Origin of the sequence: Streptomyces sp. NPDC079141 (assembly GCF_040686775.1) — a bacterium.
GTDB lineage: Bacteria > Actinomycetota > Actinomycetes > Streptomycetales > Streptomycetaceae > Streptomyces.
In genome coordinates this window covers 1-113,824 of record NZ_JBFBLP010000017.1, presented here as the reverse complement: position 1 = coordinate 113,824, position 113,824 = coordinate 1, and the positions used below count along the sequence as shown (strand labels likewise).

Below are 113,824 nucleotides of genomic sequence, written 5' to 3'. Positions count from 1 at the left end.
CTGCGCGATACCCCGACGGAGATTGGTCAGCCGGCCGCGTACGTCATCAGGCGCACGCGAGACCTGCGGACCGGCTTGGTGCTGTTGCTGCTGAGCCGTGCCCGGGACAAGGTTCGCCCGGGGCACCCGGCGCGGCAGGCCGGAGGTGGTGACACCGCCCGCGGCCGGCTGCCGGACGCGTTCTGCCTGCCGGACGAGATCGTCGTTCGGCGAGCTGCGCCAGGAAGAGGCGGCGGGGGCACGCTGGGGAGCCGGGGGCACCGACGGCTGCTGCGGAGCCGGAGCCGGCCCGCCCGACTGCGGTCGCTGCTCCTGCTGGCTGCCGTGGAACCAGTTGGTCTCCAGCGTGTCGTACAGCGGCGTACGACCGTCCCCGGCACCGGCCGGCGGCAGCGCCTCCGGCTCGGGACGCGGGGCACGCTGCTGCGGATGCGGCGGGACCGGCGGCTGTGGGGTGCCGTAGCCGGAGCCGCCGTTTGCCTGCGGGCGCTCGAACTGGCCGGTGGAGCCGTTGTCGTACGCCTGCGGAGCCGGGAACTGACCGGTGGTACCGGGGTTGTTCTGCCCGGAGCCGTAGTAGTCCGGACGAGCGAACTGGCCCGTGTCCTGGCCCTGGTTCTGCGGACCGTTCGCACCGGGGCGGGCGAACTGGCCGGTGTTCTGCGGGTCGTTCGCACCGGGGCGGGCGAACTGGCCCGTGTTCTGCGGGTCGTACGCACCCGGTGCCTGGGCGGCGAAGTCCGGGCGAGCGAACTCGCCGGTGCTGCCGGGGCCCTGGCGGACGTCGTTGCGCGGGATCGCCGGCATCTCCGTGGTCGCGCCCGGGCCCTGCCGGTCGTCGATCCGCGGCATCCGCGAGGTCTGGGAGGGGTCCTGCTCGTCGTGCCCGCGCGGGGTGTCGAGCGAGGCGCGCGGCACCGGCGGCTGCGCGTTCTCGTCGCTCCAGCTGGGCGTGCGGGGCTGCGGGTTGCCGCCCGGCAGCTCGGCCCGCGGACCGCCGCGGCCCGGCAGCTGCGGCCGCCGCCCACGACGACCGCCGCCACCCTGCTCGGCGTTGCTCTTCGAGGACTGAGGGGGCTGCGGAGCCTGAGGCGCCTGCGGCGCCACGGGACGGCTGCCGCCGAACATGTCCGAGGCGTGCGGCGTACCACCGGCACCCGCGGCCTGCAGACCCTGCGGCGCACCCGGCCCCTGGCCGAAGCCGGCGGCGGACGGAGCCGGCCTGCCCGCGGCGGGCCCGGCCGGAGCCTGCGGACCGCGCGGGGCACCCGGGCGTCCGTCACCGTCGCGTCCGGGCAGCGCGGCCCGCGGTCCCTGACCGGCACCGAGCCGGCCACCGGAGGGCGCACCGGCGCCGAGGGCACCGGCACCGGGAGCACCGCCGAGGGCACCGCCCTGGGCCGAGCGCCGTGCGGCGGCCGCACCGGCGGCGGCCTGCGCGGCGGCGGGGCCACCGGCGGACGGGGCACCCTGGCCCGGCTTGCCGGGAGCGGGCTTCTTGCCGCCCTGGGCGACATCGACGGGCAGCATGACCAGCGCGGTCGTGCCACCGGAGTCGGACGGACGCAGCTGGATGCGGATGCCGTGCCGCTGCGACAGACGACCGACCACGAAGAGGCCCATGCGGCGGGAGACGGAGACGTCCACGGTGGGCGGCGAGGCAAGCCGCTCGTTGATCGCCGCGAGGTCCTCGGGGGACAGGCCGATACCGGTGTCGTGGATCTCGATCAGCACGCGGCCGTCGGGCAGCGCGTGACCGGTGACCTTGACCTTGGTCTGCGGGGAGGAGAACGAGGTGGCGTTCTCCAGCAGCTCGGCGAGCAGGTGCACGAGGTCGTTGACCACACGGCCGGCCACTTCGGTGGTCGGTACGGCGGCCAGCTCGATGCGCTCGTACTGCTCCACCTCGGACGCGGCGGCGCGGAGCACGTCGACCAGCGGGACCGGACGGGTCCAGCGGCGGCCGGGCTCTTCACCCGCGAGAACGAGGAGGTTCTCACCGTTACGGCGCATACGCGTCGCGAGGTGGTCGAGCTTGAAGAGGGAGGACAGCTGGTCCGGGTCGGCCTCGCGGGACTCCAGCTCGGAGATCAGCGAGAGCTGGCGCTGGATAAGACCCTGGGAGCGGCGCGAGAGGTTGGTGAACATCGCGTTGACGTTGCCCCGGAGAAGGGCCTGCTCGGCGGCGAGGCGGACCGCCTCGCGGTGCACGTCGTCGAAGGCCGCGGCCACCCGGCCGATCTCGTCCCGGGAGTGCACACCGACCGACTCCACGGACGTGTCGACGTCCTGCGGGTCGGACTCGGACAGCTGCTTGACCAGCTCGGGCAGACGGTCGGAGGCGACCTTGGTGGCGGTCTCCTCAAGGCGGCGCAGCGAGCGGATCATGGACCGGGCCACGACGAAGGCGCCGACCAGCGACACACCGAGCACGAGCAGGATGATCGCACCGGAGATGATCGCGTCGCGCTCCGACTCGTTGCGCAGCTCGCGGGCCTTCTGCTCCATCTTTTCGAGCAGCGTGTGCTCGATGTTGCCCATCTGCTCGATCTTGATCGAGCTGTCGTCCACCCAGTCCTTGTACGAGCGCTTGTCCACCGAGGCCAGACCGCTGGTGATGGCGCGGTCGCCGTAGGTGTCGGTGGCCTGGATCGTGGAGTTGTTCTCCTCGACGGGCTTGAGGAGCTCGGCGGCCTCGTCACCGCCGTAGATGGCCTTGAAGCTGGCCAGCTCGGAGGTCTGGCTCGCCAGCGCCGACTGGGCGTACAGGCGGTCGTTGTCCGAGAGGTTGCCGGTCTGCTTGGTGTTCACCGGCAGGGCGGCGGCGAGCACGGCGCGCTGGATGGAGGCGTACTCCTTGGCGGAGGAGAAGGCCGCCAGGGAGCGCGTGCGCTCGATCATCTCCGGGTTGCTGGTCGCCTCGGCCATGTCACGGGAGAGGTCCAGCAGACGCTCGACCAGCCGGTGGTAGGCCTCGATCGTCTGCGTGGAGTTGTCCTCGGCCTGGTAGGCGTCCCGGCGGATGCTGCTCAGCGTGCGCAGGTCACGGACGACACCGACGAGGGTGTCGTGGACGCCCTGGAGGCTGCCGTCGGCGCTGGAGGTGTCGACCTCTTCGGCGGACTCGATGAAGTTCTCGCGCAGCCGGTCCGTCTTGGCCCGGTAGCCCTTGACCGTGTAGTCGGTCGTCGCGTTCGCGCCGTGCGCCAGCGGGCCGGCGGACTGGTCGCGCTCCTCCTGGAGCGCGGCGGCCAGCTCGGTGGCCTGCTTGGTCATCTCCGTCAGCAGCTTCATGTTGTCGAGCTGCTGCATGTCGTCCATGGAGTCGCTGATTCGCAGCGCGCCGAGCGAGGTGGCCGCGACCACCGGGAGCGCGAGCAGCGACACCAGGCGCGTGGAGATACGCCAGTTGCGCAGGGCTATTCGCGGGCCCGGGTTGACGGGGCCCTTCGGGGGCTTGACCGTCGGGGCCGTGGGGTTCGCGGGGCCCGAAGAGGCCGTACCGCCGGGCCGCCCGGCACCGTCGCCGACCGGAATCTGGCCCGGGTTCTGGGCGTGCTGGGGCGAGGAGCTGCCGGCCATCGGGCCAGTCCCGCCGTGCGGCTCCGGCTCCGCCGAAGCGCTGCCATCCCTCTTGAAACGTCCCTGCACTAGCGTCGCAACCTCTGGACCAGGCGCCCCTCCGCGTGAACGGAAGGACGGTGTCGGCGTAATAGAGGACGTCCTGAATTACGTCCTCTGATGGTCGTGAGTGACCGGCGCTGGTTTCCCCCTTCCGCCGCCGCTCGGCGCTGCGTTGCGCCCCCTGCGCGCCGGCTCGATCCTGCGGCGGTCCGTGGAATTCCAGCACAGTGCCGGATCTCCAACAAGGGCCGTGTGCCAGGCCGTGACCTAGGTGACACCAAGTGAGCATCGAGTCACCGGTCGTAGAAAGGGAACTATCAGAAACCGGACTGATTTGGGCGAACCGGCAAGGTGCGGAGGGTGTCCCAGTCGCCATGATCAGGAGCGGAATGGTGGGTTCAGGGGGTCAATGTCCGTTTCGTTGGGGTGGGTTGCAGGCCTGATTTGACCGGTTTGACCTCGCGGTCGTGAGGAAACTCACACGGAGATCATGGGGTCTTCACGTCTTCCCGGGGGAATCGCATGTTTAGCCTGACGCTTTACAAGAGGGCGCTTACTGCCCACTCCCGGCCACCCCACACGAACAGGGCTACGTACAACCGTGAAGACGACGACGATGTTCCGCAACATAGCCAACCCGCGGCGCACGACGCTGGCGCACCTCGAAGACGCCGACGACCTGCAGACCCCGGAGCTCCCGGAGCACTCCGTCGACCTCCCGGCCCAGACCGCCAACCCGCGGCGTACGGTCCTCATGGAGATGCCGGTGGCGGCCACCGTCGCGGAGTAATCACGCGAGGCGCCGACCCCTGACCACGTTAGCCTGGAGCGTCAGACTCCAGCCAGCTCAGTGAGGGGCGCAGCATCCCGTGCGCATCGCCAGGTTCTCCATCGACGGGAACGTCGCCTTCGGCGCGGTCGAGGGCGACAAGCCGGACGAGCTCGTCCTCGACATCATCAAGGGCATCCCGTTCGCGGACTTCGAGCTCTCCGGCACCAAGGTGCCGCTGAGCAAGGTCCGGCTGCTGCCCCCGGTGCTTCCCAACAAGGTCGTGGCCTTCGGGCGCAACTACGCCGAGCACGCGAAGGAACTGGGCAACGAGGTCCCGGACGCCCCCTTCGCCTTCTTCAAGCCGTCCACCTCCGTGATCGGCCCCGGCGACGCCATCCAGTACCCCTCCTTCTCGGAGGAACTGCACCACGAGGCCGAGCTCGCCGTCGTGATCGGCCGCATGTGCCGCGAGGTCCCGCGCGAGCGCGTCAAGGACGTGATCCTCGGCTACACCTGCGCCAACGACATCACCGCCCGTGACGTCCAGCGGCGCGAGAAGCAGTGGGCCCGGGCCAAGGGCTTCGACACCTCCTGTCCGCTGGGCCCCTGGATCGAGACGGAGCTGGACCCCTCCGACCTGACCGTCCAGCTCACGGTCAACGGCCAGCAGCGCCAGCTCGGCCGCACCAGCGAGATGATCCACCCGATCGAGGATCTGATCGCCAACATCTCCGAGGCCATGACGCTGCTCCCCGGCGACGTGATCCTCACGGGCACCCCCGCTGGGGTCGGCCCCCTCGCTGTCGGCGACGAGGTCTCCGTCAGCATCGAAGGCATCGGCACTCTCACCAACAAGGTTGTCAAGCGTGGCTAGCGCACCCGGTTCTCCCGTACGCGTCCGTTTCTGCCCGTCGCCCACCGGTAACCCGCACGTGGGCCTGGTCCGCACCGCCCTGTTCAACTGGGCGTTCGCGCGTCACCACGGCGGCAGCGGCGCCAAATTCGTATTCCGCATCGAGGACACCGACGCCGCCCGCGACTCCGAGGAGTCGTACAACCAGCTGCTGGACTCGATGCGCTGGCTGGGCTTCGACTGGGACGAGGGCCCCGAGGTCGGCGGCCCGCACGCGCCGTACCGCCAGTCGCAGCGCATGGACCTGTACAAGGACGTCGCGGCCAAGCTCCTGGAGGCCGGCCACGCCTACCACTGCTACTGCTCCCAGGAGGAGCTGGACAGCCGCCGCGAGGCCGCCCGCGCCGCCGGCAAGCCGTCCGGCTACGACGGCCACTGCCGCGACCTGAGCGCGGCGCAGGTCGCCGAGTACCAGGCCCAGGGCCGCACCCCGATCGTCCGCTTCCGCATGCCGGACGAGACGATCACCTTCACCGACCTGGTCCGCGGCGAACTGACCTTCACCCCGGAGAACGTCCCGGACTACGGCATCGTCCGCGCCAACGGCGCCCCGCTGTACACGCTGGTGAACCCCGTCGACGACGCCCTGATGGAGATCACCCACGTCCTGCGCGGCGAGGACCTCCTGTCCTCGACGCCCCGTCAGATCGCCCTGTACAAGGCGCTGATCGAGCTCGGCATCGCCAAGGAGACCCCCTCCTTCGGCCACCTGCCGTACGTCATGGGCGAGGGCAACAAGAAGCTGTCCAAGCGCGACCCGCAGTCCTCGCTCAACCTCTACCGCGAGCGCGGCTTCCTGCCCGAGGGCCTCCTCAACTACCTCTCCCTCCTTGGCTGGTCGCTCTCGGCCGACCAGGACATCTTCACGATGGACGAGATGGTCGCGGCCTTCGACGTCACGGACGTGAACCCCAACCCGGCCCGCTTCGACCTGAAGAAGTGCGAGTCGATCAACGGCGACCACATCCGCATGCTCGACGTGAAGGACTTCACCGAGCGCTGCGCCCCGTGGCTGAAGGCCCCGTTCGCCCCCTGGGCCCCCGAGGACTTCGACGACGCCAAGTGGCAGGCCGTCGCCCCGCACGCGCAGACCCGCCTCAAGGTCCTGTCCGAGATCACCGACAACGTCGACTTCCTCTTCCTCCCGGAGCCGGTCTTCGACGAGGCCTCGTGGACCAAGGCGATGAAGGAGGGCTCGGACGCCCTGCTGGTCACCGCCCGCGAGAAGCTGGACGCCGCCGACTGGACCTCGGCCGAGTCCCTGAAGGAGGCCGTCCTGGCCGCCGGCGAGGCCCACGGCCTCAAGCTCGGCAAGGCCCAGGCCCCGGTCCGCGTGGCCGTCACCGGCCGCACGGTCGGCCTGCCGCTCTTCGAGTCCCTGGAAATCCTGGGCAAGGAGACGACGCTGTCCCGCATCGACGCGGCGCTGGCGAAGCTGGCCGCGTAACGCACGCACACGCACAGGGGCGGCACCCGGAAATCCGGGTGCCGCCCCTGTGTGTTGCGGTCACTGCGCGTCGGCTTCGTCGATCAGGTAGGCGCTCTCGTCGAAGATCTCCAGTACGACGACGACCATGATCGCGCCGGCCACCATGTACTCCAGCATCACGCCGGGGGCGACATACGCCTTGCGCAGATGCTCGTCGGGGCCCAGCTGAGCGGTCGAGTGCTTCCGGAACGGATCACGCGCCAGTATCCGCACGGCCCTGTCCAAGTGGTCCTGGCGCGAGGGGGGCAGAGCGTCGTAGGCCGCACGGGCCTCGACGGTGAACCGGACGCGGCGTTCGCTCATGGCCCCAGTGTGCCAGCGGGCCTCTTCGCCGTTCCCGGGACGGGCTCCCCGGTGCGGAGTTACCGTCGGATCATGAGGATTCGGGCGGTGGTCTGGGACGTTGACGACACGATCTTCGACTACACCAGCGCCGACCGCACCGGCATGCGCGAACACCTCACGGCCGAGGGCCTCCTGGAGAGCTTCGGGAGCGCCGAGGAGGCCCTCGTCCGCTGGCGCGAGTGCACCGACGCCCACTGGGCCCGGTTCGCGGCCGGGGAGGCGAGCTTCGAGGGTCAGCGCCGGGACCGCGTACGGGCGTTCCTGGACGAGCCGCTGAGCGACGTCGAGGCCGACGACTGGTTCCGCCGGTACATGGGCCACTACGAGGCCGCCTGGGCCCTCTTCCCGGACGTCCTGCCCGTGCTGGACAGCCTCGCCGACAGTCACCGGCACGCGGTGCTGTCCAACTCCAGCCTGGCCGTCCAGGACCACAAGCTGCGGGTCCTCGGGGTGCGGGACCGCTTCGAGACCGTCCTGTGCGCCGCGGAGCTCGGCGTCTCCAAGCCCGAGGCAGAGGCCTTCCTGGCCGCCTGCGACGCCCTGGCGCTCGCGCCGCACGAGGTGGCGTACGTCGGGGACCATCCGCAGATCGACGGACGGGGCGCCGCCGACGCAGGTCTGCTGTCGGTGTGGATCGACCGCCCCGGCGCGGTCACCGGCGCCGACGCACCGGCCGGTCCGCTCCGGATCGCCACCCTCGCCGAACTCCCCGCGATCCTTGGCGCGGATACCCGTTTTGGAGCCCCGTCCACCTTCGGGTAATGTTCTTCCTGCGCCGCCGGGGAGCGGGCCGAAAGGCCGGGAACCGGAGGAGCAAACTAGAACAAAATCCCCTCAAGGGCTTGCGTTCCAGTGGCCTATGGTGTAATTGGCAGCACGACTGATTCTGGTTCAGTTAGTCTTGGTTCGAGTCCAGGTAGGCCAGCTCGCAGAGCTTATCTGCAAAGCCCCCGTTGTGTAGCGGCCTAGCACGCTGCCCTCTCAAGGCAGTAGCGCCGGTTCGAATCCGGTCGGGGGTACGGTGATCTCTCGCAAGATGATCGCTAGGGCCCCCGTTGTGTAGCGGCCTAGCACGCCGCCCTCTCAAGGCGGTAGCGCCGGTTCGAATCCGGTCGGGGGTACTGACTGGTCTAAACCACTTTGGTCTATGGTGTAATTGGCAGCACGACTGATTCTGGTTCAGTTAGTCTTGGTTCGAGTCCAGGTAGACCAGCTCGGACCTGCGGAAACGCAGTGTCCAGGCCCCCGTTGTGTAGCGGCCTAGCACGCCGCCCTCTCAAGGCGGTAGCGCCGGTTCGAATCCGGTCGGGGGTACGTAGAGGAAGGCCCTCCACTTCGGTGTGGGGCCTTCGTCGTTCCCGCGGGCCTACTCGAAGCCGTACCTGCGCGTCGACTCCTCCTCCTGGGCCAGCCGGTGCAGCGCCTGCAGCATCGGCTCGACGAGCACCACGCCCAGCACCGCCACCTCCACCTTCTCGGTCTCGGACACATACGACTCCATGAAGTCCATGTCCAGCTCGGCCGCTTGGCGCATCAATCGGGCGTAGGGCACGAGCGTTTCGGTACTCCAGTCGTAGCCGATACGGCGCAGCGCGGCCGCCGCCACGACCAGGGAACGGAAGGACGGGGAGGCCGGCGCCAGGGACAGTGCGTTGGACCACCCCAGCGTCCTGAGCAACTCCTCCATCGCGACCCGCGCGCCCTGCACGAACTCGTCGTCCGCGTCCGGCTCCGGCACCTGGGGCATCGCCCAGACCGAGGCGCCCAGGCGGAGCGCGCGGGGCAGCGAGTCGTCGTCGACATGCCCCAGCACCTCCCTGACCGTGGCCACCGGCACCTTGCCGACCTGGATCATCGCGCGGACCAGCCGCAGTCGGCGCAGATGCTCCTCGTCGTACTCGGCGGTGGTCGCGTTGATCTGGCGGCCGGGCGCCAACAGCCCTTCGCGCAGGTAGTACTTGATCGTCGCGGTGGACACCCCGCTGCGCTCGCTCAGTTCGGCCAGCCGCATCTCTTGCGCCTTTCTTTGGGGAGTGCCACTATCCAAGCACTGCCCAGAAGGATAGCGCCGCTATCCGAGGACGGATCCGTTGGGGGAGACATGTTCGCGAAGCCGGTGCTGGGGCGTACGACCGCCGACACCGAGGGTGATGTGGTCGTCCTGCTGATCGGGATGCGGATCAACCACTTCTGGGCGGTGCACCAGTGGGGTCTGGTGATGGTGTCGATGTTCCGCATGCTGGCGGCGCTGGCGAAGGACCCGAGCCGGGGGCTCCTGGGCAAGGTGATGCTGACGGCGTCGCCGCGGACGTACTACATCGTCCAGTACTGGGAGTCCAAGGAGAAGCTCTACGCCTACGCCCACGCGCCCGAGATGCTCCACCACCGGATGTGGGCCCTGCTCAACCGCAAGGAGCGGGAGGGCAAGGCGAACGGGCACGTGGGGATCTGGCACGAGGCCTATGTGGTGCCCGAGGGGTCCTACGAGGCGATCTACGGCGACATGCCGGCGTTCGGACTCGCGGCGGCACACGGGCAGGTGCCGCTGGAGCGGCGGGGGCGCTATGCCAAGGACCGGTTCGCGTACCGCTCGAAGGCGGAGCAGCCCGAGGCGGCCGAAGAAGCCGGGTGACGGGGGAATCGGGGGAGCGAGGAGGGCCTGCCGCGGCGTTGAGGCAGGCCCTCCTCGGCGTTTCCGTCGGTCAGCCGGTGCGGCGCAGGGCCTCCGAGAGGCGGGCGGCCGCGTCGATGACCGCCTGGGCGTGCATACGGCCCGGGTGGCGCGTCAGGCGCTCGATGGGGCCGGAGACCGAGACGGCGGCCACCACGCGGTTGGAGGGGCCGCGCACGGGCGCGGAGACGGACGCGACGCCCGGCTCCCGCTCGCCGATCGACTGGGCCCAGCCACGGCGCCGTACGCCCGACAGGGCCGTCGCCGTGAAGCGGGCGCCCTGCAGGCCCCGGTGCAGGCGCTCCGGCTCCTCCCAGGCCATCAGGATCTGGGCCGAGGAACCGGCCTTCATCGTGAGCGTCGAGCCGACCGGGACCGTGTCCCGCAGGCCGGACAGACGCTCCGCCGCGGCGACGCAGATGCGCATGTCGCCCTGGCGGCGGTAGAGCTGGGCGCTCTCGCCCGTGACATCCCGGAGATGGGTGAGCACCGGGCCGGCCGTGGCGAGGAGACGATCCTCACCGGCCGCCGCGGCCAGTTCCGCGAGGCGGGGGCCGAGAATGAAACGGCCCTGCATGTCGCGCGCCACCATGCGGTGGTGTTCCAGAGCCACGGCCAGACGGTGAGCCGTGGGTCGTGCCAGTCCGGTCGCCGCGACCAAGCCCGCGAGGGTGGCCGGACCGGACTCCAGGGCGCTCAGGACAAGGGCTGCCTTGTCCAGAACGCCGACGCCGCTACTGTTGTCCATGCAACGATACTTGCGTCTCACTCTGTGAAACGCAAGTTCAATTTTCCGTGGAACACGCCACTCTGGAATCACGAAGGCAGAGCGGCCCGTGAACCGAAGCGGGCCTGGCGGCGGGCGCCCGGACAGGGGCGCGGGCGGCAGTCGCCTCCTCAAGATCTCTAGTTGGGCCGGTGGACCGTATGCCGGCCGGAGGGAAAGCGATGGGTAGGACACTCGCGGAGAAGGTCTGGGACGACCATGTCGTCCGGCGCGCCGAGGGCGAGCCCGACCTCCTCTTCATCGATCTGCACCTGCTGCACGAAGTGACCAGCCCGCAGGCCTTCGACGGTCTGCGCAAGAGCGGTCGCCAGGTGCGCCGCCTCGACCTCACCATCGCCACCGAGGATCACAACACCCCGACCCTCGACATCGACAAGCCCATCGCCGACCCGGTCTCCCGGGTCCAGCTGGAGACGCTGCGCAAGAACGCCGCCGAGTTCGGCGTGCGCCTGCACCCGCTGGGCGACGTCGAGCAGGGCGTCGTCCACGTCGTGGGCCCTCAGCTGGGTCTGACCCAGCCCGGCATGACGGTCGTCTGCGGCGACTCCCACACCTCCACGCACGGCGCCTTCGGCGGTCTGGCGTTCGGCATCGGCACCTCCCAGGTGGAGCACGTGCTGGCCACCCAGACGCTGCCGCTGGTCCGCCCCAAGACCATGGCCATCACGGTCAACGGCGAACTGCCCGACGGCGTCACCGCCAAGGACCTGATCCTGGCGATCATCGCCAAGATCGGTACGGGCGGCGGCCAGGGCTACGTCCTGGAGTACCGCGGCTCCGCCATCGAGAAGCTCTCGATGGAGGCCCGGATGACCATCTGCAACATGTCGATCGAGGCCGGCGCCCGCGCGGGCATGATCGCCCCCGACCAGACCACCTTCGACTACCTCGAAGGCCGTCCGCACGCCCCCAAGGGCGAGGACTGGGACGCGGCCGTCGCGTACTGGAAGACGCTGAAGACGGACGAGGACGCCGAGTTCGACGCCGAGGTCGTCATCGAGGCCGCCGAGCTGTCGCCGTTCGTCACCTGGGGCACCAACCCCGGGCAGGGCGCTCCGCTTTCGGCGTCCGTCCCCGACCCTGCTTCGTACGAAGACGCTTCGGAGCGCCTCGCCGCCGAAAAGGCCCTGGAATACATGGGGTTGGAGGCCGGCCAGCCGCTGCGCTCCATCAAGGTGGACACCGTCTTCGTAGGCTCGTGCACCAACGGCCGCATCGAGGACCTGCGCGCCGCCGCCGAGCTCGTCAAGGGCCGCAAAGTCGCCGACGGCGTACGGATGCTGGTCGTCCCGGGCTCCGCGCGGGTCGGTCTGCAGGCCGTCTCCGAGGGCCTGGACGTCGTCTTCAAGGAGGCCGGCGCCGAATGGCGGCACGCGGGCTGCTCGATGTGTCTGGGCATGAACCCCGACCAGCTGGCCCCGGGTGAACGCTCCGCGTCCACCTCCAACCGCAACTTCGAGGGCAGGCAGGGCAAGGGCGGCCGTACCCACCTGGTGTCGCCGCAGGTCGCCGCCGCGACCGCGGTGCTGGGCCACCTGGCCTCGCCCGCCGACCTGTCCGACGCCCCCGTGCCCGCTGGAGTCTGAGAAGTCATGGAAGCATTCACCAAGCACACCGGCCGGGCCGTCCCGCTGCGCCGCTCCAACGTCGACACCGACCAGATCATCCCTGCTCACTGGCTCAAGAAGGTGACCCGGGACGGGTTCGAGGACGGGCTGTTCGAGGCCTGGCGCAAGGACGAGACGTTCATCCTCAACCAGCCCGAGCGCAAGGGCGCCACGGTTCTGGTCGCCGGCCCCGACTTCGGCACCGGCTCCTCCCGTGAGCACGCCGTCTGGGCGCTGCAGAACTACGGCTTCAAGGCCGTCATCTCCTCTCGCTTCGCCGACATCTTCCGCGGCAACTCGCTCAAGAACGGCCTGCTCACGGTGGTTCTGGAGCAGAAGATCGTGGACGCGCTGCAGGAGCTCACCGAGAACGACCCGCAGGCCGAGATCACGGTCGACCTGGAGGCCCGCGAGGTGCGCGCCGAGGGCATCACCGCCTCCTTCGAGCTGGACGAGAACTCCCGCTGGCGGCTGCTGAACGGGCTGGACGACATCTCCATCACCCTCCAGAACGAGGCCGACATCGCCGCCTACGAGGCCAAGCGGCCGTCGTACAAGCCGCAGACGCTCCAGGCGTGACGCCGGGAGCCCTCCGGAGCAACTGAACAGGTCGAGTTTCGGCCACCGCAACACCCCCGCCGTACCCCCGATCAGCCCGATCGGGGGTACAGCCTTGTCAGCACCCGAACGGCCCCGAGCGGCGCGCTAGCTGTCCTCAACTTCCCACGTTACAAAGGTTGTTGTTGGGGTACGCGAGCCTGGAAGCCGCGGCTCCCGCCGGTGCCCGGAAGGCCGTTTGAGGCGGCAGTTGCACCCTGAGCAGGCGACAACTCGCCCCAGATGGCACAATCTGTGCATGGAACACGACGGCCAACTCGAGCTCTATGCGGCAGTCGCGAACCAACTCAAGGAAGCGCACACAACAGTGCGCGCACTGCAAGTCCCGGAGGGCGTACGGATGGCGCTGACCCGGAAGCTGCTGGTCATTACGGCCGCGGCCAAGCACGATCTCGCCGATGCGGCAAGGCGTCTGGAGGCGTTCAGGGCGGACCTCGACGCGGGTCGATTCCCCGAAGAGGAACGCTGAGCACTCCAGAGACGGCCGAGTCCGTTGCGGCACAAGGGTGATAAGCCCGTTTCGTGTTTGATTTGCGGTATATATCTGCCTAACGTGCGAAAAAGCTTGAACACTTTCGTTCTGGCAATGTCTCCGAAGGGGAAGACGTGAACAAGGCGCAGCTCGTAGAAGCGATTGCCGACAAGCTCGGTGGCCGTCAGCAGGCCGCCGACGCAGTCGACGCGGTCCTGGACGCCATCGTCCGCGCGACGGTTGCGGGCGACCGGGTCTCGGTCACCGGCTTCGGTTCGTTCGAGAAGGTCGACCGTCCGGCCCGTTACGCCCGCAACCCCCAGACGGGCGAGCGGGTTCGGGTCAAGAAGACCTCCGTTCCGCGCTTCCGTGCGGGTCAGGGCTTCAAGGACCTGGTGAGCGGCACGAAGAAGCTCCCGCGCGGCGGCGAGGTCGCCGTCAAGAAGGCGCCCAAGGGCAGCCTGACCGGTGGGGCTGCCGCAACGGTCAAGAAGGCCGCCGCGAAGAAGGCGACCACGAAGGCCGCCGCCGCGAAGAAGGCCACGGCGAAGAAGACCACGGCCAAGAAGGTCACGGCCGCGGCGAAGAAGACCACGGCGAAGAAGGCTCCCGCCAAGAAGGCCACCACCAAGACGGCCGCGGCGAAGAAGGCGACCACGAAGACGGCCGCCGCGAAGAAGACCGCGGCCAAGAAGGCGCCGGCGAAGAAGGCGACCGCCAAGAAGGCCCCGGCCAAGAAGTCGACGGCCCGCAAGACCACCGCCAAGAAGGCCACCGCCCGCAAGAGGTAAGAGCGCAGGGGCACTCACGCGCCGGGCCGGACTCCGTCGGGAGTCCGGCCCGCGGCGTGTTTACAGGGTCTGGAGCGTGACGAGGGTGATCCGGGGGGTGTCCTTCGGCCCCTCCACCTCGATGCGGACGCGCTGGCCGGGGCGCAGCAGCCGCAGCCCGCCCTGGTCGAAGGCCGCCGCGTCGAAGGGCATGGGCGTGCCGTCGTCCAGGAGGACCTGGCCGCTGCGGGTTTCGGGGTCGTACGTGTATGCGGTCGCCTGCATGACGCTCAGCGTAGTGCGTACGGGGCGACACGGCCCCGCGGCCCTAGGGGGTGATCAGCAACCTCGCCGACACCTCCGCCGTATGACGCCCCACTCCCAGCAGCAGCGCCGCCCGCAGATCGTCGCCGGTGTCCACGTCCTGGCGTACGGAATCCACCGCGTCGAGGGGCAGTTCCATGGCACCCGAGGCGCGGTGGCGGGCGCGGGAATCGGTGCCGAATGCGGGCAGCAATTCCATGCCCGGAGTCGCGGCCAACAGTGTCGTGCCGATTGCCGCCGCGTCCGGAAGAAAAGCGCGGGGGAATTCAGCTGCGGCTTCCAGTACCAAGGTCAATTCCGCGGGCCGCAGGGCCGGAAGATCGGCGTTCAGCGCCGCGACGGGGGTTTGGGGTCGCGAAGCGCGTACCGCCGTCGCTCCGTGCGCCAGCGCGGCGTTCAGGCCCGCGCGCGGCTCGTCGGGGACGATCCGGGCGCCCAGGGCGGCCAGCCGCCGGCCGGCCAGGGCGTCGTCCGTGACGACCGCCACATCCCGCACCGCCGGGCTGGCCAGCGCGGCTGTCACGGTGTCCTCGGCGAAGGCGAGGGCGAGGGCCGGCCGCAGCTCGTCGGCGGCGGCGTCGGAGAGCCTGCTCTTGGCCAGGGCCAGAGGTTTCAGGGGTATGACCAAGGTCCACTGCACCAGCGTTCCGTCCCTCTCTTGTCGCGGCCATTGTCACCCGGCTTTCACACCGGGCATCTGGCGGCCCGGCCGTCGGGGCGTACGGTGTTCTCGACAGACGGTCGGCCCGGGGCGACACTTGTGCGGCCCCCCAGGCCCTAGAGGAAGGTGTCCGCGTGCCCCGCCGCAGAATCGGCTTCTGGTACCGCTTCGCAGCGGTGATCGCCAAACCGCCGCTGGTGGTTCTGATCAAGCGGGACTGGCGAGGAACGGAGAACATTCCGGCCGACGGCGGATTTATCACCGTGGTGAACCACAATTCGCATGTCGACCCCTTCGCCTACGCGCACTTTCAGTACAACACCGGACGTGTTCCGCGATTCCTCGCGAAGAGCGGGCTTTTCAAGAAGGGATTCATCGGCGCCTTCATGCGGGGCACCGGGCAGATCCCCGTCTACCGCGAGACCACGGACGCGCTGAGCGCCTTCCGCGCCGCGATCGACGCCGTGGAGCGCGGCGAGTGCGTCGCCTTCTACCCCGAGGGCACCATCACCCGCGACCCCGACCAGTGGCCCATGACCGGCAAGACCGGTGCCGCGCGCGTGGCCCTGCAGACCAAGTGCCCGGTGATCCCGGTCGCGCAGTGGGGCGCCAACGAACTGCTGCCGCCGTACGCCAAGAAGCTCAACCTTCGTCCGCGCAAGACCTCGCGCGTCCTCGCCGGCCCGCCCGTGGACCTGTCGCGCTTCTACGACAAGGAGATGACACCGGAACTCCTCAAGGAGGCCACCGAGGTCATCATGGCCGCCATCACCCGCCTGCTGGAGGAGATCCGCGGCGAGAAGGCGCCCACCACGGCCTACGACCCGCGTCAGGAACGGATCGAGCAGCGGCGCCGGAGCCAGGCGCAGACCGGTCACGAAGAGGAGAGCGCCAAGTGAGCAAGCCCGTCAAGGCGGCCGTCTTCGGCACCGGATCGTGGGGTACCGCCTTCGGCATGGTGCTCGCCGACGCCGGCTGCGAGGTCACCCTGTGGGGACGGCGCCCCGAACTCGCCGAAGCGGTCAACTACACGCGTACGAACCCCGACTACCTCCCCGGCGTCGAGCTCCCGGAGAACCTGCGGGCCACCACCGACCCCGCCGAGGCGGCCTACGGCGCCGACTTCACCGTCCTCGCCATCCCCTCGCAGACGTTGCGCGGCAACCTCGCCGAGTGGACCCCGCTGCTCGCCCCGGACACGGTCCTCGTCTCGCTGATGAAGGGCGTCGAACTCGGTTCCGCGATGCGGATGAGCGAGGTCGTCGAGGACGTCGCCAAGGTCGGCCCGAACCGCGTCGCCGTGGTCACCGGGCCCAACCTCGCCCGTGAGATCGCCGCGCGGATGCCGGCCGCCGCCGTGGTCGCCTGCACCGACGAGGCCGTCGCCCAACGGCTCCAGGCCGCCTGCCACACGCCGTACTTCCGGCCGTACACGGAGACGGACGTGGTCGGTTGCGAGCTGGGCGGTGCGGTGAAGAACGTCATCGGGCTCGCCGTCGGCATCGCGGACGGCATGGGGCTCGGCGACAACGCCAAGGGCTCGCTCATCACCCGCGGCCTTGCGGAGACCGCGCGGCTCGGAGTCGCGCTGGGCGCCGACCCGATGACGTTCGCCGGACTCGCGGGCCTGGGCGACCTGGTGGCCACCTGCTCCTCGCCGCTGTCCCGCAACCACACCTTCGGCACCAACCTCGGCAAGGGCATGACCCTGGAGGAGACCATCGCGGTCACCAAGCAGACCGCCGAGGGCGTCAAGTCCTGCGAATCGGTGCTGGATCTGGCCCGCCGGCACGGAGTCGACATGCCGATCACGGAGACGGTCGTCGCCATCGTGCACGACGGCAAGCCTCCGGTGGTCGCTCTCAAGGAGCTGATGTCGCGCAGCGCGAAGCCGGAACGACGCTGAGCGAACCCCCGGGGCGGACGCTGTCTCAGGCCACTACCAACGGGTACTCTCAACGCGATATGAGCACCGAGAACCTCCCCCAGAGCCCCCAGCAGCCGCCTCGCAAGCCGCGTGTGGCCGTCGTGTTCGGCGGTCGCAGCTCAGAGCACGGGATCTCCGTGGTCACCGCCGGCGCCGTACTGAAGGCCATCGACCGGACCCGGTACGACGTCCTGCCGATCGGCATCACCCAGGACGGCCGCTGGGCGCTCACCGCCGACGAACCGGAGCGCATGGCGATCACCGAGCGCCGTACGCCCAACGTCGAGGAGCTCGCCGAGTCGAGCGAGGGCGGCGTGGTGCTCCCCGTCGACCCCGCGAACCGCGAAGTCGTCTACAGCGAGCCCGGATCGGTGCCCAAGGCGCTCGGCGAGGTCGACGTCGTCTTCCCCGTCCTGCACGGCCCCTACGGCGAGGACGGCACCCTCCAGGGTCTGCTGGAGCTCTCCGGTGTGCCGTATGTGGGTTCGGGTGTGCTCGCCTCGGCCGTCGGCCAGGACAAGGAGTACATGAAGCGGGTGTTCACCTCCTTCGGACTGAAGGTGGGCCCGTACGTCGTCGTCCGGCCGCGCGAGTGGGCGCAGGACGAGTCGGCCGCCCGCAAGAAGATCGTCGACTTCGCCGGCGAGCACGGCTGGCCGTTGTTCGTGAAGCCCGCGCGCGCGGGTTCCTCGATCGGCATCACCAAGGTCGACGACCTGTCCGGTCTCGACGAGGCGATCGCCGAGGCCCAGCGGCACGACCCGAAGATCCTCGTCGAGGCGGCGCTGCGCGGCCGTGAGATCGAGTGCGGCGTCCTGGAGTTCGAGGACGGCCCGCGCGCGTCCGTCCCCGCGGAGATCCCGCCGCCGCAGGCGCACGCGTACTACGACTTCGAGGCGAAGTACATCGACTCGACCCCGGGCATCGTCCCCGCCCCGCTGACGGACGAGGAGAGCGCCGAGGTCCGCAGGCTCGCGGTGGACGCCTTCGAGGCGGCCTCCTGCGAGGGGCTGGTGCGGGCGGACTTCTTCCTCACCGAGGACGGCGAGTTCGTGATCAACGAGATCAACACCATGCCCGGCTTCACGCCCATCTCGATGTACCCGCAGATGTGGCAGGCGACCGGGGTCGGCTACCCGGAACTGGTCGACAGGCTGATCCAGGCGGCGCTGCGCAGGTCGACCGGCCTGCGGTGAGCTAGAGGGCGATCCCTTCGGGGATCGCCTTCTTGACGGCCGACGCCAGGTCGACGAGCGTGGCCGAGCTGTCCACGCCCTCCGGTACGGTCACCTCGACGTACGCCTTGCGATTGGCGCAGGTGAAGCGGTACCCCCCGTCGTCCTGCCGCTCCATCAGCCAGTCGACCCCGTTCACTCCACCGGCCACCGCGTCGGCGTCACCGCCCTCCGCCACCTTCGGGTCGATCATCTTCGGCGGCCGGGTCACACCGCAGCGCAGTATGATCTCGGGGCTTCCCCAGCCCGCCGTCAGTGCGGAGGCGGGCTCGGGATCACGGCGGCTCTCACCGGCCACCTTCGACGGCAGTACCTTGTCCAGGTTCTGACACAGCTTGGTGGTCTGCGCCCCCGGGGAGGGAACCGCCGTCGACGCGTCGTCGTCTGCTGAGGAGCAGCCCGCGACAGTGATCGACAGGACGAGCGCGGGCAGACCGATGAGCCGGTGACGCAAGAAGTTCACCGGCCAAGGGTAGACGGGGGCTAGAGATGGACGACGGGGCAGGTCAGTGTGCGGGTGATTCCGTCCACTTGCTGGACTTTGGCGACCACCAGGCGGCCGAGGTCGTCCACGGTGTCGGCCTGGGCACGCACGATCACGTCATACGGTCCTGTCACGTCCTCGGCCTGGATGACTCCAGGGATCTTGCTGATCGTCTCGGCGACGGTCGACGCTTTGCCGACCTCCGTCTGGATCAGGATGTACGCCTGTACCACGGAACCTCCAGGGCGGCCACGAGGATCATGTGGGGAAAAGGAACGCCACGGTATCGCGTCGCCGCTCGCCGCGGGGAGACCTGCGGGGACCGGGGCTTCCGCGCCGGGGTGCAGGCACGACAGAAGTTGACGGTCTCTTCGACCGTATCGGGGACAGTAGACACACGCGACCGGGAACGGACAGGGACAGAAGGGGCGTAAGGGCAATGAAGGGCACTGTTGGTGAGCTCGGGGAGTTCGGGCTCATCAGGGAGCTCACCTCCCGTCTCACCACCACCCCGGCGGTCCGGGTCGGACCCGGCGACGATGCCGCCGTGGTGGCCGCGCCCGACCGCAGGGTCGTGGCCAGCACCGACATCCTCCTGGAGGGGCGGCACTTCCGCCGCGACTGGTCCACCGCCTACGACGTGGGCCGCAAGGCCGCCGCGCAGAACCTCGCCGACATCGCCGCCATGGGCGCCGTACCGACGGCCCTGCTGCTCGGTCTGGTCGTCCCCGCCGAGCTTCCGGTGACCTGGCCGACCGAGCTGATGGACGGACTGCGCGACGAGTGCCAGGTAGCGGGCGCGTCCGTGGTCGGCGGGGACGTCGTACGCGGCGACTCGATCATGGTGTCGATCACCGCGCTCGGCGATCTGCGCAACCAGGAGCCCGTGACGCGGGCCGGCGCACAGCCCGGCGACCTCGTCGCGGTCACCGGCTGGCTGGGCTGGTCGGCGGCCGGGTACGCCGTCCTCTCGCGCGGGTTCCGCTCGCCGCGCGCCTTCGTGGAGGCGCACCGGCGCCCGGAACCGCCGTACCACGCGGGACCGGCCGCGGCCGGGCTCGGGGCGACCGCGATGTGCGACGTCAGCGACGGGCTGATCGCCGACCTCGGGCACATCGCCGAGGCCAGCAAGGTGCGGATCGACATCCGTTCCGGCGCGATCGACATCCCGTCCCAGATGAACGACATCGGGCAGGCCGTCGGCGTGGATCCCATGCAGTGGGTGCTCACCGGGGGAGAGGACCACGCGATCGTGGCGACCTTCCCGCCCGACGTGAAGCTCCCCGCCCGCTGGAAGGTCATCGGCGAGGTGCTCAACCCCTCGGCGCTGCCCCAGGTGACGGTCGACGGGGCGCCGTGGACCAGCAAGGGCGGCTGGGACCACTTCGGCGGGGACATCGAGTCATGAGCCTGCCGCGCGTCCTGACCGTGGCCGGCTCCGACTCCGGCGGCGGCGCGGGCATCCAGGCCGACCTGAAGACGATGCTCGCGCTCGGTGTGCACGGCATGAGCGTGATCACGGCCGTCACCGCGCAGAACTCGCTGGGCGTGCAAGGGGCTTGGGAACTTCCGGTGGAGGCGGTGCGGGCCCAGTACCGCAGCGTCGTCGACGACATCGGCGTCCAGGCCGTGAAGACCGGGATGCTCGCCTCGGCCGAACTCGTCGAGGCGGTGGCCGAGTTGATCGGCGGCACCGACGCCCCGGCGGTCGTCGACCCGGTGGGCGTGTCCAAGCACGGGGACGCCCTGCTGGCCGCGTCCGCGCTGGACTCCGTACGGACGAAGCTGCTGCCCGTCGCCACCGTCGCGACCCCGAATCTCGACGAGGTGGCCCAACTCACGGGCGTGCGCGTCGAGTCGGAGGACGATCTGCGGCGGGCGGCGGCGGCCGTGCTGGCGTACGGGCCGAGCTGGGTCGTGATCAAGGGCGGTCATCTCGCCGGGGACGCCGTGGATCTGCTCACCGACGGCGCCGAGGAGCACTGGCTGCGCGCGCCCCGGCACGACAACCGGCACACGCACGGCACGGGCTGCACCCTCGCCTCCGCGATCGCGTCGCAGCTGGCGAAGGGGCAGCCCGTGCCCGAGGCGGTGGCGGCGGCCAAGGAGTACGTCACCGGGGCGATCGCCGCCGGGTTCGCGCTCGGCGGGGGGATCGGGCCCGTGGACCACGGCTGGGCCCTCAGGCGGGGTACGCCGGGAGCTTGATGTTGGTCGCCGATTTCTCGGTGATCTTCTTGAAGAAGGCCGCCAGCGGGCGGGAGGCGAGCAGCCGGTACATCCGGTCCCGGCCACGGATCCGTCGCTCGGTGGCCGGCGCGAAGAACGGACCCGCGTTGCCCGAGGTCTTCTGGCAGCCCTTGGCGAAGCCCGTGATCCGCTCCTCGTACGCGGCGAACGCCCTGCGGTGGTCCCCGCCCGCCAGCGCCAGCTCACCGGCCAGGACGTACGAGGCGACGACCGCCACGCCCGTGCCCATGCCGCCCATGGTGGCGCCGTAGCCGGCGTCCCCGAGCAGCGCCACCCGCCCCTGGGCGAGGCGGTCGACATGGATCTGGGCGATCGCGTCGAAGTACAGGTCGTCGGCCGTCTCCAGGGCCTTCAGGACGCTCGGCGCCTGCCAGCCCATCCCCGCGAACCGCTCCGCGAGGATCCGCTTCTGCGCCTCGACGTCCCGGCGGTCGTACGACAGCTGCTCCGAGCGGAAGACCAGCAGCGCGTGCGCGCGGTCCGGGTCGCCGTCGTAGTTGCCGATGTCGATGGCGCGGCCGGGCTCGCTGTAGAGGCGGCCGGTGCGGCTCAGGCCGAGCTCGTTGGGGACGGTGAAGCCGGCCACGTAGTGGTCCAGGAAGCGGAGGTGGCGGTTCTCGTCGCCGAAGACCAGGCGGCGGGTGTGCGAGTGCAGTCCGTCGGCGCCGACGACGAGGTCGAAGCGGCGGGGCGCGCCCTTCTCGAAGGTGACGTCGACGCCGTCGGCGTGGTCGGTGAGGGTGGCGATCGAGTCGCCGAAGACGTACTCGACACGGTCCCGGCTGCGCTCGTACAGGATCTTCGACAGCTCGCCGCGGAAGATCTCGACGTCGCCGCTCATCATCTCGGACGGCAGGTCCACGCGCGGGGTGTCGTCGGCGTCGACGACGGTCTGCCGGCCCATGTGGGTCTGGCGGGCGTGGATCTCGTCCCAGATGCCCATGTCCTTGAGCACCTTGCGGTGGACGTGCCCGCGGAAGTCGACCGCGAAGCCGCCGCCGCGCAGGGCCGGGGCCTTCTCGACGACGGTGACGCGGGCGCCGTGGCGGGCGAGGTTCAGGGCGAGGGCGGGGCCGGCGACGCTGGCGCCGGAGATCAGGACGTTCAGGTGGCCGAGGCGGTGTGTGTTCGTCATGGCCATGAGCTTCGGGGGAGCCGCTGACCGTCTGCCTACCGTTCGCTGACCGCCGCTGACCGCAGGCTCCGGCCGTGCTCGTAGGCCTTCTCGTACGCCTCGGGGGACATCCGCGCGCGTACGTCCCGCTCGGTGCGTACGACGTCGGGGTCGCCCTGGGCCGGGGCGCCGCGCAGGCCTGTTGCGGCGCCGAGGAGTTCGGCCGCGCGTTCGGGGTGCGGGGCTACGACGGCCAGGGCGTCGGCGACGGCCGCCAGGGTGAAGGTGTCGGGCGCGTCCAGGGAGTGCGCGCGGGCCTGGGCGAACCACTCGCGGGCCCGGCCGAGGTCGCCTTCGGCAGCCGCCGTGCGGCCAAGACCGATGAGGGTCAGAACCGTCTCGCCGACACTGAACCAGTTCGCCGCGCAGGCCTCCAGAGCACTCTCGTAGTGCACGCGCGCGTGGGCGGTGTTTCCGCTGAGCCGTTCTGTGTCGCCGAGTCCGCGTCGGGCGGCCGCTACCTTGTCCGGGGCGCCCGCCGTGCGGGCCAGGGCGGCGGCGCGCGTGAAGTGCGCCACCGCCTCCTCGGTGTCGCCGCGGTGCAGCAGCACGGTGGCCCGGGAGCGCACCAGGTCCGCGGTCTCCTCGGGTGCGTCCAGTTCCCGGACGTGCACCAGCCCCTCGTCGAGCAGGTCCAGGGCGCGGGCGTACTCGCCGCGCCGGGCCGCGTAGGCCGCCAGCGGGTCCAGGCAGTTGGCCATGCCCCAGCGGTCACCGGTCGAGCGGAAACCCGTCAGCGAGCGCGCGAACGCCGCCTCGGAGGCCACGGGGTCGCCCGCGAACTGCGCCCGGTAGGCCACCCCCAGATCCAGCAGCGCACGGCCCCACGGCGATTCGCCGACCTGTACGGCGAGCAGCCCGTCCTCCACCGCGTGCAGCGGGCCGCTGACCAGCGACCACAGGACCATGGTGAACGGCAGCCGCAGGGGCCCGTCCAGGGCGTGCATGAGCGCGGCCACGCGCGCGATGCGGTCGCCCTCGCCGGGGTCGTCGCCGTGGCCGGTGACCGTGTTCATCAGGCACAGGGCGTACTCCTCGGCCAGCCCCGGGGGCGGTGCGTCGCCGACCGCTTCCAGCAGGGCGTGTGCCAGGGGCGCCTGTTCGCCGTGCGGGGAGCGCAGCCAGCGGAACCAGGACACGTGGGCCATGAGCCGCAGGGCGTCCTCGGGGGCCGTCGACACGAGATGCCGCAGGGCCGCGTCCAGGTTGTCCCGCTCGGCGTCCAGGCGGGCCAGCCAGACGAGTTGGTCGCCGCCCCGGAGAAACGGTTCGGCCCGCTCCGCGAGCCGCAGGAAGTGCCGGGCGTGGGCATCCGCGAGCCCGCGCCGGTCCGTCACACCCTCGGCGGCGAAAGCGCGGATCGTCTCCAGCATGCGGTAGCGGCCTTCGGATGTCTGCGGGGACCCGGCGGGCTTGGCGGGCCTGACGGGCTCGGTGAACTCTGCGGAGCGCGCGGGCTCTGTGGGCTCGGTGAACTCCGTGGACTCCATGAACTCCATGAACTCCAGGAACGACTTCTCCACCAGCGAGGCCAGCAGGTCCTCCGGGTACGCCGTCCCGCACACGGCCTCGACCGCGTCCAGGGTCGCCCCGCCGGAGAACACCGTCAGCCGCCGCGCCAGCTCCCGCTCCTCCTCGTCCAGCAGCTCCCAACTCCACTCCACGACGGCCCGCAGCGTGCGGTGCCGGGGCGCCTTGGAGCGGTCGCCGCGGGACAGCAGCCGGAACCGGTCGTCCAGGCGGTCCGCCAGCTCGTCCGGGGTGAGGGTGCGCAGCCGGGCGGCCGCCAGCTCGATGGCGAGGGGGAGTCCGTCGAGGGCGGCACAGACGGCGGGCACGCGCGCGTGGTCCTCGAACTGCGGACGCACCGCCCGCGCGCGGTCGCGGAACAGCTCGACGGCCGGTTCCGGCGCCAGCGGCGGCACCGGGACCAGCACCTCGCCGGTGATGCCCAGCGCCTCCCGGCTGGTGGCCAGCACCCGGACGCCGGGGCAGGAGCCGAGCAGCAGGGCGGCCACCCGGGCGGTCTCCTCGACGAGGTGCTCGCAGTTGTCCAGCACCAGCAGCAGCTCGCGGTCCTCCAGGGCGGACAGCAGCCGCTCGGTGGTGTCCGCGGCGGGAGTGCGGAAACCTTCCCGCACACCCAGGGCGGCGAGAACGGCGTACGGGATCCGGGTGCCGTCCGTGAGGGGTGCCAGCTCGACGAAACAGACGCCCGGCCACGTGCCCGCCGCCTCCACCGCGAGCCGGGTCTTGCCCGTGCCGCCGGGGCCGGTGAGCGTGACCAGCCGCGAGCCGTCCGTGAGGAGCGCGCCGATCCGGGCCAGCTCGGTCTCCCGGCCGACGAAACGCGTGAGCTGCGCGGGCAGCCGCTGGGACCGGGCGGCCGGCTCCGCCCGCCCCTGGAGCAGCTCCAGATGGAGCGCGGACAGCTCGGCCGACGGATCCGTGCCCAGCTCCTCGGCGAGTCTGTGCCGGGCCTCCTCGTACACCGTGAGCGCCTCGGCGGGCCGTCCTGCCGCGTGCAGGCCCCGCATCAGCTGCCCGTAGAGCCGTTCGCTCAGCGGATGCGCCGCCAGCAGCGCCCGCAGCTCCGGCACGAGCTCGGACCCACCGCCCAGCGCCAGATCCGCCTCGATCCGGTCCTGTACGGCGGCCAGCCTGAGTTCGTCCAGGGCGGCGGTCTCGGCATGCGCGTCCGGCAGGTCGGGCAGCGCGGGGCCGCGCCACAGGCCGAGCGCCTCACGCAACACGGCCGCCGCCCGGGCGTGGTCACCGGTGGCGAGAGCGGCACGGCCCTCCTGGGACAGGCGCTCGAAACGGTGGGCGTCCACGGCCTCGGCCGGGACGGCGATGCGGTAACCGGCGGGCGAGGCCTCGATCTCCGTGTGCGGGGCCAGGCGTCGGCGCAGCCGGGAGATCTGTGACTGGAGCGCGTTGGCCGCCCCGGCGGGCGGCTCGGCGCCGTACAGGCCGTCGGTCAGCCGGTCCGTGGACACGGTGCGGCCCGCGTCGAGGAGCAGTAGCGTCAGCAGGGCGCGGGGGCGGGGGCCGCCCGGGTCGACGGGGGTGCCGTCGGGGTCGCGTATGTCGAGGGGGCCCAGGATGCCGAAGCGCATTCCCGGAATTCTGGCAGGTGGACGCCTTTCGGGCATGCAAAAAGCCGATCCACACGAGGTGGATCGGCTCGATGCAGCGAACCAGCAGTGGCCGCGCGCTTAGCTGTGCGTCAGCGCGAGACCTTGCCGGCCTTGATGCACGAGGTGCAAGCGTTCACGCGCTTCGGCGTCCCGCCGACCACGGTACGGACGCGCTGGATGTTCGGGTTCCAGCGACGGGACGTACGGCGGTGCGAGTGCGAGATGTTGTTGCCGAAGCCCGGCCCCTTGCCGCAGACGTCGCAGTTGGCAGCCACGGGTCACTCCAAAGACTTCAGATGCACTTACGGATAATCCCGGCATGCCGGGATCGAGATCTAAGATCTGAGTGGCGCTGCCAGGGGACGGCCCGATCTGGATCGGGCAACCGGAGCAGCATACAACGGCTGCGCCAGTAGAACGAAACTACCATGGCTGCTCAGGGGCCCGCTCCCGGCCCTCTTCCGGTGGGCACCACCCCTGGGTCTACGCTGCGTCCCACGTCCAGCAGCTCAAGGAGGCGCAGGTGGCGCAGGTGCCGCAGACATTCTTCGATGCTCTCGCGGTACGCACCTGGTGCGGTCTCGCGCTGGAGGCGCTCGGCCGCGCGCGCGAGGAGATCGACGCGATCAATGTCTACCCCGTGGCCGACGGGGACACCGGCACCAACCTGTATCTGACGGTGGAATCAGCGGCGGCGGCCGTCGACGCGGTGTTCATCGGGCACGAGGCGGGTACCGACGGCGCCGTGCCGTCCCTGGCCGACGCCGTGCGGGCGATGGCGCACGGGGCGCTCATAGGGGCGCGCGGGAACTCCGGGACGATCCTGGCGCAGCTGCTGCGCGGCATGGCCCAGGTGCTCGCCGCCGACGGTGACCCGGCGCACGCCGACGCCACCGGACTCCGGCTGGCCCTGCGGCACGCCGCCGACTCCGCCCGCCAGGCCGTGGCCCACCCCGTCGAGGGCACGGTCCTGACCGTCGCCTCCGCGGCGGCCGACGCGGCCGGCGGGGCCGAGGGCGACTGCGGGGCCGTCGCACGGGCCGCCTACGAAGGGGCACGCGCCGCTCTCGCCGTCACCCCGCACCAGCTCGCCGTCCTGGAACGCGCCGGGGTGGTGGACGCCGGCGGGCGCGGGCTGGTCACGGTGCTCGCCGCCCTGGTGGAGACGTTCACGGGCGAGACGCCGGCGGTCACGGTCGCCCACGCGCGCGTGGTGCTCGACAGCCCCGGTGACTGTGCGCCCGCGCAGGACGGTGGGCCGGCCTTCGAGGTGATCTACCTCCTGGACGCCGAGGACGCCGCCGTCGCACGGCTGCGCGAGCGGCTCGACGTCCTCGGCGACTCGCTGGTCGTGGTCGGCGGCGACGGCCTGTGGAACGTCCATGTGCACGTCGACGACGCCGGCGCCGCCGTGGAGGCGGGCGTCGAGGCCGGACGGCCGCACCGGATCCGCATCACGCACTTCGGCGCCGGCGACGTGCACACCACCGGCGGCGAACGGCCGCCCCGGGAGCGGATCCAGCGCGCCGTCGTGGCCGTCGTACCCGGGCCGGGGCTGGCCGGGCTGTACACCGAGGCCGGTGCGACCACCGTGCTCGCGCGCCCCGGGGAGCCGCCCGCGAGCGGGGAGCTCGTCGAGGCGGTACGGCGGGCCCACGCGCGCGAGGTCGTGCTGCTGCCCAACGACGCCGACCTGCGCCACACCGCGGCCGCCGCCGCCGAACAGGCCCGCGCCGAGGGCATCCGCGTGGCCCTGATCCCCACACGCTCCGCGGTCCAGGGGATCGCGGCGCTCGCCGTGCACGAGCCGGAGCGCCGCTTCGACGAGGACGTTGTGTCCATGACCTCGGCGGCGGGAGCGACCCGCTACGCCGAGGTCGCCGTCGCCGAACGCCAGTCCTGGACCATGGCCGGCATCTGCCAGGCCGGTGACGTCCTCGGCCTCATCGACGGCGACGTGGCCGTGATCGGCGCGGACGTCACGGCCACCGCCGAGACGGTCCTGGACCGCATGCTCGCCGCGGGCGGCGAACTGGTCACCCTCGTCCTCGGCGACGACGCGCCCGAGGGCATCGCCGGACACCTCGAAGCGCGGGTGCGCGAGGCGTACCTCGCCGTCGACACGGTGGTGTACCGGGGCGGACGGCAAGGGGCGCTGCTGCTCATCGGCGTGGAGTGACGGCGAGGGGCCCTGGCCCTGCTGTACGGCTCAGTCCTCCTCGACCACCTCAAGCAGCTGCTCCGCCTCCGCCCGCCGCTCCCGCGCCGCGCCCTCCTCCTCGGCCACGCCCTCGTACGCCGTCAGCACCGCACGCGCGCGTGTGGCCGCCTCCGCGGGCCGGCCCAGGTCCGCCGCCAGCCAGCCCGCGGCGAGCTCGGCGCCGGTGCGGGCGTCCCGGGCCTCGTCCCCGAGACCGGCGAACACCGCGACCGCCTCCGCCATCCGGGACAGGGCCTCGTCCAGGGCGGCCTGGATCGAGTCGTCCTCGTCGTCCTCGGCCGCGGACCGGGCGAGCAGATCACCGAACTGCCGGTGCGTGTGCCCGAGCTCGGCGGTGAGCCGGGCGCGCGCCTCCTCGTCGGGCGCCGCGTCCAGCGCCGCCGCGCACTCCTGGACGGCGTCCGCCATGAACTCCCGCGCCTTGTTCGCGCCTTCGCCCTCCACGCGCAACGCCAGCCACGCGCGGGCGCGCAGGGAGCGGACGAGGCCGTGGACGTTGCCGAGCGCGAGCCACAGGTCGCCCGCGCGCGCGTAAGCCCGGTCCGCCTCCGCGTGCAGCCCCGCGTGCCCGAGGGACTCGGCGGCGAGATGGGCGAGGGTGGCGTGGTCGTGCTGCTCCGGCCAGTGCCGGGCGATCTCGGCCGCCCGGAGCCGGTGTTCGGCGGCCTCCTGGTGCTCGCCGAGCTCGCTCAGGCAGTCGCCGAGCCACCACTGCGTCTGGACGACGGCGCCGTCGCCGTGCGTCTCGGCGGTCAGCTCGGTGAGCGCCGACTCCAGCACCTCCGCCGCCTCGGCCCAGCGCCCCTGACGCACCAGGAGCCCGCCGAGCTGATGCCGCGCCCAGGCGCCGAGCGTCGGGCCCTCGCCCGCCTCGTCGGCCCAGTGCGCCGCCTCCAGGGCGTGTTCGGCGGCCTCCTCCGACAGGCCCCGGCCGCCGAGCACCTCGGCGAGCTGGAGATGCAGCTGGGCCCGCCCCGGCGGCTCCAGGTGCGGTCCGCCGTGCTCCAGCGCCGCCCGCAGGGCACGCTCGGCCTCCGCGATGTCCCCGAGGTGGTGCGCGAGCCCGGCCACCCGGGCCTCGTACTCCACCGCGAACCACGGCAGCCCCGACCCTACGAACGCGGCCGCCGCGCGCGCGAACAGCTCCGCCGCCGTCTCCACGTCCCCCGCGAGGGCGGCCAGCTCCGCGTGCATTGCCTGTGCCTCGGCGGCCCGTGCGGCGAGCCGCACGTCGTCACCGGTGTGCCCCTCGACGAGCGCGAGCACCTCCCGGGCGGCCGCCTCGGCGGCGGCCACGACCGCCGGATCCATCGGCTCGTCCGCCTCGTGCACCCGCCGCATCAGCACCCGGGCCCGCCCCATCAGCACGGCCGCCGTCTGCCGCAGGCCGGTGGCGTCCTCGGCGTACAGCGCGAGGATCTCGTCGTAGGGACCGGCGACGGTGGCGAGCGCCTCCTGCACATGACCGGTGAGCGCGCGGACGTACGCCGCACGCGTGCGTGCCGCCAGCGACTCGCCCGGGTCGCCCGCCTGCGCGTACAACTCGGCGGCCTGCTCGAACAGTTCGACGCCCTCGGGGCCGAGTTCCATCGCCCGGTGATCGGCGATCTCCGCGCGGTCACGGACGTCCAGCTCGATGCCCTCGGCGGCGCGCGCCACGGCAGCCCATGCCTCGACAGCGTCCGGCTGCAGGGTGTCCGACAGCCGCCGGGCCGTGGCCAGCAGCGTGGGCAGATCGTCCTCCACGGGCTCATCGTGCGCCGGAACCGCCGCCACGGGAACAGCGGCCGTCGTGGGACGCGCCGCACGCACCCCGAGCGGCAGCCGCTCCACCAGTGGCTCCTGCGTCATACGCGCGCGTGCCCGGTCGCTGATGTGCGAGGTGCCGTTGCGCCGGTCGAAGCGCTCGGCCAGCCCCAGGGCCTCCTTGCGCGCGTGTGCGGCGAGTTCGCGCGCGGTCCACGCGCGGCCCGCCGGTCCCGGCACCCGTTGCCCGCCGAGTCCGAGCCCGGTCAGCCGCTCCATGAGGAGCACCACGACGGACAGGAACTCCAGCCCGCTGCGCGGATGCCCGGTGTCCGTGAAGTACGCCGGCCGCTCCGCGAGCAGCTCCAGGCCGCGTGCCTCGTTGCCGGTCAGCGCGCAGAACTCGACGTGGTCCGCGTAGGCGCCGCGCATGCTCTCCATGGCCCGTACGAGCCGGAAACCGCGCAGATGGTGGGCGCGCGCCTCGTCCACGCGGCCCAGCCGCAACAGGGGCGTGAGCGAGGAGGCGAGGGTCGTGTGCGGCTCGTGGGCGCAGCTGAACTCGGCCTCCAGGACCGGCCGCCACAGCTCAAGCGCCCGCTCGTCCCGCCCCTGCTCCGCCTGCCACCAGCCCTGCGCCTGCAACTCGCACGCGTGGCAGTCGGCCATGCTGTCCCGGTCGGCGGCCAGCCAGGCGGCGTACGCGCGCTCGGCCCGCTCGACGTCCCCGATGTGGGCGGCCACGCTGAACTCCGCCCCGCGCACCGCCCGTTCGGAGTGCCCCGCGAGCCGGTAGCGGTGCTCCATCTCGCCGAGCCACTTCTCCACGGAGGCCAGCGGAATGTGCGGCTGGTCGAGCATGCCGGACGACATCCACTTGAACACCCAGTGCAGCGAGTGCGTCTCGTACGCGTCGAAGTCCTCGGGCCGCTCGTCCCACATGCGCAGCAGGCGCGCGAAGGGGACGAACATCCGGTCCTTCTCGGAGCTGTAGTTGTAGACCTTCAGCTGGTGTCCGAGCGCCTCGATCACGGCGAGCGGCACGTTCAGCCGCTCGGCCTCGGCGAGCAGCCGCTCCGCGCGCGCGTTGCGGGCCGGGCCCTCCGGCTGCTCGGCGTTCTCCGCCATCGCCCGGCGCAGTGCGTCGAAGTCGGTGATCTCGCTCATCGGCGACCCTCCTCGCCCTTCGTGGCCCACTCCAGGAGGCCGATGAACGCCCGGTTCAGCAGGGCCGAGTCCGCGGGCCGCAGCGGACGCTGGGCCATCAGCAGCGCCTGCCCGTACAGCGACTCCGTGGCCGTGCCGATCAGCTCCGCGTCGCCCAGCGAACTGATCCGCCGGACCAGCGGGTTGAGATGGTTGAGCACCAGCCGCGCGCGGGGCGCGCTGCCGCGCAGCGAGCCCAGGATGCCCGCCCACAGGTCGTCCGCCTGCTCCTCGGCCTCGGACCGGGCCTGCTCGTGCCGGGCGGACCGGTCGTCCAGGTGCAGCGCGGGCACGGACAGCGGATGGAAGGCCCTGAGGACCACATCGCAGCCCAGGGCGTCGAGTTTGGCCCGCGCGGCCGCCAGGAAACCGGACAGCGCCAGCTCCTCGGCCGGGTCGACCGCGTCCAGATGCGCGGTCACGGTGTCCGCGTCCAGCTCGGCGACCACCGTTCCCGGGCGCACCGACGGCAGCGCCTCGACCAGCTCGCTGTCGTACGTGTAACCGCCGTTGATCACCCCGACGCCCTGCGCGGAGGCGATCGGCGCGACCTGCCGGTACTCCTCGACGGTCCGCGTGAAGTGCACCACCGGATGCCGCTGCGCGAACTCCTCCAGGGACAGCCGTCCGTCGGTCGTCTCGAAGGGCAGCCACGGCAGCATCGTGCGCAGCATCTCCCGGTCGTGCCGCGCCAGGGACTTCACCCCCAGGTGGTGCACGGACAGGAACGCCGCCAGCCGCTCCGGATCACCGGCCGCGAGCCCCGTCAGCCAGGACCGGATCCGCTCGCCCAGCGCCTCCCGTACGGCGGCCAGCGTCTCGTCCTCGTACAGCGACTCGCGCGAGGCCGTGGGCCGCAGGCTGTCGGTGTCCAGCACACAGCGCACGAAGAACGCCCAGTCCGGCAGCAGCTGTTCGCCCCGCTCGGTCAGCAGCATGCCCTTGAGGTGCACCCGGTGACCGGCCCGCTGCGCCGGGCTCACCGCGGACGGCAGCACGTACGCCACGCCACGGATCCCCGCCAGCGGCACGTTCAGCTCGATCGAGTCCAGCGGGGTGAACCCGAACAGGTCGTGACAGTGCCGTGCCAGGGCCACCCGCCGGTTGGCGGGGGAGAGGTACGGGCGGTCCCAGGGCGCCGGCAGATCGGTGACCTCCTCCTCGCCCACGCGCACGTCGTACGGCAGCAGCGAACCGAAGTCCCGGGCCAGCGCGAGGACCCGCTCCTCGGTGAGCCACTCCCCGGCGCCGGCCCGCGCCACCAGATGCACGGTGGTGCCCGGCTCGGGCCGCTCGGCGTCCGGCAGCGTCCGCACGGTGTACGAACCGTCGTCGGTCGCCGTCCACTCCACGGGCGGCGCCTCGGGCGTACGGGCGCTGCGGCTGACGACCCGGATCCGCTCGGCGACCACGAAGCAGGCCAGCAGACCGATGCCGAACTGGCCCAGGAAGTCGGAGCGGGCCGTCTCCAGGCCGTCCGCCCGCTTGGAGCTGCGGCCGATCGTCGCCAGCAGGCTGTGCACATCGGACTCGGTCAGCCCGATGCCGGAGTCCTCCACCCGCAGCCCGCCGCCGGCGGCGTCGACGTACAGCCGCACCCGCGCCGGGGCAGCGGGCTGCTCCGCGCGCCGGGCGGTGATGGCGTCGACCGCGTTCTGCAGCAGTTCGCGCAGGTAGACCTTCGGGCTGGAGTAGAGGTGATGGGAGAGCAGGTCCACCAGACCACGCAGGTCGACCTGGAACGTATGAGGTGACTGGGATGCCTGGGATGACTGTGAGGTCTGGGAGTCCATCGTCGCTGCGCCGTTGGGGGAGGGTGACGGCGCGGGGTCGGGCGGTCCCTGTGGGGCGGTGACCGCGAAGGATGGCCGGAGCGCGCCATCCTAAAGCCCGAACGGCCGTCTGACCAGGGGTTTCCTCGGACGTTTACGGCGCCGACGGCCTGGGCCGTTACGGATTGTCAGTGCCGTGGTGTGCAATGGATCTCGTGCCCGCACTGGAAGAACCACTGAAGTCCGTGCTCGGCCCCGCCACCGCGAAGGTGATGGCCGAGCACCTCGGCCTGCACACCGTCGGTGACCTCCTGCACCACTACCCGCGCAGATACGAGGAGCGCGGCCAGCTCACCCACCTGGCCGACCTCCCGATGGACGAGCACGTCACGGTGGTCGCCCAGGTCGCCGACGCCCGACTGCACACCTTCGCCTCGGCCAAGGCCCCCCGAGGCAAGGGCCAGCGCCTGGAAGTGACCATCACCGACGGCAGCGGCCGGCTCCAACTGGTCTTCTTCGGCAACGGCGTTCACAAGCCCCACAAGGAGCTCCTGCCGGGCACGCGCGCGATGTTCGCGGGCAAGGTCTCCGTCTTCAACCGCCGCCTCCAGCTCGCCCACCCGGCCTACGAGCTGCTGCGCGGCGACGGCGACGAGACGGTCGAGACCTGGGCCGGCGCCCTGATCCCCATCTACCCCGCCACCGCCAAGCTGGAGTCCTGGAAGATCGGCAAGGCGGTCCAGACGGCACTGCCGAGCGCCCAGGAAGCCGTCGACCCCCTCCCGGACACTCTCCGTGAGGGCCGCGGCCTGGTCCCGCTGCCCGAGGCACTCCTGAAGATCCACCGCCCGCACACCAAGGCCGACATCGACGACGCCCGCTCCCGCCTGAAGTGGGACGAGGCCTTCGTCCTCCAGGTCGCCCTGGCGCGCCGCCGGCACACCGACGCCCAACTCCCCGCGGTCGCCCGCAAACCCCGGCCCGACGGCCTCCTCACGGCCTTCGACGACCGACTGCCCTTCACCCTCACCGAGGGTCAGCAGCGGGTCTCCAAGGAGATCTTCGACGACCTGGCCACGGAGCATCCGATGCACCGGCTGCTCCAGGGGGAGGTGGGTTCGGGCAAGGCGCAGCCTCTCGACTCGCTCGTGCTCACGCCCGCCGGTTTCCGCCGCATGGGTGACCTGAAAGTGCGGGACGAGGTCGTCGTCCCGGACGGAGGGATCGCGCTGATCGACGGCGTCTTTCCGCAAGGGGAGCGTGATGTCTGGCGGCTGGTCCTGTCGGACGGGAGCTCTGTCGAGTGCGACGACGAGCATCTGTGGATCGTCGGCACGAGTGGCGGATGGCAGCGTGGCCGGGCTCCCCAGGTCATGACGACCCGGGAGATCCGCCTGGACGCGTCCGAGGCCGACGGGTCCGCGAAGTGGTACCTCCCGGCAGCCACCCCGGTCGATCTCGGGAACGACTCGGCACTTCCGCTCGACCCGTATCAGCTGGGCCTCCGCCTCGCGGACGGATCGGCCGGTCCCGACCCGCGTCCGTCCACGGCCGGCGACGACATCGCATGCGTTCCCGAGGAATTCAAGAACACCTCGATCAAGAACCGGCTCGCTCTGCTGCAAGGCCTGCTGGACGCCGAAGGCACCATCCACCAGGACGGCTTGAGCATCTCGCTCCGTCCGGCCTCGCGCGGGCTAGCGGACGACATCGCCTGGCTGGTGCGTTCGCTCGGCGGCCGGGCGCATGTCCTGCCGGAGCAAGCCGCCTACAGCGTCTCGGTGGCCCTGCCCGACGAGCACACCCCCTTCAGGCTCACCCACAAGGCAGAAGGCCTACGACCGCGGCCGGAGCACAACACCTTCCGGCGCGGAATCACGGCGGTCGAGTACGTGGGGCGAAAGCCCGTCCAGTGCATCAGCGTCGCCCACCCGAGCCATGCCTACGTCACCGACAACTTCACCGTCACCCACAACACCATGGTCGCCCTGCGCGCCATGCTCGCCACCGTCGACGCCGGCGGCCAGGCCGCCATGCTCGCGCCCACCGAGGTCCTCGCCCAGCAGCACCACCGCTCCGTCGTCGAGATGATGGGTGAACTGGCCGAGGGCGGCATGCTGGGCGGCGCGGAGCACGCCACCAAGGTCGTGCTGCTCACCGGCTCCATGGGCGCCGCCCCCCGCCGCCAGGCGCTGCTCGACCTCGTCACCGGCGAGGCCGGCATCGTGATCGGCACCCACGCGCTGATCGAGGACAAGGTCCAGTTCCACGACCTCGGTCTGGTCGTCGTCGACGAACAGCACCGCTTCGGCGTCGAACAGCGCGACGCCCTGCGCGGCAAGGGCAAACAGCCCCCGCACCTGCTGGTCATGACGGCCACCCCCATCCCGCGCACGGTCGCCATGACCGTCTTCGGCGACCTGGAGACCTCCGTCCTCGACCAACTCCCGGCCGGCCGCTCGCCGATCGCCAGCCATGTCGTCCCGGCCGCCGACAAGCCCCACTTCCTCACGCGCGCGTGGGAGCGCGTGCGCGAGGAGGTCGAGAACGGCCACCAGGCCTACGTCGTCTGTCCGCGCATCGGCGACGAGGAAGTGGACCCCAAGAAGAAGTCCGCCGAGGACGAGGCCGAGAAGCGCCCGCCGCTCGCCGTCCTCGACGTGGCCGACCAGCTGGCCAAGGGCCCCCTCCAGGGACTCAAGGTCGAGGTCCTGCACGGCCGTATGCACCCCGACGACAAGGACGCGGTCATGCGCCGCTTCGCCGCCGGGGAGACGCACGTCCTGGTCGCCACGACCGTCATCGAGGTCGGCGTCAACGTCCCCAACGCCACCGCAATGGTGATCATGGACGCCGACCGCTTCGGCGTCTCCCAGCTGCACCAGCTGCGCGGCCGGGTGGGCCGTGGCTCGGCAGCCGGCCTCTGCCTCCTGGTCACCGAGATGCCGGAGGCCAGCGCCGCCCGCCAGCGCCTGAACGCGGTCGCCGCCACCCTCGACGGCTTCGAGCTCTCCCGCATCGACCTGGAACAGCGCCGCGAGGGCGACGTCCTCGGCCAGGCCCAGTCCGGCGCCCGCACCAGCCTGCGGATGCTCGCGGTCATTGAGGACGAGGAGATCATCGCGGAGGCGAGGGAGGAAGCGACGGCAGTGGTGGCGGCAGATCCGGAACTCAAGAACCTCCCTGGCCTGAGAACGGCCCTGGACGCCCTCTTGGACGAGGAAAGGGAGCAGTACCTGGACAAGGGGTGAAGTGGACCCCCAGGGGCGCGGGGCTGTACTCCATATGCGGCTACCGCCGCGCGGGCGCGACCAGCCACACTGAACGTAAAGCCGACCACGACCAAGGACCGAACATGACCCGCGTGATCGCCGGCGCAGCCGGCGGCCGTCGCCTCGCCGTGCCGCCCGGCAATGGCACCCGCCCCACCTCCGACCGCGCACGCGAGGGCCTCTTCTCCACCTGGCAGTCCCTCCTCGGCGGCCCCCTGGCCGGCGAACGGGTCCTCGACCTGTACGCGGGATCGGGCGCGGTCGGCCTGGAGGCCCTGTCCCGGGGCGCGAGCCACACCCTCCTCGTCGAGGCAGACGCCCGCGCGGCCCGTGTCATCCGCGAGAACGTCAAGAACCTCGGCCTGCCCGGCGCCGAGGTGAGGGCGGGCAAGGCCGAACAGATCATCCGGACTCCGGCGCCGGCCCAGCCGTACGACCTCGTTTTCCTCGACCCCCCGTACGCCGTCTCGGACGACGATCTTCGCGAGATTCTCCTCACACTCCGCACAGAAGGCTGGCTCGCGCCGGACGCGCTCGTCACCGTGGAGCGCAGCACCAGAGGCGGCGAATTCCGCTGGCCGGACGGTTTCGAAGCGATCAGGGCCCGTCGCTACGGCGAGGGAACGTTTTGGTACGGTCGCGCCGCCTCAACGTGCGAAGACGCACGATGACCGGACCGGAGAGCGAGGGACCTCAAGTGCGCCGTGCCGTCTGTCCCGGGTCGTTCGACCCGATCACCAACGGACACCTCGACATCATTGCCCGTGCCTCCAGGCTGTACGACGAGGTCTACGTCGCGGTGATGATCAACCAGTCCAAGAAGGGCCTGTTCGAGGTCGAGGAGCGACTCGACCTGATCCGCCGGGTCACCGCCGAGTACGGGAACGTACGCGTCGAGGCCTTCCACGGCCTCCTCGTCGACTTCTGCAAGCAGCGCGACATCCCCGCCATCGTCAAGGGCCTGCGCGCGGTCAGCGACTTCGACTACGAGCTCCAGATGGCCCAGATGAACAACGGCCTCTCGGGCGTCGAGACGCTCTTCGTGCCCACCAACCCGACCTACAGCTTCCTGTCCTCCTCGCTCGTCAAGGAGGTCGCGACCTGGGGCGGCGACGTTTCCCACCTGGTCCCGCCGGCGGTCCTGGAAGCCCTGAACAAGCGCCTCCACAAGGACTGATGGGGCTACAGTCGTCCCGTCCGTCTCCAACACAGCTGTAGAGAGTGGCGAGCACACGGTGGACGTGCAGAAGAAGCTCGACGAGATCGTCGCGGCGGTCTCCAGCGCCCGGTCGATGCCGATGTCGGCCTCGTGCGTGGTCAACCGCGCCGAACTGCTCTCGATGCTGGAAGAGGTGCGCCAGGCCCTGCCCGGCTCCCTCGCGCAGGCGCAGGAGCTGATCGGCGACCGTGAGCAGATGGTCGAGCAGGCCCGCCAGGAGGCCGAGCGGATCATCCGCTCCGCGCACGCCGAGCGCGGCTCCCTGATCTCCGACACGGAGGTCGCCCGCCGCTCCCAGGCCGAGGGCGACCGCATCCTCTCCGAGGCCCGCCAGGAGGCCGAGGAGATCCGCGCGGAGGCCGACGACTACGTCGACTCCAAGCTCGCCAACTTCGAGGTCGTCCTCACCAAGACCCTCGGCTCCGTCGGCCGCGGCCGCGAGAAGCTGCTCGGCACCGGTCCGGGCGTCGACGAGCAGGGCTACGAGGACGAGGACGCCCCCGAGCGCAGCCACGACCCGGAGACCCTGCGCCGCAGCGCCGACGAATACGTGGACGTAAAGCTGGGCGCCTTCGAGGCCGTCCTCGCCAAGACCCTGGAGGCCGTCGGCAAGGGCCGCCAGAAGCTGCACGGCCGTATCGCCACCGACGACCTCGGCGCCCTCGCCGACGACATGAGCACCGTCCAGCACTCCAGCGACGCCGACTACCTGGCCGACCTGGCCGCCCTCGCGGAGCAGGACGCCCCGGCCGCGCAGCAGCAGCCCGCGCAGCCGGACTACGCCCCGCAGCAGCCGGCGTACGACACCTACGGCGGCTACCAGCAGCCCGCCTACGCCCAGCAGGACCCGTACGGCTACCAGCAGGCCGACCCCTACGCCTACCAGGGCTACGACGCCCAGCAGCCGGCGTACGACCCGCAGCAGGTGCCCCAGCAGGCCCAGCAGGCCCAGCAGGGCTACGCCCTCGACGAGACCAGCCTCTTCGACACCGGCATGATCAGCGCGGAGCAGCTGCGCGCCTACGAACAGGGCCGGGGCCAGTAAGGCACCACCGGATTGGGCCGTGAGCGAAAGGTCCAGTATCCTGGCTCTTCGGTCGCGCGTACGTCCGCGATCAGCGCTGCCCGGGAACACCGAAGGGCAGCGTCCCCCTGAGCTCAGAAGATCGAAAGCAGGAATGGCTCTGAACGCCCGCCTCGACCACCGCAACCCTCTCGTGTTCGACACACACGAGCTGGGGCGGCGTCCTGGCGCGCTGCAGCGCCTGACCCGCTCGATCGACGCTCCCCGGGACCTCGGTATCGAGGGGGTCATCGGAGTGCCGGTAGGCGCACCGATGGAGCTCGACCTCCGGCTTGAGTCGGTCATGGAAGGGGTGCTTGTCACAGGCACCGCCCGTGCACAGGCCAAGGGGGAGTGCGTAAGGTGTCTGGAGCCGCTTCAGCTCGACGTCGAAGCGGACTTCCAGGAGATGTTCTCGTACCCTGACGCCGACGATCGAGGCCGCCCCAAGGCGGAACCGACCGACGACGCCGAGGAAGACGAGGACAGGCTCTTCATCGAGGACGGCCTGTTCGACCTCGAACCCGTGCTGCGTGATGCGGTGGTGCTCGCACTGCCGATGCAGCCGGTGTGCCAGGAAGACTGCCCAGGTCTGTGCGCCGAGTGCGGCGCGCGCCTTGCGGACGACCCGGACCACCACCATGACGCCGTCGACATCCGTTGGGCGGCACTGCAGGGACTCGCCGGTTCACTCGGAGACGGCGAGAAGGACGAGATGAGCGGCGCCGAAGCGGAAGCGGGCGTCGACGAGAAGCAGGAGAAGTAGCCGTGGCTGTTCCGAAGCGGAAGATGTCGCGCAGCAACACGCGCCACCGCCGGTCGCAGTGGAAGGCTGCGGTCCCCACCCTGGTTGCGTGCGAGCGCTGCCACGAGCCCAAGCAGCAGCACATCGCGTGCCCGTCTTGCGGCACCTACAACAAGCGCCAGGTCATCGAGGTCTGAGCGGCTGGTGAGAGGCACTGTGTCCACGCCTAAGAAGAACAGTTCCCGCGCGAGCGGGAATGGCCCGGCGGACAACACGGCCTCGTCCCACACGCTGTTGGAAGGGCGGCTCGGCTACAAGGTCGAGTCCGCCCTTCTGGTGCGTGCGCTGACCCACCGTTCGTACGCCTACGAGAACGGCGGTCTGCCGACGAACGAGCGTCTGGAGTTCCTCGGGGACTCCGTGCTCGGCCTCGTCGTCACGGACACGCTGTATCGCACCCACCCCGACCTGCCCGAAGGCCAACTGGCCAAGTTGCGGGCCGCGGTGGTCAATTCGCGTGCGTTGGCGGAGGTCGGCCGCGGGCTCGACCTGGGCTCCTTCATCCGGCTCGGCCGTGGTGAAGAGGGCACGGGCGGCCGGGACAAGGCGTCCATCCTTGCCGACACCCTGGAAGCGGTGATCGGCGCGGTCTATCTCGACCAGGGACTGGACTCGGCGGCGGAGCTGGTGCACCGCCTGTTCGATCCCCTGATCGAGAAGTCCTCGAACCTCGGAGCCGGCCTGGACTGGAAGACCAGTCTCCAGGAGCTCACCGCGACCGAGGGGCTCGGCGTGCCCGAGTACCTGGTCACGGAGACCGGACCCGACCACGAGAAGACCTTCACTGCTGCCGCCCGCGTCGGAGGCGTCTCGTACGGCACCGGCACCGGCCGCAGCAAGAAGGAGGCGGAGCAGCAGGCCGCCGAGTCCGCATGGCGGTCCATCCGGACCGCGGCGGACGAGCGCGCCAAGGCGGCCGAGACGGCCGCCGACACCGAGTCGGACACCGACGAGGCGTCCGCCTCCGCCTGACCGAACAGCACAGATCCGAGCGCCCGTCCCTTCACCGGGGCGGGCGCACCGGCTTGACGGGGGATCCCATGCCCGAGCTGCCCGAAGTCGAAGTCGTACGACGCGGTCTGGAGCGGTGGGTCGCCCATCGCACCGTCGCCGACGCCGAGGTGCTGCACCCGCGCGCGGTGCGCCGTCACCTCGCCGGCGCCGACGACTTCGTGCACCGTCTGAAGGGCCACCGCATCGGAGTCCCCAGCCGCCGCGGCAAGTACCTGTGGCTGCCCCTGGAGGACACCGATCAGTCGGTCCTGGCCCACCTCGGCATGAGCGGTCAGCTCCTGGTCCAGCCGCACGAGGCCCCGGCCGAGAAGCACCTCAGGATCCGGGTGCGCTTCGCCGACGCCCTCGGCACCGAGCTCCGCTTCGTCGACCAACGCACCTTCGGCGGCCTGTCGTTGCACGACAACACCCCCGACGGCCTGCCCGACGTCATCGCGCACATCGCCCGCGACCCGCTGGACCCGCTCTTCGACGACGAGGCCTTCCACCAGGCACTGCGCCGCAAGCGCACCACCATCAAACGGGCCCTGCTCGACCAGTCGTTGATCAGCGGCGTCGGCAACATCTACGCGGACGAGGCCCTTTGGCGCGCCCGCCTGCACTACGAGCGCCCGACCGCGACCTTCACCCGCCCGCGCACGCTCGAACTCCTGGGCCACGTACGGGACGTGATGAACGCCGCCCTCGCCGTCGGCGGCACCAGCTTCGACAGCCTGTACGTCAACGTCAACGGCGAGTCGGGCTACTTCGACCGCTCGCTCGACGCGTACGGCCGTGAAGGCCTGCCGTGCAAGCGGTGCGGTACGCCGATGCGTCGGCGCCCCTGGATGAACCGGTCCAGCTACTTCTGCCCCAAGTGTCAGCGGGCGCCACGGGTGTCGTCGTAGCGCTCCCGTGCTTCGAGCACGTCGTCCATGCGGCCCTCCAGGAAGTGGATGAGGCCGAGCAGCCGGGTGGCCACTTCGTGGCCCAGCGGCGTCAGTTCGTAATCCACGCGGGGCGGGTTGGTCGGCTGGGCCTCGCGGTGCACCAGGCCGTCGCGCTCCAGCGCGTGCAAGGTCTGGGACAGCATCTTCTCGCTCACGCCGTCGACGCGGCGGCGCAGCTCGTTGAAGCGCAGCGTTCCCTCGTGCAGCGCGCCGAGCGTGAGCGCGCCCCAGCGGCCCGTGACGTGCTCCAGCGTGCCCCGCGAGGGACAGGCCTTGGCGAACACGTTGTACGGGAGCTCCTGCTCCGCCGAGCGCTCCTGCGTGATGTCCATGACTGAAGCGTACTCGAAGGCAGCGCTAACCGATGGGTTGCACTAACGAAAAGTAAGTGCTTTCATTTCTTCATCGTCAATGACCTGCCCATTCCAGGAGTCCCCATCGTGACCACCCCCACCGTCTCCATCGCCTACCACTCCGGCTACGGCCACACCGCCGTCCTCGCCGAGGCCGTCCGCGCCGGTGCCGTCGAGGCCGGAGCCGAGGTGCACCTGATCAACGTCGCCGAGATCACCGACGAGCAGTGGGCGGCGCTCGACGGTTCGGACGCGATCGTCTTCGGTTCGCCGACCTATATGGGCACGGCGTCCGGCCCGTTCCACGTCTTCGCCGAGGCGACCTCGAAGCGCTGGTTCGGCCAGGACTGGAAGGACAAGCTGGCCGCCGGCTTCACCAACTCCGGCTCCAAGAGCGGCGACAAGCTGCACACCCTGCAGTTCTTCCAGATCCTCGCCGCGCAGCACGGCATGCACTGGATCAACCTCGGCCTGCACCCGGGCTGGAACAACAGCGAGGGCTCCGAGCACGACCTCAACCGCCTCGGCGTCTTCGCGGGCGCCGCCGCCCAGACCAACGTCGACCAGGGCCCGGACGCCGTCCACAAGGCCGACGTCGCAACGGCCGAACACCTGGGCCGCCGAATCGCCGAGACGGCGAAGGTCTTCGCACAGGGGCGCGCCGCGACCGCCGCGTAACCGATTGCGCAAACGCTTACGCGCCGACCGGCACAACCGGCGCACATGCGTGAGGGGCTCCCACCGGTGACCGGTGGGAGCCCCTCACGCATGCGGTCCTAGTAGCCGAAATTCTGCGTCCACCAGGGCCCGCCGGACCCGTAGTGGACACCCACACCCAGCGTCTTGAAGTCGCAGTTCAGGATGTTGGCCTTGTGGCCCGGGCTGTGCATCCAGGCGTCCATCACCGCGGCCGCGTCGGCCTGGCCCCGGGCTATGTTCTCGCCGCCGAGGTTGGTGATGCCGGCCTTGGCGGCCCGGTCCCACGGGCTTGCACCGTCCGGGTCGGTGTGGTCGAAGAAGTCGCGGGCGGCCATGTCCTCGCTGAAGGCCGTGGCCAGCTCGGTCAGCGCGCTGTTGGCGGCGACGGCGGAGCAGCCGACCTTCGCCCGCTCCTCGTTGACGAGCTTGAGGACCTCGGCCGCGGCGGCGGCCTCCGCGGAGACGGTCGCGGGCTCGGTGGTCTTCTCCGGGGCCTTGGTGGCGGCCTTCGACGGTGTGGTCTCCGGCGCCTTGGTGGGGGTGGCCGTCGGCTTCTCGGTCGGCTTCTTCGTCGGCGCGGCCGACGAGGTCGATGGCGAGGGAGAGGCCGTCCGCTCCTGGTCGCGGCTGGCCGGCGAGCTGTCGTCGCGGCTCTCGGCACTGCCCGACGTGCCGCCCTGCTCACTGGGCGAGCCGGTCGGGGAGTCGGCGGCCTGTACCTTGTCGCCGCTTCCTCCGCCGAGCTTGTAGTTGTCCCCGCCGGGCAGCACGCCCGTGGCGACCGCGACGGTGCCGATGGCCACGGCCGCCGAGACCCCGAGCAGACCGGTGCGCACCGGCCTGACGGCCTTCTTCTTCCGCCGGCGGTGCGAGCCCGCGTGCCGGGAGCCGTCGTCGGGGGTGAAGCCGTCGCTCGCGAAGACAGCGGTGTCCGTGGCCCGGGCGTAGTCCTCGGCGCGGCCGTCGCCGCGGCCGCCGTCGGCCGCGAAGAGGTAGGCCTCGGTCTGCGCGTAGGCACCGGCGTAGGCGTCCGGGTTCAGGTAGGGCGCGATGCCCACCGTGTCGCCCGCGTTCGAGTCCAGCGGGTCATGGCTCCCCGGAAAGGAACCGTCTGTCTGTGTGACCCCCGTGGCGCGGCCCGTGGCGGCGCGGCCGGCGGCGTGGCGTCGGTGGCGTCCCATGTCCTGGCCTTCCTCGTCCGTGCGGTCGACTCGTCCTCTGCGATCAACCCAACTCACTCGATCGAGTGAGTTTCATATGAGATTCATTGGGTGGGGACGGTACCGCATGCCGCTAGGTGAGGAAGTGCCCAGAGAGACATTGGCCGGTTAGGTTGCAGCTATGAGCGAGGATGTACGGCTGGTCGCCTGGGTGCGTGGACGTGTCCAAGGTGTGGGTTTCCGCTGGTTCACGCGTGCCAAGGCACTGGAGATCGGCGGCCTGAGTGGTTTTGCTCTCAATTTGGAGGACGGACGGGTCCAAGTGGTCGCCGAAGGCGCACGCACGGGCTGTCAGGGACTCCTCGACTGGCTCCAGGGCGACGACACGCCCGGCCGCGTGGAGGGCGTAACCGAGATCTGGGACACACCTCGCGGCGGCTACGACGGCTTCGCCATCCGGTGATCGCGTTCCGCGCGGCGGCCCCCGCGAAGCGGAGGGGAATGCCACCGGCACCTGCCCGGAGCAGAAAGGGGCAGGTGGTTGCCAAGAAGCGCTTGCGATGGCAGGCTCCGCACGTAAGGATGATCGCCACGCCCTGAGGGCCCCGCAGCAGTCGCAGCGCCGCCGTTTCCGGCCGCGCGCACCCGGGTTGCCCCCAATACGGGGCGTGATCGTGTTGACCGTCAAACTTTTTGGTGAGACGCTGAAAGCCCCGCGCACCTTAGCTGTTTGGCATGTAAGAACGGCAGCGAGAACTCAAGAGTGCCAAGCACCGTGGGTGCGAATCCCTCACGACCCACACCGCTTCGGTCGGTCACTCATTGTGGAGGACCATCCATCATGGCAAAGGCGCTTCTCGGTTACGTCGGCGGCTCCGACCCTCGACTCCTCGCCGAGATGCGACGGCTCCAGCAGCGTGTACAGGACCTGGAATCCGAGCTCGTACGGATCCAGGCGGAGAACGACGCGCTCGCGGCTGCCGCTTCTCACGACAGGATCATGGAGAGCATCGACGCACACCAGGCGGAGCCTGCGCTCACCTGATCACTGCATCGCTCCACGACAGCTCATGCAGTGGTTGGGCAGCCCACATCAACCGCTAAGTTGTCAGAGTTGCAAGGGACGCTTCGGCGTCCCTTCTTTCTTTCCCCCGTGCATCCTTTCACCGTCTTTAACGTCTGGTCTGCCCTGCACATTCATGGGTGAAACCGCGCGTTCATGGAGTGAGACACCCCCGGAAGGTAGAGTCCAGCGGCGTGCACCTCAAGGCCCTGACCCTCCGCGGGTTCAAGTCGTTCGCATCGGCGACCACACTCCGGTTCGAGCCGGGGATCACGTGCGTCGTCGGACCGAACGGCTCGGGCAAGTCCAATGTCGTGGACGCGCTCAGCTGGGTCATGGGCGAGCAGGGCGCCAAGTCGCTGCGCGGCGGCAAGATGGAGGACGTCATCTTCGCCGGCACCACCGGGCGCCCGCCGCTCGGCCGCGCCGAGGTGTCGCTGACCATCGACAACTCCGACGGGGCCCTCCCGATCGAGTACGCCGAGGTCACCATCACGCGGATCATGTTCCGCAACGGCGGCAGCGAGTACCAGATCAACGGCGACACCTGCCGGCTTCTCGACATCCAGGAACTCCTCTCCGACTCCGGCATCGGCCGCGAGATGCACGTCATCGTCGGCCAGGGCCAGCTCGACTCCGTGCTGCACGCCGACCCCATGGGCCGCCGCGCCTTCATCGAGGAGGCCGCCGGCGTCCTCAAGCACCGCAAGCGCAAGGAGAAGGCCCTCAGGAAACTGGACGCCATGCAGGCCAACCTCGCGCGCGTGCAGGACCTGACCGACGAGCTCCGCAGGCAGCTCAAGCCCCTCGGCCGGCAGGCCGCGGTCGCACGCCGGGCCGCCGTGATCCAGGCCGACCTGCGCGACGCACGCCTGAGGCTCCTCGCCGACGACCTCGTACGACTGCGCGAGGCGCTCCAGACGGAGATCGCCGACGAGGCCGCCCTGAAGGAGCGCAAGGAGGCGGCCGAGGAGGAGCTGAAGAAGGCGCTCCAGCGCGAGGCGCTCCTGGAGGACGAGGTACGGCAGCTCACGCCGCGCCTCCAGCGCGCCCAGCAGACCTGGTACGAGCTCTCGCAGCTGGCCGAGCGGGTGCGCGGCACGATCTCGCTCGCCGACGCGCGCGTGAAGAGCGCGACGTCCGCGCCGCCGGAGGAGCGCCGCGGGCGCGACCCCGAGGACATGGAGCGCGAGGCCGCGCGGATCCGCGAGCAGGAGGCCGAACTCGAAGCGGCCCTGGAGGCGGCCGAGCGGGCGCTGGAGGACACCGTCGCCCACCGCGCCGAGCTGGAACGCGAACTGGCCCAGGAGGAACGGCGTCTGAAGGACGTCGCCCGCGCCATCGCCGACCGCCGCGAGGGCCTGGCCCGGCTGAACGGCCAGGTGAACGCCGCCCGTTCGCGGGCCGCCGCCGCCCAGTCCGAGATCGACCGGCTGGCCACCGCCCGCGACGAGGCCCAGGAACGCGCCGTCGCCGCGCAGGAGGAGTACGAGGCCCTCAAGGCCGAGGTCGACGGTCTCGACGCGGGCGACGCGGAGTTGGCCGAGCGGCACGACGCGGCGAAGGAACGGCTCACCGAGGCGGAGGCCGCGCTGACGGCGGCCCGGGAAGCGGTCACCGCGGAGGAACGCAGGCGCGCGGCGACCCAGGCCCGGCACGAGGCACTGGCGCTGGGGCTGAGGCGAAAGGACGGCACGGGAGCGCTGCTCGGCGCGCAGGACCGGCTGACGGGGCTGCTGGGCCCGGCGGCGGAGCTGCTGACGGTGACACCGGGGTACGAGGTCCCGCTGGCGGCGGCTTTCGGCGCGGCGGCGGATGCCCTCGCGGTGACCTCGCCGTCGTCGGCGGCGGAGGCGATCCGGCTGCTGCGGAAGCAGGACGGGGGGAGGGCCTCCCTGTTGCTGGCAGGTGCTCCGGACGAAGCGCCCCACAGGGACGCGCGGCACGGCGCGACCAGCCACAACGAACCCGCGGACGCCCAACGGCCGCACGCCGCGGACTTCGTCCGCGGCCCCGCCGACCTCATGCCCGCCGTACGCCGCCTGCTTCGCGGAATCGTCGTCGTAGGCACCCTCGAAGACGCCGAGGACCTCGTCTACGGCCACCCCGACCTGACCGCCGTCACCGCCGAAGGCGACCTGCTGGGAGCGCACTTCGCGCACGGCGGGTCCGCAGGCGCGCCCAGCCTGCTCGAAGTGCAGGCCTCCGTGGACGAGGCCGCCGCCGAGCTCGAAGAGCTCGCCGTGCGCTGCGAGCAGCTCACCGAGGCTCAGCACACGGCGGCCCAGAACCGCACGGAGTGCTCCGCGCTCGTCGAGGAGCTGGGTGAACGGCGCCGGGCCGCCGAGCGGGAGAAGTCGGCCGTCGCGCAGCAGCTCGGCCGACTGGCCGGGCAGGCGCGCGGTGCCGCCGGTGAGGCCGAGCGCAGTGTCGCCGCGGCGGCGCGGGCGCAGGAGGCTCTCGACAAGGCGCTGGCGGAGGCCGAGGAGCTCGCCGAGCGGCTCGCCGTCGCGGAGGAGATGCCGGTCGAGGAGGAGCCCGACACGTCCGCACGGGATCGGCTCGCCGCCGACGGGGCCAACGCCCGGCAGACCGAGATGGAGGCCCGCCTCCAGGTCCGTACCCACGAAGAGCGCGTCAAGGGGCTCGCCGGCCGCGCCGACTCCCTGGACCGGGCCGCCCGCGCGGAACGCGAGGCACGCGCGCGTGCCGAACAGCGGCGGGCCCGGATGCGGCACGAGGCCGCCGTGGCCGAGGCCGTCGCCTCCGGTGCCCGGCAGCTGCTCGCGCATGTGGAGGTGTCGCTCGGGCGGGCCGACGAGGAGCGCACCGCCGCCGAGGCCGCCAAGGCGCGGCGCGAGCAGGAACTGACCGTTGCCCGGGGCCGGGGCCGCGACCTCAAGGCCGAGCTCGACAAGCTGACGGACTCGGTCCACCGGGGAGAGGTGCTCGGCGCCGAGAAGCGGCTGCGGATCGAGCAGCTGGAGACGAAGGCGCTGGAGGAGCTCGGCGTCGAACCGGCGGGACTGGTGTCGGAGTACGGCCCCCAGCAGCCCGTACCGCCCTCGCCCCCGGCCGAGGGCGAGGAGCTGCCGGAGGATCCCGGGCATCCCCGCAACCAGCCGAGGCCGTTCGTGCGGGCCGAGCAGGAGAAGCGGCTCAAGGCGGCCGAACGGGCGTATCAGCAGCTCGGCAAGGTGAATCCGCTGGCCCTGGAGGAGTTCGCCGCGCTGGAGGAACGCCACAAGTTCCTCAGCGAGCAGCTGGAAGACCTGAAGAAGACCCGCGCCGACCTGCTCCAGGTCGTCAAGGAGGTCGACGAGCGCGTCGAGCAGGTCTTCACCGAGGCGTACCGGGACACGGCCCGGGAGTTCGAAGGGGTCTTCAGCAGGCTGTTCCCGGGTGGCGAGGGGCGGCTGATCCTGACCGACCCCGACAACATGCTGACCACGGGCGTGGACGTCGAGGCGCGTCCGCCGGGCAAGAAGGTCAAGCGGCTGTCGCTGCTGTCGGGCGGCGAGCGCTCACTGACCGCCGTCGCCCTCCTGGTGTCGATCTTCAAGGCCCGGCCCAGCCCGTTCTATGTCATGGACGAGGTCGAGGCGGCCCTCGACGACACCAACCTCCAGCGGCTGATCCGCATCATGCAGGAGCTGCAGGAGGCCTCGCAGCTCATCGTGATCACGCACCAGAAGCGGACCATGGAGGTCGCCGACGCGCTGTACGGCGTCTCCATGCAGGGCGACGGTGTGTCGAAGGTCATCAGCCAGCGGCTTCGTTGACCGCCGACTGACTCCCGACCTCGATCTCTTTAACTCTTGAACACAAGCCGACGCGCCGTGCCTCAAAATTCACAGCAAAGGAACTCTTGACTTCGAAACTTGAAGACATAGGGTCTGCAACGTTGCTTTTACCTTCAGGTGGTGGCGGGCGTGGAGCTATGCCCCACTGGAAGGGCTCACCCCCCACCCGGCAGCGTTGCCGGGGGCCCGAGGAGTTTCACGTGACCAGCACATCGCAGGCACCCAAGTCAGGAGCCAGGACGGCGCCGCCCGAGCACCTCGGGCACGTCGTCTTCATCACGGCCGCAGCCGCCCTCGGCGGTTTTCTCTTCGGCTACGACAGCTCTGTCATCAACGGCGCCAACGGTGGCATCCAGGACCGGTTCAACCTCAGTTCCGGAGCCACCGGTACGGTCGCCGCCTGCGCCCTGCTGGGCAGTGCCGTGGGTGCCGCGATCGCCGGCCGCATCGCCGACCGCATCGGCCGTATCCGCGTCATGCAGATCGCGGCGGTGCTGTTCGCCGTGAGTGCCGTCGGTTCCGGTCTTCCCTTCGCCGCATGGGACCTCGCCGCCTGGCGCGTCCTCGGCGGCATAGCGATCGGCATGGCCTCGGTCATCGGCCCGGCCTACATCGCCGAGGTCGCCCCGCCCGCGTACCGCGGCCGGCTCGCCTCCTTCCAGCAGGCCGCCATCGTCATCGGCATCGCCATCTCGCAGCTCGTGAACTGGGCCATCCTCAACATGGCCGACGGCGAGGAGCGCGGGACGGTCGCGGGCCTTGAGGCCTGGCAGTGGATGCTCGGCGTGATGGTCGTTCCCGCGCTCATCTACGGCCTGATGTCCTTCGCGATCCCCGAGTCGCCCCGCTTCCTGATCAGCGTCGGCCGGGTCGACGAGGCCAAGAAGGTACTCGCCGACGTCGAGGGCGACATCGACCTGGACGCGCGCGTCGCCGAGATCGACGACGCCATGCGCAGTGACCACAAGTCGACGTTCAGGGACCTGCTCGGCGGCCGCTTCGGCCTGCTGCCGATCGTCTGGATCGGCATCGGCCTCTCCGTCTTCCAGCAGCTGGTCGGCATCAACGTCATCTTCTACTACTCGAACCTGCTGTGGCAGTCCGTCGGCGTCGACCCGTCGAGCTCGTTCTTCTACTCGTTCGAGACCTCGATCATCAACATCATCGGCACCGTGATCGCGATGATCTTCGTCGACCGCATCGGCCGCAAGCCGCTCGCCCTCATCGGCTCGGTCGGCATGGGCATCTCGCTGGCGCTGGCCGCCTGGGCGTTCTCCTTCCAGAACGGCAACGACCCGCTGCCGACCGCGCAGGGCTACGTCGCACTGATCGCCGCCAACGCCTTCGTGCTCTTCTTCGCCCTGTCGTGGGGTGTGGTCGTCTGGGTCATGCTGGGCGAGGTCTTCCCCAACAAGATCCGTGCCGCAGCGCTCGGCGTGGCCGCCTCGGCCCAGTGGCTCGCCAACTGGGTGATCACCATCACCTTCCCGGACCTCGCGGACTGGAACCTGTCGCTCACCTACGTCATGTACGCGGTGTTCGCCTTCCTCTCCATCCCGTTCATCCTCAAGTTCGTGCCCGAGACCAAGGGCAAAAAGCTGGAGGAGATGGGCTGAGCCCGTCACAGGCCCGAGGAGAAGGGGCCAAATCCCCGCTGCCCCCTCTCCTCGTACTCGTAGGAGACGTACTGCCCCGGCTCACTCACCGAGCCGGGGCAGTACGGCTTCGCAGAACAACCGCAGACTCCGCCATCCCTCCGCCACCGGCATCCCGCCCGCCAGCGGATGCAGGACGAGGTTGTCCAGCCCCTGCGCCACGCACTGCTCCGGCGTGAGGATGCGGTACACGCCCTCGGCGCGCAGTTCGGCCACGGTCGTGGCCGCCGACTTCACGGCGGACCGTATGTCCCCCGACTGCCAGGAGGCGTAGGTGCGGGCCTCGTGCAGGAAGTGGCCGCCGTACTCGGCCCACGTCCGGTCGGGGTCCTCGGCGAGGTGCAGGAGCGGTGTCTCGGCCGCCGGCATCATGGTCCAGCCCTCGGTGCCGTACTCGACGAGCCGTTCCTTGTAGTACGCCTCCAGCTCGGGCAGGTGCGCGCTGGGAAAAAAGGGCAGGCCCAGGCGGGCGGCCCGGCGGGCGGCGGCCTTCGAGGAGCCGCCGACCAGCAGCAGGGGGTGCGGGTCGGTGCACGGGCGCGGGGTGACCCGTACCGTGCGGCCCCGGTAGGTGAACTCCTCGCCGGTCCATGCCTTCAGAACGGTCTCCAGCACCTCGTCCTGGAGCCGGCCGCGCCGGTGGAAGTCCACGCCGAACAGCGCGTACTCCTCGGGGCGGTACCCGATCCCCGCGACCGTCACCAGCCGGCCGCCGCTGAGCAGGTCCAGTACGGCGATGTCCTCGGCCAGCCGCAACGGGTCGTGCAACGGTCCGATCACCGCCGAGACCGTCACCGCCAGGCGGCGGGTCGCGCCGAACACCGCGCCCGCGAAGGTGAACGGCGACGGCAGCCAGTTGTTGTCGACGCCGTGGTGCTCCTCCGTCTGCACGGTGGTGATCCCGTGCTCGTCGGCGTACGCGGCCATCTCCAGGGCAGTGCGGTAGCGGGCGGCGAGCGAGGCGGCGGTGGCGCCGGGCTCGACGAGGTTGAAACGTAGGACCGTGACGGGCATGGCGAATCCCCCTTCACACGAGTGGAGGGGGAGGACGGTAGCTGACGGTTCGTCAGATCGCCATGCTTCGGCAGCGCCGCGTACCGGGGCCCGTGTCCTGTCGCGGCCCACTGCGGGCCGGCCCGGCCCGGCGGGGTCCGCGGCCCCGTATACGCAGCGAACGGCCGAGCGGTAGGTCACGCATACTGGCCTTGTTATGGAAATCGTCATCCTTGCTGTAGTCATCGCCGTGGTCGTGCTCGGTGCGCTCGGCGGGCTCGTCGTCGGCAGCCGGCGCAAGAAGCAGCTGCCCCCGCCGCCCCCCGCAACGCCCGACATCACCGCCCCTCCGGCCGAGCCGCACGTCGGCGACGAGGCCGAGACGCCGCGCGACGAACCGCGCCGGACGATAGAGGAGGTGGACCTTCCCGACGGCTCGGCCCCGGTCGCCGTCGAGGAACCGCCCGTCGTCGAAGAGCTCCCGCCGACCGAGATCGAGGTCCCGGAGCCCACCGCCGGCCGCCTCGTCCGGCTGCGCGCCCGCCTCTCCCGCTCCCAGAACGCCCTCGGCAAGGGCCTGCTCACGCTGCTCTCGCGCGAGCACCTCGACGAGGACACCTGGGAGGAGATCGAGGACATCCTGCTCACCGCCGACGTCGGCGTGCAGCCCACCCAGGAGCTGGTCGAGGGCCTGCGCGAGCGCGTGAAGGTGCTCGGCACCCGTACGCCCGCCGAGCTGCGCGGCCTGCTGCGGGAGGAGCTGCTCAAGCTCATCGGCACCGACATGGACCGCACGGTCCGTACCGAGCCCGAGGACCGCAAGCCCGGCATCGTGATGGTCGTCGGCGTCAACGGCACCGGCAAGACCACCACCACCGGCAAGCTGGCCCGGGTCCTCGTCGCCGACGGCAACACCGTCGTGCTCGGCGCCGCCGACACCTTCCGTGCCGCCGCCGCCGACCAGCTCCAGACCTGGGGCGAGCGCGTCGGCGCGCACACCGTGCGCGGGCCGGAGGCCGGCGACCCCGCCTCCGTCGCCTTCGACGCGGTGAAGGAGGGCAAGGAGCTGGGCTCCGACGTCGTCCTCATCGACACCGCGGGCCGTCTGCACACCAAGACCGGTCTGATGGACGAGCTCGGCAAGGTCAAGCGCGTCGTGGAGAAGCACGCGCCGCTGGACGAAGTGCTGCTCGTGCTGGACGCGACCACCGGGCAGAACGGTCTCGTGCAGGCCCGGGTGTTCGCCGAGGTCGTCGACATCACCGGCATCGTGCTCACCAAGCTCGACGGCACGGCGAAGGGTGGCATCGTGGTCGCCGTGCAGCGCGAGCTGGGTGTGCCGGTCAAGCTGGTCGGTCTGGGCGAGGGCGCGGACGATCTGGCGCCGTTCGAGCCGGAAGCCTTTGTGGATGCGCTTATCGGAGAGTGACTCCGCGGCTTGCCGGAGAGTGACTCCCACGCCGATTGCGAGAAGCGCCCGCCCCCAAGGTGCAGTTGGGGACGGGCGCTTCGCTATGCGCGCGACCGATGGGCGACGTACGCCAGCGTCCCCAGCAGCAACCGCGCCGCCGGCGGCTTCGTCGCCGAGTCCAGGGCGGGGGAGCGCAGCCAGCGGACCGGGCCCTGGCCGCCGCGGTCGGAGGGCGGGGCCGTGATGTACGTACCCGGGCCCAGGCCGCGCAGGTCGAGGGAGGTCGGGTCGTCCCAGCCCATGCGGTAGAGCAGCTCGGGCAGCTCGGCGGCGGCGCCGGGGGCGACGAAGAAGTGGGCGCGGCCGTCGGGGGTGGCGGTCACCGGCCCCAGGGGGAGGCCCATCCGCTCCAGCCGGGCCAGTGCGCGGCGCCCGGCCGGCTCCGCCACCTCGATCACGTCGAACGCCCGCCCGACCGGCAGCATCACCGAGGCGCCGGGGAACTCCGCCCAGGTCTTGGTCACCTCGTCGAGCGTCGCCCCGGCCGGGACGTGGGGCGCGAAGTCCAGGGGGTGGGCGCCCGGCTCGGGGCAGTCCGGGCGGCCGCAGGAGCAGACACCGGCCGCCGCCCGCGCGCCCGGCACGACGTCCCAGCCCCACAGGCCGGTGAACTCGGCGACGGCGGTGCACTCCGACGAGCGACCGCGTCGGCGCGTGCCGGAACGGATCTCGCGGATGCCGGCGATCGTGAAACCCATGCCCCCTCCAACGGGTCCGACGCGCCGGTGGTTACGACGCGGATGCGGATCGTGACCCTGTGTGTTCACCCTGTGCGTTCTCGGCCCCGGTCCCACACGGTCCGGGTGGCGCTCGGAAGCGCCCGGGGTGGTGCGCTCGGCGGCGTGCGCCCCGAAGTGCACCGCTCCGCCCACTTCCGGTCGTCCTATGTCAAGTGAATCGTGTGGAGGCGACCGTGAGTTCATTCGAAGGGGTGGCGAATGGTGGCGTTTCCGGGATCGCCATGGCTGGAGGGGTGATCGTAGGATTACTTTGAGTGCACGAGTCCTGGGGGCACATGCACTTGTGGGTATGCCGGAGGCAACTCGGCTTTCCGTTCGAAGGGTGAGAAGTACCGGACGGGCAGCCGTATTTACCGGCATTCTGATAGGGGTTGGCGCACTCGGTGACAAGTGGTCCAAGGGATGGGGGCGTTCCAGTGAGCGGCAACGGCGGAAGCGGCACGAACGCTACGAACGCTGACAAGCGCCCGAACGAGCTGCTCACCTCCTGGTTTGTGCGCAGCGGCTGGTCGAAGGGCGAACTCGCCCGCCAAGTGAACCGCCGGGCCCGCCAGTTGGGCGCCAATCACATCTCCACGGACACCTCGCGGGTGCGCCGCTGGCTGGACGGCGAGAATCCCCGCGAACCGATCCCGCGCATCCTGTCCGAGCTGTTCTCCGAGCGGTTCGGCTGTGTCGTCTCCGTCGAGGACCTGGGCCTGCGCGCCGTACGCCAGTCACCGTCGGTGTCCGGCGTCGACCTGCCCTGGACCGGCCCGCAGACCGTCGCTCTGCTCAGCGAGTTCTCGCGCAGCGACCTGATGCTGGCGCGGCGCGGCTTCCTCGGGACCTCGCTGTGCCTGTCCGCGGGCCCGTCCCTCATCGAGCCCATGCAGCGCTGGCTGGTCCCCGTCCCGCCGGCCCCGCACACCGAGCCCGAGCCCGTCGGACGCCGCGGCGGCCGGCTCTCCAAGCCCGAGCTGGAACTCCTTGAGTCGACCACCGTGATGTTCCGCCAGTGGGACGCCCAGTGCGGCGGCGGCCTGCGCCGCAAGGCGGTGGTCGGCCAGCTGCACGAGGTGACGGACCTCCTTCAGGAACCCCAGGTCGAGGCCACCACCAAGAAGCTGTTCAAGGTCGCCGCCGAGCTCGCCGAACTGGCCGGCTGGATGTCGTACGACGTCGGGCTCCAGCCGACCGCGCAGAAGTACTTCGTCCTCGCCCTGCACGCCGCCAAGGAGGCCGGCGACCGGCCGCTCGGCAGTTACGTCCTGTCCAGCATGAGCCGCCAGATGATCCACCTGGGCCGGCCCGAGGACGCCCTGGAACTGGTCCACCTCGCCCAGTACGGCAGCCGGGACTGCGCGAGCCCGCGCACCCAGTCGATGCTGTATGCGATGGAGGCCCGCGCGTACGCCAACATGGGCCAGCCCGGCAAGTGCAAGCGGGCCGTGCGGATGGCCGAGGACACCTTCGCCGAGGCCGAGGAGTGGGACGAGCCGGACCCCGACTGGATCCGCTTCTTCTCCGAGGCCGAACTCCACGGCGAGAACTCCCACTCCTTTCGGGACCTCGCCTATGTGGCCGGCCGCAGCCCGACGTACGCCTCCCTCGCCGAGCCCCTCATGGAGCGGGCCGTGGACCTCTTCGCCAAGGACGTCGAGCACCAGCGGTCGTATGCGCTGAACCTGGTCGGCATGGCCACCGTGCACCTGCTCCAGCGCGAGCCCGAGCGCAGCGCCGGCTATGTCACCGAGGCCATGAAGATCGCCAAGAAGGTCCGCTCCGAGCGCGTCAACACTCGTATCCGAAAGACGGTCGACACGGCCGTACGCGATTTCGGTGATCGGCACGAGGTCGTGGACCTCACCGACCGGCTCGCCGTGGAGCTGCCCGAGACCGCAGAGGCGGTCTGACACACCGCTTTGAACCCTTGAGCCCCGGCCGCGGCCGGCCCTCCCGAACTGCCCGACTCGGCTCCCCCATGCCAGTCATTCGGAAGGCCGCCCGCGGCCGGTTCTGTTCCTTCAATGAAGGTTGCGCCACGATAACGATCCGAGTGCCGCACATCAGGCAGTTCACCGATGCGTAACACCCATGGCGCCTTCGTCACGGCGGCGAAACAACGAGGGGCTTCCACCGAAACCGCGCTGCGCCAATCTCATGGCGCATAACCGGCCCACCCCTCAATCCGCTCAGGCTTCGCCCGCACGGGGCCGTACCAACGACGAGGAGACGCCGATGGCACCAGCCATCACGCTTGCCGCAGAGACGGAGCTCTCTGCCGCCAACACAGGCTTTATGCTCATCTGCTCCGCCCTGGTGATGCTCATGACCCCGGGACTGGCCTTCTTCTACGGAGGCATGGTCCGCGTCAAGAGCACCCTGAACATGCTGATGATGAGCTTCATCAGCCTGGGGATCGTCACCATCCTGTGGGTGCTGTACGGCTTCTCCATGGCGTTCGGCACGGATTCCGGCAGCATCATCGGATGGAACTCCGACTGGGTGGGCCTCAGTGACATCGGCCTGACGGAACTCTGGGACGGTTACACGATCCCGATCTTCGTCTTCATGGTCTTCCAGCTGATGTTCGCGATCATCACGCCCGCCCTGATAAGCGGTGCCCTGGCCGACCGTGTGAAGTTCTCCGCCTGGGCGCTGTTCGTCGCCCTGTGGGCCACGGTCGTCTACTTCCCGGTCGCGCACTGGGTCTGGGGCGCCGGCGGCTGGGCCTTCGAGCTCGGTGTGATCGACTTCGCCGGTGGTACCGCCGTCCACATCAACGCCGGTGCCGCGGCGCTCGGCGTCATCCTGGTCATCGGCAAGCGCGTCGGCTTCAAGAAGGACCCGATGCGCCCGCACAGCCTGCCGCTGGTCATGCTCGGCGCCGGTCTGCTGTGGTTCGGCTGGTTCGGCTTCAACGCCGGTTCGTGGCTCGGCAACGACGACGGCGTCGGCGCGCTGATGTTCGTCAACACGCAGGTCGCCACCGCCGCCGCCATGCTGGCCTGGCTGCTCTACGAGAAGATCCGCCACGGCGCGTTCACCACGCTGGGCGCCGCCTCCGGCGCGGTCGCCGGTCTGGTCGCCATCACCCCGTCCGGTGGTGCGGTCTCCCCGCTCGGCGCGATCGCCGTCGGTGCCATCGCCGGTCTGCTCTGCGCCATGGCCGTCGGCCTGAAGTACAAGCTCGGCTACGACGACTCGCTCGACGTCGTCGGCGTCCACCTGGTCGGCGGTGTCGTCGGCTCCCTGCTCATCGGCTTCTTCGCCACCGGCAAGGGCCAGTCCGACGTCGAAGGCCTCTTCTACGGCGGCGGCCTGGACCAGTTCTGGAAGCAGTGCGCCGGCGTCTTCGCGGTCCTCGGCTACTCGCTGGTCGCCTCCGCGATCCTCGCCTTCCTCCTCGACAAGACCATCGGCATGCGGGTCCCCGAGGACGACGAGGTGGCCGGCATCGACCAGGCCGAGCACGCCGAGACCGCATACGACTTCAGCGGGGCCGGCGGTGGTGCCGCCCGCACGACCGCCGTCCCGGCCCCGGCCGCTGACGCCGCGAGCAAGAAGGTGGACGCATGAAGCTCATCACCGCAGTCGTCAAGCCCCACCGGCTCGACGAGATCAAGGAAGCCCTCCAGGCCTTCGGCGTCCACGGTCTGACGGTCACCGAGGCCAGCGGCTACGGTCGTCAGCGGGGCCACACCGAGGTCTACCGCGGTGCCGAGTACACCGTCGACCTGGTCCCGAAGATCCGCATCGAGGTCCTGGCCGAGGACGACGACGCCGAGCAGCTGATCGACGTCATCGTCAAGGCCGCCCGCACCGGCAAGATCGGTGACGGCAAGGTCTGGTCCCTCCCGGTCGAGACGGCCGTACGGGTCCGCACCGGCGAGCGCGGCCCGGACGCGCTCTAACAGAAAAGAAGGACAGGAGTCGCTGGGTGACGAGTACGGACGTGCGGAAAGAAGCAGTTGACTCGGGACCCAGCGGCTATGCGGCGGCCCGGCTGCGCCTCCTCACCGAGGGGGCGCGGTCCGGGCCGCCGCGCCGTGCAGCCCTCGCGGAACTGACCGACGACTGGCTCACCGGCCTGTTCGCCGCCGGGGCCGAGGGCGCGCGCGGGGTCTCCCTGGTCGCCGTCGGCGGCTACGGCCGCGGCGAGCTGTCCCCGCGCAGCGATCTCGACCTGCTGCTCCTGCACGACGGCGGTGACACCGGCGCCGTCGCCGCGCTGGCCGACCGGATCTGGTACCCCGTATGGGATCTCGGCCTCGCCCTCGACCACTCCGTGCGCACGCCCGCGGAGGCCCGCAAGACCGCCGCGGAGGATTTGAAAGTCCAACTCGGTCTCCTGGATGCCCGCCACATCGCGGGCGACCTCGGTCTGACCGCCGGACTGCGCACGGCCGTCCTCGCCGACTGGCGCAACCAGGCGCCCAAGCGCCTGCCCGAACTCCAGGAACTGTCCCTGGAGCGCGCCGAGCGCCAGGGCGAGCTCCAGTACCTCCTGGAACCCGACCTCAAGGAGGCCCGCGGTGGCCTCCGCGACGCCACCATCCTGCGCGCCGTCGCCGCCTCCTGGCTGGCCGACGCCCCGCGCGAGGGCCTCGACGACGCCCGGCGCCGGCTGCTCGACGTACGCGACGCGCTGCACCTGGCGACGGGGCGCGCGACCGACCGGCTCGCGCTCCAGGAGCAGGACCAGGTCGCCGCCGAACTCGGCCTGCTCGACGCCGACACGCTGCTGCGGCAGGTGTACGAGGCGGCGCGGGTCATCTCGTACGCCAGCGATGTCACGTGGCGTGAAGTGGGGCGCGTGCTGCGGTCGCGCGCCGTGCGGCCCCGGCTGCGCGCCATGCTGGGCGGCGCCAAGCCCACCGCCGAGCGCTCCCCGCTGGCCGAGGGGGTCGTGGAGCAGGACGGCGAGGTGGTGCTCGCCCGCGCCGCGCGCCCCGAACGCGACCCCGTGCTCCCCCTGCGTGCCGCGGCAGCCGCGGCGCAGGCCGGACTCCCGCTCTCCCTGCACGCCGTACGGCGCCTGGCGGCCACCACGCGCCCCCTGCCCACGCCCTGGCCCGCCGAGGCCCGTGAGCAGCTGGTCACCCTGCTCGGCTCCGGCCACCCGACCGTGGAGGTCTGGGAGGCACTGGAGGCCGAGGGCCTGATCACCCGGCTGCTGCCCGACTGGGAGCGGGTGCGCTGCCGGCCGCAGCGCAACGCCGTCCACATCTGGACCGTCGACCGGCACCTGATCGAGACGGCCGTCCGGGCCTCCGAGTTCACCCGGCGCGTCCACCGCCCCGACCTCCTCCTGGTCGCCGCGCTGCTGCACGACATCGGCAAGGGCTGGCCCGGCGACCACTCGGTGGCCGGCGAGATCATCGCCAAGGACGTCGCCGCCCGCATCGGCTTCGACCGCGAGGACGTCGCCGTACTCGCCGCTCTCGTCCGGCACCATCTGCTGCTCGTCGACACCGCCACCCGGCGCGACCTGGAGGACCCGGCCACGGTGCGCTCGGTCGCGGAGGCGGTCGGCACCCAGTCCACCCTGGAGCTCCTGCACGCCCTGACCGAGGCGGACGCGCTGGCCACCGGGCCCGCCGCCTGGTCGTCCTGGCGCGGCTCCCTCGTCGCCGACCTGGTCAAACGCGTCTCGGCCGTGCTCGCTGGGGATGTCCCCGAGGAGCCCGAGGCCGCCGCGCCCACCGCCGAGCAGGAGCGGCTCGCCATCGAGGCGGTCGCGACCGGCAGCCCGGTGCTGTCGCTGCGCGCGCAGACCGAGCCGCCGACCCCCACGGACGATCAGCCCTCCGTCTCGGGCGACCCCGAGCCGCTCGGCGTGGAGCTGCTGATCGCCGTACCCGACCAGCCGGGCGTGCTGCCCGCGGTGTCCGGGGTACTGGCGATGCACCGGCTGACCGTCCGCACGGCGGAACTGCGCGCCCTGGACCTCCCGGACGGCGTCGAGGGCTCCGTCCTGCTGCTGAACTGGCGGGTCGCCGCGGAGTACGGCTCCCTGCCCCAGGCCGCCCGCTTGCGCGCGGACCTCGTCCGGGCGCTGGACGGCTCCCTGGACATCGCGGGGAGGCTGGCGGAGCGCGACGCGGCCTATCCGCGGCGGCGGGGCGTTGTCGCGCCCCCCGCGCGCGTGTCCGTCCACCCGACCGCCTCCCGCCTGGCCACGGTCATCGAGGTACGCGCCCAGGACGCCCCGGGCCTGCTGTTCCGGATCGGCCGGGCTCTGGAGGACGCGAGCGTGCGGGTGCGGAGCGCGCATGTGAGCACGCTGGGTGCGAATGCCGTGGACGCCTTTTACGTGACCGGGCCGGAGGGGGCCCCTCTGCCGGGCGGCGAGGCGGCTTCCGTGGCGCGGAAGCTGGAGGAGACGTTGCGGGGGTGACCGGGGGATCCCGGCTACTTGTGCCGCCGGGATACCCTGGAGGGCGATTCCCAGCACCCACCGACCCCGAGGACCGCGAGCGCCGTGTTCGATACTCTCTCCGATCGCCTCTCAGCGACTTTCAAGAACCTGCGCGGCAAGGGACGGCTCTCCGAGGCGGACATCGACGCCACCGCGCGCGAGATCCGCATCGCGCTCCTCGAAGCCGACGTCGCCCTGCCGGTCGTCCGGACGTTCATCAAGAGCGTCAAGGAGCGTTCGCTCGGTGCCGAGGTCTCGCGGGCGCTGAACCCGGCCCAGCAGGTCCTGAAGATCGTGAACGAGGAGCTCGTCACGATCCTCGGCGGCGAGACCCGTCGTCTCCGCTTCGCCAAGCAGCCGCCGACCGTGATCATGCTGGCCGGTCTGCAGGGTGCCGGTAAGACCACCCTCGCGGGCAAGCTCGCCCACTGGCTGAAGGAGCAGGGCCACTCGCCGCTGCTGGTCGCCGCCGACCTCCAGCGCCCGAACGCCGTGAACCAGCTCAGCGTCGTCGCCGAGCGCGCCGGTGTCGCGGTGTACGCGCCGGAGCCGGGCAACGGCGTCGGTGACCCGGTCAAGGTCGCCAAGGACTCCATCGACTTCGCGAAGTCCCGGGTCCACGACATCGTGATCGTCGACACCGCCGGCCGCCTGGGCATCGACCAGGAGATGATGCAGCAGGCCGCGGACATCCGGGACGCGGTCAGCCCCGACGAGATCCTCTTCGTCGTCGACGCGATGATCGGTCAGGACGCGGTCAACACCGCCGAGGCCTTCCGCGACGGCGTCGGCTTCGACGGCGTGGTGCTCTCCAAGCTCGACGGTGACGCCCGTGGTGGTGCGGCCCTGTCGATCCGGCAGATCACCGGCAAGCCGATCATGTTCGCGTCGAACGGCGAGAAGCTCGACGACTTCGACGCGTTCCACCCTGACCGGATGGCCTCCCGCATCCTCGACATGGGTGACCTGCTCACCCTGATCGAGCAGGCGGAGAAGACGTTCAGCCAGGAAGAGGCCGAGAAGATGGCCTCCAAGCTGGCGTCCAAGAAGGGCCAGGACTTCACCCTGGACGACTTCCTGGCCCAGATGGAGCAGGTCAGGAAGATGGGCAGCATCTCCAAGCTGCTCGGCATGCTTCCCGGCATGGGCCAGATCAAGGACCAGATCAACAACCTCGACGAGCGGGACGTCGACCGCACGGCCGCGATCATCAAGTCGATGACCCCGGCCGAGCGCCAGGAACCGACGATCATCAACGGCTCGCGCCGCGCCCGTATCGCCAAGGGCTCCGGTGTCGAGGTCAGCGCGGTCAAGAACCTGGTCGAGCGGTTCTTCGAGGCTCGCAAGATGATGTCCCGCATGGCTCAGGGCGGCGGCATGCCCGGTATGCCGGGGATGCCGGGCATGGGCGGCGGTCCCGGCCGCAGCAAGAAGCAGCCGAAGAAGGCCAAGGGCAAGCAGCGCTCCGGCAACCCGATGAAGCGCAAGCAGCAGGAGCAGGAGGAGGCCGCCCGGCGCGCGGCCGCGGCCCAGGGCGGCGCCTTCGGTGTGCCGGGCCAGCAGGCTCCGCAGGACTTCGAGCTGCCGGACGAGTTCAAGAAGTTCATGGGCTGATCGGGCCCCGCTCCACGTCGCCGGGGGCGCCCCTTGTCACAGGGGGCGCCCCCGGCGTCGTATGCGCACATGCTTGCGTGGCTTTCGTGTCGTAACGTCCCGATATGACCAACCCTGCGCCGCCGCGTAAGTCGCCGGACCAGCCCTGGCGTACCGAGGGGACCCCGGAGGAGCCGCCGAAGCCGTCGAAGGGCGGGCGCAGGCCGCGGGGCGGTTGGTGGGGGCTGATCGCCACCGCGCTGATCGTGTTTGTGATCGCCAATGTCGTGCTGTCCTTCATCGACGACGGCAACGAGCCGACGATCTCGTACACGGAGTTCAGCAAGCAGGTCGACGACGGCAACGTCAGCAAGATCTACGCCAAGGGCGACGCGATCCAGGGCCAGCTGAAGAAGGAGCAGGACAACCCCGGGGGCGACGGGAAGTACACCAAGTTCAAGACGGAGCGGCCGACCTTCGCGGACGACCAGCTCTGGGAGGACCTGACCAAGAACGACGTCACCGTCACCGCGGAACCGGTCGTGCAGCAGCGCAGTTTCCTGTCGAACCTGCTGATCTCGCTGGCGCCGATGCTGCTGCTGATCGTGCTGTGGATCTTCATCGCGCGGCGGATGAGCGCGGGCATGGGCGGCGCGGGCGGGATGCTCGGCCGCAAGGCGCCGCCCAAGCCGGTGGAGCTGGAGCCGGGGCAGAAGCGCACGACGTTCGCGGACGTGGCCGGTATCGACGAGGTCGCGGGTGAGCTCAATGACGTCGTTGACTTCCTGAAGAACCCCGACGCCTATCGCAGGATGGGCGCCAAGATGCCCCGGGGCGTGCTGCTGGCGGGCCCGCCCGGCACCGGGAAGACGCTGCTGGCGCGGGCGGTGGCGGGGGAGGCGGGGGTGCCGTTCTTCTCGGCGTCCGCCTCGGAGTTCATCGAGATGATCGTGGGTGTCGGTGCCTCGCGCGTGCGTGAACTGTTCGCCGAGGCGCGCAAGGTGGCGCCGTCGATCATCTTCATCGACGAGATCGACACCATCGGGCGGGCCCGGGGCGCCGGTGCCGGGATGGGCGGGCACGACGAGCGCGAGCAGACGCTGAACCAGATCCTGACGGAGATGGACGGCTTCTCGGGCTCGGAGGGTGTGGTCGTGGTCGCGGCCACCAACCGTGCGGACGTCCTCGACCCGGCGCTGACCCGGCCGGGCCGCTTCGACCGGGTGGTCAATGTCTCGCCCCCGGACCGCGGCGGCCGGAAGGCGATCCTGGAGATCCACACCCGTGAGATCCCGCTCTCCGAGGACGTCGATCTCGGCCAGGTGGCGCGTACGACACCGGGCATGACCGGTGCGGAACTGGCCAACCTCGCCAACGAGGCCGCCCTGCTCGCGGTCAAGCGCAAGCAGGAACGGGTGACCCAGGGCGATCTGTCGGAGGCGCTGGAGAAGGTGCAGCTGGGCGCCGAACGGCCGCTGGTGATGCCCGAGGAGGAGCGGCGCAGAACGGCGTACCACGAGAGCGGGCACGCCCTGCTGGGCATGCTCCAGCCGGGCGCCGACCCGGTCCGCAAGATCACCATCGTGCCGCGCGGCCGGGCCCTGGGGGTGACCCTGTCGACGCCGGAGTCGGACAAGTACGCGTACACCGAGGAGTACCTGCGCGGCCGGATCATCGGCGCCCTTGGCGGGATGGCGGCCGAGCAGGTCGTCTACGGCGTGATCACCACGGGCGCGGAGAGCGACCTGGAGCAGGTCACCAACATCGCCCGCGGCATGGTCGCGCGCTGGGGCATGAGTGAGCGGGTGGGCAGGCTGTCGGCGCTGCCGAACGACGCCCAGCAGGCCTACGGGCTCGCGGCGGCCCCGCAGACGCTGGATGTGATCGAGGGCGAGATGCGGCGGATCGTCGACGACTGCTACGAGGAGGCCTGCCGCAAGCTGCGCGACCACCGCGGCCAACTGGACGCGCTGGCAGAGGCGTTGCTGGAGAGCGAGACCCTGGAGGAGGCGGACGCGTACCGGGTCGCCGGGATCACCCGCCTGACGAAGGAGACGGACGGCTAGGCCGGCCCGGCGCGCCGGGACCCGCTTCTAGGGCACGCGGGCGATCAGATACCGGAACACGTTCGGCATCCACACCGTCCCGTCCCGCCGCTGGTACGGGTGGAGCGCCTCCGTCAGTTCCTTGTCCACCTGCGCCCGGTCCGTCGCGGAGATTGCCGCGTCGAAGAGGCCGGTCGACAGCAGTCCGCGTACGGCGTTGTCCATGTCGGCGTACCCGAAGGGGCAGGCCACCCGGCCGGAGCCGTCGGGCCTGAGGCCGGCCCGTCCGGCGACCTCCTCCAGGTCGTCGCGAAGGGCGGGGCGCCAACTGCCCGTGCTGCGCAGTGGATCGGCCAGTTTCGTGGCCACGCGCAGTACGGACGACGTGGTGCATCGTTCCGGCGGACCCCAGCCGGCCAGCACCACGGGCGCCCCGCGCTCGGCGAGCGGCTTCGCCCCTACGAGCAGCCCGCCGAGTCCCTCCGAGTCGCCCGCGAGGCACCCGATGGGCTCGAAAGCGGTCACCAGGCTGTACGCGGGCGTCTCCGCGTCGGCCGCGTCCATGGGTGAGCCGTAGACCAGCCGGGTGTCGGCACGCGCGCGTGTACCCCACGCCTCGGGCAGCAGTCGCTGCCGGGCGAGTTCCAGTCGTTCGCGGGAGCGGGGTTCGACACCGGTGACCGCGGCCCCGCGCGCCGCCGCCATCAGCAGGGCGAGCCCCGATCCGCAGCCGAGGCCCAACAGGCGTGTGCCGGGGCCCACTTCCAGCCGCTCGTAGACGGCTTCGTAGAGCGGTACCAGCATCCGCTCCTGGATCTCGGACCAGTCACGCGCGCGTGCCCACAGGTCCACACGGGGTGTCGGTCCCGTATGAGACAGGTGTTGCCGCACGAGCGTAGGTGTCATCGAAAGCGCCCCAATCCGCCGAGAGTTGCCGCTGTACCCGATTCCGTAGCCCCCGTGACGTGCGCTCGTTCTTCCCCCGTATGCCAGGAAACTCCGCGCTCGACCCGGCGTCCAGGGGTTGTCGGGCGCGGCTTGTGGCTTGCCCGTGCGTGTGACGAGAATTCACATCCCGGCAACGTCGGCCCGTACGATCGCGCCATGGCGAAAGCACCCGTTCTCACGCCGCGGGCAGAAGACTTCCCGCGCTGGTACCAGGATCTGATCAACAAGGCCGAGCTGGCCGACAACGGCCCGGTGCGCGGCACCATGGTGATCCGACCGTACGGGTACGGGCTGTGGGAGCGGATGCAGGCCGAGATGGACGCCCGCATCAAGGAGACGGGCACCCAGAACGCGTACTTCCCGCTGCTGATCCCGCAGTCGTACCTCACGCGCGAGGCCGACCACGTCGAGGGGTTCGCCCCCGAGCTGGCGGTGGTCACGCACGGCGGCGGCAAGGAGCTGGAGGAGCCGGCGGTCGTGCGGCCCACCTCCGAGATGATCATCAACGACTACTTCTCGAAGTGGGTGCAGAGCTACCGGGACCTGCCCCTGCTGATCAACCAGTGGGCGAACGTGGTGCGTTGGGAGCTCAGGCCCCGGCTGTTCCTGCGCACGACGGAGTTCCTGTGGCAGGAGGGCCACACCGCGCACGCCACGTACGAGGACGCCCGTGACTTCGCGGCGCACATCCACCGCAAGGTCTACGAGGACTTCATGGTGAACGTCCTCGCCATGGACGTGGTCCCCGGCCGCAAGACGGTCAAGGAGCGGTTCGCGGGGGCCGTCAACACCCTCACGCTCGAAGGCATGATGGGCGACGGCAAGGCGCTGCAGATGGCCACCAGCCATGAGCTGGGCCAGAACTTCGCCAGGGCCTTCAACACCCAGTACCTGTCGAAGGACGGCACGCAGGAGCTGGTGTGGCAGACCTCCTGGGGCTCGACCACCCGCATGATCGGCGCCCTGGTGATGATGCACGGCGACGACAACGGCCTGCGGGTCCCGCCGCGCCTGGCGCAGACCCAGGTCGTCGTTCTCGCGATCAAGGGTGACGAGGCGGTTCTGGCCAAGGTCCGCGAGATCGGTGATCGACTGAAGGCGGCGGGCGTCCGCGTCCAGGTCGACGAGCGCACGGACACTCCCTTCGGGCGCCGCGCGGTCGACTGGGAGCTCAAGGGTGTGCCGGTCCGGATCGAGATCGGGCCCCGCGACCTGGAGAACGGCACCGCGATGCTGGCCCGGCGCATCCCGGGCGGCAAGGAGCCGGTGGCCGTCGACTCCCTCGTCCAGTTGCTCCCCGGCGTCCTGGAGGAGGACCAGGCGCTGCTGCTGGAGCAGGCCCGAGAGCGCCGCGAGTCCCGTACGAGCGAGGTGTCGACGATCGAGGAGGCGGTCGAGGCGGCCGCCACCGGCTGGGCGCGCATCCCCTGGGCCGATCTCGGCGCGGAGGGCGAGGCCAAGCTGGCCGAGCACTCGGTGACCGTACGGTGTCTGGTCGCCGAGGACGGGTCGGTGCCGGAGGACGAGGACGCCCCCGGTAACGTCGCGATCGTCGCGCGCGCTTACTGAGTACAAGGGGTGGGGCGTGAGAGCGACCGAAAGGCCTCTTGCGCCCCTGCCGGACACTGTCACCCCGGCGTGCGGATACGGCGTACGCGCCGGTGCGTACGTCAGACTACGCACCGGCTTGGTATGAGCTGCGAGGCTTCTCCGCAGATCGGCGCACCCGCCCTCGTCGGGACGCATCAGCGGCAACTGACGGGTACGTGCAAATTATTTGGGATGGCCCGGAATCGGAACACACGGGCACTCCGGCTCGTTGTCATTACGTGAGCACGACACAGACACCACCTGTTCTCGCCGCAGAGCTGGCGCAGGCGTGGGCCGATATTCAGCGGCACCACCCCGAGCTGCCGGATCTTGCCGCGCCTGAGTCCCTGATCGGGGAGTCGTCGTCCGCGTGCGGACACGAGCTCTCCTTCGAGCGCCTGCTCCACGAGGCGGTGCACGGCATCGCCGCCGCCCGCGGAGTGCGCGACACCTCCCGTGCCGGCCGCTACCACAACCGCAGATTCCTGGCCATCGCCGAGGAGCTGGGCCTGGACCATCCCGAGGAGCCGCACCCGAGCAGCGGTTTCTCCCTGGTCACGCTCAACCCCGAGGCCAAGCGCCGCTACCGACCGACCATCGAACGCCTCCAGCGGGCCCTGAAGGCCCACACCGCGGCCACCTCCGCGGACACGGCCCGCACCTTCCGCGGCCCGGCCGCCCGCCACGGCTCCTCCGGCGGCGGCGTCCGCGTCAAGGCCGTGTGCGACTGCGGTCGCAACGTCCGCGTCGTCCCGTCCGTCCTGGCCCAGGCGCCGATCGTGTGCGGCGGGTGCGGAAAGCCGTTCCGGATCCCCGAGGTGGTGGGAGCGGCGGCGAGCTGAGGCTGCGGCTGCTCGTGGCAGTCGCAGCAGCGGGCCGCGCACCCGACGTACGGTCACCTCCACGCCGGGTGCGCCTCAGCCCTGCCCGCTCGCCCGACCCTCGGTCCGACGAGACCCGCAGGGTGTGGCACAATGGCTAGCTGTACTCGACAGCCGCACAGGACCCCTCTCTCCTCCGGCTGACGCGTCCATCGGGCACTCGGGTACCGCAACCCCACGCGGCAATCTCGCCGTGCCCAACCACGTCAAAACCAGGAGAACCCACTCCCGTGGCAGTCAAGATCAAGCTGAAGCGTCTGGGCAAGATCCGTTCGCCTCACTACCGCATCGTCGTCGCCGACTCCCGCACCCGTCGTGACGGTCGTGCGATCGAGGAGATCGGTCTGTACCACCCGGTGCAGAACCCCTCGCGCATGGAGGTCGACGCCGAGCGCGTGGCGTACTGGCTCTCCGTCGGCGCCCAGCCGACCGAGCCCGTGCTCGCCATCCTCAAGAAGACCGGCGACTGGCAGAAGTTCAAGGGCGAGCCCGCCCCGGCGCCGCTGCTCCAGCCGGTCGAGAAGGCCGCGCGCCCCTCGTTCGAGGCCCTGAGCGGCGACGACGAGGGCAAGGGTGAGGCCATCACCCAGAAGAAGAAGGCCGAGAAGAAGGACGAGGCGGCCGCCGAGTCCGAGTCGACCGAGGCCTGAGCAGCATGCTCGAAGAGGCGCTTGAGCACCTCGTGAAGGGCATCGTCGACAACCCTGACGATGTGCAGGTCGCCTCGCGCAACCTGCGCCGCGGGCAAGTGCTTGAGGTCCGGGTCCACCCCGACGACCTCGGCAAGGTGATCGGTCGCAACGGCCGCACCGCGCGCGCCCTGCGTACCGTCGTGGGCGCCATCGGCGGCCGCGGTGTCCGCGTCGACCTCGTCGACGTCGACCACGTCCGCTGACGCCAAACGCAGCACCGGCTCGGGCCGGGGAGGGCCACTGGGCCGTCCCCGGCCCGTAGTCGTTACGACAGGAGATCTTCGAAAGTGCAGCTCGTAGTCGCACGGATCGGCCGCGCCCACGGGATCAAGGGCGAGGTCACCGTGGAGGTACGTACCGACGAGCCGGAACTCAGGCTCGCCCCCGGCGCCGTACTGGCCACCGATCCCGCAGCCGTCGGCCCGCTCACCATCGAGACCGGCCGGGTACACAGCGGGCGGCTGCTGCTGCGCTTCGAGGGCGTGCGCGACCGCACCGCCGCCGAGGCCCTGCGCAACACCATCCTGATCGCCGAGGTCGATCCGGAGGAGCTGCCGGAGGACGAGGACGAGTACTACGACCATCAGCTCATGGACCTGGACGTGGTGACCAAGGACGGCGTCGAGGTCGGCCGGATCACCGAGATCTCGCACCTGCCCTCGCAGGACCTGTTCATCGTCGAGCGGGCCGACGGCAGCGAGGTGATGATCCCGTTCGTGGAGGAGATCGTCACCGAGATCGACCTCCAGGAGCAGAAGGCCGTCATCGACCCCCCGCCGGGGCTGATCGACGACCGGGCCGAGATCGACTCCACGCGGGAAGAGTCGTAATGCGCCTCGACGTCGTCACGATCTTCCCCGAGTACCTGGAACCCCTGAACGTCTCCCTGGTCGGCAAGGCACGCGCGCGCGGGCAGCTGAACGTCCAGGTGCACGACCTGCGCACCTGGACCTACGACCGCCACAACACGGTCGACGACACGCCCTACGGCGGCGGCCCCGGCATGGTCATGAAGACCGACCCCTGGGGCGAGGCGCTGGACTCCGTCCTGGCGGACGGCTACGAGACGGGCTCCCACGGGCCCGCGATCGTCGTCCCGACGCCCAGTGGCCGGCCCTTCACCCAGGAACTCGCCGTCGAGCTCTCCGAACGCCCCTGGCTGATCTTCACGCCGGCCCGCTACGAGGGCATCGACCGGCGGGTCATCGACGAGTACGCGACCCGGCTGCCGGTCTACGAGGTGTCCATCGGCGACTACGTCCTCGCCGGCGGTGAGGCCGCCGTACTCGTCGTCACGGAGGCCGTGGCGCGGCTGCTGCCCGGTGTCCTCGGCAACGCCGAGTCCCACCGCGACGACTCCTTCGCGCCCGGCGCCATGGCCAACCTCCTGGAGGGGCCCGTCTACACCAAGCCGCCCGAGTGGCGCGGCCGCGGTATCCCGGACGTGCTGCTCAGCGGTCACCACGGCAGGATCGCCCGCTGGCGGCGCGACGAGGCCCTCAGGCGTACGACGGCCAACCGGCCCGACCTGATCGAGCGCTGCGACCCCAAGGCCTTCGACAAGAAGGACCGCGAGATGCTCTCCATCCTCGGCTGGGCGCCGGATCCGGAGGGTGAGCAGCACGGTCGATTTTGGCAGCGGCCGGAGGCCGTGGAAGAATAGGTCGCTGTTGTGCGCCGTCCGGCGTGCGCCCCTGCCACAGGGGGACACGACGCCCGTCCCGACGCGAACAGCATCCTCTTGAAAAACTAGCTCCCGCCTATGACCTGTGGCATGGGCGAAGAAAGCAGACGAAATGTCTCACCTGCTCGACTCCGTCGACGCCGCGTCGCTGCGCAGCGACGTCCCGGCCTTCCGCCCGGGTGACACCGTCAACGTCCACGTCCGCGTCATCGAGGGCAACCGCTCCCGTGTGCAGCAGTTCAAGGGCGTTGTGATCCGCCGCCAGGGCGCCGGTGTCCGCGAGACCTTCACGGTCCGCAAGGTCTCCTTCTCCGTCGGCGTCGAGCGCACCTTCCCGGTGCACACCCCGATCGTGGAGAAGATCGAGCTCGTCACCCGTGGTGACGTGCGTCGCGCCAAGCTGTACTACCTCCGTGACCTGCGCGGCAAGGCCGCGAAGATCAAGGAGAAGCGCGACAGCTGAGCGCTTTCCGGACGTCACAGCGGGGCCGGATAGCATCTGGCTCCGATGGACACCGAAGCACAGCCGACGAAACGCGACCGCTCCTCCCGCCCCGAACCAGGGGCTGCGGAGGAACGGTCGCGTTTCGCGTTGGTGTCGCGGATCACCGAGTACCTGCCGGGCGGGCGGATCACTCTGACCCTGCTGATCTGCCTGCTGTTCCTGCTGCTGCTCAGCACCTTTGTGGTCCAGCCGTTCCAGATCCCCAGCGGATCCATGGAGCGGGGATTGAGGATCGGGGACCGCGTTCTCGTAAATAAGTTGGCGTACCGTTTCGGTGCCCAGCCGCAGCGCGGCGACGTCGTGGTGTTCGACGGAACCGGGTACTTCGGGGACGCCGACTACATCAAGCGCGTTGTGGGTGTGGGGGGAGACCACGTGGTCTGCTGCGACAAGGAGGGGAGGATCCAGGTGAACGGCCGGTCGGTCGACGAGTCGACCTTCCTGTACCCCGGTGACCGCCCGTCCAGCGTGTCCTTCGACGTCGTGGTGCCCGACGGCACCCTGTTCGTCCTCGGCGACCACCGCAGCGCCTCCAGCGACTCCCGCGACCACCTGGGCTCCCCGGGCGGCGGCATGATTCCGGTCGACGACGTCGTCGGCCGCGCCGACTGGATCGTCTGGCCCTCCGACCACTGGACCCGGCTGGAACGCCCCGACGCCTACGCGCGCGTACCCGCCGCGGACGGTGCCCATGGGTAACCGCGGCAAACCGCGCGGGGCCGCCAGCAGCGCCGCCGAGGAGCTGCTGCCCACCGGCTCCCGGCGTGCCTCCGGTTCGGGCGCCGGCCGTACACGCGCGGAGCGGCGCAAGCTCCAGCGCAAGGTCAAGCGCCGGCGCAGGCGCAGCGCGATCAAGGAGATACCGCTCCTCGTCGGCGTGGCCGTCCTCATCGCCCTCGTGCTGAAGACCTTCCTCGTCCAGGCCTTCGTGATCCCGTCCGGCTCCATGGAGCAGACGATCCAGATCGGCGACCGGGTCCTGGTCGACAAGCTCACCCCGTGGTTCGGCTCCAAGCCGCAGCGCGGGGACGTCGTCGTCTTCAAGGACCCCGGCGGCTGGCTGAAGGGCGAGCAGACGACCACGAAGAAGGAGGACCCCGTCGTCGTCAAGCAGATCAAGGAAGGGCTCACCTTCATAGGTCTGCTGCCGTCCGACGACGAGAAGGACCTCATCAAACGGGTCGTCGGCGTGGGCGGCGACCGGGTCAAGTGCTGTGACGCGCAGGGACGGGTGACCGTCAACGGCGTCCCCCTCGAAGAGGGGGACTACCTGTATCCCGGCAACGCCCCCTCCCAGACGGAGTTCGACATCACCGTCCCGCAGGGGCGGCTGTGGGTGATGGGTGACCACCGGGCCAACTCCGCGGACTCCCGCTCGCACCAGAACCAGTACGGCGGCACGGTCTCCGAGGACGAGGTGGTCGGGCGGGCCATGGTCATCGCCTGGCCCTTCGGCCACTGGGGCACTTTGGACGAGCCGAAAACCTACGCTTCCGTGTCCGACTCGGCCACCGGGTCGGCCGCGGCTCCCCAGCTGTCGCATAGGGTTGCTCCCGACGAATCGAACGGACCGATCCGACTCCCGACCCCTGCGGAACTCCCGCTCGTTATGGGAGTGGTGGGCCTGCGCCGCGCATGGGGCAGGCAGCGGCGCAGAGTAAGGAGTTGGCGTGGGGGATGTGGCGGTTGGCGCACGGTCCGGACACGACGGCGAGGACCGCGGACGCCCCGTGGAAGCGGCCGACCCGGCCGCGGACGGCGCCGTGACATCGGACAACGAGGTCACGGCGGGCGGTGAGGGCCCGCCGTCGGACGAGCCCCCGCGGACCGAGGAGGGCAAGGGCGAGCCGGCCCCGAAGCCGAAGAAGCCGCGCTCCTTCTGGAAGGAGCTGCCCATCCTGATCGGTATCGCGCTGGTGCTGGCGCTGCTGATCAAGACCTTCCTGGTGCAGGCGTTCTCGATCCCGTCCGACTCGATGCAGAACACCCTCCAGCGGGGTGACCGGGTCCTGGTCGACAAGCTCACCCCGTGGTTCGGCTCCGAGCCCGAGCGCGGCGAGGTGGTCGTCTTCCACGATCCGGGCAACTGGCTCCAGGGCGAGCCGGCGCCGGACCCGAACGCGCTGCAGACGTTCCTCAGCTGGATCGGCCTGATGCCGTCGGCCGAGGAGAAGGACCTCATCAAGCGGGTCATCGGCGTCGGCGGCGACACGGTCGAGTGCAAGGGCACCGGCCCGGTGAAGGTCAACGGCAAGGCCCTGAACGAGGCGTCGTACGTCTACCCCGGCAACACGCCCTGCACCAACGACACCGACGGCGGCCAGTTCAAGGTCAAGGTCCCCGAGGGCCACATCTGGGTCATGGGCGACCACCGGCAGAACTCCCGGGACTCGCGCTACAACCGCGCGGACGGCCACAACGGCATGGTGCCGGTGGACGAGGTCGTCGGGCGCGCCATCGTGGTCGCCTGGCCGATCAACCGCTGGGACAACCTGCCGGTTCCCGACACCTTCGACCAGAACCTCAGCGCGAAGGCCCTGGCCGTGGCACCGGAGGGCCTCGCCCTCGCCGGTGTCGTACCCCTCGCCCTGTGGCGCCGCAAGCGGTCCCGCCAGGGCGCCGAGTGATCCAGAGCAAGGGCTGACCGGAGGGCGTACCCCCGGGTAGGGTGCGCCCCATGGGTGGCGAGAGCACGACGCGTACGGCCCCGCACAGCGGTGGCGCAGACAGGGGCCCGGCGGGCAGCCGGACCGGACAGCGACTGTCCGGGCTGGCCGTGGCGCTGGGCCTTGTGCTGTTCCTCGGCGGGTTCGCCTGGGCGGCGGTGGTCTACCGGCCGTACACCGTGCCCACCAGCTCGATGACTCCGACGATCGACGCGGGCGAGCGGGTGCTGGCCGAGCGGGTCGACGGCGACGAGATACGCCGTGGCGACGTCGTCGTCTTCAAGGACGCGAACTGGGCCAACGCTCCAGTGGTCAAGCGGGTCGTGGCCATCGGCGGCGACACGGTCGCCTGTTGCACGGACGGCAAGCTGACGGTCGACGGCAAGGAGATCGACGAACCGTATCTGCCCGCGGACAGCCTGGCCGAGATCACCGACTTCCCGACGGTGAAGGTGCCCGAGGGGCGGCTGTTCCTGCTCGGTGACGAGCGGCACGGCTCGCTGGACTCCACGGCCCATCTGGCGGACGCCGCGAGCGGCACGGTGTCGCGGGACGCGGTGACGGGCCGGGTGGACGCGGTGGTCTGGCCGATGGACGGCATGCTGGAGCGCCCGACGGGCTTCGAGGAACTGGGCGCGCTGTCCTCCCCGGGCCCGCTGCGCACGATGGGCGCCCTGATCGTCCTCGGCGCGGTGCTCGTGCTCGGCGGCGGCGCCTACGGCCCGGTCGCCAAGCGGCTGGGCGGCCGCTCCCGCACCCGGACGGAGCCCGCGGGTGCCCGCTGAGGACTCCGGCAGCGGCGGACTGTACGACGGTGTGTCGCCCGCCGTGGCGCCGGACTCGTACGAGGGCGGACTGCGGAAGGTCGCCCGGGTCGTGCTGCTGGACCCCGAGGACCGGATTCTGCTGCTGCACGGCCATGAGCCGGACGATGTGAGCGACGACTGGTGGTTCACGCCGGGCGGGGGAGTCGAGGGTGACGAGACCCGTGAGGAGGCCGCTCTGCGGGAACTCGCGGAGGAGACCGGCATCACGGAGGTCGAGCTCGGCCCGGTGCTCTGGCGGCGGATGTGTTCCTTCCCGTTCGCGGGGCGCCGCTGGGACCAGGACGAGTGGTACTACCTGGCGCGCACGACGCAGACGGTCACCGAGGCCCTCGGCCTGACCGAGCTGGAGCGGCGCAGTGTCGCCGGAGCGCGCTGGTGGACGTGTCAGGAACTGACCCGGGCACATGAGACGGTGTATCCGACCAGACTCGCCGAGCTGCTGCGCCGGCTGCTCGACGAAGGTCCCCCGGCCGGACCCGTGACCCTTGACACCGAAATCGTCTAGGGGCTCGCGGGACTGGCGCACAATGGTGGGATCGCACGGCTGAAGGGGAACATGCCATGAGCGCCGAGGACCTCGAAAAGTACGAGACCGAGATGGAGCTGAAGCTCTACCGGGAGTACCGCGATGTCGTCGGTCTGTTCAAATACGTGATCGAGACCGAGCGCCGCTTCTACCTGACCAACGACTACGAGATGCAGGTGCACTCGGTCCAGGGCGAGGTGTTCTTCGAGGTGTCCATGGCGGATGCCTGGGTCTGGGACATGTACCGGCCGGCGCGCTTTGTGAAGCAGGTTCGCGTACTGACGTTCAAGGACGTGAACATCGAGGAGCTGAACAAGAGCGACCTGGAGCTTCCGGGCGGGTGACGCGGATGCCGCGTCGCGGGTGACGGAGTTTTCCACAACTGGTGAGTAGCCCACCAAGATCCTTTTCATGGGGGCGGATGCGTGATCGTCGGTGCCGGAGGTGGTGCCGACATGAACGCACGCAGTGCACTGGGCAAGTACGGCGAAGGGCTGGCCGCGCGGCGGCTGGCCGAGGCCGGGATGACCGTTCTGGAGCGCAACTGGCGCTGTGGCCGGACGGGTGAGATCGACATCGTCGCCCGGCAGGGCGACATGCTCGTCGTCTGCGAGGTGAAGACCCGCCGGGGCGACGGCTTCGAACATCCGATGGCCTCGGTGACGCCCGAGAAGGCGGAGCGGCTGCGCTCGCTCGCCGAGTGCTGGATCCACGCCCACGGAGGCGCACCGCCCGGCGGTGTCCGTATCGACCTGGTGGGCGTTCTGCTGCCCCGGCGCGGGGCGCCCGTCGTCGAGCATGTGCGGGGGGTGGCCTGACATGGGTTTCGCACGTACGTGCTCGGTGGCGCTCGTGGGCGTCGAGGGCGTGGTGGTGGAGGTCCAGGCCGACCTGGAACCAGGGGTCGCGGCGTTCACGCTGGTGGGGCTGCCGGACAAGAGCCTGACGGAGAGCCGGGACCGGGTGCGGGCGGCGGTGGTGAACTCCGGGGCGGACTGGCCGCAGAAGAAGCTGACGGTGGGGCTCAGCCCCGCGTCGGTGCCGAAGGCGGGCAGCGGCTTCGACCTGGCCGTGGCCTGCGCGGTCCTCGGGGCCGCCGAACGGATCGACCCGCGCGTGCTCGCCGACATCGTGATGATCGGGGAGCTGGGCCTGGACGGCCGGGTGCGGCCCGTCCGCGGCATCCTGCCGGCGGTACTGGCCGCGGCCGACGCCGGCTACGAACAGGTCGTCGTACCGGAGTGCGCCGCCGCCGAGGCCTCCCTGGTGCCCGGGGTGTCCGTGCTGGGCGTCCGCAGCCTGCGCCAGCTGATCGCCGTCCTCGCGGACGAGCCCGTGCCCGACGAGGACCCCGACGAGCCGGGCCGGCCCGATCCGCTGCTCGCCGGTCTGCGAGTACCGGGCACGGGCGCGGCCACCGGGATGCACAGCGCCGGAGCGACACAGCACGACCACGGCCATGACCTCGCCGACGTCGTGGGCCAGCTCTCGGCCCGCACCGCCGTGGAGGTCGCCGCCGCGGGCGGACACCACCTCTTCCTGGAGGGCCCGCCCGGTGCCGGGAAGACGATGCTCGCCGAACGGCTGCCCGCCATCGTGCCCCCGCTGGAGCGGGCGGAGTCGCTGGAGGTCACGGCCGTGCACTCGGTGGCCGGTCTGCTGCCACCGGGCAAGCCCCTGATCGACGTCGCGCCCTACTGCGCCCCGCATCACTCGGCGACGATGCAGGCGCTCGTCGGCGGCGGGCCGGGCATCGCGCGGCCCGGCGCGGTGTCGCTGTCCCACCGGGGTGTTCTGTTTCTGGACGAGGCGCCGGAGTTCAGCAGCCACGCCCTCGACGCCCTGCGCCAGCCGCTGGAGTCCGGGCATGTCGTGATCGCACGTAGTGCGGGGGTCGTACGGTTCCCCGCCCGGTTCCTGATGGTGCTCGCTTATGCGGGTGCGGACATGTTCAACGAGGGGTGAAGGTGTTGTCCGCTGGGCTGAGGGGTCCGTGCTCGATCCACAACAGCAGGTCGTGCAACCTGGCTCTCGGTAACGTTCTGTAACTGGCGCGGGGGTACGTGCGCTGAAGAATTTCTGTAAACGGCGAAGATCACAAGCAAGGGCCGGCAGGGCAAGGAGTACCCGCCGGGGGGCTGGAGCGATGAGCGGCGGGCAGCGTGCGTGGCCGGGCCGGTTGCAGCTGGCGGGCCGAGTCCCAGGGCCTGCAAAGACGTTGCTATCCGTTAGGCTTATGGGCCGGGCCTTCACGGATCACGTCCAGGGGGATTCTTGATCAGCGACGCTCAGCTCATCTTGGGTTTTTCTCGGCACCTGACCGCTTACTCGGTGTCGCCTGTGCACGCTGAACTAGAGACGTTGCGGTTTGCTGGGCAGGTCTACGAGATGGCCTGGCGGCTGCGTAACGCCCAAGTTTCCTCGGTCGAGCGAGTACGGGCCATCGGCATCGAAGCCAAGATCGGACCGTTGGATCTTGACCGGTTTGTGCTGCCTACGATGGAACAGCTGGGCTGGGTTCAGTGCGACCGGCGACCCGACGGGGTGCTGGTCAGCGTGGCGGCCTTTGTTCCGCCGAATGCCGAGCTGTTGGGTGCGACGGATCGGCTGCTGGGCATTCTGCTTGCCACGCCGACGCAGCGCGCCGCGCTGGAGATCATGCGGGCGACCTCAATCCAGCCGCTAGAGCGCCGTGCGGCCCTGCAGGCAGGCTCTGGGCACGGGGATGAGTCTGCCGAGCGGGCGTTGAGCTGCTTGATCACCGTCAACCTCGTGCGCGAGGTACAGAGTGAGGACGGCCGCGCGGTGGTCTTCAATCCCAACATCTGGGTCGGTGACGCCGAGGTGGTGACGGCCGCGCTACGCACTGAGGACGCGCGCGTGCAGCGAGAGGTCGGTGCGCTGATCGAGGAGGTCATGGCCTCGCCCGGTATTCCGGAGGAGCACGTCAAAAGCACCGAACAGCGGTGGATCGATTTCGCCGTCAGTGCCGGGTTGGTCGAGCGGTCCCAGGTCGTCGCCACCAGCGACAAGAAACTCCTCTTTACACCACACCTGCATCGAGACCCGTTCGGTACCGACCCTCGCGACCCATCCGGCCACATCCGTCAGCTCGTCGGCAGCATGATCTACGCATCGACGTTCGCGTCCTGGAAGCTCAATAGCCCAGGCGCGTTCCTGCACGTCCTCATCCGCGATGGCGAAGCCGGCAACCACGAGCGCATCGCGGAGGACTACGCGATGCTCGAAACCGCTGGAACCATCGAAGTCGTAGGCGACGGCCGCCATGCTCGGATGCGCCTGCTTCAGACCGAGGTCGCGGAGCAAGCCCTCGCGATCATCGACGCGCGCGGGAATACCGCTGGCGGCGAGAACACGACTTTTGCCGGGATCGGCGAGCAACGCTCGTACAACCACCTGGAACGTGAGCGCGCCCAGGTCGCCACCGCGGTCGTATTGGACGACGCCGACTCGCGGCGGTTCATGTCAGCACTGCGCGACACGACGGCCCGGAGGAACTTCTAGTGGCGGCCCTCCAGACGAACCGCACCCGTCCCGAGGACCCAGGCGCGGACCTGGAGCGGCGTGTGGGACGCCTCGAGTTCGCTGAGGGCGCCCTAGCTCGCCTGCGGGTCCCGTTGCGGGTAGCCGCCGACCGGGGGCGCGAAATCCTGACCGACCTTGACGTGCTCGCGGTCGACATCGACGGCCGACTGCGGACGAGCCTGTCGGTTTTGGAGTGCAAGACCACCAAGGGACAGGCTGGCGAGCCGGATCGGCTGTTGTGGCTCTCCGGGCTGCAGCGCCTGACTGGCACCCAACGAGCCGTCCTCGTTCGCCAAACCATCACCCGCCGGGGCCGGGCCATCGCCCAGGCGCTGGATCTGCAGATTATGGACATGCAGACCCTCGCCTCCAGGGAGGAGGGTCACGCCTGGGTACCCGAACGATTCGCCCATATCCAGGGCATGGGCTGTGAACAGGCGGAACGTCGCACTGACACCCAGCTCAAGGGACTCAAAAACATCCCAGGTGGACTCGTGGCGTTTCTGCGTGCCGATAGCCTGCTGGCCGACTCGCCCGAATGTCTTAACGCGCTGGTCGCGCTGAACTCCTCCACACGCCAGGGCGTCATCCCGAATCCGACCTCACAGATCCTGGCCAGCCACGCCCTGATCACGCTGCTGCTAGCCGCGATCCGCGACGCCTCCCGCCTGGATGTCGTCCCCGCCAGCGACCTGAAGGAACGCGCCGCCCGCGCAGTCACCCTCGGCGATCCCGACAACAGCCAGATCCTGGCAATCCTCAGTCAGGCAGACGAACTCGTCCAACACCAAGTCCGGCGTATCCACGACACCTACACCAGGGGCGGCGCCACCCGGCAGGACATCGCCGTCGCCAGCCTCAAATCCATTGTCGCCGAACCACCCGAGTGGCTTGACCGCTACATCGACCTGGTCAGCAAGCTGCGAGCAAACCCCGCGATCGCGCGGGACCTCATTCAGACCGCCGAACTGGCTTGCTTCGACGCACACTGCGGCGACCACGCATACGCCGAGGCCGCCTTCGACCATCTGTTCACCCCTGAACACAGATACCTCTTGGTGACGGCCATCAAGGTGCTGCGCGACATCGTCGGCGACCAGCTCGCCGACACAATCGGAGAATTCGACGACCTGGACTTCCGCCGGGCCGCGCCGACCATCCCCGACCGGTCCGCCCTGCAGGCTGAGCACTCCACCCCCAAGCTTGCGCACGAGGCGCGCCCCGCCGAGTAGCGTCGTACCGGCAAGAGTTGCTTGGACTATCCCCGACCTTGGCATCGGTGCCCGGCCTGGCCGAAGCCGCAGCGTCATCAAGGACTCGGCAGGCCAAGGCCCTTCTGCGGACTACTGAACGTGACAGCGCATGCTCAGAGCGGAACCGCGTCTCGGGCCTGCGCTCGTGTTGCTGGAGGGCGGCGGCGTCGGAAACCCAAGGCGCACCAGCGGGCCGCGCTGGCAGGATCACCGCATGCTCATCACACCACGCCCTGGCGCAGACCGAAAGAACATCCGTCAGGCGCTCAGCGGCGTCCACACCACGGCGATGAACCTGCAGCGGCCGTACGGTAGCGCCTTCGAAGGGCTGCTGACGTATCTGGAGTGGGCCACGGAGTCCGCGCGGATGCTGCGCCCCCAGATCAGCGACCGAGACCTCGACCAGCTCCTGTTCACCGACCGTTACCGGGCCCTGCTGGGCAGCTGCGGCACGCTCGCCGGGACTGCCCAACAGCGCCTCGTGAACGGCCTAGTCCAACTGGAGGTCGCCGAGCGGATCGAGGCGTTCGAAGCAGCCGCGGCTGCGCTGGACACGCGGATCGGCCGGTGGAACCAGCGGGAGGTGTTCGTCGTGGGCGACTCCAGCTTCTACATTCAGAACGAGGTGAAGCTGGCCGACGTCGACCTGCACGCGGTGCTCGACGTGCCGCGCTGGCAGTTCGTGCGCCTGTTGTTCCCGATCGTGGTAGTCGACGAGTTGGACGACCTCAAGGACGCCAGCAAGCAACGGGCCCGCTGGCGTGCCGCCCACACGCTCGGTCTCCTCGACGGGGTCCTCGACGGCCACACCCACGGGATCCTGCGTGAGGGGGAGCACACCGTTCAGGACGGCGAGACCCGCGGCAGGGTCAACGTGGAGATTGTCCTCGATTCCCCCGGCCACGTGCGCCTGGACCGTCCCGATGTCGAGATCATCGACCGGACGGTGGCGATCCAGGGCCTGGCCGGCCGCGACGTACGGTTGCTGACGTGCGATACGAGCCAGCACACCCGGGGCCGGGCGGCCGGGCTGCAGGTGACCAAGGTGGCGACGAAGGACCCCGGAGACGAGCCGGACTGGTCCGCCCCGGACAGGTCTGGCACTGGCGTACGCGCGCAGCGGCGCGCCCGGCAGGCCGAAGCCGAAGCTCCGAAAGCCAGTTGAGAATTCAAGGCCGAGATGGTGGGGCTTCGGCGGTTCACTCGGCCTTGTCTCTTCGCAGGTCAGGATGTCGCCCGGCGGCAAGATCGAATGAGACGGGGACAGCGGGTGGCGACAGGCGAGGGCGTCTCGTCTGCGGGGGACTGACTGGGTGACGTCGCGACGAACACCAGTACGTGGTCCGTCATGTCTCGCGACTCGCCGGGAGGCGCCGTCGAAACCTCATGTTGCTGAGGTTGGATGCTAGATGACTGCCTGAAGTGGGTGACATGCTTCGCGTATGCGGATTCCTGTGGAAGTGCGCCCCGACTTCATCGAGAAGGTTGCCCGTCGCACGGACCCTCTGGGAGCCGTAGAGGAGCTGGTCTGGAACAGTCTGGACGCTGACGCCACCGAGGTATTTGTCGAGCTGGAACTCGATGACTTCGGCGGCGTTCAGGCGGTTGTCGTTAGTGACAACGGCCATGGCATTCCGTCAGCGACCGTGGAATCGGCGTTCAAGGGAATGGGTGGATCATGGAAGCGGACCGCGCCCGGCACCGAGAGCGGCCGGCAGTTGCACGGCCGCCACGGCTACGGGCGCTTCCGGGTTCTCGCGCTCGGCTCTAGTGCCACCTGGACGTCTGTCTCCGAGGGCCCCGGTGGGATGACCGAGGTCGTCATTCGCTTCCAGGACGGGGACAGTGACTTCGATGTCGACGAACGCACGCCGACATCGTCGCAAAGACCCGGCACCATGGTGCGTGTCACTGGTGAAGCTCAGCGCAAGCAACGTCTTACTGCCGAGAGGGCCCGAGAAGAGCTGACCACTCGGTTGGCGATGTACCTGAGCAAGTACCCTGCCGCGACTGTGCGGTGGTGCGGCACTGCTCTGGATCCCGGCGAAGCGATCGAGGGACAGCCCTTCGAGGAAGTGCTGGACATTGGGATCGACACCGGAGGCCCAGGGCCACTTCTGCGCATCGTCGAGTGGAAGACAAAACCTCCTCGGCGGGAGTTGCTCATCTGCGATGGCGTTGGCGTTCACCGCGTGACGTTGCTAGCGCAGATCCAGGCGCCCGACTTCGACTTCACCGCCTATGTGCTGTGGGACAAGTTCGCCAACCTGACTGACCATGATCTGCTGGAAGGAGAGTTCGAGCACTCGGACTCGTTGCTCGGCAGCACGGTGAAGGCCGCGCGGAATCGACTGCGCGTCTACTTCCGTGAGCAGGAGCGAGAGCGCACGCGAAAGCTGGTGCAGCAATGGATTGAGGAAGGCGTTTACCCCTACAGCGGGCAGCCGAGCGGTTCGGTGGAGGTGGCCGAGCGGGACACGTTCAACGAGGTGGCCAGCCTCGTCAGCCGCCAAATAAAGGGACCGAAGTCGGCCCGCCGCACGCAGCTGGTGTTGCTGCGGGAAGCGCTGCGGCGACAGCCCACGGCGATGCCGAAGGTCCTCGATGAGCTTTTCGCGCTGTCGGGAGCGCAGAAGGAGCGGTTGGAGGATCTCGTCGACCGCACTCCGCTGGCGAACCTGATCGCTGCCAACGCTGAGACCGTCGACCGGATCGATGCCCTGAACACCTTGCGCACGCTCTTGTTCGAGTTCGACTCCCGGTACGCCATGCGGGAGAAGGACCAGCTGCACCGCATGCTGGAGAAAGAGCTGTGGATTTTCGGAGACGAGTACACCCACGGCGTCTCCGAGATCGGACTGACGACGGCGCTCAACCGGCACCTTCCCCGCCTGGAGGGGAGGACCGTGCCCCAGCAGAGAGTCCAACTGCACAACGGAACGAGCGGCCGCCTCGATCTCCTGCTCTCCTGTGTGTCTGGTGCTGGCCGTACGAAGCAGCACCTGGTCGTCGAACTCAAGCGCCCCCGCACAGTGCTGTCTGAGACGGAAGTCGCTCAGATCAACAGCTATGCCTACGCCGTCACCACAGACGAGCGCTACCGTCATGATGATCAAACTCGTTGGGAGTTCTGGCTGGTCGGCAACTCCATCGAAGACGTGGTGCAGTGGCAGCACCCCACCGGCTATGTGAAGAACGACGACCGGGTGACCATCCGCATCATCACCTGGGGCGCAATCATCGATGCCTGCGAGGAACGGCTGCGTAAGCAGCGTGAGCGACTGGAGTACGCCTCCGACCAGACACACACGGTCGAGTACGCCCAACGCGTTCACTTGGACGCCGATGTTGTTCCTCTTCTCGCGCCCCGCGCAGACGACAGCGCCTGACTCCCTGGGCCACTGCACGTGGTCGGTGTCCAGTTGATCTTTTCGTTCGGGCCAGCCTGATGACAGCAGAGGCCCCTGTGGGGGAGTCTCGTTGGAGTGACCTTTTCAAGAGCCACGAACTGCTTCCTGATGGACGGTGTCTCCTCAACTGACCGCGTTGCCGACTGTGCGAGGAGTTCCGATGACCGCCGCTGACCCCTGGGCCGCTCTTCGAGAGGACGGAGTGGCTCACCTCATGATCACTGCTGCGGACGAGAAGACGACCCGTGCCATCGTTACCAGCCTCAGCCAGCACCACACTGTGCAGGAGCCCGAGGTACGGCCAACCAGCGATGGTGTCGTCGAATCGCAGCTCTACTTGCGCGTGGGGAATCAGACTGGCGGTTCTGGGGCGCCCTGACGCCGGACGACCGGCTGACTGTCGTTGATCCGGACAACGCGGAGGCGCCGCCCAACACTTGGGCGGCGCCTCCGCGTTGTCCGGATTTGAACTCGGGGTCAGTGTCGACGGCTGCGGTGGGCCGCGAGGTCAGTTACGTGGGCAGAATCCTGGACCTGGCTGCGTACTTCCTGGTAGTCGAGGGTGAGCTGGCGCAGGGCCTCGGCGTAGATCGTGAGGGTCCGTCGGAGCTTGGTGTTTTCGCGGCGGAGGTCGGCGATGACGTCTTCCTGGGGCTTCGGGCGCTCGGCGTCGTGTTCTGGCTTGGCGACGTTGCGCTGGGCATCCACCTGTTCTTGGAACCAGGTGATGAGGTGGGGGAAGTTCCGGTAGAAGGTGGCGTGCTTGACGTCCAGCCGACGCTCTACGGCCGTGATGGTGGCGCGACGGCCGGTCTCCTGGGCTTCGCGGAGCACGAGGTTCATGGCGAGCTGTACTTCGTCGTCGGTGAGGGTCGGCCGGGTCACCGAACGGTCTCCTTGGTCGTCGTGTTCATGCTGGTCGGGATGCTGTTGGCTTCGAGGAACTCGGTGAGCTCGGCGCGACGCTGTTCCATGCGGTCACGCACGTAGGGGGCGAGGATGACGCCGTTGGCGAGGGCGCGTTCGAGCCGCTGGAGCCAGGCGAGGAAGGCGTCGGTGTTCTCGGCGGTCAGTGCGACGTTGCGGCACTTGAGCGGCTGGCAGTCGGGCAGGGACGGACCGTTGCCTTCTCGTCGGCACAGGGCCCGGTCTGGGTTGTAGACGCAGGTGACGAACTGGCCGGGGTGGATGTGAGGGTCGTGGCGTTGCATGAAGCGCTCCAGGCGTTTGCGGTCGGTGATGACTTTCCCGGTGAACTGGACTTCGTTTTCGAGGGAGGCGAGACGGGCTTCTGCCTCTTCGGCGGCGGGGCCGGTCAGTCGCTGTGGGGCGGGGTTGAGGATGATGTCGCCCAGCTGTTCTCCGCGGGCGATGGCCTGCTCGGCCTCGACCTCGTGCCGGAACCCCGATGCCGAGGTGCCGGCGTATCCCTCGAACATTTGAATGGAGTGGTGGCGGTACTGGATGGCTCCGGCGATGGTGCCGCCGGGCTGGCGGGCGATGGTCCACGCCAGGGTGCGGCGGAACTGCTTGGTCACAAGGTGCCAGTCCTTGCCGTTGACCTGCGGAATAGCGTCGTCCCGTCCGTGTTCGGCGCAGTATTCGTTGATCCACTTCATGAGCCTGGCGATGCCGTCGATGGTGGCGTTGACGCCCATGACGGAGTTACTGCTGGAGCCCAAGTCGCTGCTGCGCGTGGCTGGAGGCTGGGCGAACAGGAGGTCCTGGCTGGGCGGTTGCAGTCGCTCCAGTACGCGGACGGCGGTGGCCACGGAGGTACCGACGACCCAGGTGGCCTCGGTGCCGGCCGGGGTGTCCTCGCCCTTGAATGCCTGGCTGGTGACCTTGTATCGCACGGGGCGGCCGTCCTCGTCGCGCATGACGGACAGGCAGCCGCGCTTCATGTGCTTGATCTCTGCCTCGCGCATGCCGGACAGGTAGGCGATCACGATGTAGCAGGCGATCTGGAGGCGGTTGGTGAAGCGGGTGACGTCGTCGTAGCGGATGCCGCGCAGCCAGGCGCGGTCGTCGAGCTGGCCGCGGATCTCGGTGGTCATGTAGGTGGAGTCGTCCAGGCCGAGTTCGTCGATCGCCTTGGCGATCATCGACCAGAACGGTTCGCGGCTGAGTGTGGTGGTGTCGACGTTCGCCTGGCGGCACAGGTGGATGACGTTGACCGGGGGCCGCTGGTGCTTGTAGCCGCCGCGCGGCTTGCCGCGTGGCAGGGGTCGGCCGGTGGCCCTGTATTGCTGCAGGAGGAGGGTGATCCGCTCGTGCGGGGTGGTGCCGTCGACGATCCCCATGTAGCCGGTTTTCTGGTTCCGCAGGGCCAGCCAGTCGTCCTGGGCGCGGATGACGTCGTCGGCGAACTCCTCGACCCAGCGCAGGGACCACATCAGGAGCGGGGCCAGGACCTGTTCGGGGATGCGGTCGGTGGTGTTCTCGGGTCCGGCTGCGGGGCGGCGGCGGGGGCCCTTGATTTCGGGCCAGACGGCCATAGGGTCGGTGCTGAGTGCGTCGGAGATCAGCTTGCGCCGGAAGTACCACAGGTTGCACACGGCGCGGCGCTTGCGGCCGACCGTGTTCGCTGTGTGACGCCGGGCCTCCACGCGCAGGCGGTAGGCGTCGATGTCGTCCGTGGTGATCCCGTGTAGGGTCCGGATGCCGCGCTCATCGGCCCAGTCCAGGAACTCCTTCAGGTCGGAGACCATGCCGCGGATCGTGCTGGCACTCATCTCCTTTTCCCCTTCGGGGAGGTCGTAGCGCAGCATCGCGAAGCACAGTTCCTTGGCGGCCTGCTGGAACTGGACGGGCAGGGTGAGGAAGTTGATGGTCAACGCGTGCTGGTGTGCCTGGTGCCGGCACGGGGACAGGTCCCATTTGTCGTCGCCGAAACGTGAGGTGGCGGCGAGGTCGATGTACGGCGCCAGGTGTCGGTTGGCCAGTACCAGGGCGTCGTCGGGGATGCCGCCGAGAGTGGCGGGTACGGCGGTGGTCATCAGCTTTCCTTCGGGCCGTCGAGGAGGTCCAGGACGAGTTCGGCGGGCTTGGACGTGGCGGCCTCGGCGCGCTGGGCGTCGGTGAATTTGGGCAGGATCAGGCGGGTGAGCGCGAGCCAGGTCCGGCCGTGCTCGGTGACCCATGCGTCCAGGGGCATCTGCTGGCGGGCGTGCTCCAGTTCGTCGACCAGCGCCAGCAGGGCGGGCAGGTGCTGGCGGGTGATCAGCGCGTTCGGACAGCGCAGGCAGGTCAGGAACGACACGCCGCATCGGCCTTCGTCGAACGGGCCGTGCTCGATGTCCAGGCAGGAGTTGGCGAGGGTGTCGCGCTTGCCGTCCAGGGCCTCGGTGAGGGCCTGGGGAGTGATGCCGAGGGTGTCGGCGGTGCGGCTGCCGTCGCGCAGTGCCTGCTCGGTGGCGGTGTCCAGGACGCGGGGCTTGAACTGGCGGGCGGTGCTCTCGGCCTCTTCCAGGGCCGTGGTCATGATCTCCTCGGCCCAGGCCCGCACGACGGGATCGCCCTGCAGGTAGTGCTGGAAGGACACGTCCAGGGTGTTCGTACGAGAAGCGGAGGGCAGGTGCCCGCCCATGGCCTTGGTGGTCCGGACTTCGACCGTGGTCTTGATCCGGTTGACGGTGACCTTCAGGGGTTTGCCGTCGTCGCTGGTCAGGCCGTGGCGTGTGCTCCACTCGCTGAGGTTGAGCACGCGGGCCAGGGTGGAGGCGAAGGGGTCGACGTGGCCGAAGTTGACGTCCTTGGAGTCCCAGTTGTAGCCGCGGGCGCCGGACAGGCCGGCCCAGATGCTCCAGATCCGGCTGCTGCCGGAGAAGCGCCGGCCGCGGTCGGTGAGTTGGTGCAGCAGGAGGTAGAAGCCGCCGGGGGTGTGCAGTTGGCGGCTGTCGCTGTTGCCGGTCTCCCAGTACACGGTCTCCCGGGTGTCGCTCTTGCCCCGGCGGCGCTTGGTCAGGGTGATGGCCACGGCTCGGTCTTCCACCAGCCGGTGAGTGGGCGGCAGTTCTTTGACTGTTTCTCCGTTGCGGCCGGTCAGGCACGTGCCGAGAACGAGGAGCGGGGTGATGTCGGGGTCGGTGAGGAACAGGCGCCGGGCCATGGTGAGGCGGCCCTTCATCACGTTCTGCCACAGCTGGTCGGTGGACCGGGCCAGGGGGACGCGGCCGGTGCGGTCCATCTCGTCCAGATGCATGCCCAGTACCTGGTCGTCCGCGTCGAGGCTGTCCGGGGCGTTGCGGTAGGTGGCCAGGAGTTTCTCGCCTGCGCGGATGCGGTCGCGGATGGCGACGACGTCGCTGCGGGCGGCTGCAAGGATGGCCTTGAACTCGCGGTCGGAGTAGCCCGGGACGGGGGCCGTCTTGAGCTTGCTGACCAGGTTGCGGCGTCCCAGGTACTCGCGCAGGTCCTCCGATAGCACGTCGCTGGGCGTGATCGCCCGCAGGATGGCGTGGATCAGCACCATCTGGGTGCGCACGCCAGCCTCGGTGGTGGTCCGCAGCTTCTCGAACCGGAAGCGGTCCAGATGGCGCGGCGACAGCTCGCCGATGCTCTTGGGCGGGTTGGGCAGAGCGCCGATGAAGCCGAGGAACTGCCGCATGGCGGTGAAGTCGCCTTCCGCGCTGGCTCGGGTGCGCAAGCTGCCGGTCGGACCGGTGCGGTGGGCGAACGCGGACGCGAAGTAGGGGTGGAAAGGCGGGTGGCGCAGCTTGGAGAGGTCGTACTCCCAGGTGCGGCCGTCCTCGCCGGTGAAGTGCACCTTCAGCGTCCGGGCCGCGTCCTCGCGCGGTGCGGGCGCCTCGTACGGTCCGTCGGGCATGACGGAGGTGCGTCCGGTGCCCGGCCGCGCCGGCCGGGATGTGGCCACGGGCCCTTCCGGCTGGTAGGTGATCTGCTCCAGCCGGTGCCGCAGCTCGGTGGACAGTTGTTCGTAGGGCGAGATGTGCATCAGCAGCCGCCGCAGGCTGGTGAAATGGATCGGCGGGGCCCCGGGAGCGAGCTCGGCCCGTATCAGCTGGTGGAAGTCCTCCAGGTGCTCCACCGTCAGCTCGCCGAGCGAGGCCGGGGACTGGGGGAGAGCTTCCAGCCCGGTCAGAAAGCGCCGCAGGGCGTCGAACGGCCGCTGTGCGGTCCGGCGCGAGGTGCCCTGGGCGGCCTGAAGCATGGCGGTGAACGCGTCGGCGAGTGTCGCCTGCCAGGCCGGAAACGGCAGCGTGGCGAAGTCGAAGTCGAACATGACGCCGTCGTGGTCGGTGAACTGCACCGCCAGCGGGTTGCCGGGCATCGCCGCTTGCACGGGGATCTTCGGTGTCTGGCGGGCCTTGGCGAGGTAGGCCCGCATGCCGATGGACAGCATGGTGGCGGGCTCGACGTGCCGTAGCAGTCGGCCGATCTGCCACATCTGCGTGCGCGCCGCCTTCTGCGTGGTGTAGAGCGACTCGTGCCGGTAGTAGCCGTCCAGGTGCTCGGGCGTCAGCTCGGCCAGGTCGCGGGGGCTCTGCACCAGTGACTCCAGATGCGAGAGGAAACGGCCGATGGGCCAGAACGCGGCATCGGCGCTCTTGAACGTTCGGATCGCGCCGAGGTTGAGCACGGCGGTGAACGCACGGGCCAGGACGCCATGCCAGTGCGGCATCGGCAGTGCGGCGAGGTCGTAAGTGCGGATCACCCCGGACCGCTCTTCGGTGAAGGACACGACCGCACCGTCGGCTACGGCGGCACGGCGGCTGAGTGAATTGTCGGAGGCCTCTGCGGTGGCCATGGAGTCGGTCATCGGGAGAGAACCTCCAGGTCGTGGTCGGCCCCGGGCTCCGACTCGTCGGAGCCGACGCCGGTGGGCTCCCAGTCGTTCGGGATCAGGGCGAGGCGGGTCTCCAGCTCCAGCTCCTGCAGCGCATGCAGGTACCGGAGCGTGGTGGTGACACTGCGGTGTCCGAGCCGAAGGCGAACCCAGTTGAGCGGATCGCCGAAGACCATCTGATGGGTGCGCCGCTGGGCCGGGTTCATCTCGGCCAGGTCCTGGATGTGGCCCCGCCACAGCTGTTCGAGGGTGATGACGGCGTAGGAGTGGCGCAGGGCATGCGGATGGGCCCGCACCCCCAGGCGGAGCCGCCCAGTGCGCTTGTTGGCCGTCTTGAACGCCTCCTGCCAGCACGAGCCCTTGCTAGGCAGGCCGTTCTCGTTGATCCACAGCGCGGCGGGCTCCAGCCCCTCCGGGGTGTCGATCAGCAGCCGTCGCCGCTCGGCATGCCCAAGCTGGTCCACAGTCAGCCGCTCACCGTCGACCATGACGAACGGCTTGGCGCGGTCGGTGATGATGAGCGGGTCCCGGATGCGGTCGTACACGCCGGCGTCGCGGGCGTCCTCGATCGCCTCGGCCCGCTCCATCTCGACGTAGTCCCACACCGCCTTCAGCGAGGAGGCGGACAGATAAACCCACCGGGCGGAACCCCACTTCGCGATCCGCCACGGCAGCCAGGTCCGCACGTTCCGCTTGCCCGGCACCGGGTGGGGCAGTTCGAAGACGGACAGCGAGGTCTGCTCACACAACCGCAGACCAGTACGGATCATCAGATCGGAATAGGTGCCGTTGCGGGCCGCGAACCGGCCGCGGAACGAGGGGTCGGCCAGCCCTTCGCAGGTCAGGCCGAGCAGGCCCACGTCCCGCCACGTGCGGTACATGTGCGGGGTGAGCCAGACGACATCCTTGCGCGGCCCGGTGTGGGAGGCCTCCGCCGGGGTCATGCCCTTGCCACGGCGGCCATGGGCATCGCGGGCGCGGCTCTCGCGCTGCAGGATCGGATTCTCCGCCGCGTACTTCCGGCGCGGGTTGACGGCCCACCTGTAGAAGGAGTTGACGGAGGCCACCTCCCGGTCCCAGGTGGTCCAGTCGACGTGCGGGCCGCGCGGGTCCGCTGTGCGCCACTGCTTGTACGCGGCGCGGTCCTGCGGCGTGGCGTGACGCCAGTCCTTGCGATCCCGGCTGCGCCACAGGAAGTTCAGCCACAGTTTCAGGTCGCAGGCGTGGGCGCGCTGGGTGTCCTCCGGGGAGCCGGCCAGCTCCGTCGTGAAGTACTCGTTCAGCTCGGTGTCGTAGCGGCCGTCGGGGCTGATCAGGTACGGGGTGGCGTCGAGGATCTTGTGGTCGTCCAGCCACTCGTCCAGATGCCACAGGGTGCTGATCAGCGGGTCAGCCGTTTGCGGTCGGGGTAGGTCGCGGCGGGTGTAGAACACCCGCCAGTCAGGGTTGGTCATGGTTCCTGTCGTCGTCTGTGATCGGGAGGCGGAGCCGGGCGGCTCCGCGAGGACAGCGCGCCGGTCAGCCCCGGGTGGCGAGGGCCTTGGCGGTGGCTCGCAGGCGGGGCATCTGGACGGTGAGGGGGCGGCCGTCGTCGGCGGTCAGGTGGTGCCGGTGTGCCCAGGTGTTCAGCAGCGGCGCGGCGGCGTGGTGGGAGAGCGGGGAGTGGCCGCTGAGGTTGGCGCTGCGGCCGGTCCAGAGGTTCCACAGCTGCGGTGTGGCGGAGAAGCGGCGGCTGCGCTCGGTGAGCCGGTGCAGCAGGAGGTAGAGGTCGCCGGCGCTTTGAAGCGGGTCGTGGCCCTCGCCCCGGATCTCCCACCGGCACGGAATGGGGCCTGCCTTGCGCTGGGTGATGCGGAAGACGACGTCGCCGCTGTTCACCACGTGCTCGGCGGGCAGGTCGGTGGTCTCGGTGACCCGCAGCCGGCCGAGGGCCAGGGCCAGGACGAACAGCGGGGCCACGTCGGCCAGGCTGAGGAAGAGCAGCCGGGCGGTGTCCTGCGTGCGCCGGCCGTCAACGTGCGGGATGCGACCGGTCCGGTCCATCACGTCCAGCAACCGGGCCGCGGCCTGGTCCTCCTCGCTGAGCGTGTCCGGGGCGGCGCGGAAGGCGGCCAGCAGCTCCTCGGAGGTGGCGAGGCGGGCGATGATCTCGGCCGCGTCGGTGTGCGCCGCTTGGAGCAGCGCGGTGTACTCGCGGTACGAGTACAGCTGCACCGCGGTGCGGGGCGGCTGCGGTCCAGTGATCTTCCGGGGTGCCTTGGTCATGTCCCAGACACTGGAGTGGAGCGAGCCGTAGGGGGCGTCCCGCAGCAGGCGGCACAGCTGGGCGAGTTCACGCCCGATGCCCGCCCTACTGCGGGTGGCCCCCTCGACCTCCAGGTAGGTGTACAGGTGGCCGGGGCGCACCTCGTCCAGGCCGGCGGGCGGCTGGTCCTGCATGCTGAGGAAGGCCAGGAAGCGGCGGATGGTGCCGAAGTAGGTGTCCGCGGCGGCGAGCGTGAGGATGCTGCCGGTGTCCGGTGTGAGGCGGGCCGTGAGGGCGGCGGCCAGCGGTGCGTGCAGCGCTGGGCAGGGCAGCGGGGCGAAGTCGTAGGCGCGTTCGCGGCCGGTCAGCGGGGTGAAGCGGACGACGGGTCCGGTGCTGTTCTCGGACATGATGGACCTTTCCGGTAGGCGGCAAATGCCGTGGTTGAGGTGGTTGGTTGACCCGGTCAAGGTCGCCGGGCGGTCTGTGTGATGGCCGTGAGTGACCTGTGGGTCATGGGGTTGGTGTGGGGTCGGCGGGGACGATGACCGACAGGTAGGCGCGGGTGCCGTTGCTGTCGCGCATGGGTTTGTAGGTGGCCGGGCCGCAGACGGCGGACTGCTGGAGGGCGGCGACCAGGGCGCGGACGGCGCGGTCGTCGCCCATGAGCCGGACGTCGACCGGCTGGGCGCTGCCGGGGTCCGAAGTGGCGGCGGGGGTGCGGGAGTTCACGGTGTTCTCCGTCTGGGGTCAGTGGTCGGGGATGAGGTCGAGGACGGCCTGGTACTCGGCGGCGGTCAGGCCGAGGCGGTGTCCGGCGACCGGTTCGGCCTGGTAGAGGCGGTGCTGGCCGTCGGCCCAGTCGCGCAGCAGCTGCTGGGCGGCGTGCATGTCGGTGTCGAGTGCATCGGCGATCTGCTGCCAGCTGGCGCCGCGGCGCCGGGCGTCGTGGGTCAGCGAGCCGCGGTAGTAGCCGAGCTCGGTGCGGATGGCCTCGCCGAGGGCGAGGCAGGCCAGGGCGTCGGTGGGGCCGTGCCGGTCGGGGGCGCTGTCGCTGAGCAGGAGCGCCAGACAGTGGTCACCCCGGCGGTTCTCCACCCACGCGATGGGCGTGCGCATCGGTACGTCGCCGGGGCGGGTGATGGGCTGGAGCGACGTCCACGTCGCGTACGCGGTGTCGGTGGAGGCGTGGTCGGTCACGGGTTCCTCGCAGCAGGGACGGGGGCTCGGTCGAGCCGGGAAGGGGGCCGGCGGGGCCGGGAGGTCACGGCGGGCCCGGACGCGGGTCCGGGGCCGCCGAAACCGGCCGGAGACGGGGGTGGGGCCAATCGGCCTGCGGAACCTGTCGCCGCAGGTCAGGACCTGTACGGCGGCCTGCCGCCGGCCTGCCGGTGGTGTGCCGGGGCGGCAGGCCGCGGGCAGGTCACGAGAACGCCTGCAGAGCCGCCTTGACGTCGGCCAGGAGGTAGCCGGTGGGCTCGCCGGGCAGGTGCCGCAGCCGGGTGGAGGACAGCTCTGCGCCGGCGTCCGTGAGGGCCTTGCGGAGGTGGCGGCCGATCATGGCGAGCCGGTCGGCGCGGTCGTCCCACCGGCTCCACCAGTCCGCGTCGTCGGCGATCAGGTGCTCGGCGAGCTGGGCGACGGTCAGCGCCTCGGGGTCCTGCTCGGCGCGGAAGGCCTCGCGCAGAGTGAGCAGGACGGCAGGCGGAGCGGGCGGTGGCGTGCTGTCGGCGCGGCAGCGGGCGAGCAGGTCCTGGTAGGGCTGCCACAGCCCGGCCTCGGCGAGGGTGTGAGTCAGGTCGGGCAGCCCGGCGGCGGCACGTTCGGCGCCGAGCTGGGCGGCCTGGGCGTCGCTGACCTCGCGGACCTGGTAGCGGATAGGCCGGTTGGGCATGCCGGGCAGGCCCTGGGCGTAGATCTGGCCGGCGTCGTTGACCTGGGTGTGGGTGGCGGCCTGGAGGAGATCGGCACGGTAGCCCTCGGCGACGGCTCCGCCGCCGAGGAGTTCGGTGACATCCACACGGCGGCAGGCGCCCAGCAGGCGGGAGGAGAGCTTGGGGCCGATGGCCTGGCCGAGGTAGTCACGGGTGCCGAACTGGCTGCCGGACTCGAACCAGACGGCCTCCTTGCGGCCGAGCAGCAGGGCACGCACCAGCTTCGCCTTGGCCTCCTCGCTCAGCTGCGGCCACTCGTCGGTGAACACCACGACGGCCGGGTGCTCTTCACTGACGCGCCACTTGTTGCCCCAGCCGTAGCGGGCACGCTGGCGGGCGCGGGCCGAGCACAGGACCAGCAGGAAGTCCAGGACGTCCTGGATCAGCTCGTCGTCCATGCACGCCGACAGCGTGATCGCCTCGCCCAGGGCGCCGACGCCGGTGCCGACCGGGTCGAGGTTGAACGCCACGGCGTCCCGGCAGGCGGTGACGGCTTCGGCGAGCGCGAGCATCACGCCGGACTTGCCGCCGCCGGAGTCGGCGACCATCAGCAGCATCAGCCCGGCCAGGGAGAAGACGAGCGGGGTGCCGTCCATAGCCACGCCGAAGTCGGCCGTGTCCACGATCGACATCGACAGCGGCGGCCGGTACGGCAGCGGGCCGACCACGTCCGGGGCGAACGGGTCGCGCAGCAGCGCACGGACGAACGCGCTGTCCCCGGCCTCCGGGTCGCCTTCGATCAGCAGACCGCCTCGGCGCAGCCGCAGCCGGGTGATCAGAGCCTTGTAGATGTCGTCCTTGTTCAGCTCGTCCGGGCTGCCGGTCGCGAACCGCAGGTAGAACGACCAGCCCCACGGCTCCTCGACCGCCTTGGCGACCTCCGCGAGATTCCGGCCCTCGGCGCGGACAGCCGCAGCGAGCACGGCGGCGGCCTCCTCCCCGGTGCGCGCGTCGGCGAGTGAGCCGGGAACCTGCTCATCGGAGGCAGCACCATCAGCGGCGTCGGCCGGGCGCTGTCCGGCGGGCGCGTCCGGGCCGTCGGCGGTGGAACGGGGTTCGTCGAGCTGGTAGCCGGCAGGGGCGTCGAGTTCGGGAATGAGCAGCTCGGCGGGGACCGGCCGGGCGGTGAGCGGGATCGGGTGGCGGCTCAGCCACCAGCCGCCGCCGAGCAGAGCCGGACCGGCGATCAGCGCGGACACGGGTGCCGTGACGGTGACGGTGACCAGGGCGCCGAGGGCGGGCACCACGACGCAGGTGAACCGCACGGCGCCGCGTGTCCCGCGCCACCGGCTGATCTGCTCGGCGGTGGGCTGGTCAGGGGCGAACGGCATGGCGTTGAGGACGGCCAGGCCGTTGCGGCGGCGGTCGGCCTCGGTCCCGAGGTCACGCAGCCGGTTCTTCTCCGGGCCGCTGAGGCCGTCCTCGGCCGCCTTGTCCACCAGCTTGGACATCTGCTTGAGCGTGGTGTTCCGGGCGGTCACGGCGTCGTCGCGGCGCTCGGTGAAGTGGTCGAACTGCTTCTTGACGATGCGGCGGCGGATCTCGTCGCCGGTCATGTAGCGCAGCGCGGCCCAGTGCACGGTCAAGGCCCAGGCGTTGCGCAGCCCCGGCAGGGTGCGGGCGGCGGTGAAGCGGGCGGCGGTGGCCGCCGCGTGGGCGATGCGCCGGGCCGCACGGCGTCCGGCTGCCGCCGGGGCCGGTCCGGCGTCCGGCTGCCGTTCATCGTCGCCGACGAACTCGCCTTCATGGACGATGACTTCGGGCAGGAGGCCACTGTCGTCGTGGCTGGTCATAGCGGGGTACTCCAGAAAAGGCGCGGGGAACGAGAAGGAGGAAAAGGGGCCGCAGGTTCCCGCGGCAGGGGGCGCTGTAAGAGAGCCGACAGATCAGCCGCCGAAGACGTACAGGCCGATGTTGTTGCCGGTCAGCGTGGTGGCGCTGACGATCCACCCCATGAAGCCGAGGCTGGTGCCGTAGCAGACGGCCACGAGCGTGCCGCCGACCATTTCCTTCCAGTCCTTGGGCTTGCCGCGGGCCGCGATGAGCTTGATGACGTACCAGGTGATCCCGGTCAGGCCGATGGCCGCACCGCCTGCGGAGACCGGGGTGACCGCGGTGCGGGGCGGGTTGGCGGTCACCGTCGCTCCGGCGGTCTTGTCCACGGCCTGCTGCCCGGCGACGTTCATGCCGTGGCGCAGGGCACCGGCGATCTCGCCGAGGAAGCCGCCGGAGTTCACGGTGATCAGCAGCATGAAGAAGCCGACGAAGATCAGCGTCTTCTTGTTGCGCAGCAGCTTGTACTTGAACCCGGCGATGATCGCGACGGTGGCGACGGCGCCGAAGACCAGGGCGCCGAAACCGGCGTTGGCGGGGGAGTTGGCGAACATGGTCAGGAAGCTCCAGTCAGGAAGTGGGTGGCAGCGCGCCAGGAGACGATCAGGACGCCGATTCCGGCGGCCCACAGCGCGGGGCGGGTGATGATCCAGCCGCGGGGCGAACGCACCAGGCGCACCAGGCCTCGGCCGGTGAAGGCCAGCGCCTTCCAGGCCAGTTCGCACACGAAGCCGGGCAAGCCCGGGACGAGCTGGCCGAGGAAGACGGCGCCGGTACCGGCGAGGACGAAGCCGAGCGGGGTGAGGACGGGGGCGGTGATGCCGCCGCTGGCGATGCTGTCCGCGACCCAGCGGGCGGCGGTGGTGCCGCCGACGGGCAGGAAACTGACCACCGCGATGGACAGCAGGTTGCGGACGGGCTGCAGCCGCCCCCAGTCCGGGTCATTGCCCTCCCTGCCACGGCTGGGGGACCGTTCGGCGACGGCCGCGGTGACGTCCGCCCAGCTCACCGTCTCGGCCATGGCCACCGTCGGTTCGTAGCCGACGGCCTCGGCCAGGTCCGGGGTGATGACGGGCGGCGGCGGGGGCGGCTGGTCGCCGGTCACCGCGCACCGCACCGCGCTCAGCGAGCGCAGCGGGCAGCCGGAGGCCACCGGGCAGACGGAGCAGCAGCCCACCCGGGTCGGCTCCGCCCTCTGCCCGTCGGCCCACCACGGCTCGCCAGCGTTGTTCTTGTTCATCGGGGCCATCGCACGGCCTCCCCAAGCAGGGCCAGCAGCCGCTCACGCACCTTGATCTCGTCCGCGTCCGGCTCGGCGCCGGCCAGCGGCTCGGGCTGCCAGCCCTCGGGCAGCGGCGGCACCGGAGGCAGCGGGCGGCGGGACCGGAGGCGGGGAAGGACCAGCCGAACGGCGGGCCGGTGGGAACGCCGGAAGAACATCAGGCCCCCTCGTCCGTTGCCGCGACCGCGGCCGGCTGGTCCGCGAGGGTCTTCTTCACCGCACGGATCTGGTTGCGCACCCACTCCGCGTCCGCCTTGAACTCGCGGCCGAGCTCGGTGGGCGACGGCGTCTGACCGTCGGCGAGCAGAGCGGTGATCCGTTCACGCACCGCATCGCGCAGTTCCTCGCGCCCGGCCGCGCGCGCCCCGCCGACATCGGCCGTCCGCGTCGCCCGGCGGTCGGTACGGCGCTGGCGGTTGCCGCCCGCCGCACCGGGCCTGCCGGACGGGCCGCCACCGGTAGCGGAGGCCGGGTTACCGGCGGCGGACCCGGCGGCATTACCGCTGCCGTTACCGTTCGAGCCACCGGTAACCGGTGCGGAGTTACCGCCACTGGTTGCCGGGGTTTCACCGCCCGGGTTACCGGCACCGGTAGTCGTGCTGTCACCGCCTGGATTACCGGTGCCGGTACCGGGTGGCAGGGCGGGCGGTACGGCGGCGGGCGCGACCGGTTGTGCCTGCACGTCCGGGGCAGGGGGCGCGGCCGGTTCGGCAGCGGTGGCGGGGTGCTCGCGCAGCGCGTGGACCCGCCACAGCACGAACGGTCCGATGGAGACGACGAGGGCGACCAGCCACCAGGTGGGCTTCACGTCGTCACCGGTGCCGGTGACGCCGAACAGTCCGGCCTCGGCGAGGTGGACCAGCACGTTCGCGATCACCATCAGGCTGATGGCGGTGAACGTGTCGCGGTGACGCCGGAAGGCGGCGACCACGTACACGTCGATCGCGATCGGCAGCAGCGGTGCCACCAGGAGCGGGAAGCCGACCAGCACGGCCAGGGACCATTCGCCCGACGCGGTCAGCCCGATGGCGGCGAACAGGGCGAACGTCGGCAGCTTCTTCGTCAGCTTCTCGCCGCGTTCCTGACGCTGCTCGGCCTCGGCGTGGGCCTGCTCCAGCAGTTCGTCCGCCTCGTCCTTGCCGAGGCGGGCCTTGGCCAGGACGGCGTCCGCCTTCCGGCCGGTGTCCTCGGCCTGCCTTCGGGCGTCGTCCACCAGGGTCTCGGCCCGGCGCCGGGCGTCCTCCAGCAGCCGGGTGGCCTCCTCCTCCGTGGCCTGGCGGAAGGATTCAGCGTCCTGCTCACGACGGCGGGCCCGGGCATCGGCCTGCCCCCGCAGCGTCTCGGCCTCGTCCTCGATACGGCGCAGCTCCTGCTGGCCGGCCTCCCGCACCCGCGCGGCCGTCGTGCGGGCGTCGGCCAGGATCTCCTCGGCCGCCTCGCGGGCCTGGGCCAGGACCGTCCGGGCGACGGTGATCTGCTTCTCGGCCGCCTGGTGGGACTGCTCGGCGTGCAGGTCGGCGATGAGTTTGCGCTGCTGGGCGCCCTCGGCGTCGGCCTCGGCCTGAGCCGCTGCGGTGGCCGCTTCCCGCCGCAGCGTCTGGGCCTCACGGCGGGAGGCGGCCAGCAGATCGCTCGCCTCGGCGTGGGCCGCCTCCAGGACGTCGGCGGCCGTCGGCTCTCCCGCCGGGGTGTCGATGAGAAGGTGGGCGCGGTGGGCGCCCGGGATGTTCGGTACGCGGTCGTGCTCGATCACCGGGGGTCTTCTTCCTGCTGTGTCCAGGTGGCGGCCAGACGGTCGGCGGCCCGGGCCGCATCCGACCTGCTCAGGGCCTGCTTCATACGTGCGGTGGCCTGCTCTGCGGCGGTGGCGTCCTGCCGGGCCTGCTCGGCCCGGCCGATGGCCGCCTGCCAGGTGCGCATGCGGGTCATCGGCCCTCCTGCCTCTGGCGCTCCTTGTCGGCCCACTTCCAGCCGGTGCGGTCGGCCTGGGTGGCGCTGCGGTGGTGGCGCTCACGGCGCCGCGCCGAACGCTGGGCCTCCACGCGCTGCCGCTTCTGGGTGGCGGACTCCTTGCCCACGTACGTGGTGGCGGCCATCTGCCGGTCGTTTCCGAACAGCCCGAAGAACGCCATCACGCACCCCCGCTGGTCAGCGCGGTGATGTGAATGGTGGAGCTGCCGCAGATACCGCGGGCCTCCAGGTAGTCGCCACTCGTCCGCAGCCCGGGCGCATGGATCGCCTGGGCGAGGGTGTCGATGAGCTGGGCGGGCAGCGGCCGGCCGACATGGACGGCCACGTCGGCGTCCAGCGGGGCGGCGTCGCTGATCAGATCGAGCAGATGGGCGACCATGTCGGCGTCGTCCAGCACGGTGCCGGCGGACGGCGCGGGCGGGACGGCGGCCGGGATGGTGGCGGCCAGCAGACGGGCCAGACCGGCCCGCAGCTGCAGGATCGCCATCACCAGCGCGTCGGCGTCCATCTCCTTCAGCGGCAACGTGATGGCCTCGGACAGCAGGGTGCGGGCACTCTCCGCGGCCTCGACCCGGCGCGCGGCCGGGGACGCGGCGGACAGGCCGTTCCACGCCATCCGCATGTACTCGACCAGCTCCGGGAACACCGGCTCCAGCAACTCCCGCGAGCGCGGGTCCAGCTCGGGCATCTGCGCGTTCACGCCGCACCCCCGTTCCCGGTGGCCTGGCGGGCCCGGAACATCTGGCGCCGCTCCTCCTGGCGCAACCCGCCGAAGACCCCGTTGATCCGCGTGAGCTCCGACTGGGCCAGATCCCGCTCCAGGCACACCGCGCGGACGGCCGCCGGGCACACGGCGCACACCGCCAGCGCCGACCGTTCGCCCTTGTTGGGCTGCTGGTCCAGCTCGGACGGACGGGCGAAGAAGATCTGCGTGTCGAGCCCCGTGCACGCGGCCCGGGTACGGCCCTCCTCGTCCACGGGCACAGCGCCGAACGGCAGTCGCAGTAACGAACCGGGCGAACGCCGTACCGCGGCGGCAGGCACACTCGTAGGCTTGGGCATGCGGAAGTCACTCCTCGAATCGGGTGGGCTTTCCGCGCGAGGACCCCTGAGATCGGTCGAAGGAGATCAGGGGTCCTTTTGCGCGTTCCGGGCAAGGCAGAGCTACGGACGCAGGGCAAAACAGCCCCAACATCCCGCCGACTTCACTAGCGAAGTTGGTGAGATCGACCGTAGGCGGAGATCGGCAACCTCGTCAAGAGTTCACTAGTGAAGTTGTCGTGACTTGCCTAGTGAAGGTGCTCTACGCTGAGCGCATGACGGCACAGGACCCGAGGCCGCGCGGAGCGCAGCGGATCGCCGACGATCTCAGAGCGGAGATCGAATCCGGCGCCATCGAGCCGGGGGAAAAGCTCCCGACCACGCGTGAGCTGGTGGCGAAGTACGAGGTGACAGGCGAGACCGTGCGCCAGGCGATCCTCCGGCTGAAGAACGCCGGACTGGTCACCAGCAGGCAGGGCGGCGGCGTCTACGCCCGCGACCGCCCGCCGCTCAAACGCCTCGGGATCCAGCGCTACGACAAGGCGAAATGGCGTGACAACGACGAGGTGGCGTTCATTGCCGATCGGGTTGCCTCGGGCCGCGAGTACAACCGCAGCGACCAGACCCAGACCGTCAGCCGGGTGCCGGCCACCCGCGAGATCGCCGCCGCCCTGGGCATCCCGGAGGGCTCGGAGGTCTACGCACGCGCCCGCCTAGTGAAGGAGAAGGGCCAGCCCACCCACACCCTGACCAGCTTCTACCGGCCCAGCCACGTCGAGGGCACCCGGCTCGTCGACCCCACCCCCGGCCCGGCCGGGAAGGGCGGGGGCTTCCGCGTGTTCTACGAACTCGGCCTGGAACCCGACCACATGACCGAGGAACTGCGGGCCCGCATGCCCACCCCCGCCGAGACAGAGCAGCTGGAGCTGCCGCCCGGCGAACCGGTCGTAATCCTCAAACGCACCACCTACACCGCCGACGAGACCGTGATCGAGTACGCCCTCGGCGTCCATGCCGCCAGCCGCTTCAGCTGGAGCTACAGCTTCCAGATGCCCGACTCCGCCCGTGACCAGGCCGAAAGGCAGCAACCATGACCAGTGAAGGAAAACCCCGCGCGCTCGACGTGGCCGAACTGACCGCACCCGGCGACGTGCCGTCCGCCGACGTGACCGAGATGGCCCACCGCCGCCAGCGGCACCAGGACCGCCTCGCGGGCACCGTCCGCGGCCTGCCGCCGCAGGAGGCCGTCACCGCGGACGGCTCCGACGCGATCGCCGCCCTGGTCCTGGGCACCGCGATCACCGTGCAGCTCGAAGACGAACAGCCGCCCCTGATGCGCCGGGCCCTGCAGCACGGCCGTACCTGGAGCGAGATCGCCACAGCCACAGGGCTCAGCGCCGACCAAGCCCGCACCGCCTACACCACCTGGGCGGACACCCTCGACAACAGCGCCCGCGCGGAGGCCCTCGGCCTGGCGGAGTGAGACGTCCCCGCCCGCGCCAGTACAAGGACAATCCGGAGGAACAGTGGGAAGGAACAAGGACGCGGTGCGCCTTGCTGAACTGCGCGGTATCGCCTACGCAGATGCCCTGCGGAAACTGCGGCAGGAGAACGACCGCCATGGCGACGAAACCCTCCATGCCACGGGCCTTCGGATGATCGCCAAAGCCGAGGCTGCGACGGGCAGCCCGCCGGAAGCAGGAGATGGTCCGACCCGGTGACAGCCGTCCGCGTACGCCGGTGCCCCGTGAAGCGCGTCGTCTTCACGGGGCACCGGCGTACGCGGACAGGTCAGCGGGGCAGGAGACGGCTGTCGAAGCCGGCATCGGCCAGCCGCTTGAAGGCCGAGGTCACGTCCTCCGGGACGTCCTGGGGGATGGTGAAGCCCTGCTCGGGATACACCATCACCCGCTGCAGCGCGCCTGTCAGCATGTCGATGACCAGCTTCGCGTCCCCGATCCCCTCGGCGTATGCGGCCAGTCCCACCGGCTCCGACGCGCACACCACGTCCACGTCGGGCCACACCTTCCGAAACGTCGCGTACGAGCGGCGCTCCTCGTACGGCTTGCACACCACCAGCACCGACTCCGGCACGATCCCGGCCTCGGCCAGCACCTGGCGGGAGAAGACGGCGTTCTGCCCGGTGTTCGCCGCCTTCGGCTCCACCAGCACCGCCTCCTTGGGCACGCCGAGTTCCAGCGCGTGCTCGCGGTAGTGCACCGCCTCGCCCCGGGGGAAGCGCACCTTCGTCGTCGGGCTGTTGCCACCGGTGAACACGATCACGGGGAACAGGCCCTCTCGGTAGAGGTCCACGGTGTGTGAGGCGACCCCGAGATCGTGGCTGCCCAAGCCGATCCCGGCCGAGCACGGCCGCAGCTCGTGGTGCATCTGGTGGTAGTCCCAGATCAGCTCCGCATCCCGCCACTCCTCGGCGGTGATCACGCGCTGCTGTCCTTCGGCGTCTGCCACGGTGGCCACTCCCTGAACGATCCTGTTTCCGGCGCACGGCGCATCGTGCCGCAGCGTCGTGATCGCCGGTTCTCTGGCCTATCTGGACTATGCCAGATAGGCCAGATGGTCCGTGAACTCGCTCAGATCGGCGACGGCACCGGCCTGAAGCTCTTCGGCGGACACATGAGTAATGTCACTCAGGGGATGTGTCGGAGACCTGGTTCGCTTCCTGCCCGCCAACTTCGCCGGTCTGGCTATACGGGCAGGTCAAAGGCGGCAGACTGGGGTCTCCGCCCGCCGTGATCTGGAGGAACGAGCCGGTGCCGTACGACCCCAGCCCGCTGTCACGGGATGCCGCGAAGACCCTGCGGGAGATCGCCCAGGACCTCGAAAGCGGTAAGGCCGAGTTCGACAGTCCCCGCAGTGCGGCCCGCCTTCTGCGCGATTTCCACGAGCTCGCCGAGCACCTGCCCCAGGTCCTGCTGCAGGCTTCCGCCGCTGTGGAGCGGACGGCCCGCGACCGGGATGACGCCACTGCCGTGGCCCGCGTCATCGGCGAGGCCGCCACCACCGCCACGAACCTCACCGACCAGCTCCGCCGCGCGCACGAGGCCGCCCAGGACGTCCGCGGGCGCTGAAGCCTCCAGGGCATGCCTGTGCTGCGTGCGCCGCCCAGGCAAGTGGGGGCTATTGCGTGCGGTTGTGGCGTGGGCAGTTCACGGGTGGCGGCGGGGCGGGGCTGTTGGTGTTCGGCCCCAGCGGCAGGGACCAGGCTTTGCGGACGGTGTCGATCATGGGACGGGCGCTGTAGGGCGAGATGCCGAGTTCCCGGCGTGCGTCGGCAAGCCGCTCCGGGTCGCCGTCCGGGCCCTGCTCAGCTGCCAGTTGAGTGCGGTGTTCGAGCCTGTCGGTGCTGAAGACGTCGAGCAGCGTGAGCGAGAAGTACGCGTACGTGGATGCTTCGTCGATGAGCTCACGGGCGTCGCCGGTGAGCTCCTGTCTGGCTGCCGTGCTCGGTTCGCCGTCGGCGGCCGGCGTGTCCGGCCGGGTGCCGTGAGAGTAGAAGGCGAACTGCTCCAGCGTGTGCAGCACCTCGGCCTGTGTGCACGGGCAGGGGTCGCGCAGATAGTCGCTCAGAGTGCGGAAAGAAGCGAGCACATCGCTGGTCTCGCGGGTCCAGCGCTGCTTGCTCAGCAGAGTCCGGAAGCCGGCGAACGTCTCCGCCAGCTCCTCCAGGACGAGGTGGCGGGAGATGTGGGTGAGCTCGAACGACTGGGCCTTGTCCTGCATTTCCCGCATCTGCAGGCCGTAACGGAGCAGGTCACGCAGGATGCCGCCCGACAAGGCGTGGGCAAGCATGATGTGAGGGTCATTCAGCGTCTGGGAGCGCTTGGCGAGGATGGTCCGTGACTCCTTCAGGGTGCTGGGCTGGACGTGGAGGATGTCATCGAGCGAGCTGTCGGTGACGTCCCGGTGCGGCAGCCCCCGCCGAACGAACGCGGCCCCCACGTCGTCGGCCACCGATATCAGGTAGTGGACCAGGGGCACACCCAGGATCGCCTTGATCTCCCGGAGGAACGCCAGGGCCTGGCTGTCCGTGCCGAGGCGGTCCACCTCGTCGATGGCGATCACGACGGTCTTGCCTTGCCCGACTTTCTCATCGGCGATGCGCCTGAGCAGGCCCCGGAACTCTTCCACCAGTTCCGGGTAGTTCGGCGGGATGGTGGAGACAGACGTGGCGTGGTTGCTGCCCAGGCTGAGGAACTGGGCAGCGCCGCCGGTGGTCAGTCCGTGCGTGGACTGCTGGATCGTCTGGAGACGGTAGAGGTGGTTGCGGCACTGGATTACCAGTTCCGGTTCCTCCGGCCGCGGACTCCAGCTTCCCGCTTTGGACAGCAGGACTCCTGTGATGACGCCGGCGAGCCTCAGCGGGTTCTCGGGGTCCGACAGGAGGGCGTGCGTCTGCGGGTTGTCGATGAGGTACACCAGCAGGGATGCCCCGGCTCCGGCGGCCAGGAGGCGGAACCACGTCTCCAAGGAGACATGCCACCTGCCCAGCGGGAACTCGATGTCGGCGTCGCGGGCCAGGCGAAGGAGCCACCACAGGAGCGCCAGCCCTGCGGTGCAGGCGGCGGTTCGGATCAGCGCCTCGTGCTGGGTGCGGTACAGGTGCAGGATCTGCCGACGGATCTGACCGTCCAGCAACACCGTCGCGATCGACACCACGGGCAGGAGACCGCCGAGAATTTCGCTGCCGCGCACCCACAGCCGTCCCAGCAGACGTGGCAGCCAGTCCTCATGCCGCATCTTCCACCAGGCGATTCCGGCGATGGCGACGGCGATACTGGCGATGACTGCGTGGCCCTGCCAGATGTCCATCGCGTCATCGCGGATCGAGGCGGCATGCACGCGTACGAAGCCGGCGACGGATGCGGCGTACTGCGCATACAGGGAGCGCACCGAGGCGGACAGGCCCAGCACCAGCAGGGCGGCGGCGGGCACCGCGAACGAACTCCACCGTCCCAGTCGCTTGGCCTGGGACTTCACTCCCCGCAACAGCTTGCGTGCCGGAGACAGCCGTGTGAGATCGGGCGGCGCGTAGCCCTTGTCCCGCATGTACTTCTCGCACAGCCGCACTGACAGCGACAGCAGGAAGTCGTGCGGGGTGTAGGTGGCCGGAGCCTGGACGATCACACCGAAGCCGGCCTTCTTCACGACCTGCTCCAGCAGCGTCGTCTTGCCCGCACCCCGCGGACCGCAGACGGCGATCGTGCCGTCCTCGATGTGCGACAGCTTGCGCTCCAGCTGCCGCCGGGCCCCGTTCTCGACGACAAAGCCCGGCGCCCGCGGCGCACGCAGGCCCCAGTCGTAATCGTCCGGAATGAACAAGGAATCGGAATCGTCACCCAGCATGTGCTGGACCAACTCGGGCACTACCCGGCCGGTGCCTTCATCCTCCAGGTCTTCGCCCCAGCGGACGGCACACACTCCCACCTTGAAGCGTTGCACCAGCCACGCGATGCCCAACACCCCGGCCGCCAGGCACGCTGTCAGGTGGACCCAGGCCTCCGTATCGCGCCGGAACAAGGTGAACATCACCGCTGCCGCGACCACAACCGCCACGAGGAAGGCGAGCAAGCCACCGAAGACGAGTACGGCCAAGCTCCCGAACACGATCAGGGAACAGACCACCCGCCAGTCCCACGCTGTCGCGTCCGCCGCTCGTTCCAACTCGTCGTGGATCTCATCCAGCTTCTCCTCCGCCTCGTCCAAGGCGGTGGACGGGCACCCGATGGTGGCGTAGCGGCGATACGGGTCCGTCCCCATCCGCTCGAAAACGGTGTCCCAGGTCACGCCGTCCCGTTTTCCCAGCAGCCGTGCTGTCTCCGGTTCCTGGAGCGCGGCCTGCACACACCGGTCGTATATCTCGTCTTTGTAGGCCCCGCTCCGGAAGTCCTCTGCCTTTGCCCTCCAGCGGTCCAGCCTGTTCCGTAACGGCAGCATCCGCCCGCCCTTCCCCCGAGTGTCAGAACCTGCGGATGCTAACGCTGTGACCCGGAGCGACGGGCGGCGTTCTCGTGAAGGTGGCGTGGTTCGTGCGCACCTCGTAGCCGCAATTAGCGATACGGAGACCGCCTCCAGCCGTCCGTCAGATCCTGCAGCAATTCGTAGGAACCAACAGGGACTTCCAGTTTCCCGCCTGGTGCTGAGCGGGGCGGGCGGGGAGTCGGGGTTGCTCCGCCGCCCGCCCCTTGTGTCCGCCGTATCCCGCTGCCCTTCTTCGCAAAGACCGGGAGTCGGCGGAGCGCGTCCCGCCGGGCGCGGGGAGGCCGGCGCCCGGCGGGGGATCGTGGTTACTCGCTGAGCAACTGGTGGAGGAAGGCGGCGTTGGCCGCCAGGTCGTGACCGAGGACCACGGTGTGGTGGGGCAGCTTGTCGAGGTGGTGGGCGACGCTCTGGCGGGCGTCACTGCTACCGCTGCCGCCGGCCTGGGCGAGGCCGAGGATGTCGGGGTAGCGGTCCTCGGTCGCGCCGTGCATGAAGTCGGCGTCGCTGAGCGTGCGGCGGCAGCCTTCGACGGACGGGGCGGCGTCCCGCCGGATCTGCGGGAACAGCACGGCCTGGGCGAGGCCGCTGGTGGCCAGCTTGAGGCCGAACCAGTCGGCGAACTGGTCGGGGTAGACCTGCACCTTGCGCTCCCGCTTGCCGCCGGGCTCCCACAGCGGTTCGCGCCGCCCGGCCAGAACAGCGTCGGTGACGTCCGGGTGTTGCGTGGGGTGGAGGGCGTCGCCGGCCTCAAGGCGCTTGCGGGCGACGTCGTACCAGCCCAGCGCGTCCAGCAGGCCGAGGCCGATCGCGGCAGCTGAGGGCCAGGGCAGGACCTGCAGCTGGCCCTTGGCGTCCGGCCGGACGAAGATCCGGTCGTTGGCCAGCAGCTGCCAGCCCATATTCGCCAGGGCGAGCGCGGTCGTGGTCTTGCCCGCGCCCTTGTCGCCGAAGGTCAGTACGGTGCGGCAGTTGTCGGTCACGGCGGAGGCGTGCAGCAGCGTCCAGCCGTCCCGCAGCAGCAGACCCCGCATCGCATCCCGGGCGATCCGGGCTCCGGCCAGCGCCACAGGCTCACTCTCGGCGCCGATCACGGACAGGCGGCCGGTGGCAGGTTCGTGCCGGTAGGCCAGCTGCTGCGTGGGGCTGACCGCGGTGATCGTGCCCTCGGCGTCGCGGGCCACGAGGGTGGCAGCCTTGGCGTAGGTGGTCTCCTCGTGCGGGCATGTCTCCATCAGGGCCTGGAGCGTGGCGTACTGGCCGGCATCGACGTCGGCGAAGACCACTGGGCCGGCGCACACCGCGGCGGGTAGCACCTCGAAGGCGTTCCACCACGAGCCGAAGTAGCGACGCGCGTAGTCGGTGACCGCTTGGGTGTTGCTGACCATCGTGATGTTGACGTCCGCGGCGTGCAGCCGCGTCGCGGTGAGGGTGTTCATGAGGCCCTTTCGCTGTCAGGAGATTCCAGTTCGGGCAGGGACCGCACGGCCTGGTAGGCGGTGCGGAGCTTGGTGTCGGCCGCCGCGAACTGCCGCTGCTCGGCCGCGTCGAGAGAGGGCAGGCACGCTACGGGCTCGCCCCGGGTGAACCGCAACGGAATTCCCAGCCAGCCGCTCCCGTACGGGGCGGACAGCTCCTCGACCCCGTCGTCCACCGCGAGCGTTCTGCGCAGGGCGGAGAGCACGGCGCCGGCAGGCCCGGATCGGGTGCGGCCGATGCCCGCGCTGATGCGTGCGGCCCGCCCGGCGAGTTCGTCCCGGAGCTGCTGGAGCGGCAGGGGGACCCGCTGGTCGTTGACCGTGGTGGCGGACGCGCACACCACGGCGGCGTCCCCGTGTTCGCCGATCACGTGCCCGGCCACCGCGGCGGCCGGGACGTGCAGGTGGCGGGCGAGGGCGGCGCGGTAGCGGGCGCTGTCCAGGTTCGAGCCGATGCCGAACACCCGCTCACAGCCGGAGAGTTCAGCGAACAGCCTGCTCATCACGTCGACCGGGTTGGTCACCACCAGCACGGTCCCGGTGTAGCCGTACAGCGCGGCGGCCAGCTGGCCGATGGCGGGCGCGTTGGCGACCGCGCCGCCCATGCGGACGTCGGTGCTGCGGGTATTGGTGAAGGACGCCCGCACGGCGATGACCACCGCCTGGCAGTCGCCCAGGCCAGCCACCCGGCCCGCGCGGGGGTGCACGGGTGACGCGGTGGCCTGCCGCATGTCGTCGATGTCCGCGGCCAGAGCGCTGGCCTGTTCCGGTGTGCGACTGACGATCACCAGGCGGCGGCTGAAGCCGGCCGTGCACAGCGCGGCGGCCACGGACTGGCCGACCGCACCCGCTCCGACGACGCCGACGGTGTCCACGGCGGGTGTCCGGCTCATTCGGCCACCGCCTTCGCCTGGGCCAGCGCGGTGTCCCACATGCGGTGAACGTCCAGTTCGCTGCCCAGCGCGGTGCTGATGCGGTCGGCCATGGTGCACACCGCCACGGCCCGCTCCAACAGCCGGCCCCCGTGCGGCGGCAGCGGCAGCACCGCCGGCGCCGACAGAACGGTGGTGAGGATGTTGACGGTGTCCATCAGCCAAACGATCAGCAGCTCACGCAGCCACGAGCGGGCCGCCTTGGGCGCCATCGGCCGCATCCTCTGCTCGGCGAACGCCCCTAGCCCGTCCGCGATCTCCTCGGTCACCGTGGCGCCGGGGCGGGCGGAAGCGAGCAGGAGAACGGTGCGGCTGGTCAGCTTGGCGGCGTCCACCGAGGACCTCGCCCGCAACAGACCGGGATCGATGAGGACCGGCCGCTCGCCGGGCCCGTCGGGAAACACCAGGTGCTCGGGCTTGAGATCGCCGTACGTCAGCACGGCCTGGCCCGGTGCGAGCGTGGTCGGCCGCATCCGGTGCAGCCGGGCGACCACCGCCCGCAGCAGGGCCGCCACCTCGGCCCGGTCGGCCTCGGCGCACCGCTCGGCACCCAGGCGGCTGAGGTAGGTCTGGCCGCTGATGCCGTTGAACTTCCGCTGGAACGTCGCCGCCACGCTCCGCTCACAGATCGCCCCGGCCGGAGCCAGCCGCTGAGCCGTACGCGAGTGGTGCAGCCGGTGCAGGTCGGCGAAGACGGACTCGAACAACGCGGCCGTGCTCGCCGGGTCATGTAAGAGCAGCGCGGCCAGCGTCGGGCCGGGCACCGGCACGGTGAACAGCACCCCGTGCGCAAGGCCGGCGACCTCGCACACCCGGGGCCGTCCCAGGTCGGCCAGCAGCCGAAGCTGCGCGGCCTCCCGCATCAGCAGCGCATCCGGCCGCTGGATGTAGACGGCCTGGTCGCGCTGCACCTCGGCCCAGTCACCGGCGACACCGCGCAGGATCGACACCAGCGACATCCCCAGGAAGGAGTGCTTGGCGTACAACTCCCGGCCGCCCACCCGGATGTGGTGCACGTAGCCGGTGACGCTCGGGATGTGGGAGGAGAACTCCACGCGGGCGCCAGGCCACAGTTCTGCGGTGGCCGAGCGGATCTCGTTCTGGGCGAAGGCGAAGACCTCGGCCACTTCCGGCACCGGCCCTGGGGAGATATGTGCAGCGGCTGTGCTCACGAATGACTCCTTCGCACTCGGCAGCCCGCATCAGCGGCGCGCGGGCACATGGGGGTTCTGCGAAACCGTCAGGGCCGCCCGCAGCGCTGCGGGCTGGGCCCACTCCAGCGCGCACGGCGGCAGCGCACGGCCGACGCGGTGAGCCAGCGGCAGGAAGGACACGGGCCGCGCACTCCAGGCCAGCTGCACCTGCTCGTGCCGCAGCCCGATGGTGAACGGCTCGCCGCGCTCCAGCACGGCAGCGGTGGGCTTCGAACCGAACAGCAGCCACTCGTGGACCGGCTCGGCCTCGGCCGCATCGACTACGGAGACCAACATGCGCACGGCGATGCGGATCCAGCGCACCGCATCGCCAGCGGTGTAGGCGTCGAAAGCGCCGACCAGCACCGTGTTGTCCGACTCCGTGGAGGTCAGCAGGCACTCGCACCAGAATCCCGGCTGCGTGACCACGGCGCTCAGCGGCCCGTTGCCGCAGGGAGGTGTCGTCATGCCGCACACCCCGCGGATACGGGAAGCGACGCCCACACCGTTTTGCCGCCGCCCTCGCGATAACGCCAGCCCCACTCGGAGGCCAAGGCCTTCACCAAGAGCAGGCCGCGGCCCTCCTCGGCCTCCGCGCCGACCCGGCGCGGCACCGGCCGATACTTGGAGCTGTCATCGACCTCCAGCAGCGCCTGGCCCTTCTCCAGCCGCAGCCGCAGCCGCACCGTGGCCTCACCGCCGGCGTGCTTGAGCGCGTTGGACGTCAGCTCGGACGCCACCACCGCCATGTCGTCGGCGATAGCACCTGCGTCCCAGGACGCGAGCGCCGCCCGCACCGTGTGCCGCACCTCGGCGACCAGCGCCCTGTCCGCGGCGATGCTTATCTCCATGGCTCGGACCGTGGCGGAGGGGGAACCGGCCGGTGTGAGGCCAGGATCGGTATGGGTAGTCAGTCGCATGACGCTGCATCACCCCGAGGCACGTCGGCAGGAACGGGCGACACCGCGAACCAAGTTCGCTAGTGAAGCGGAGCCCCAACTGTTGCGCCGTCGCAGTACGCAGGGCCATCCCGTCCAGCCGCCAACATGCGGCCGCGATCTCCCGGTTCAACCGGGAAAGAACACACGCGTGTTGACGCGCCCCGCGCCGCGCTACCGTGCTGAATAAGGTGCGATCCACACACGGCCGAGAGGGGGCTGGGTGGCAGCAAGACCCCGGAGCCGCAGGCAGGAACAGGTGCAGTTCGCCACCGAGCTGCGAGCGGCCGGAAAGACCTGGCCCGAGGCAGCCGCCGCCGTCCGGCACCGCTACCGGGTCAACGCCCGTGTGGCGCCCCGGCTGGCCCGCGGCCTGAGCCAACGCCAGGTCGCCGAGCTGTGGAACCAGCGCTGGCCGGACGATCCCAAGACCTTCAAGAACATCTCCACCTGGGAGCTCTGGCCCGCCAGCACCGGACACGCCCCCTCGCTCGACACCCTCGACCGGCTCGCCCAGCTCTACGAATGCTCCGTGGCCGACCTGCTCGCCGACCTCCCCCACCACGGCCACCCGCCGCCGCACCCGCCACCGGCCCCAGCAAGCCCCGCTCCCGCAGTCGGCGCCGACCTCCTCGACGGCCTGGCCGCCGAACCGCTCTTACTCACCCCGCAGCTTGCCGGCACCCTGGTCCACCGGCTGCACGACGTACGCTTCGAGGAACTGGCACAGGCACTGATCATGTGGGTACAGCAGGCCAATCCTGGGCTCAACCGCCGCGAACTGCTCCTGAAGATCAGCACTGCGCTCACCGTGGCCGCCGCGGCGCCCCTGCTGGACATCGCCGACGCCGACGAACGCGACCGCGTCGCCGCCGTCCTCGACGACCCCAGCCGCCTTGACCTGGCCACCGTCACCCACGCCGAACGCGTGCTGCAGCACTACCGCCGCCAGGGCGACGTCCTCGGCCCGCAGATCGCCCTGCAGACCGCCCTCGCCCAACGCCACGTCATCGCCGACCTTGTCGCCACCGCCCCTGAAGACCTCCGCCCCCGGGTGCTGACCGTGTACGCCGAGCTCAGCCAGATGGTCGGCTGGCAGCTGTACAACCTCGGTGACTACCGGGCCGCCCAGTACTACTACGACGACGCCCGCACCGCCGCCCACGACGCGGAGAACACCGAACTCGTCACCTACGTCCTGTGCACCATGAGCCAGCTGGCCACCTGGCAGAACAAACCCCGCGTCGGCATCGACCACGCCATCGCCGCCCAGGCCTGGGCCGCCCAGACCGAAAGCCCGGCCGCCCTCGGCTACGCCGCCGACGTCGCCGCCCGCGCCTTCGCTGCCGCCCAGCAGCACGACAAGGCCCAGCGCGCCCTCGAACAAGAACTCGGCGCCGTGCGCGACATGGTCGCCGGCACCCCGCTCGCCTCCTGGTGGTACTTCTACGACGAGTCCTTCTACTGGGGCACCAGCGCCGAATGCGCCCTCGTCCTCGACACCCCGGAGAAGGCCCTGGCCGCAGCCCGCACGTCACTGCCCATGATCGACCCCACCAACGTGCACAACTACGCCCACACCCTCGCCCTGCAGAGCCAGGCCCACCTCCAGCAGGGTGACATCGCCGAGGCCAGCACCATCGTCGGCGCCATCGCCACCATCTCCGGCGTCAACCGCTCCCCGCGCATCACCCAGCGAATCGCCGACCTCCGCACCTCCCTCACCCCCTGGCAGCGCAGCCGGGCCGTCCGCACACTCGACGACCTCCTGGCCCACTACCGGCTGACTGGCAACTCCAGCACGAACAAGTCGTAGGCCGAGTAGTAGTCCCCTTCGTCCCCGGGAATCCGGCCCACCCGCCGCCACCCCCAGGACTCATACACCCGCTGCGCCGCAGCATCCGGACCCGTCGCCAGCGTCGACCGTCCCTCGCCCCGCCCGCCCAGCGCCGCGTCATGCAGCGCCCGGCCCACACCCTTGGCCTGCCAGGCCCGCCGCACCTCGATCTCCGACAGCACCCACGTCCGCGACCCGGTCTCCTCCAAGAACTCCGCCGTGGGCTCCGGCTGCACACCGCCCCACCAGTGGGTATCCCCGGCCGGGAGCGTGTAGCCGAAAACGAACCCGACCAGATGGCCTTCCTCCCGCGCCGTCACCAGCGCGAAGCCGGGCCGCGTGAACTGCCTCTCCGCCCGCCGACGGAACGCGGCCGTCTTCTCCTCACCCGGCTTCACCCCGTACGCGTCCGCGTACACGTCACACAACTCATCCAGCAGCAGGGCGGCTTCCGCACCATCGTGATGCATCAGAGACACGTCTTTGATCGTCATGCCGGTCAGGCTAAGAGCTTCCATTGCACGGGGACAGGGCCGGTTTCCCACCGAGGGGAGCGGGCCCACTGGGCCTTCGGCGAAGACAACATCACGCGCTCGGCCATACATAGCGATCCCCAAGCGGGCACCGTCAGGGTGTTGACCAACGGAGAGGGAGATCCATGTCGATCCAGATCACTTTTCCTGTGTCTGCCTGACGCCGAGCACCCCAATACCACTGCGACGTCGCAGGACGCAGTTTTGCCAGGGCGCTTTCCAGGTCATCGTCCTGCAATTTGTTGCCCTTCCGCCGGGGCATCGTGTCGCTGGCGTCCTCAACTTGGATGATCAGGTGCCGTCTGGTGAGGCGTAGATAGACGTGCACCGGCACCAGGCCCTGCTCTACGGCATGCTTCACGAGGTACCGAACGGCCGGCCCGATGCGCGTGCTGTCCTCGTCGCTTATGCCCCATCTCCTCAACGTCTCGACCGTGAACTCTTCCGCGTCTTCGAGTGAACCGTCATGGGGGCCACCTCCCATGGTGCCCCTGTGCGACAACGTGTGCGCCGCGCTGCGCGGCGCATCCTTGTCCAAGGCCGACGGAGATTGGAACGTGAGCATGACGAGGTCATCGTCGCGTTCTTCAGAAGCCCCCAGCGTGTCTAGAACCTGCTCGTGGATGGCCTGGCACGATCCCGACGCCCGCTCAAAACTGTGCATCAGCTTTTCGAGGCCCTCCCCGATGTCACCTGCTCTGCGGCCGGCGGCATTGATCGCGTAGTCCAAAAGACCGTTTGTGTAGAGCATGCCGGTGGCACCCGGGACGAGGGGCACTGAGAACGTCTCGTACGGCAACTTGTCCACTCCCAGAGGGGGCGAGGCCTTCTCTTGGCTGCACATGACCTCGCCGTCCGGCATGCGGATCAAGAGCGGGAGGTGTCCTGCCGATGCGTAGCGGAGTTGTTCATGCTGAGCATCGAAGACGGCATAGAAGCAAGTAGCGATCATGAAGTCGGCGTCGATCTCGTCGGCGAGTCCGTTCAGGAGAGCGAGGACATCCCCCGGCGGGAGGTCGAGGCGGGCATACGCACGCACGGCGGAGCGGAACTGTCCCATGATCGCCGCCGCGCGCATGCCGGTGCCCATCACATCGCCGACTGTGAGGGCGACCTGGCCGCCGCCGGTGGGAATGACGTCGTACCAGTCACCCCCGGCCGAGTTTTCCTCTGCCCCCGACCGGTAATAGGCGAAGACATCCAGATGGTCGATCTGCGGGATCTGGCGCGGAAGCAGACTGCGTTGCAAGGCGATCGTGTCCGAGCGATGCCGCTCATCGCCTGCCCTTCTGAGGCGCAGCTCGGCCCGTTGCTCCTCCGGACTGAGGCGCTCGAACCATTCGTCCCACCTGGCGCCCGGCGGCGGGCCCCCGGCCTCGGCCGGCATGGCCCGTGAGTTGTCCGCGTTGTCCGCGGCCAACGCACGGACAACCACGCTGTCACCCGGCTCCGCCAGCGCTACCGGATCGGCAAGAACAACGCCCTGCACGATGTGCCCGTCCGCGTCCTCACTGGCTGGCATCCCAACACGGGCCTGAAGATCCGCCAGGTCTTGGTGCTGGCTGTCGAGCTCACTCGAGACGCTGTCCAGTACGGCCGCGTAATCTTGCAACGACGGCTCGGCAGGAGCGACTGCCACCTGCGGCATCCGGTCTCCCGTGTCATGCCGCTCCCCGGCCTCGCTGCACTGGATAGCCTCCAGTGCTTTTCGGTAAACCTCCGCCGCTTGCTGTGCGGCCACCTTGATCTCCTCAGCGGTCGCTCGTTCACGACGGGCTCGCGCGAGTTCTCCCTGGGTCCGCACCAGTTGCTGATTCGCCTGCTCCAACTCGCTGCGTGTGTGAACGAGTGCCTGAGCGTGATTTCCCTGCAGTGCACGATCGCGTTCTGCGGTCAGAACGGAACACTGCCCTTGAAGCCAAGCGATCATGGTTAATAGGGTCTGGACCAGCTGACTCGACCGGTACAGTGCGCGCTCAGCTTCCAACTGACGTTCGAGGGCATCCGTCAACTGGTGCTGCAATGCGTTCACGTGCTCCGGCCCTGACCGCGAGCGCTGACGTGACAACTCGCGCACCTGAGGGGGCCGCGCAGCAGCTGAGCGTAGAGCTCTGGCCTCCTCCCGCATCCGAGCCCGAAGCCGCGGCTCCCGCACCAGCGCCGCTACGAGCCGATCAAGGAGGTCAGCGGGGATGAGTTTCGCCCCAGACAGGTAGTCACTCCAGACGGTTCTTGCGGTGCCGAACTCCTGCTCCAACTGACGCAGTGTCCTGCCGCGAGTGCGCTGACGCAGCCAGTCGGCCAGCTCGTTCGCGCTCTCGGTCTGACCCTTGAACCGCCCGTACCTACGCCCTGCCGACGCCATTAGCCCCCCTGTCCGTGGACAACCCGGGGAGTTGTCCGCGCCTCACCTGCGGTGACATCCTTCCCGCCGGACGGACAATCGCACCAGTGTGCAGCCTGAGGTCTCCAGTCATTCCGAGTTCCAGGAGGCCACGGTTTCCGTGCTTGCTATCCCGCCCCGCGCCCTGTCGGCCACCCAGCGCATTGCGATCTTTGCGCTGGTGGCCCCTGCGCTCTTGCTCGTCACCATCGCCGCTGTACCAGCGTTGGTCGTTCTCCCCTTCGTCCACGATGGCACCGACAGGGCTGTCAAACTCCTACGGGCTCATTCCGCCTACGCACGAACCCTCTTGACCGGCAGCCGAAACTGCACTTCCGAGCGGTAGCGCACGGCTCTCACGTGACGACGCGACCAGTGGCTGGAAGACGACCTTCAAGCGACGCGGGCGCCGATCCTTGTCAGTGCCCGTCGCTACGGTCCCGGCAAGTGTCCGTCATCAATGGGGAGGGCCCAGTGGACAAGAAGCCACGCCGCTACTACAGCAACGCCACGATCGCCGCGCTCATGACTCTGGCCCGCGGCGGTTGTTACTGGCCCGACTGCAACGTTCCCACCGTCCGCATGATTAACGGCGCGCCCAGGCTCAACCTGGAGATCGCTCACATCCGGGCCTTCGAAGAAGGTGGCAAGCGATTCGAGCCGAAATGGTCGGTGAAAGAGCGCAACAGCTTCGACAACCTCATCCTGTTGTGTAATCCCCATCATGAGGAAGTCGATGGCCCCGACAGTGACAACTACCCTGTAGAGGCACTATTGGGGTGGAAGCACGCCCGCGAGGCCGATGGTCTGGACGCGCTCGCTGGCCTCGGCGAACTCACCACGACCAAGCTCGGCGAGATGATCGCCGCCGCCCAGGGCGAGCTTGTCGACCGCATCGGGCCCGCTCTGGACGAGTTCGCCAAGACTGCCCCGGAAGTCGCAGCCTTGCTCAAGGCAGTCATGAAAGAGCTGGCAGACCCGAGAGTCCATGGCTTTGGGATCTCCGAAGACGGGATCAACACGCTCCAGAAGTCAGCGCGCACCTTCGCCAACTTGGAAGACAGCGCCAACATGCTGGCCAACGCCGCCGACACCCTCAAGAACCTGGAGGACAGCGCCAACACACTCGCCGACGCCGCTGACTCTCTCGTGAACCTCGGGGACAACGCGAAGACCCTTGTGCGGGCCGCAGACAAGGCCCTGAAGGCCGCTGACTCTCTCGTGAACCTCCCGGACAGCGCGAAAATCCTTTCAGCAGCTGCGGATAAGGCGCTGAGGGCCGCCGACACACTGGGTAATACGCGCTACTGACACGGCAGCTGTAGTTCTGGCGTCCATGCTGGTCAGCGGCTATGGGGGCGGGGGCGGGCATGGGTACGGCCACCATGATCATGAACGTTTG

General features: G+C 70.2%; 102 protein-coding genes, 5 tRNA genes and 1 pseudogene (1 of these 108 cut by a window edge). 65 read left to right on the top strand and 43 right to left on the bottom strand.

The genetic code is table 11. From position 1 onward, the window contains the following. Positions 1 to 3,651, bottom strand: the 5' portion of a protein-coding gene (locus tag AB0Q90_RS34110; protein WP_363162399.1) for a nitrate- and nitrite sensing domain-containing protein. 66 nt of this gene lie to the left of the window's left edge; the window shows 3,651 of its 3,717 coding nt (coding positions 1-3,651); it begins with the start codon at positions 3,649 to 3,651; the stop codon falls past the left edge of the window. Positions 3,652 to 4,225: 574 nt separating this feature from the next. Between AB0Q90_RS34110 and AB0Q90_RS34105 the strand changes: the two genes are divergently transcribed. From AB0Q90_RS34105 to gltX, 3 genes are all read left to right on the top strand, one after another. After that, positions 4,226 to 4,414 (top strand): hypothetical protein, encoded by a 189-nt coding sequence (locus AB0Q90_RS34105; protein WP_363162398.1) that lies wholly within the window; start codon positions 4,226 to 4,228, stop codon positions 4,412 to 4,414. 79 nt (positions 4,415 to 4,493) lie between these two features. Then, positions 4,494 to 5,270, top strand: coding sequence for a fumarylacetoacetate hydrolase family protein (locus AB0Q90_RS34100; protein ID WP_363162397.1), 777 nt, complete (start codon positions 4,494 to 4,496; stop codon positions 5,268 to 5,270). Next, positions 5,263 to 6,756 carry a glutamate--tRNA ligase gene (gltX, locus tag AB0Q90_RS34095; RefSeq protein ID WP_363162396.1) on the top strand — a complete coding sequence of 498 codons (1,494 nt, stop codon included), beginning with the start codon at positions 5,263 to 5,265 and terminating at the stop codon, positions 6,754 to 6,756. Before AB0Q90_RS34100 ends, gltX begins: the two co-directional genes overlap by 8 nt. 60 nt (positions 6,757 to 6,816) lie before the next feature. On the opposite strand, the gene AB0Q90_RS34090 is transcribed toward gltX, so the two are convergent. Then, complete coding sequence (locus tag AB0Q90_RS34090) at positions 6,817 to 7,101, bottom strand: hypothetical protein (RefSeq protein WP_363162395.1); 285 nt, start codon at positions 7,099 to 7,101, stop codon at positions 6,817 to 6,819. Positions 7,102 to 7,173: 72 nt separating this feature from the next. On the opposite strand from AB0Q90_RS34090, the gene AB0Q90_RS34085 reads away from it, so the two are divergent. The 6 genes from AB0Q90_RS34085 (at position 7,174) to AB0Q90_RS34060 (ending at position 8,457) form a co-directional block, all read left to right on the top strand. Next, the gene (locus AB0Q90_RS34085; RefSeq protein ID WP_363162394.1) at positions 7,174 to 7,905 is read left to right on the top strand and encodes an HAD family hydrolase; all 732 of its coding nucleotides are present in this window, start codon (positions 7,174 to 7,176) and stop codon (positions 7,903 to 7,905) included. 91 nt (positions 7,906 to 7,996) lie between these two features. Then, positions 7,997 to 8,068 (top strand) — tRNA-Gln (locus AB0Q90_RS34080). Between the two features lie 21 nt (positions 8,069 to 8,089). Continuing rightward, positions 8,090 to 8,162, top strand: a tRNA-Glu gene (locus AB0Q90_RS34075). A 29-nt stretch (positions 8,163 to 8,191) separates the two neighbouring features. Beyond that, positions 8,192 to 8,264 (top strand) — tRNA-Glu (locus AB0Q90_RS34070). Positions 8,265 to 8,284: 20 nt separating this feature from the next. Further along, positions 8,285 to 8,356: transfer RNA gene (locus AB0Q90_RS34065), tRNA-Gln, on the top strand. Positions 8,357 to 8,384: 28 nt separating this feature from the next. Next, positions 8,385 to 8,457, top strand: a tRNA-Glu gene (locus tag AB0Q90_RS34060). Between the two features lie 52 nt (positions 8,458 to 8,509). Here AB0Q90_RS34060 and AB0Q90_RS34055 read toward each other — a convergent pair. Beyond that, positions 8,510 to 9,154, bottom strand: a complete 645-nt coding sequence (locus tag AB0Q90_RS34055) for a MerR family transcriptional regulator (RefSeq protein WP_363162393.1) — start codon at positions 9,152 to 9,154, stop codon at positions 8,510 to 8,512. A gap of 90 nt (positions 9,155 to 9,244) precedes the next feature. Here AB0Q90_RS34055 and AB0Q90_RS34050 point away from each other — a divergent pair, with 90 nt between their 5' ends. Continuing rightward, positions 9,245 to 9,775, top strand: coding sequence for a DUF4188 domain-containing protein (locus AB0Q90_RS34050; RefSeq protein WP_363162392.1), 531 nt, complete (start codon positions 9,245 to 9,247; stop codon positions 9,773 to 9,775). Positions 9,776 to 9,845: 70 nt separating this feature from the next. On the opposite strand, the gene ndgR is transcribed toward AB0Q90_RS34050, so the two are convergent. Next, positions 9,846 to 10,562 (bottom strand): IclR family transcriptional regulator NdgR, encoded by a 717-nt coding sequence (gene ndgR, locus AB0Q90_RS34045; protein WP_015036427.1) that lies wholly within the window; start codon positions 10,560 to 10,562, stop codon positions 9,846 to 9,848. A gap of 200 nt (positions 10,563 to 10,762) precedes the next feature. Here ndgR and leuC point away from each other — a divergent pair, with 200 nt between their 5' ends. From leuC to AB0Q90_RS34025, 4 genes are all read left to right on the top strand, one after another. Next, positions 10,763 to 12,187, top strand: coding sequence for a 3-isopropylmalate dehydratase large subunit (gene leuC / locus AB0Q90_RS34040; RefSeq protein ID WP_363162391.1), 1,425 nt, complete (start codon positions 10,763 to 10,765; stop codon positions 12,185 to 12,187). A gap of 6 nt (positions 12,188 to 12,193) precedes the next feature. Further along, the gene (gene leuD, locus AB0Q90_RS34035; protein ID WP_363162390.1) at positions 12,194 to 12,787 is read left to right on the top strand and encodes a 3-isopropylmalate dehydratase small subunit; all 594 of its coding nucleotides are present in this window, start codon (positions 12,194 to 12,196) and stop codon (positions 12,785 to 12,787) included. Positions 12,788 to 13,064: 277 nt separating this feature from the next. Then, the gene (locus AB0Q90_RS34030) at positions 13,065 to 13,295 is read left to right on the top strand and encodes a hypothetical protein (RefSeq protein WP_363162389.1); all 231 of its coding nucleotides are present in this window, start codon (positions 13,065 to 13,067) and stop codon (positions 13,293 to 13,295) included. Positions 13,296 to 13,432: 137 nt separating this feature from the next. Further along, positions 13,433 to 14,089: an HU family DNA-binding protein gene (locus AB0Q90_RS34025; RefSeq protein ID WP_363162388.1), complete on the top strand. Its 657-nt coding sequence runs from the start codon at positions 13,433 to 13,435 to the stop codon at positions 14,087 to 14,089. 60 nt (positions 14,090 to 14,149) lie between these two features. Here the strand turns inward: AB0Q90_RS34025 and AB0Q90_RS34020 are convergent, their stop codons facing one another. Both AB0Q90_RS34020 and cofC read right to left on the bottom strand, forming a co-directional pair. Continuing rightward, positions 14,150 to 14,353, bottom strand: coding sequence for a hypothetical protein (locus AB0Q90_RS34020; RefSeq protein WP_363162387.1), 204 nt, complete (start codon positions 14,351 to 14,353; stop codon positions 14,150 to 14,152). A 43-nt stretch (positions 14,354 to 14,396) separates the two neighbouring features. Continuing rightward, entirely contained in the window at positions 14,397 to 15,032 is a 636-nt protein-coding gene (gene cofC / locus AB0Q90_RS34015; protein WP_363162386.1) for a 2-phospho-L-lactate guanylyltransferase, read from the bottom strand. A 155-nt stretch (positions 15,033 to 15,187) separates the two neighbouring features. Between cofC and AB0Q90_RS34010 the strand changes: the two genes are divergently transcribed. The 3 genes from AB0Q90_RS34010 to AB0Q90_RS34000 are packed head-to-tail and all read left to right on the top strand — an operon-like array spanning position 15,188 to position 18,176. After that, the gene (locus AB0Q90_RS34010; RefSeq protein ID WP_363162385.1) at positions 15,188 to 15,952 is read left to right on the top strand and encodes a lysophospholipid acyltransferase family protein; all 765 of its coding nucleotides are present in this window, start codon (positions 15,188 to 15,190) and stop codon (positions 15,950 to 15,952) included. Beyond that, positions 15,949 to 16,959 carry an NAD(P)H-dependent glycerol-3-phosphate dehydrogenase gene (locus AB0Q90_RS34005; RefSeq protein ID WP_363162384.1) on the top strand — a complete coding sequence of 337 codons (1,011 nt, stop codon included), beginning with the start codon at positions 15,949 to 15,951 and terminating at the stop codon, positions 16,957 to 16,959. The genes AB0Q90_RS34010 and AB0Q90_RS34005 overlap by 4 nt, the downstream gene beginning before the upstream one ends. Before the next feature lie 59 nt (positions 16,960 to 17,018). Continuing rightward, complete coding sequence (locus AB0Q90_RS34000; protein ID WP_363162383.1) at positions 17,019 to 18,176, top strand: D-alanine--D-alanine ligase family protein; 1,158 nt, start codon at positions 17,019 to 17,021, stop codon at positions 18,174 to 18,176. 1 nt (position 18,177) lies between these two features. Here AB0Q90_RS34000 and AB0Q90_RS33995 read toward each other — a convergent pair whose 3' ends face one another. Then, positions 18,178 to 18,678 carry a DUF3515 domain-containing protein gene (locus AB0Q90_RS33995; protein WP_363162382.1) on the bottom strand — a complete coding sequence of 167 codons (501 nt, stop codon included), beginning with the start codon at positions 18,676 to 18,678 and terminating at the stop codon, positions 18,178 to 18,180. Between the two features lie 20 nt (positions 18,679 to 18,698). Next, positions 18,699 to 18,932: an Lrp/AsnC ligand binding domain-containing protein gene (locus AB0Q90_RS33990; RefSeq protein WP_020121007.1), complete on the bottom strand. Its 234-nt coding sequence runs from the start codon at positions 18,930 to 18,932 to the stop codon at positions 18,699 to 18,701. A gap of 206 nt (positions 18,933 to 19,138) precedes the next feature. On the opposite strand from AB0Q90_RS33990, the gene AB0Q90_RS33985 reads away from it, so the two are divergent. Continuing rightward, positions 19,139 to 20,107 (top strand): thiamine-phosphate kinase, encoded by a 969-nt coding sequence (locus AB0Q90_RS33985; RefSeq protein WP_363162381.1) that lies wholly within the window; start codon positions 19,139 to 19,141, stop codon positions 20,105 to 20,107. Beyond that, entirely contained in the window at positions 20,104 to 20,907 is an 804-nt protein-coding gene (thiD, locus tag AB0Q90_RS33980) for a bifunctional hydroxymethylpyrimidine kinase/phosphomethylpyrimidine kinase (RefSeq protein ID WP_363162380.1), read from the top strand. Before AB0Q90_RS33985 ends, thiD begins: the two co-directional genes overlap by 4 nt. Here the strand turns inward: thiD and AB0Q90_RS33975 are convergent. From AB0Q90_RS33975 to rpmB, 3 genes are all read right to left on the bottom strand, one after another. Further along, the gene (locus tag AB0Q90_RS33975) at positions 20,882 to 22,084 is read right to left on the bottom strand and encodes an FAD-dependent monooxygenase (protein ID WP_363162379.1); all 1,203 of its coding nucleotides are present in this window, start codon (positions 22,082 to 22,084) and stop codon (positions 20,882 to 20,884) included. The two genes, thiD and AB0Q90_RS33975, sit on opposite strands and share 26 nt — an antisense overlap. A 35-nt stretch (positions 22,085 to 22,119) precedes the next feature. Then, positions 22,120 to 25,242 carry a BTAD domain-containing putative transcriptional regulator gene (locus AB0Q90_RS33970; RefSeq protein ID WP_363162378.1) on the bottom strand — a complete coding sequence of 1,041 codons (3,123 nt, stop codon included), beginning with the start codon at positions 25,240 to 25,242 and terminating at the stop codon, positions 22,120 to 22,122. Between the two features lie 110 nt (positions 25,243 to 25,352). Continuing rightward, positions 25,353 to 25,538 (bottom strand): 50S ribosomal protein L28, encoded by a 186-nt coding sequence (rpmB, locus tag AB0Q90_RS33965; protein ID WP_003993230.1) that lies wholly within the window; start codon positions 25,536 to 25,538, stop codon positions 25,353 to 25,355. Between the two features lie 248 nt (positions 25,539 to 25,786). On the opposite strand from rpmB, the gene AB0Q90_RS33960 reads away from it, so the two are divergent. Further along, the gene (locus tag AB0Q90_RS33960) at positions 25,787 to 27,442 is read left to right on the top strand and encodes a DAK2 domain-containing protein (RefSeq protein WP_363162377.1); all 1,656 of its coding nucleotides are present in this window, start codon (positions 25,787 to 25,789) and stop codon (positions 27,440 to 27,442) included. Between the two features lie 30 nt (positions 27,443 to 27,472). Here the strand turns inward: AB0Q90_RS33960 and AB0Q90_RS33955 are convergent, their stop codons facing one another. Next, positions 27,473 to 30,397, bottom strand: a complete 2,925-nt coding sequence (locus tag AB0Q90_RS33955) for a tetratricopeptide repeat protein (protein WP_363162376.1) — start codon at positions 30,395 to 30,397, stop codon at positions 27,473 to 27,475. After that, positions 30,394 to 32,229: an HSP90 family protein gene (locus tag AB0Q90_RS33950; RefSeq protein WP_363162375.1), complete on the bottom strand. Its 1,836-nt coding sequence runs from the start codon at positions 32,227 to 32,229 to the stop codon at positions 30,394 to 30,396. The genes AB0Q90_RS33955 and AB0Q90_RS33950 overlap by 4 nt, the downstream gene beginning before the upstream one ends. Positions 32,230 to 32,414: 185 nt before the next feature. Here AB0Q90_RS33950 and AB0Q90_RS33945 point away from each other — a divergent pair, with 185 nt between their 5' ends. The 8 genes from AB0Q90_RS33945 to mutM all read left to right on the top strand — a co-directional run bounded on the left by AB0Q90_RS33945 (position 32,415) and on the right by mutM (position 40,468). Continuing rightward, positions 32,415 to 35,459: a helicase-related protein gene (locus AB0Q90_RS33945; protein WP_363162374.1), complete on the top strand. Its 3,045-nt coding sequence runs from the start codon at positions 32,415 to 32,417 to the stop codon at positions 35,457 to 35,459. A gap of 104 nt (positions 35,460 to 35,563) precedes the next feature. After that, positions 35,564 to 36,151: a 16S rRNA (guanine(966)-N(2))-methyltransferase RsmD gene (gene rsmD, locus AB0Q90_RS33940; protein ID WP_363162373.1), complete on the top strand. Its 588-nt coding sequence runs from the start codon at positions 35,564 to 35,566 to the stop codon at positions 36,149 to 36,151. 26 nt (positions 36,152 to 36,177) lie between these two features. Further along, a complete protein-coding gene (coaD, locus tag AB0Q90_RS33935; protein ID WP_363162486.1) occupies positions 36,178 to 36,657 on the top strand; it encodes a pantetheine-phosphate adenylyltransferase in 480 nt (159 codons plus the stop codon). A 58-nt stretch (positions 36,658 to 36,715) separates the two neighbouring features. After that, positions 36,716 to 37,744: an ATP synthase F0 subunit B gene (locus AB0Q90_RS33930; protein WP_363162372.1), complete on the top strand. Its 1,029-nt coding sequence runs from the start codon at positions 36,716 to 36,718 to the stop codon at positions 37,742 to 37,744. Positions 37,745 to 37,877: 133 nt separating this feature from the next. Continuing rightward, entirely contained in the window at positions 37,878 to 38,528 is a 651-nt protein-coding gene (locus tag AB0Q90_RS33925; RefSeq protein WP_363162371.1) for a YceD family protein, read from the top strand. 2 nt (positions 38,529 to 38,530) lie between these two features. Continuing rightward, positions 38,531 to 38,704 carry a 50S ribosomal protein L32 gene (rpmF, locus tag AB0Q90_RS33920; protein WP_103781676.1) on the top strand — a complete coding sequence of 58 codons (174 nt, stop codon included), beginning with the start codon at positions 38,531 to 38,533 and terminating at the stop codon, positions 38,702 to 38,704. Positions 38,705 to 38,711: 7 nt separating this feature from the next. After that, positions 38,712 to 39,539, top strand: a complete 828-nt coding sequence (gene rnc, locus AB0Q90_RS33915) for a ribonuclease III (protein ID WP_363162370.1) — start codon at positions 38,712 to 38,714, stop codon at positions 39,537 to 39,539. Positions 39,540 to 39,607: 68 nt separating this feature from the next. After that, positions 39,608 to 40,468: a bifunctional DNA-formamidopyrimidine glycosylase/DNA-(apurinic or apyrimidinic site) lyase gene (gene mutM / locus AB0Q90_RS33910; protein WP_363162369.1), complete on the top strand. Its 861-nt coding sequence runs from the start codon at positions 39,608 to 39,610 to the stop codon at positions 40,466 to 40,468. Here mutM and AB0Q90_RS33905 read toward each other — a convergent pair. Next, positions 40,441 to 40,842: a helix-turn-helix domain-containing protein gene (locus AB0Q90_RS33905; protein WP_363162368.1), complete on the bottom strand. Its 402-nt coding sequence runs from the start codon at positions 40,840 to 40,842 to the stop codon at positions 40,441 to 40,443. The genes mutM and AB0Q90_RS33905 overlap by 28 nt on opposite strands. A 108-nt stretch (positions 40,843 to 40,950) precedes the next feature. Between AB0Q90_RS33905 and AB0Q90_RS33900 the strand changes: the two genes are divergently transcribed. Beyond that, complete coding sequence (locus tag AB0Q90_RS33900) at positions 40,951 to 41,541, top strand: flavodoxin family protein (RefSeq protein ID WP_363162367.1); 591 nt, start codon at positions 40,951 to 40,953, stop codon at positions 41,539 to 41,541. A gap of 98 nt (positions 41,542 to 41,639) precedes the next feature. Here AB0Q90_RS33900 and AB0Q90_RS33895 read toward each other — a convergent pair whose 3' ends face one another. After that, positions 41,640 to 42,743, bottom strand: coding sequence for a CAP domain-containing protein (locus AB0Q90_RS33895; RefSeq protein ID WP_363162366.1), 1,104 nt, complete (start codon positions 42,741 to 42,743; stop codon positions 41,640 to 41,642). A gap of 160 nt (positions 42,744 to 42,903) precedes the next feature. Here AB0Q90_RS33895 and AB0Q90_RS33890 point away from each other — a divergent pair, with 160 nt between their 5' ends. From AB0Q90_RS33890 to AB0Q90_RS33875, 4 genes are all read left to right on the top strand, one after another. Beyond that, positions 42,904 to 43,185: an acylphosphatase gene (locus AB0Q90_RS33890; RefSeq protein ID WP_363162365.1), complete on the top strand. Its 282-nt coding sequence runs from the start codon at positions 42,904 to 42,906 to the stop codon at positions 43,183 to 43,185. Between the two features lie 378 nt (positions 43,186 to 43,563). Then, positions 43,564 to 43,767 carry a hypothetical protein gene (locus AB0Q90_RS33885; RefSeq protein ID WP_016432419.1) on the top strand — a complete coding sequence of 68 codons (204 nt, stop codon included), beginning with the start codon at positions 43,564 to 43,566 and terminating at the stop codon, positions 43,765 to 43,767. Positions 43,768 to 43,979: 212 nt separating this feature from the next. Continuing rightward, positions 43,980 to 47,567 carry a chromosome segregation protein SMC gene (gene smc / locus AB0Q90_RS33880; protein WP_363162364.1) on the top strand — a complete coding sequence of 1,196 codons (3,588 nt, stop codon included), beginning with the start codon at positions 43,980 to 43,982 and terminating at the stop codon, positions 47,565 to 47,567. A 221-nt stretch (positions 47,568 to 47,788) separates the two neighbouring features. After that, positions 47,789 to 49,204, top strand: a complete 1,416-nt coding sequence (locus tag AB0Q90_RS33875) for a sugar porter family MFS transporter (protein WP_363162363.1) — start codon at positions 47,789 to 47,791, stop codon at positions 49,202 to 49,204. An 81-nt stretch (positions 49,205 to 49,285) separates the two neighbouring features. Here AB0Q90_RS33875 and AB0Q90_RS33870 read toward each other — a convergent pair whose 3' ends face one another. Beyond that, the gene (locus AB0Q90_RS33870; RefSeq protein WP_363162362.1) at positions 49,286 to 50,257 is read right to left on the bottom strand and encodes an LLM class flavin-dependent oxidoreductase; all 972 of its coding nucleotides are present in this window, start codon (positions 50,255 to 50,257) and stop codon (positions 49,286 to 49,288) included. Between the two features lie 196 nt (positions 50,258 to 50,453). Here AB0Q90_RS33870 and ftsY point away from each other — a divergent pair, with 196 nt between their 5' ends. After that, positions 50,454 to 51,665 carry a signal recognition particle-docking protein FtsY gene (gene ftsY, locus AB0Q90_RS33865; protein WP_363162361.1) on the top strand — a complete coding sequence of 404 codons (1,212 nt, stop codon included), beginning with the start codon at positions 50,454 to 50,456 and terminating at the stop codon, positions 51,663 to 51,665. Between the two features lie 83 nt (positions 51,666 to 51,748). On the opposite strand, the gene AB0Q90_RS33860 is transcribed toward ftsY, so the two are convergent. Continuing rightward, positions 51,749 to 52,405 (bottom strand): bifunctional DNA primase/polymerase, encoded by a 657-nt coding sequence (locus tag AB0Q90_RS33860; protein WP_363162360.1) that lies wholly within the window; start codon positions 52,403 to 52,405, stop codon positions 51,749 to 51,751. Positions 52,406 to 52,863: 458 nt separating this feature from the next. Here AB0Q90_RS33860 and AB0Q90_RS33855 point away from each other — a divergent pair, with 458 nt between their 5' ends. From AB0Q90_RS33855 to ftsH, 6 genes are all read left to right on the top strand, one after another. After that, the gene (locus AB0Q90_RS33855) at positions 52,864 to 54,342 is read left to right on the top strand and encodes a hypothetical protein (RefSeq protein WP_363162359.1); all 1,479 of its coding nucleotides are present in this window, start codon (positions 52,864 to 52,866) and stop codon (positions 54,340 to 54,342) included. A 325-nt stretch (positions 54,343 to 54,667) separates the two neighbouring features. After that, positions 54,668 to 56,008, top strand: coding sequence for an ammonium transporter (locus AB0Q90_RS33850; protein WP_363162358.1), 1,341 nt, complete (start codon positions 54,668 to 54,670; stop codon positions 56,006 to 56,008). Beyond that, entirely contained in the window at positions 56,005 to 56,343 is a 339-nt protein-coding gene (locus tag AB0Q90_RS33845) for a P-II family nitrogen regulator (RefSeq protein ID WP_003997576.1), read from the top strand. Before AB0Q90_RS33850 ends, AB0Q90_RS33845 begins: the two co-directional genes overlap by 4 nt. Positions 56,344 to 56,369: 26 nt before the next feature. Continuing rightward, entirely contained in the window at positions 56,370 to 58,829 is a 2,460-nt protein-coding gene (locus AB0Q90_RS33840; RefSeq protein ID WP_363162357.1) for a [protein-PII] uridylyltransferase, read from the top strand. Between the two features lie 84 nt (positions 58,830 to 58,913). Further along, positions 58,914 to 60,464, top strand: coding sequence for a signal recognition particle protein (gene ffh / locus AB0Q90_RS33835; RefSeq protein ID WP_363162356.1), 1,551 nt, complete (start codon positions 58,914 to 58,916; stop codon positions 60,462 to 60,464). 104 nt (positions 60,465 to 60,568) lie between these two features. Next, positions 60,569 to 62,509, top strand: coding sequence for an ATP-dependent zinc metalloprotease FtsH (ftsH, locus tag AB0Q90_RS33830; RefSeq protein ID WP_363162355.1), 1,941 nt, complete (start codon positions 60,569 to 60,571; stop codon positions 62,507 to 62,509). 27 nt (positions 62,510 to 62,536) lie between these two features. Here ftsH and AB0Q90_RS33825 read toward each other — a convergent pair whose 3' ends face one another. Further along, positions 62,537 to 63,394: an SAM-dependent methyltransferase gene (locus tag AB0Q90_RS33825; protein ID WP_363162354.1), complete on the bottom strand. Its 858-nt coding sequence runs from the start codon at positions 63,392 to 63,394 to the stop codon at positions 62,537 to 62,539. 198 nt (positions 63,395 to 63,592) lie between these two features. On the opposite strand from AB0Q90_RS33825, the gene proS reads away from it, so the two are divergent. The 19 genes and pseudogenes from proS (at position 63,593) to AB0Q90_RS33730 (ending at position 80,995) form a co-directional block, all read left to right on the top strand. Beyond that, complete coding sequence (gene proS, locus AB0Q90_RS33820; RefSeq protein ID WP_363162353.1) at positions 63,593 to 65,005, top strand: proline--tRNA ligase; 1,413 nt, start codon at positions 63,593 to 63,595, stop codon at positions 65,003 to 65,005. Between the two features lie 260 nt (positions 65,006 to 65,265). Continuing rightward, positions 65,266 to 65,868, top strand: coding sequence for a hypothetical protein (locus AB0Q90_RS33815; protein ID WP_363162352.1), 603 nt, complete (start codon positions 65,266 to 65,268; stop codon positions 65,866 to 65,868). A 269-nt stretch (positions 65,869 to 66,137) separates the two neighbouring features. Continuing rightward, positions 66,138 to 66,557 carry a 30S ribosomal protein S16 gene (gene rpsP / locus AB0Q90_RS33810; protein WP_363162351.1) on the top strand — a complete coding sequence of 140 codons (420 nt, stop codon included), beginning with the start codon at positions 66,138 to 66,140 and terminating at the stop codon, positions 66,555 to 66,557. A 5-nt stretch (positions 66,558 to 66,562) separates the two neighbouring features. Continuing rightward, the gene (locus tag AB0Q90_RS33805; protein ID WP_115744409.1) at positions 66,563 to 66,802 is read left to right on the top strand and encodes an RNA-binding protein; all 240 of its coding nucleotides are present in this window, start codon (positions 66,563 to 66,565) and stop codon (positions 66,800 to 66,802) included. An 84-nt stretch (positions 66,803 to 66,886) separates the two neighbouring features. Further along, on the top strand, positions 66,887 to 67,429 hold the full coding sequence (gene rimM / locus AB0Q90_RS33800; protein ID WP_363162350.1) for a ribosome maturation factor RimM: 543 nt from the start codon (positions 66,887 to 66,889) through the stop codon (positions 67,427 to 67,429). Further along, positions 67,429 to 68,262, top strand: a complete 834-nt coding sequence (gene trmD, locus AB0Q90_RS33795) for a tRNA (guanosine(37)-N1)-methyltransferase TrmD (RefSeq protein ID WP_363162349.1) — start codon at positions 67,429 to 67,431, stop codon at positions 68,260 to 68,262. Before rimM ends, trmD begins: the two co-directional genes overlap by 1 nt. 133 nt (positions 68,263 to 68,395) lie before the next feature. Then, positions 68,396 to 68,746 (top strand): 50S ribosomal protein L19, encoded by a 351-nt coding sequence (gene rplS / locus AB0Q90_RS33790; protein ID WP_363162348.1) that lies wholly within the window; start codon positions 68,396 to 68,398, stop codon positions 68,744 to 68,746. A gap of 45 nt (positions 68,747 to 68,791) precedes the next feature. Continuing rightward, positions 68,792 to 69,487 carry a signal peptidase I gene (lepB, locus tag AB0Q90_RS33785; protein ID WP_363162347.1) on the top strand — a complete coding sequence of 232 codons (696 nt, stop codon included), beginning with the start codon at positions 68,792 to 68,794 and terminating at the stop codon, positions 69,485 to 69,487. Continuing rightward, positions 69,480 to 70,586 carry a signal peptidase I gene (gene lepB / locus AB0Q90_RS33780; RefSeq protein WP_363162346.1) on the top strand — a complete coding sequence of 369 codons (1,107 nt, stop codon included), beginning with the start codon at positions 69,480 to 69,482 and terminating at the stop codon, positions 70,584 to 70,586. Before lepB (AB0Q90_RS33785) ends, lepB (AB0Q90_RS33780) begins: the two co-directional genes overlap by 8 nt. Beyond that, positions 70,468 to 71,415 (top strand): signal peptidase I, encoded by a 948-nt coding sequence (gene lepB / locus AB0Q90_RS33775; protein ID WP_363162345.1) that lies wholly within the window; start codon positions 70,468 to 70,470, stop codon positions 71,413 to 71,415. The genes lepB (AB0Q90_RS33780) and lepB (AB0Q90_RS33775) overlap by 119 nt, the downstream gene beginning before the upstream one ends. Positions 71,416 to 71,465: 50 nt before the next feature. Beyond that, entirely contained in the window at positions 71,466 to 72,239 is a 774-nt protein-coding gene (gene lepB, locus AB0Q90_RS33770; RefSeq protein ID WP_363162344.1) for a signal peptidase I, read from the top strand. A 31-nt stretch (positions 72,240 to 72,270) separates the two neighbouring features. After that, entirely contained in the window at positions 72,271 to 72,786 is a 516-nt protein-coding gene (locus AB0Q90_RS33765) for an NUDIX hydrolase (RefSeq protein ID WP_363162485.1), read from the top strand. A 56-nt stretch (positions 72,787 to 72,842) separates the two neighbouring features. Next, a complete protein-coding gene (locus AB0Q90_RS33760; RefSeq protein WP_003965949.1) occupies positions 72,843 to 73,151 on the top strand; it encodes a DUF2469 domain-containing protein in 309 nt (102 codons plus the stop codon). 111 nt (positions 73,152 to 73,262) lie between these two features. Next, positions 73,263 to 73,625 (top strand): YraN family protein, encoded by a 363-nt coding sequence (locus AB0Q90_RS33755; protein WP_363162343.1) that lies wholly within the window; start codon positions 73,263 to 73,265, stop codon positions 73,623 to 73,625. Between the two features lies 1 nt (position 73,626). Next, positions 73,627 to 74,739: pseudogene (locus tag AB0Q90_RS33750) on the top strand (ATP-binding protein); the annotation flags it as partial. 342 nt (positions 74,740 to 75,081) lie between these two features. Continuing rightward, entirely contained in the window at positions 75,082 to 76,332 is a 1,251-nt protein-coding gene (locus AB0Q90_RS33745) for a hypothetical protein (protein ID WP_363162342.1), read from the top strand. Continuing rightward, the gene (locus AB0Q90_RS33740; protein WP_363162341.1) at positions 76,332 to 77,585 is read left to right on the top strand and encodes a hypothetical protein; all 1,254 of its coding nucleotides are present in this window, start codon (positions 76,332 to 76,334) and stop codon (positions 77,583 to 77,585) included. Before AB0Q90_RS33745 ends, AB0Q90_RS33740 begins: the two co-directional genes overlap by 1 nt. 235 nt (positions 77,586 to 77,820) lie before the next feature. Continuing rightward, positions 77,821 to 78,771, top strand: a complete 951-nt coding sequence (locus AB0Q90_RS33735; RefSeq protein ID WP_365734043.1) for a PIN domain-containing protein — start codon at positions 77,821 to 77,823, stop codon at positions 78,769 to 78,771. 277 nt (positions 78,772 to 79,048) lie between these two features. Continuing rightward, the gene (locus tag AB0Q90_RS33730; protein ID WP_363162339.1) at positions 79,049 to 80,995 is read left to right on the top strand and encodes an ATP-binding protein; all 1,947 of its coding nucleotides are present in this window, start codon (positions 79,049 to 79,051) and stop codon (positions 80,993 to 80,995) included. Between the two features lie 498 nt (positions 80,996 to 81,493). Here the strand turns inward: AB0Q90_RS33730 and AB0Q90_RS33725 are convergent, their stop codons facing one another. The 16 genes from AB0Q90_RS33725 to AB0Q90_RS33650 form a co-directional block, all read right to left on the bottom strand. Continuing rightward, positions 81,494 to 81,901, bottom strand: a complete 408-nt coding sequence (locus AB0Q90_RS33725) for a hypothetical protein (RefSeq protein WP_363162338.1) — start codon at positions 81,899 to 81,901, stop codon at positions 81,494 to 81,496. Next, a complete protein-coding gene (locus tag AB0Q90_RS33720; RefSeq protein WP_363162337.1) occupies positions 81,898 to 84,015 on the bottom strand; it encodes a site-specific integrase in 2,118 nt (705 codons plus the stop codon). Before AB0Q90_RS33720 ends, AB0Q90_RS33725 begins: the two co-directional genes overlap by 4 nt. Further along, positions 84,015 to 86,798 (bottom strand): hypothetical protein, encoded by a 2,784-nt coding sequence (locus AB0Q90_RS33715; protein WP_363162336.1) that lies wholly within the window; start codon positions 86,796 to 86,798, stop codon positions 84,015 to 84,017. Before AB0Q90_RS33715 ends, AB0Q90_RS33720 begins: the two co-directional genes overlap by 1 nt. Further along, complete coding sequence (locus AB0Q90_RS33710; protein ID WP_363162335.1) at positions 86,795 to 88,279, bottom strand: site-specific integrase; 1,485 nt, start codon at positions 88,277 to 88,279, stop codon at positions 86,795 to 86,797. Before AB0Q90_RS33710 ends, AB0Q90_RS33715 begins: the two co-directional genes overlap by 4 nt. A gap of 64 nt (positions 88,280 to 88,343) precedes the next feature. Next, positions 88,344 to 89,480: a hypothetical protein gene (locus tag AB0Q90_RS33705; protein ID WP_363162334.1), complete on the bottom strand. Its 1,137-nt coding sequence runs from the start codon at positions 89,478 to 89,480 to the stop codon at positions 88,344 to 88,346. Between the two features lie 103 nt (positions 89,481 to 89,583). Then, positions 89,584 to 89,802 (bottom strand): hypothetical protein, encoded by a 219-nt coding sequence (locus AB0Q90_RS33700; protein WP_363162333.1) that lies wholly within the window; start codon positions 89,800 to 89,802, stop codon positions 89,584 to 89,586. Between the two features lie 18 nt (positions 89,803 to 89,820). Next, positions 89,821 to 90,270, bottom strand: coding sequence for a hypothetical protein (locus tag AB0Q90_RS33695; RefSeq protein WP_363162332.1), 450 nt, complete (start codon positions 90,268 to 90,270; stop codon positions 89,821 to 89,823). A 223-nt stretch (positions 90,271 to 90,493) separates the two neighbouring features. Next, the gene (locus AB0Q90_RS33690) at positions 90,494 to 92,797 is read right to left on the bottom strand and encodes a hypothetical protein (RefSeq protein WP_363162331.1); all 2,304 of its coding nucleotides are present in this window, start codon (positions 92,795 to 92,797) and stop codon (positions 90,494 to 90,496) included. A 93-nt stretch (positions 92,798 to 92,890) separates the two neighbouring features. Further along, the gene (locus AB0Q90_RS33685; protein ID WP_363162330.1) at positions 92,891 to 93,391 is read right to left on the bottom strand and encodes a hypothetical protein; all 501 of its coding nucleotides are present in this window, start codon (positions 93,389 to 93,391) and stop codon (positions 92,891 to 92,893) included. 2 nt (positions 93,392 to 93,393) lie between these two features. After that, positions 93,394 to 94,077, bottom strand: a complete 684-nt coding sequence (locus AB0Q90_RS33680; RefSeq protein ID WP_363162329.1) for a hypothetical protein — start codon at positions 94,075 to 94,077, stop codon at positions 93,394 to 93,396. After that, positions 94,074 to 94,277 (bottom strand): hypothetical protein, encoded by a 204-nt coding sequence (locus AB0Q90_RS33675; protein WP_363162328.1) that lies wholly within the window; start codon positions 94,275 to 94,277, stop codon positions 94,074 to 94,076. The genes AB0Q90_RS33680 and AB0Q90_RS33675 overlap by 4 nt, the downstream gene beginning before the upstream one ends. Beyond that, complete coding sequence (locus AB0Q90_RS33670; RefSeq protein WP_363162327.1) at positions 94,277 to 95,872, bottom strand: hypothetical protein; 1,596 nt, start codon at positions 95,870 to 95,872, stop codon at positions 94,277 to 94,279. The genes AB0Q90_RS33675 and AB0Q90_RS33670 overlap by 1 nt, the downstream gene beginning before the upstream one ends. After that, positions 95,869 to 96,048 (bottom strand): hypothetical protein, encoded by a 180-nt coding sequence (locus AB0Q90_RS33665; protein WP_363162326.1) that lies wholly within the window; start codon positions 96,046 to 96,048, stop codon positions 95,869 to 95,871. Before AB0Q90_RS33665 ends, AB0Q90_RS33670 begins: the two co-directional genes overlap by 4 nt. Further along, a complete protein-coding gene (locus tag AB0Q90_RS33660) occupies positions 96,045 to 96,251 on the bottom strand; it encodes a hypothetical protein (protein WP_363162325.1) in 207 nt (68 codons plus the stop codon). Before AB0Q90_RS33660 ends, AB0Q90_RS33665 begins: the two co-directional genes overlap by 4 nt. After that, complete coding sequence (locus AB0Q90_RS33655) at positions 96,251 to 96,790, bottom strand: hypothetical protein (RefSeq protein ID WP_363162324.1); 540 nt, start codon at positions 96,788 to 96,790, stop codon at positions 96,251 to 96,253. Before AB0Q90_RS33655 ends, AB0Q90_RS33660 begins: the two co-directional genes overlap by 1 nt. Continuing rightward, complete coding sequence (locus tag AB0Q90_RS33650; protein ID WP_363162323.1) at positions 96,787 to 97,074, bottom strand: WhiB family transcriptional regulator; 288 nt, start codon at positions 97,072 to 97,074, stop codon at positions 96,787 to 96,789. Before AB0Q90_RS33650 ends, AB0Q90_RS33655 begins: the two co-directional genes overlap by 4 nt. 332 nt (positions 97,075 to 97,406) lie before the next feature. Here AB0Q90_RS33650 and AB0Q90_RS33645 point away from each other — a divergent pair, with 332 nt between their 5' ends. The 3 genes from AB0Q90_RS33645 to AB0Q90_RS33635 are packed head-to-tail and all read left to right on the top strand — an operon-like array spanning position 97,407 to position 98,852. After that, positions 97,407 to 98,225 (top strand): GntR family transcriptional regulator, encoded by an 819-nt coding sequence (locus tag AB0Q90_RS33645; protein ID WP_363162322.1) that lies wholly within the window; start codon positions 97,407 to 97,409, stop codon positions 98,223 to 98,225. Further along, positions 98,222 to 98,614: a hypothetical protein gene (locus AB0Q90_RS33640; protein WP_363162321.1), complete on the top strand. Its 393-nt coding sequence runs from the start codon at positions 98,222 to 98,224 to the stop codon at positions 98,612 to 98,614. The genes AB0Q90_RS33645 and AB0Q90_RS33640 overlap by 4 nt, the downstream gene beginning before the upstream one ends. A 43-nt stretch (positions 98,615 to 98,657) precedes the next feature. Beyond that, positions 98,658 to 98,852 carry a hypothetical protein gene (locus tag AB0Q90_RS33635; RefSeq protein ID WP_363162320.1) on the top strand — a complete coding sequence of 65 codons (195 nt, stop codon included), beginning with the start codon at positions 98,658 to 98,660 and terminating at the stop codon, positions 98,850 to 98,852. A gap of 70 nt (positions 98,853 to 98,922) precedes the next feature. Here the strand turns inward: AB0Q90_RS33635 and AB0Q90_RS33630 are convergent, their stop codons facing one another. After that, on the bottom strand, positions 98,923 to 99,600 hold the full coding sequence (locus AB0Q90_RS33630; protein ID WP_363162319.1) for a YdcF family protein: 678 nt from the start codon (positions 99,598 to 99,600) through the stop codon (positions 98,923 to 98,925). Between the two features lie 281 nt (positions 99,601 to 99,881). Here AB0Q90_RS33630 and AB0Q90_RS33625 point away from each other — a divergent pair, with 281 nt between their 5' ends. Then, entirely contained in the window at positions 99,882 to 100,220 is a 339-nt protein-coding gene (locus AB0Q90_RS33625; RefSeq protein ID WP_365734034.1) for a hypothetical protein, read from the top strand. Positions 100,221 to 100,269: 49 nt separating this feature from the next. Here the strand turns inward: AB0Q90_RS33625 and AB0Q90_RS33620 are convergent, their stop codons facing one another. The 6 genes from AB0Q90_RS33620 to AB0Q90_RS33595 form a co-directional block, all read right to left on the bottom strand. Then, a complete protein-coding gene (locus AB0Q90_RS33620; RefSeq protein ID WP_363162317.1) occupies positions 100,270 to 102,993 on the bottom strand; it encodes a hypothetical protein in 2,724 nt (907 codons plus the stop codon). 443 nt (positions 102,994 to 103,436) lie between these two features. Next, on the bottom strand, positions 103,437 to 104,567 hold the full coding sequence (locus AB0Q90_RS33615) for a hypothetical protein (protein WP_363162316.1): 1,131 nt from the start codon (positions 104,565 to 104,567) through the stop codon (positions 103,437 to 103,439). Continuing rightward, the gene (locus tag AB0Q90_RS33610) at positions 104,564 to 105,499 is read right to left on the bottom strand and encodes an NAD(P)-binding domain-containing protein (RefSeq protein WP_363162315.1); all 936 of its coding nucleotides are present in this window, start codon (positions 105,497 to 105,499) and stop codon (positions 104,564 to 104,566) included. The genes AB0Q90_RS33615 and AB0Q90_RS33610 overlap by 4 nt, the downstream gene beginning before the upstream one ends. After that, positions 105,496 to 106,710, bottom strand: coding sequence for a hypothetical protein (locus AB0Q90_RS33605; RefSeq protein WP_363162314.1), 1,215 nt, complete (start codon positions 106,708 to 106,710; stop codon positions 105,496 to 105,498). Before AB0Q90_RS33605 ends, AB0Q90_RS33610 begins: the two co-directional genes overlap by 4 nt. A 30-nt stretch (positions 106,711 to 106,740) precedes the next feature. Further along, complete coding sequence (locus AB0Q90_RS33600; protein WP_363162313.1) at positions 106,741 to 107,199, bottom strand: hypothetical protein; 459 nt, start codon at positions 107,197 to 107,199, stop codon at positions 106,741 to 106,743. Continuing rightward, positions 107,196 to 107,582, bottom strand: a complete 387-nt coding sequence (locus AB0Q90_RS33595) for an ATP-binding protein (RefSeq protein WP_363162312.1) — start codon at positions 107,580 to 107,582, stop codon at positions 107,196 to 107,198. The genes AB0Q90_RS33600 and AB0Q90_RS33595 overlap by 4 nt, the downstream gene beginning before the upstream one ends. 310 nt (positions 107,583 to 107,892) lie before the next feature. Between AB0Q90_RS33595 and AB0Q90_RS33590 the strand changes: the two genes are divergently transcribed. Beyond that, positions 107,893 to 109,485 carry a helix-turn-helix transcriptional regulator gene (locus tag AB0Q90_RS33590; RefSeq protein ID WP_363162311.1) on the top strand — a complete coding sequence of 531 codons (1,593 nt, stop codon included), beginning with the start codon at positions 107,893 to 107,895 and terminating at the stop codon, positions 109,483 to 109,485. Here the strand turns inward: AB0Q90_RS33590 and AB0Q90_RS33585 are convergent. Together AB0Q90_RS33585 and AB0Q90_RS33580 are read right to left on the bottom strand one after the other, a co-directional pair. Continuing rightward, complete coding sequence (locus tag AB0Q90_RS33585) at positions 109,446 to 110,000, bottom strand: GNAT family N-acetyltransferase (RefSeq protein ID WP_363162310.1); 555 nt, start codon at positions 109,998 to 110,000, stop codon at positions 109,446 to 109,448. The two genes, AB0Q90_RS33590 and AB0Q90_RS33585, sit on opposite strands and share 40 nt — an antisense overlap. A 133-nt stretch (positions 110,001 to 110,133) precedes the next feature. Beyond that, positions 110,134 to 112,071, bottom strand: coding sequence for a PP2C family protein-serine/threonine phosphatase (locus AB0Q90_RS33580; RefSeq protein ID WP_363162309.1), 1,938 nt, complete (start codon positions 112,069 to 112,071; stop codon positions 110,134 to 110,136). 825 nt (positions 112,072 to 112,896) lie between these two features. Here AB0Q90_RS33580 and AB0Q90_RS33575 point away from each other — a divergent pair. Beyond that, positions 112,897 to 113,733, top strand: coding sequence for an HNH endonuclease signature motif containing protein (locus tag AB0Q90_RS33575; protein WP_363162308.1), 837 nt, complete (start codon positions 112,897 to 112,899; stop codon positions 113,731 to 113,733). Positions 113,734 to 113,824: the final 91 nt, after the last annotated feature.

Bases quoted from the DNA above. Each gene is read 5' to 3' on its own strand.
- AB0Q90_RS34090 (WP_363162395.1), bottom strand. From the start codon at position 7,101: ATGAGCGAACGCCGCGTCCGGTTCACCGTCGAGGCCCGTGCGGCCTAC.
- AB0Q90_RS34085 (WP_363162394.1), top strand. From the start codon at position 7,174: ATGAGGATTCGGGCGGTGGTCTGGGACGTTGACGACACGATCTTCGAC.
- AB0Q90_RS34055 (WP_363162393.1), bottom strand. From the start codon at position 9,154: ATGCGGCTGGCCGAACTGAGCGAGCGCAGCGGGGTGTCCACCGCGACG.
- AB0Q90_RS34050 (WP_363162392.1), top strand. From the start codon at position 9,245: ATGTTCGCGAAGCCGGTGCTGGGGCGTACGACCGCCGACACCGAGGGT.
- ndgR (WP_015036427.1), bottom strand. From the start codon at position 10,562: ATGGACAACAGTAGCGGCGTCGGCGTTCTGGACAAGGCAGCCCTTGTC.
- leuC (WP_363162391.1), top strand. From the start codon at position 10,763: ATGGGTAGGACACTCGCGGAGAAGGTCTGGGACGACCATGTCGTCCGG.
- leuD (WP_363162390.1), top strand. From the start codon at position 12,194: ATGGAAGCATTCACCAAGCACACCGGCCGGGCCGTCCCGCTGCGCCGC.
- AB0Q90_RS34030 (WP_363162389.1), top strand. From the start codon at position 13,065: ATGGAACACGACGGCCAACTCGAGCTCTATGCGGCAGTCGCGAACCAA.
- AB0Q90_RS34020 (WP_363162387.1), bottom strand. From the start codon at position 14,353: ATGCAGGCGACCGCATACACGTACGACCCCGAAACCCGCAGCGGCCAG.
- AB0Q90_RS34000 (WP_363162383.1), top strand. From the start codon at position 17,019: ATGAGCACCGAGAACCTCCCCCAGAGCCCCCAGCAGCCGCCTCGCAAG.
- AB0Q90_RS33985 (WP_363162381.1), top strand. From the start codon at position 19,139: ATGAAGGGCACTGTTGGTGAGCTCGGGGAGTTCGGGCTCATCAGGGAG.
- thiD (WP_363162380.1), top strand. From the start codon at position 20,104: ATGAGCCTGCCGCGCGTCCTGACCGTGGCCGGCTCCGACTCCGGCGGC.
- AB0Q90_RS33975 (WP_363162379.1), bottom strand. From the start codon at position 22,084: ATGACGAACACACACCGCCTCGGCCACCTGAACGTCCTGATCTCCGGC.
- AB0Q90_RS33970 (WP_363162378.1), bottom strand. From the start codon at position 25,242: ATGCGCTTCGGCATCCTGGGCCCCCTCGACATACGCGACCCCGACGGC.
- AB0Q90_RS33955 (WP_363162376.1), bottom strand. From the start codon at position 30,397: ATGAGCGAGATCACCGACTTCGACGCACTGCGCCGGGCGATGGCGGAG.
- AB0Q90_RS33950 (WP_363162375.1), bottom strand. From the start codon at position 32,229: ATGGACTCCCAGACCTCACAGTCATCCCAGGCATCCCAGTCACCTCAT.
- AB0Q90_RS33945 (WP_363162374.1), top strand. From the start codon at position 32,415: ATGGATCTCGTGCCCGCACTGGAAGAACCACTGAAGTCCGTGCTCGGC.
- rsmD (WP_363162373.1), top strand. From the start codon at position 35,564: ATGACCCGCGTGATCGCCGGCGCAGCCGGCGGCCGTCGCCTCGCCGTG.
- AB0Q90_RS33925 (WP_363162371.1), top strand. From the start codon at position 37,878: ATGGCTCTGAACGCCCGCCTCGACCACCGCAACCCTCTCGTGTTCGAC.
- mutM (WP_363162369.1), top strand. From the start codon at position 39,608: ATGCCCGAGCTGCCCGAAGTCGAAGTCGTACGACGCGGTCTGGAGCGG.
- AB0Q90_RS33905 (WP_363162368.1), bottom strand. From the start codon at position 40,842: ATGGACATCACGCAGGAGCGCTCGGCGGAGCAGGAGCTCCCGTACAAC.
- AB0Q90_RS33895 (WP_363162366.1), bottom strand. From the start codon at position 42,743: ATGGGACGCCACCGACGCCACGCCGCCGGCCGCGCCGCCACGGGCCGC.
- AB0Q90_RS33890 (WP_363162365.1), top strand. From the start codon at position 42,904: ATGAGCGAGGATGTACGGCTGGTCGCCTGGGTGCGTGGACGTGTCCAA.
- AB0Q90_RS33885 (WP_016432419.1), top strand. From the start codon at position 43,564: ATGGCAAAGGCGCTTCTCGGTTACGTCGGCGGCTCCGACCCTCGACTC.
- AB0Q90_RS33870 (WP_363162362.1), bottom strand. From the start codon at position 50,257: ATGCCCGTCACGGTCCTACGTTTCAACCTCGTCGAGCCCGGCGCCACC.
- ftsY (WP_363162361.1), top strand. From the start codon at position 50,454: ATGGAAATCGTCATCCTTGCTGTAGTCATCGCCGTGGTCGTGCTCGGT.
- AB0Q90_RS33860 (WP_363162360.1), bottom strand. From the start codon at position 52,405: ATGGGTTTCACGATCGCCGGCATCCGCGAGATCCGTTCCGGCACGCGC.
- AB0Q90_RS33850 (WP_363162358.1), top strand. From the start codon at position 54,668: ATGGCACCAGCCATCACGCTTGCCGCAGAGACGGAGCTCTCTGCCGCC.
- AB0Q90_RS33845 (WP_003997576.1), top strand. From the start codon at position 56,005: ATGAAGCTCATCACCGCAGTCGTCAAGCCCCACCGGCTCGACGAGATC.
- ftsH (WP_363162355.1), top strand. From the start codon at position 60,569: ATGACCAACCCTGCGCCGCCGCGTAAGTCGCCGGACCAGCCCTGGCGT.
- AB0Q90_RS33825 (WP_363162354.1), bottom strand. From the start codon at position 63,394: ATGACACCTACGCTCGTGCGGCAACACCTGTCTCATACGGGACCGACA.
- proS (WP_363162353.1), top strand. From the start codon at position 63,593: ATGGCGAAAGCACCCGTTCTCACGCCGCGGGCAGAAGACTTCCCGCGC.
- AB0Q90_RS33805 (WP_115744409.1), top strand. From the start codon at position 66,563: ATGCTCGAAGAGGCGCTTGAGCACCTCGTGAAGGGCATCGTCGACAAC.
- trmD (WP_363162349.1), top strand. From the start codon at position 67,429: ATGCGCCTCGACGTCGTCACGATCTTCCCCGAGTACCTGGAACCCCTG.
- rplS (WP_363162348.1), top strand. From the start codon at position 68,396: ATGTCTCACCTGCTCGACTCCGTCGACGCCGCGTCGCTGCGCAGCGAC.
- lepB (WP_363162347.1), top strand. From the start codon at position 68,792: ATGGACACCGAAGCACAGCCGACGAAACGCGACCGCTCCTCCCGCCCC.
- lepB (WP_363162346.1), top strand. From the start codon at position 69,480: ATGGGTAACCGCGGCAAACCGCGCGGGGCCGCCAGCAGCGCCGCCGAG.
- lepB (WP_363162344.1), top strand. From the start codon at position 71,466: ATGGGTGGCGAGAGCACGACGCGTACGGCCCCGCACAGCGGTGGCGCA.
- AB0Q90_RS33760 (WP_003965949.1), top strand. From the start codon at position 72,843: ATGAGCGCCGAGGACCTCGAAAAGTACGAGACCGAGATGGAGCTGAAG.
- AB0Q90_RS33755 (WP_363162343.1), top strand. From the start codon at position 73,263: ATGAACGCACGCAGTGCACTGGGCAAGTACGGCGAAGGGCTGGCCGCG.
- AB0Q90_RS33735 (WP_365734043.1), top strand. From the start codon at position 77,821: ATGCTCATCACACCACGCCCTGGCGCAGACCGAAAGAACATCCGTCAG.
- AB0Q90_RS33730 (WP_363162339.1), top strand. From the start codon at position 79,049: ATGCGGATTCCTGTGGAAGTGCGCCCCGACTTCATCGAGAAGGTTGCC.
- AB0Q90_RS33720 (WP_363162337.1), bottom strand. From the start codon at position 84,015: ATGACCACCGCCGTACCCGCCACTCTCGGCGGCATCCCCGACGACGCC.
- AB0Q90_RS33715 (WP_363162336.1), bottom strand. From the start codon at position 86,798: ATGACCGACTCCATGGCCACCGCAGAGGCCTCCGACAATTCACTCAGC.
- AB0Q90_RS33710 (WP_363162335.1), bottom strand. From the start codon at position 88,279: ATGACCAACCCTGACTGGCGGGTGTTCTACACCCGCCGCGACCTACCC.
- AB0Q90_RS33705 (WP_363162334.1), bottom strand. From the start codon at position 89,480: ATGTCCGAGAACAGCACCGGACCCGTCGTCCGCTTCACCCCGCTGACC.
- AB0Q90_RS33690 (WP_363162331.1), bottom strand. From the start codon at position 92,797: ATGACCAGCCACGACGACAGTGGCCTCCTGCCCGAAGTCATCGTCCAT.
- AB0Q90_RS33685 (WP_363162330.1), bottom strand. From the start codon at position 93,391: ATGTTCGCCAACTCCCCCGCCAACGCCGGTTTCGGCGCCCTGGTCTTC.
- AB0Q90_RS33680 (WP_363162329.1), bottom strand. From the start codon at position 94,077: ATGAACAAGAACAACGCTGGCGAGCCGTGGTGGGCCGACGGGCAGAGG.
- AB0Q90_RS33675 (WP_363162328.1), bottom strand. From the start codon at position 94,277: ATGTTCTTCCGGCGTTCCCACCGGCCCGCCGTTCGGCTGGTCCTTCCC.
- AB0Q90_RS33665 (WP_363162326.1), bottom strand. From the start codon at position 96,048: ATGACCCGCATGCGCACCTGGCAGGCGGCCATCGGCCGGGCCGAGCAG.
- AB0Q90_RS33660 (WP_363162325.1), bottom strand. From the start codon at position 96,251: ATGGCGTTCTTCGGGCTGTTCGGAAACGACCGGCAGATGGCCGCCACC.
- AB0Q90_RS33645 (WP_363162322.1), top strand. From the start codon at position 97,407: ATGACGGCACAGGACCCGAGGCCGCGCGGAGCGCAGCGGATCGCCGAC.
- AB0Q90_RS33640 (WP_363162321.1), top strand. From the start codon at position 98,222: ATGACCAGTGAAGGAAAACCCCGCGCGCTCGACGTGGCCGAACTGACC.
- AB0Q90_RS33615 (WP_363162316.1), bottom strand. From the start codon at position 104,567: ATGAACACCCTCACCGCGACGCGGCTGCACGCCGCGGACGTCAACATC.
- AB0Q90_RS33610 (WP_363162315.1), bottom strand. From the start codon at position 105,499: ATGAGCCGGACACCCGCCGTGGACACCGTCGGCGTCGTCGGAGCGGGT.
- AB0Q90_RS33600 (WP_363162313.1), bottom strand. From the start codon at position 107,199: ATGACGACACCTCCCTGCGGCAACGGGCCGCTGAGCGCCGTGGTCACG.
- AB0Q90_RS33595 (WP_363162312.1), bottom strand. From the start codon at position 107,582: ATGGAGATAAGCATCGCCGCGGACAGGGCGCTGGTCGCCGAGGTGCGG.
- AB0Q90_RS33585 (WP_363162310.1), bottom strand. From the start codon at position 110,000: ATGACGATCAAAGACGTGTCTCTGATGCATCACGATGGTGCGGAAGCC.